Source organism: Candidatus Zixiibacteriota bacterium (genome assembly GCA_016933955.1).
Taxonomy (GTDB): Bacteria; Zixibacteria; MSB-5A5; order GN15; family PGXB01; genus JAFGTT01.
On the sequence record JAFGTT010000015.1, the window covers coordinates 1 to 115,343 of the forward strand.

General features: G+C 47.9%; 99 protein-coding genes and 2 tRNA genes (1 of these 101 running past the window's edge). 29 read left to right on the forward strand and 72 right to left on the reverse strand.

Features of this window, described 5'->3' with window-relative positions; translation table 11 throughout:
* The 33 genes from JXQ28_04960 to aspS all read right to left on the reverse strand — a co-directional run bounded on the left by JXQ28_04960 (nt 1) and on the right by aspS (nt 33,260).
* Nucleotides 1–58: transfer RNA gene (locus JXQ28_04960), tRNA-Thr, on the reverse strand.
* 393 nt (nt 59–451) lie between these two features.
* Nucleotides 452–525, reverse strand: a tRNA-Gly gene (locus tag JXQ28_04965).
* 77 nt (nt 526–602) lie between these two features.
* Nucleotides 603–1,106, reverse strand: a complete 504-nt coding sequence (locus JXQ28_04970) for a DUF1648 domain-containing protein (protein MBN2277077.1) — start codon at nt 1,104–1,106, stop codon at nt 603–605.
* Nucleotides 1,107–1,200: 94 nt separating this feature from the next.
* Complete coding sequence (locus JXQ28_04975; protein MBN2277078.1) at nt 1,201–2,115, reverse strand: NAD(+)/NADH kinase; 915 nt, start codon at nt 2,113–2,115, stop codon at nt 1,201–1,203.
* A 14-nt stretch (nt 2,116–2,129) separates the two neighbouring features.
* A complete protein-coding gene (locus JXQ28_04980) occupies nt 2,130–4,091 on the reverse strand; it encodes a 1-deoxy-D-xylulose-5-phosphate synthase (GenBank protein ID MBN2277079.1) in 1,962 nt (653 codons plus the stop codon).
* The gene (locus JXQ28_04985; protein ID MBN2277080.1) at nt 4,091–4,975 is read right to left on the reverse strand and encodes a polyprenyl synthetase family protein; all 885 of its coding nucleotides are present in this window, start codon (nt 4,973–4,975) and stop codon (nt 4,091–4,093) included. The genes JXQ28_04980 and JXQ28_04985 overlap by 1 nt, the downstream gene beginning before the upstream one ends.
* Nucleotides 4,965–5,216 (reverse strand): exodeoxyribonuclease VII small subunit, encoded by a 252-nt coding sequence (xseB, locus tag JXQ28_04990; protein ID MBN2277081.1) that lies wholly within the window; start codon nt 5,214–5,216, stop codon nt 4,965–4,967. The genes JXQ28_04985 and xseB overlap by 11 nt, the downstream gene beginning before the upstream one ends.
* 5 nt (nt 5,217–5,221) lie before the next feature.
* Nucleotides 5,222–6,433: an exodeoxyribonuclease VII large subunit gene (locus JXQ28_04995; protein ID MBN2277082.1), complete on the reverse strand. Its 1,212-nt coding sequence runs from the start codon at nt 6,431–6,433 to the stop codon at nt 5,222–5,224.
* Between the two features lie 90 nt (nt 6,434–6,523).
* Nucleotides 6,524–8,344, reverse strand: coding sequence for an excinuclease ABC subunit UvrC (gene uvrC, locus JXQ28_05000; protein MBN2277083.1), 1,821 nt, complete (start codon nt 8,342–8,344; stop codon nt 6,524–6,526).
* 65 nt (nt 8,345–8,409) lie between these two features.
* A complete protein-coding gene (locus JXQ28_05005) occupies nt 8,410–8,949 on the reverse strand; it encodes a C40 family peptidase (protein MBN2277084.1) in 540 nt (179 codons plus the stop codon).
* On the reverse strand, nt 8,949–9,848 hold the full coding sequence (locus JXQ28_05010) for a UbiA family prenyltransferase (GenBank protein ID MBN2277085.1): 900 nt from the start codon (nt 9,846–9,848) through the stop codon (nt 8,949–8,951). The genes JXQ28_05005 and JXQ28_05010 overlap by 1 nt, the downstream gene beginning before the upstream one ends.
* A gap of 11 nt (nt 9,849–9,859) precedes the next feature.
* On the reverse strand, nt 9,860–10,675 hold the full coding sequence (locus tag JXQ28_05015; GenBank protein MBN2277086.1) for a phosphatidate cytidylyltransferase: 816 nt from the start codon (nt 10,673–10,675) through the stop codon (nt 9,860–9,862).
* Between the two features lie 5 nt (nt 10,676–10,680).
* Entirely contained in the window at nt 10,681–11,430 is a 750-nt protein-coding gene (locus JXQ28_05020; protein ID MBN2277087.1) for an isoprenyl transferase, read from the reverse strand.
* A gap of 32 nt (nt 11,431–11,462) precedes the next feature.
* Nucleotides 11,463–12,155, reverse strand: coding sequence for a hypothetical protein (locus JXQ28_05025; protein MBN2277088.1), 693 nt, complete (start codon nt 12,153–12,155; stop codon nt 11,463–11,465).
* The gene (gene tgt, locus JXQ28_05030) at nt 12,136–13,269 is read right to left on the reverse strand and encodes a tRNA guanosine(34) transglycosylase Tgt (protein MBN2277089.1); all 1,134 of its coding nucleotides are present in this window, start codon (nt 13,267–13,269) and stop codon (nt 12,136–12,138) included. Before tgt ends, JXQ28_05025 begins: the two co-directional genes overlap by 20 nt.
* Before the next feature lie 5 nt (nt 13,270–13,274).
* The gene (locus tag JXQ28_05035; GenBank protein MBN2277090.1) at nt 13,275–13,856 is read right to left on the reverse strand and encodes a flavin reductase family protein; all 582 of its coding nucleotides are present in this window, start codon (nt 13,854–13,856) and stop codon (nt 13,275–13,277) included.
* A gap of 11 nt (nt 13,857–13,867) precedes the next feature.
* The gene (radA, locus tag JXQ28_05040; GenBank protein ID MBN2277091.1) at nt 13,868–15,223 is read right to left on the reverse strand and encodes a DNA repair protein RadA; all 1,356 of its coding nucleotides are present in this window, start codon (nt 15,221–15,223) and stop codon (nt 13,868–13,870) included.
* 5 nt (nt 15,224–15,228) lie between these two features.
* On the reverse strand, nt 15,229–15,984 hold the full coding sequence (locus JXQ28_05045; GenBank protein MBN2277092.1) for an ABC transporter ATP-binding protein: 756 nt from the start codon (nt 15,982–15,984) through the stop codon (nt 15,229–15,231).
* 4 nt (nt 15,985–15,988) lie between these two features.
* Nucleotides 15,989–16,768: an ABC transporter permease gene (locus JXQ28_05050; GenBank protein MBN2277093.1), complete on the reverse strand. Its 780-nt coding sequence runs from the start codon at nt 16,766–16,768 to the stop codon at nt 15,989–15,991.
* 3 nt (nt 16,769–16,771) lie between these two features.
* Nucleotides 16,772–18,190: a replicative DNA helicase gene (gene dnaB, locus JXQ28_05055; GenBank protein MBN2277094.1), complete on the reverse strand. Its 1,419-nt coding sequence runs from the start codon at nt 18,188–18,190 to the stop codon at nt 16,772–16,774.
* On the reverse strand, nt 18,174–18,857 hold the full coding sequence (locus JXQ28_05060; protein MBN2277095.1) for a uracil-DNA glycosylase: 684 nt from the start codon (nt 18,855–18,857) through the stop codon (nt 18,174–18,176). The genes dnaB and JXQ28_05060 overlap by 17 nt, the downstream gene beginning before the upstream one ends.
* A gap of 70 nt (nt 18,858–18,927) precedes the next feature.
* Nucleotides 18,928–20,118: a bifunctional phosphopantothenoylcysteine decarboxylase/phosphopantothenate--cysteine ligase CoaBC gene (gene coaBC / locus JXQ28_05065; GenBank protein ID MBN2277096.1), complete on the reverse strand. Its 1,191-nt coding sequence runs from the start codon at nt 20,116–20,118 to the stop codon at nt 18,928–18,930.
* A 29-nt stretch (nt 20,119–20,147) separates the two neighbouring features.
* The gene (locus JXQ28_05070) at nt 20,148–20,621 is read right to left on the reverse strand and encodes a DUF494 family protein (protein MBN2277097.1); all 474 of its coding nucleotides are present in this window, start codon (nt 20,619–20,621) and stop codon (nt 20,148–20,150) included.
* Between the two features lie 93 nt (nt 20,622–20,714).
* Nucleotides 20,715–22,274 carry a bifunctional phosphoribosylaminoimidazolecarboxamide formyltransferase/IMP cyclohydrolase gene (purH, locus tag JXQ28_05075; protein ID MBN2277098.1) on the reverse strand — a complete coding sequence of 520 codons (1,560 nt, stop codon included), beginning with the start codon at nt 22,272–22,274 and terminating at the stop codon, nt 20,715–20,717.
* Between the two features lie 14 nt (nt 22,275–22,288).
* The gene (locus JXQ28_05080; GenBank protein ID MBN2277099.1) at nt 22,289–23,185 is read right to left on the reverse strand and encodes a phosphoribosylaminoimidazolesuccinocarboxamide synthase; all 897 of its coding nucleotides are present in this window, start codon (nt 23,183–23,185) and stop codon (nt 22,289–22,291) included.
* Between the two features lies 1 nt (nt 23,186).
* The gene (gene purN, locus JXQ28_05085; GenBank protein ID MBN2277100.1) at nt 23,187–23,786 is read right to left on the reverse strand and encodes a phosphoribosylglycinamide formyltransferase; all 600 of its coding nucleotides are present in this window, start codon (nt 23,784–23,786) and stop codon (nt 23,187–23,189) included.
* A gap of 208 nt (nt 23,787–23,994) precedes the next feature.
* The gene (locus JXQ28_05090; GenBank protein ID MBN2277101.1) at nt 23,995–24,795 is read right to left on the reverse strand and encodes an alpha/beta hydrolase; all 801 of its coding nucleotides are present in this window, start codon (nt 24,793–24,795) and stop codon (nt 23,995–23,997) included.
* Between the two features lie 176 nt (nt 24,796–24,971).
* Entirely contained in the window at nt 24,972–26,297 is a 1,326-nt protein-coding gene (locus tag JXQ28_05095; protein ID MBN2277102.1) for a glutamine synthetase, read from the reverse strand.
* Nucleotides 26,298–26,450: 153 nt separating this feature from the next.
* A complete protein-coding gene (locus JXQ28_05100; GenBank protein ID MBN2277103.1) occupies nt 26,451–27,725 on the reverse strand; it encodes an HlyC/CorC family transporter in 1,275 nt (424 codons plus the stop codon).
* Nucleotides 27,725–28,144 (reverse strand): rRNA maturation RNase YbeY, encoded by a 420-nt coding sequence (gene ybeY / locus JXQ28_05105; GenBank protein ID MBN2277104.1) that lies wholly within the window; start codon nt 28,142–28,144, stop codon nt 27,725–27,727. The genes JXQ28_05100 and ybeY overlap by 1 nt, the downstream gene beginning before the upstream one ends.
* Nucleotides 28,144–30,417, reverse strand: a complete 2,274-nt coding sequence (locus JXQ28_05110; GenBank protein MBN2277105.1) for an HDIG domain-containing protein — start codon at nt 30,415–30,417, stop codon at nt 28,144–28,146. Before JXQ28_05110 ends, ybeY begins: the two co-directional genes overlap by 1 nt.
* Before the next feature lie 21 nt (nt 30,418–30,438).
* A complete protein-coding gene (locus JXQ28_05115) occupies nt 30,439–31,422 on the reverse strand; it encodes a PhoH family protein (GenBank protein ID MBN2277106.1) in 984 nt (327 codons plus the stop codon).
* A 23-nt stretch (nt 31,423–31,445) separates the two neighbouring features.
* On the reverse strand, nt 31,446–33,260 hold the full coding sequence (gene aspS / locus JXQ28_05120) for an aspartate--tRNA ligase (protein MBN2277107.1): 1,815 nt from the start codon (nt 33,258–33,260) through the stop codon (nt 31,446–31,448).
* Between the two features lie 246 nt (nt 33,261–33,506).
* Here aspS and JXQ28_05125 point away from each other — a divergent pair, with 246 nt between their 5' ends.
* Nucleotides 33,507–34,007: a PTS sugar transporter subunit IIA gene (locus JXQ28_05125; GenBank protein ID MBN2277108.1), complete on the forward strand. Its 501-nt coding sequence runs from the start codon at nt 33,507–33,509 to the stop codon at nt 34,005–34,007.
* Nucleotides 34,008–34,010: 3 nt separating this feature from the next.
* On the opposite strand, the gene JXQ28_05130 is transcribed toward JXQ28_05125, so the two are convergent.
* The 11 genes from JXQ28_05130 to recG form a co-directional block, all read right to left on the reverse strand.
* Nucleotides 34,011–34,502 carry a YbhB/YbcL family Raf kinase inhibitor-like protein gene (locus JXQ28_05130; protein ID MBN2277109.1) on the reverse strand — a complete coding sequence of 164 codons (492 nt, stop codon included), beginning with the start codon at nt 34,500–34,502 and terminating at the stop codon, nt 34,011–34,013.
* Between the two features lie 215 nt (nt 34,503–34,717).
* Nucleotides 34,718–35,485: a slipin family protein gene (locus JXQ28_05135; GenBank protein MBN2277110.1), complete on the reverse strand. Its 768-nt coding sequence runs from the start codon at nt 35,483–35,485 to the stop codon at nt 34,718–34,720.
* Between the two features lie 17 nt (nt 35,486–35,502).
* Nucleotides 35,503–36,828, reverse strand: coding sequence for a nodulation protein NfeD (locus tag JXQ28_05140; GenBank protein MBN2277111.1), 1,326 nt, complete (start codon nt 36,826–36,828; stop codon nt 35,503–35,505).
* 176 nt (nt 36,829–37,004) lie between these two features.
* Nucleotides 37,005–38,600, reverse strand: a complete 1,596-nt coding sequence (locus tag JXQ28_05145; GenBank protein MBN2277112.1) for an amidohydrolase — start codon at nt 38,598–38,600, stop codon at nt 37,005–37,007.
* A complete protein-coding gene (gene selB, locus JXQ28_05150; protein MBN2277113.1) occupies nt 38,587–40,479 on the reverse strand; it encodes a selenocysteine-specific translation elongation factor in 1,893 nt (630 codons plus the stop codon). The genes JXQ28_05145 and selB overlap by 14 nt, the downstream gene beginning before the upstream one ends.
* Before the next feature lies 1 nt (nt 40,480).
* On the reverse strand, nt 40,481–41,863 hold the full coding sequence (locus tag JXQ28_05155; GenBank protein MBN2277114.1) for an L-seryl-tRNA(Sec) selenium transferase: 1,383 nt from the start codon (nt 41,861–41,863) through the stop codon (nt 40,481–40,483).
* A 1-nt stretch (nt 41,864) separates the two neighbouring features.
* A complete protein-coding gene (locus JXQ28_05160; protein MBN2277115.1) occupies nt 41,865–42,794 on the reverse strand; it encodes a M28 family peptidase in 930 nt (309 codons plus the stop codon).
* A 43-nt stretch (nt 42,795–42,837) separates the two neighbouring features.
* Nucleotides 42,838–48,726, reverse strand: coding sequence for a cell surface protein SprA (gene sprA, locus JXQ28_05165; GenBank protein MBN2277116.1), 5,889 nt, complete (start codon nt 48,724–48,726; stop codon nt 42,838–42,840).
* Nucleotides 48,727–48,835: 109 nt separating this feature from the next.
* Nucleotides 48,836–49,780 carry a UDP-N-acetylmuramate dehydrogenase gene (gene murB / locus JXQ28_05170; protein ID MBN2277117.1) on the reverse strand — a complete coding sequence of 315 codons (945 nt, stop codon included), beginning with the start codon at nt 49,778–49,780 and terminating at the stop codon, nt 48,836–48,838.
* Between the two features lie 99 nt (nt 49,781–49,879).
* Nucleotides 49,880–50,254, reverse strand: a complete 375-nt coding sequence (locus JXQ28_05175; GenBank protein MBN2277118.1) for a DUF1844 domain-containing protein — start codon at nt 50,252–50,254, stop codon at nt 49,880–49,882.
* Between the two features lie 70 nt (nt 50,255–50,324).
* Entirely contained in the window at nt 50,325–52,412 is a 2,088-nt protein-coding gene (gene recG / locus JXQ28_05180) for an ATP-dependent DNA helicase RecG (GenBank protein ID MBN2277119.1), read from the reverse strand.
* A gap of 255 nt (nt 52,413–52,667) precedes the next feature.
* Between recG and JXQ28_05185 the strand changes: the two genes are divergently transcribed.
* Complete coding sequence (locus JXQ28_05185; GenBank protein ID MBN2277120.1) at nt 52,668–53,561, forward strand: DUF3078 domain-containing protein; 894 nt, start codon at nt 52,668–52,670, stop codon at nt 53,559–53,561.
* Nucleotides 53,562–53,644: 83 nt separating this feature from the next.
* Nucleotides 53,645–54,883, forward strand: coding sequence for a serpin family protein (locus tag JXQ28_05190; protein ID MBN2277121.1), 1,239 nt, complete (start codon nt 53,645–53,647; stop codon nt 54,881–54,883).
* A 70-nt stretch (nt 54,884–54,953) separates the two neighbouring features.
* Here the strand turns inward: JXQ28_05190 and JXQ28_05195 are convergent, their stop codons facing one another.
* From JXQ28_05195 to JXQ28_05280, 18 genes are all read right to left on the reverse strand, one after another.
* Nucleotides 54,954–56,267, reverse strand: a complete 1,314-nt coding sequence (locus JXQ28_05195) for a dihydroorotase (protein MBN2277122.1) — start codon at nt 56,265–56,267, stop codon at nt 54,954–54,956.
* Nucleotides 56,268–57,200 carry an aspartate carbamoyltransferase catalytic subunit gene (locus JXQ28_05200; protein MBN2277123.1) on the reverse strand — a complete coding sequence of 311 codons (933 nt, stop codon included), beginning with the start codon at nt 57,198–57,200 and terminating at the stop codon, nt 56,268–56,270.
* Nucleotides 57,197–57,808: a bifunctional pyr operon transcriptional regulator/uracil phosphoribosyltransferase PyrR gene (gene pyrR / locus JXQ28_05205; protein MBN2277124.1), complete on the reverse strand. Its 612-nt coding sequence runs from the start codon at nt 57,806–57,808 to the stop codon at nt 57,197–57,199. Before pyrR ends, JXQ28_05200 begins: the two co-directional genes overlap by 4 nt.
* Before the next feature lie 263 nt (nt 57,809–58,071).
* Nucleotides 58,072–59,640 carry an ATP-binding cassette domain-containing protein gene (locus JXQ28_05210; protein MBN2277125.1) on the reverse strand — a complete coding sequence of 523 codons (1,569 nt, stop codon included), beginning with the start codon at nt 59,638–59,640 and terminating at the stop codon, nt 58,072–58,074.
* Between the two features lie 62 nt (nt 59,641–59,702).
* Nucleotides 59,703–61,160: an aminomethyl-transferring glycine dehydrogenase subunit GcvPB gene (gene gcvPB, locus JXQ28_05215; GenBank protein MBN2277126.1), complete on the reverse strand. Its 1,458-nt coding sequence runs from the start codon at nt 61,158–61,160 to the stop codon at nt 59,703–59,705.
* A 25-nt stretch (nt 61,161–61,185) separates the two neighbouring features.
* On the reverse strand, nt 61,186–62,082 hold the full coding sequence (locus tag JXQ28_05220) for a tetratricopeptide repeat protein (protein MBN2277127.1): 897 nt from the start codon (nt 62,080–62,082) through the stop codon (nt 61,186–61,188).
* A 38-nt stretch (nt 62,083–62,120) separates the two neighbouring features.
* Nucleotides 62,121–62,498, reverse strand: a complete 378-nt coding sequence (locus JXQ28_05225; protein MBN2277128.1) for a hypothetical protein — start codon at nt 62,496–62,498, stop codon at nt 62,121–62,123.
* Nucleotides 62,488–63,822 carry an aminomethyl-transferring glycine dehydrogenase subunit GcvPA gene (gcvPA, locus tag JXQ28_05230; protein ID MBN2277129.1) on the reverse strand — a complete coding sequence of 445 codons (1,335 nt, stop codon included), beginning with the start codon at nt 63,820–63,822 and terminating at the stop codon, nt 62,488–62,490. Before gcvPA ends, JXQ28_05225 begins: the two co-directional genes overlap by 11 nt.
* A gap of 16 nt (nt 63,823–63,838) precedes the next feature.
* Nucleotides 63,839–64,216: a glycine cleavage system protein GcvH gene (gene gcvH / locus JXQ28_05235; GenBank protein ID MBN2277130.1), complete on the reverse strand. Its 378-nt coding sequence runs from the start codon at nt 64,214–64,216 to the stop codon at nt 63,839–63,841.
* A gap of 36 nt (nt 64,217–64,252) precedes the next feature.
* Nucleotides 64,253–65,623, reverse strand: coding sequence for an acetyl-CoA carboxylase biotin carboxylase subunit (accC, locus tag JXQ28_05240; GenBank protein MBN2277131.1), 1,371 nt, complete (start codon nt 65,621–65,623; stop codon nt 64,253–64,255).
* Between the two features lie 29 nt (nt 65,624–65,652).
* On the reverse strand, nt 65,653–66,780 hold the full coding sequence (locus tag JXQ28_05245) for a PilT/PilU family type 4a pilus ATPase (GenBank protein ID MBN2277132.1): 1,128 nt from the start codon (nt 66,778–66,780) through the stop codon (nt 65,653–65,655).
* Between the two features lie 18 nt (nt 66,781–66,798).
* Complete coding sequence (gene accB, locus JXQ28_05250; protein ID MBN2277133.1) at nt 66,799–67,293, reverse strand: acetyl-CoA carboxylase biotin carboxyl carrier protein; 495 nt, start codon at nt 67,291–67,293, stop codon at nt 66,799–66,801.
* A 53-nt stretch (nt 67,294–67,346) separates the two neighbouring features.
* On the reverse strand, nt 67,347–68,420 hold the full coding sequence (locus JXQ28_05255) for an aminopeptidase P family protein (protein MBN2277134.1): 1,074 nt from the start codon (nt 68,418–68,420) through the stop codon (nt 67,347–67,349).
* A complete protein-coding gene (locus JXQ28_05260) occupies nt 68,401–69,030 on the reverse strand; it encodes a hypothetical protein (GenBank protein ID MBN2277135.1) in 630 nt (209 codons plus the stop codon). The genes JXQ28_05255 and JXQ28_05260 overlap by 20 nt, the downstream gene beginning before the upstream one ends.
* An 85-nt stretch (nt 69,031–69,115) precedes the next feature.
* A complete protein-coding gene (locus JXQ28_05265; protein ID MBN2277136.1) occupies nt 69,116–71,449 on the reverse strand; it encodes an efflux RND transporter periplasmic adaptor subunit in 2,334 nt (777 codons plus the stop codon).
* Between the two features lie 112 nt (nt 71,450–71,561).
* On the reverse strand, nt 71,562–71,792 hold the full coding sequence (locus JXQ28_05270) for a hypothetical protein (protein MBN2277137.1): 231 nt from the start codon (nt 71,790–71,792) through the stop codon (nt 71,562–71,564).
* Between the two features lie 80 nt (nt 71,793–71,872).
* Nucleotides 71,873–73,609: a DUF1957 domain-containing protein gene (locus tag JXQ28_05275; protein MBN2277138.1), complete on the reverse strand. Its 1,737-nt coding sequence runs from the start codon at nt 73,607–73,609 to the stop codon at nt 71,873–71,875.
* Nucleotides 73,606–73,941 (reverse strand): DUF3467 domain-containing protein, encoded by a 336-nt coding sequence (locus JXQ28_05280; protein ID MBN2277139.1) that lies wholly within the window; start codon nt 73,939–73,941, stop codon nt 73,606–73,608. Before JXQ28_05280 ends, JXQ28_05275 begins: the two co-directional genes overlap by 4 nt.
* Before the next feature lie 126 nt (nt 73,942–74,067).
* Here JXQ28_05280 and rfaE1 point away from each other — a divergent pair, with 126 nt between their 5' ends.
* The 4 genes from rfaE1 (at nt 74,068) to JXQ28_05300 (ending at nt 76,359) form a co-directional block, all read left to right on the forward strand.
* On the forward strand, nt 74,068–75,027 hold the full coding sequence (gene rfaE1, locus JXQ28_05285; protein ID MBN2277140.1) for a D-glycero-beta-D-manno-heptose-7-phosphate kinase: 960 nt from the start codon (nt 74,068–74,070) through the stop codon (nt 75,025–75,027).
* Nucleotides 75,028–75,035: 8 nt separating this feature from the next.
* Nucleotides 75,036–75,476, forward strand: coding sequence for a CoA-binding protein (locus JXQ28_05290; protein MBN2277141.1), 441 nt, complete (start codon nt 75,036–75,038; stop codon nt 75,474–75,476).
* Nucleotides 75,477–75,622: 146 nt separating this feature from the next.
* Nucleotides 75,623–76,081 carry a D-glycero-beta-D-manno-heptose 1-phosphate adenylyltransferase gene (gene rfaE2, locus JXQ28_05295; GenBank protein ID MBN2277142.1) on the forward strand — a complete coding sequence of 153 codons (459 nt, stop codon included), beginning with the start codon at nt 75,623–75,625 and terminating at the stop codon, nt 76,079–76,081.
* A gap of 80 nt (nt 76,082–76,161) precedes the next feature.
* Nucleotides 76,162–76,359: a DUF1858 domain-containing protein gene (locus JXQ28_05300; GenBank protein ID MBN2277143.1), complete on the forward strand. Its 198-nt coding sequence runs from the start codon at nt 76,162–76,164 to the stop codon at nt 76,357–76,359.
* Between the two features lie 66 nt (nt 76,360–76,425).
* On the opposite strand, the gene JXQ28_05305 is transcribed toward JXQ28_05300, so the two are convergent.
* The 5 genes from JXQ28_05305 to thyX all read right to left on the reverse strand — a co-directional run bounded on the left by JXQ28_05305 (nt 76,426) and on the right by thyX (nt 81,351).
* Nucleotides 76,426–77,019: an orotate phosphoribosyltransferase gene (locus tag JXQ28_05305; protein ID MBN2277144.1), complete on the reverse strand. Its 594-nt coding sequence runs from the start codon at nt 77,017–77,019 to the stop codon at nt 76,426–76,428.
* A 1-nt stretch (nt 77,020) separates the two neighbouring features.
* Nucleotides 77,021–77,392, reverse strand: coding sequence for a holo-ACP synthase (gene acpS / locus JXQ28_05310; protein MBN2277145.1), 372 nt, complete (start codon nt 77,390–77,392; stop codon nt 77,021–77,023).
* Between the two features lie 336 nt (nt 77,393–77,728).
* Nucleotides 77,729–78,358, reverse strand: a complete 630-nt coding sequence (locus JXQ28_05315) for a hypothetical protein (GenBank protein MBN2277146.1) — start codon at nt 78,356–78,358, stop codon at nt 77,729–77,731.
* Between the two features lie 59 nt (nt 78,359–78,417).
* Nucleotides 78,418–80,688, reverse strand: a complete 2,271-nt coding sequence (locus tag JXQ28_05320; protein MBN2277147.1) for a vitamin B12-dependent ribonucleotide reductase — start codon at nt 80,686–80,688, stop codon at nt 78,418–78,420.
* Nucleotides 80,689–80,697: 9 nt separating this feature from the next.
* Nucleotides 80,698–81,351: an FAD-dependent thymidylate synthase gene (gene thyX, locus JXQ28_05325; protein MBN2277148.1), complete on the reverse strand. Its 654-nt coding sequence runs from the start codon at nt 81,349–81,351 to the stop codon at nt 80,698–80,700.
* Nucleotides 81,352–81,963: 612 nt separating this feature from the next.
* On the opposite strand from thyX, the gene JXQ28_05330 reads away from it, so the two are divergent.
* From JXQ28_05330 to JXQ28_05360, 7 genes are all read left to right on the forward strand, one after another.
* On the forward strand, nt 81,964–82,299 hold the full coding sequence (locus tag JXQ28_05330) for an STAS domain-containing protein (protein ID MBN2277149.1): 336 nt from the start codon (nt 81,964–81,966) through the stop codon (nt 82,297–82,299).
* A 78-nt stretch (nt 82,300–82,377) separates the two neighbouring features.
* Nucleotides 82,378–82,800: an ATP-binding protein gene (locus tag JXQ28_05335; protein MBN2277150.1), complete on the forward strand. Its 423-nt coding sequence runs from the start codon at nt 82,378–82,380 to the stop codon at nt 82,798–82,800.
* Nucleotides 82,801–82,823: 23 nt separating this feature from the next.
* Nucleotides 82,824–85,070, forward strand: a complete 2,247-nt coding sequence (locus JXQ28_05340; protein ID MBN2277151.1) for a SpoIIE family protein phosphatase — start codon at nt 82,824–82,826, stop codon at nt 85,068–85,070.
* 1 nt (nt 85,071) lies between these two features.
* Nucleotides 85,072–85,638 (forward strand): NUDIX hydrolase, encoded by a 567-nt coding sequence (locus JXQ28_05345; GenBank protein MBN2277152.1) that lies wholly within the window; start codon nt 85,072–85,074, stop codon nt 85,636–85,638.
* Between the two features lie 70 nt (nt 85,639–85,708).
* The gene (locus JXQ28_05350) at nt 85,709–87,454 is read left to right on the forward strand and encodes a BamA/TamA family outer membrane protein (protein MBN2277153.1); all 1,746 of its coding nucleotides are present in this window, start codon (nt 85,709–85,711) and stop codon (nt 87,452–87,454) included.
* A gap of 174 nt (nt 87,455–87,628) precedes the next feature.
* Complete coding sequence (locus tag JXQ28_05355) at nt 87,629–89,452, forward strand: GAF domain-containing protein (protein ID MBN2277154.1); 1,824 nt, start codon at nt 87,629–87,631, stop codon at nt 89,450–89,452.
* Between the two features lie 3 nt (nt 89,453–89,455).
* A complete protein-coding gene (locus JXQ28_05360; protein MBN2277155.1) occupies nt 89,456–92,494 on the forward strand; it encodes a serine/threonine protein kinase in 3,039 nt (1,012 codons plus the stop codon).
* Nucleotides 92,495–92,984: 490 nt separating this feature from the next.
* Here the strand turns inward: JXQ28_05360 and JXQ28_05365 are convergent, their stop codons facing one another.
* Nucleotides 92,985–94,733 (reverse strand): chloride channel protein, encoded by a 1,749-nt coding sequence (locus JXQ28_05365; protein ID MBN2277156.1) that lies wholly within the window; start codon nt 94,731–94,733, stop codon nt 92,985–92,987.
* A 259-nt stretch (nt 94,734–94,992) separates the two neighbouring features.
* On the opposite strand from JXQ28_05365, the gene JXQ28_05370 reads away from it, so the two are divergent.
* The 4 genes from JXQ28_05370 to JXQ28_05385 all read left to right on the forward strand — a co-directional run bounded on the left by JXQ28_05370 (nt 94,993) and on the right by JXQ28_05385 (nt 100,146).
* On the forward strand, nt 94,993–96,141 hold the full coding sequence (locus JXQ28_05370) for an FAD-binding oxidoreductase (GenBank protein MBN2277157.1): 1,149 nt from the start codon (nt 94,993–94,995) through the stop codon (nt 96,139–96,141).
* Between the two features lie 180 nt (nt 96,142–96,321).
* Nucleotides 96,322–98,190 (forward strand): glutamate mutase L, encoded by a 1,869-nt coding sequence (locus JXQ28_05375; protein MBN2277158.1) that lies wholly within the window; start codon nt 96,322–96,324, stop codon nt 98,188–98,190.
* 16 nt (nt 98,191–98,206) lie between these two features.
* On the forward strand, nt 98,207–98,983 hold the full coding sequence (locus tag JXQ28_05380) for a hypothetical protein (GenBank protein MBN2277159.1): 777 nt from the start codon (nt 98,207–98,209) through the stop codon (nt 98,981–98,983).
* A 35-nt stretch (nt 98,984–99,018) separates the two neighbouring features.
* A complete protein-coding gene (locus JXQ28_05385; GenBank protein ID MBN2277160.1) occupies nt 99,019–100,146 on the forward strand; it encodes a hypothetical protein in 1,128 nt (375 codons plus the stop codon).
* A gap of 129 nt (nt 100,147–100,275) precedes the next feature.
* Here JXQ28_05385 and JXQ28_05390 read toward each other — a convergent pair whose 3' ends face one another.
* On the reverse strand, nt 100,276–100,482 hold the full coding sequence (locus JXQ28_05390) for a hypothetical protein (GenBank protein MBN2277161.1): 207 nt from the start codon (nt 100,480–100,482) through the stop codon (nt 100,276–100,278).
* Nucleotides 100,483–100,704: 222 nt separating this feature from the next.
* Between JXQ28_05390 and JXQ28_05395 the strand changes: the two genes are divergently transcribed.
* The 10 genes from JXQ28_05395 (at nt 100,705) to ligA (ending at nt 112,141) form a co-directional block, all read left to right on the forward strand.
* Nucleotides 100,705–101,427 (forward strand): MotA/TolQ/ExbB proton channel family protein, encoded by a 723-nt coding sequence (locus tag JXQ28_05395; GenBank protein MBN2277162.1) that lies wholly within the window; start codon nt 100,705–100,707, stop codon nt 101,425–101,427.
* Entirely contained in the window at nt 101,427–101,846 is a 420-nt protein-coding gene (locus JXQ28_05400) for a biopolymer transporter ExbD (GenBank protein ID MBN2277163.1), read from the forward strand. The genes JXQ28_05395 and JXQ28_05400 overlap by 1 nt, the downstream gene beginning before the upstream one ends.
* Nucleotides 101,843–102,550 carry a TonB family protein gene (locus JXQ28_05405; GenBank protein ID MBN2277164.1) on the forward strand — a complete coding sequence of 236 codons (708 nt, stop codon included), beginning with the start codon at nt 101,843–101,845 and terminating at the stop codon, nt 102,548–102,550. Before JXQ28_05400 ends, JXQ28_05405 begins: the two co-directional genes overlap by 4 nt.
* A gap of 4 nt (nt 102,551–102,554) precedes the next feature.
* The gene (gene tolB / locus JXQ28_05410) at nt 102,555–103,877 is read left to right on the forward strand and encodes a Tol-Pal system beta propeller repeat protein TolB (GenBank protein MBN2277165.1); all 1,323 of its coding nucleotides are present in this window, start codon (nt 102,555–102,557) and stop codon (nt 103,875–103,877) included.
* Between the two features lie 139 nt (nt 103,878–104,016).
* The gene (gene pal, locus JXQ28_05415) at nt 104,017–104,532 is read left to right on the forward strand and encodes a peptidoglycan-associated lipoprotein Pal (GenBank protein MBN2277166.1); all 516 of its coding nucleotides are present in this window, start codon (nt 104,017–104,019) and stop codon (nt 104,530–104,532) included.
* A gap of 13 nt (nt 104,533–104,545) precedes the next feature.
* The gene (gene ybgF, locus JXQ28_05420) at nt 104,546–105,316 is read left to right on the forward strand and encodes a tol-pal system protein YbgF (GenBank protein MBN2277167.1); all 771 of its coding nucleotides are present in this window, start codon (nt 104,546–104,548) and stop codon (nt 105,314–105,316) included.
* Nucleotides 105,317–105,323: 7 nt separating this feature from the next.
* Nucleotides 105,324–105,884, forward strand: coding sequence for a hypothetical protein (locus tag JXQ28_05425; GenBank protein ID MBN2277168.1), 561 nt, complete (start codon nt 105,324–105,326; stop codon nt 105,882–105,884).
* Between the two features lie 56 nt (nt 105,885–105,940).
* Nucleotides 105,941–107,155 carry a DNA polymerase IV gene (gene dinB, locus JXQ28_05430; GenBank protein MBN2277169.1) on the forward strand — a complete coding sequence of 405 codons (1,215 nt, stop codon included), beginning with the start codon at nt 105,941–105,943 and terminating at the stop codon, nt 107,153–107,155.
* Nucleotides 107,124–110,099 carry a DNA polymerase III subunit alpha gene (locus JXQ28_05435; protein ID MBN2277170.1) on the forward strand — a complete coding sequence of 992 codons (2,976 nt, stop codon included), beginning with the start codon at nt 107,124–107,126 and terminating at the stop codon, nt 110,097–110,099. Before dinB ends, JXQ28_05435 begins: the two co-directional genes overlap by 32 nt.
* Nucleotides 110,100–110,134: 35 nt before the next feature.
* Complete coding sequence (ligA, locus tag JXQ28_05440) at nt 110,135–112,141, forward strand: NAD-dependent DNA ligase LigA (protein MBN2277171.1); 2,007 nt, start codon at nt 110,135–110,137, stop codon at nt 112,139–112,141.
* Here the strand turns inward: ligA and JXQ28_05445 are convergent.
* On the reverse strand, nt 112,138–112,344 hold the full coding sequence (locus JXQ28_05445; protein MBN2277172.1) for a hypothetical protein: 207 nt from the start codon (nt 112,342–112,344) through the stop codon (nt 112,138–112,140). The two genes, ligA and JXQ28_05445, sit on opposite strands and share 4 nt — an antisense overlap.
* A gap of 130 nt (nt 112,345–112,474) precedes the next feature.
* Entirely contained in the window at nt 112,475–113,875 is a 1,401-nt protein-coding gene (locus JXQ28_05450) for a hypothetical protein (GenBank protein MBN2277173.1), read from the reverse strand.
* A 102-nt stretch (nt 113,876–113,977) separates the two neighbouring features.
* On the opposite strand from JXQ28_05450, the gene JXQ28_05455 reads away from it, so the two are divergent.
* Nucleotides 113,978–114,181: a hypothetical protein gene (locus tag JXQ28_05455; protein MBN2277174.1), complete on the forward strand. Its 204-nt coding sequence runs from the start codon at nt 113,978–113,980 to the stop codon at nt 114,179–114,181.
* A 20-nt stretch (nt 114,182–114,201) separates the two neighbouring features.
* Here JXQ28_05455 and JXQ28_05460 read toward each other — a convergent pair whose 3' ends face one another.
* Nucleotides 114,202–115,343, reverse strand: the 3' portion of a protein-coding gene (locus JXQ28_05460) for a hypothetical protein (protein MBN2277175.1). 166 nt of this gene lie beyond the right edge of the window; 1,142 of the gene's 1,308 nt are visible here — the last part of the coding sequence; its start codon lies beyond the right edge, outside the window; the stop codon is at nt 114,202–114,204.

Sequence of the window (115,343 nt, forward strand, 5' to 3'; positions counted from 1 at the left end):
GACCGGGATTGAACCGGTGACCTCATCCTTACCAAGGATGTGCTCTACCGACTGAGCTACTTGGGCCTATTGTTTTTCAGTTTCACAAATAGGCGTAACTCGCCTTTTTAGCGAGCCCTAAATATATACCCCCCAATACCCTTGTCAAGAAATATTTCGAGTCAGGGTTAAATTTTTTAAAATTCTTTTATCCCCATTATATGGTCTGACCGCAACTCCATGCCTCCGATATAACTTTATAATTATCGGGAGGTTTCAGATTTGCTTTAAACTGCTGGCAGAAAATTGAACAATTTTTAACAATTATTTATTAATGAAGAATTTTCCCGCCCCTAATAATACACTTTTGGCACGGAGTAATCGGAGGAATAGGATTGTTTTAAAGAATGGTGACAGTCATTTGGCGGACAGAAAGTCCAGCACTTATGATTATGGCTTTTATCAACTTACAAGCGGGAGACGGGACTCGAACCCGCGACCAACAGCTTGGAAGGCTGTGACTCTAGCCAACTGAGTTACTCCCGCTTATACGCGCTCGGCGCTAATAATATATAGACTGACCGGAATATGCAAGATTAATTTTGCGGTATAAGCCGGAAGGTTTATCCTGTATTTGAAGATTTGTTAATATAAATTCCGATTGTGCCAAAAACAAGGATCAGGAAAAGCGGCAGGAAAAGAATTCCCAGACCATTGCATTGTCCAAAAGCAACCTTGATGGCTATCCAGTTAATAAAGGCAAAGACCCATATAATCTCAATCTTTATTACAGATAAAAACCTCCGGACAAGGCGATATTGCTTTTCGGCATTATCACCTGTGATTTTAACCAGATAATTAATGCCTTGCGGCTTACGCCTGACCAGTGTCAATAGAGCATAAAGAAAAATCGATACAACCGGCAGAATAATTAGCGAGGCCTTGCCGCTCCACATATCGGGCCGACCATTGATGCCGAAATGGCCCGGAACTCGTTCCGGCAGGCCTGACCAATAATATGCAATAAGAAAAACGTTGACAAACAATCCCGCGAGAGAAATCATTTCGAAAATAATTTCTGTCTTTGTCAGAGGTATCCTGATTATGGGACGTTCTATTTTTTCCATATAAGTTATTTTCAACAAAATACAATAATCTTCGATTTGTCCATTGAATATTCAGATAATGATTCCTGTTTTATGCTAAACAATAATATGGTATCTATTCCTGATTATTGCGGGGATTATTTTTGAGGAAATCGGTCTTCTTATAATCGACCACCGGTAGTTTTCCCCAGTGAAGCTTGCGCCTCAATACATCATAAAACGATTCATCGGCGAAAGTTATGAATTTCACCGAATGCCCGGCACGGGTGATTCTGATCGAACCGTTCGGCGAGAAATGGGTCGCCACCTGACCATCGATGGTCAATAAAGCGTTGCCGTGTTCCGAACGAACCCGCACCTCAAGTACGAATTCGGGCGGGAATATCAGCGGGCGACTGGTCAATGAAAAAGGCGAGATCGGTGAGGCGATAAAGGCCTGCATATTGGGATTGAGAATCGGCCCTCCGACCGCCAGAGAGTATGCGGTCGATCCGGTCGGCGTGGCGACAATCAATCCATCGGCCGTGTAGGAGCAGATATATTCGCCGTTGGCATATAGGCTGAGATTGATTACGCGGCTGACATTTCCTTTATCGATCACGACATCGTTAAGCGAATATGGAAAATCAAGCGGTGGTCCATCGACTATTTCGGTTTTTAACACCAGCCGCTCCTCTATCCTGAAATCTCCTCTAACCATTCTTTCCAGCGAACTTTCCAGTTGTTCCGGCGTCCTTTGCGTGAGAAAGCCGAGTGATCCCAAATTTATACCCAGGATGGGAATGGTATTTTTCCCCAGAGCCCGGGCAGTTGAGAGCATCGTCCCATCGCCCCCGCATGAAATTAGAAAATCTGCCCTGGTGCAAAGATCCCCACTGCTGACAACATCTTCCTTTTGATCGATTTCAGCCGTTGGTGAATCGTTGCAAACAAAGGCCTGATGACCATTTTTTTGGCACCAGGCGCCGATCAGATCGACTGTGTCAGAAGCTCCGGGGCGCCCGAAATTGGCAATCACTCCAAAACGCATCTTGACAATCTCAATTATTTATCCATGGTGCCATCGGATCGGTCGGCAGAGATCGAAACGACTTTTCTGGCTTCAGGTTTTTTAAGATGGATTTTTTCAAGGAAAGTCCGCCGTCCATTACCGAGATTCTCAATGTATTCGACCAGGGATTCTACATTCAGACCGATTTCATCCAGAAGGATTTTACGGCTGCCATGAGTTATAAAACGATCCGGAATGGCAAACGATTTAAACTTACCGCGGTAACCGTTTTCAATCAGATAATCACCGATTATCTGCCCCAAACCGCCGATATGGCTGTTCTCCTCAATGGATATGATATTCCGATAATTCTCCATACAAAATTCCAGAAGATCGCGGTCGAAGGGTTTGACGAATCGAGCATTGATGACCGACAGTTCTCGTTTCATTCTGACTACTTCATGCGCCTTCAGGGCGATATCGACCATCGAACCGGTCGCAATGACCACCGTATCGCCGCTAAAACGCAATTGATGCCAGCGTCCCCACCGGATTTTTTCCAGATTGCCGGTCATTTCATAGGGAATAGAACCGCGGGGATACCTGATAGCGCAGGGGCCTTCCAGTTCGGTATCTGCGGCCAGATGAAGCATGGAGCGGAATTCATCGCCATCGCGGGGCACCATTATAGTCATTCCGGGGACCGTTGAGAGGTACGACAGATCGAAACATCCGTGATGGGTCGGGCCGTCGTCGCCGACCAGTCCGGCCCGGTCAAGACAGAAAACCACCGGTAATTTTTGCAGGGCCACATCATGGATAATCTGGTCATAGGCGCGCTGGAGAAAGGTGGAATAGATAGCCACAAAAGGTTTAATCCCGCCGGCCGCAAGTCCGGCCGCGAAACACGAAGCATGTCCCTCGGCAATACCGACATCATAAAAACGATCAGGGAAACGTTCCGCATATCCGGTCAATCCGGTCCCGGGAGTCATGGCGGCGGTAATGGCGACAACATCCGAGTGTTTCTCCGCGATTTCCACCATAGTATCGCCAAAAACCTTGGTGTAGGCAGGAAGACTGGACTTGGAATTGGCCTCCCCTGTGACTTTGTCAAAGGCCCCGATCCCATGAAACTTGGTGGAGTCGGCCTCGGCCGGGCCGAATCCTTTACCCTTTATCGTAGCCACATGGAGAAGCTTGGGGCCGGGAATATTTTTCAGGTGAGTCAGAGTCCGGACCAGAAGCTGGAAATCATTGCCATTGATAGGACCGAAATACCGAAACCCGAGTTTATCAAACAGGTAGCCGGGAACAAAAAGGCCCTTAATCGAATCCTCGATATTAGAAACCATCGATCGGATTTTTTCCCGCCGCTTAAACCGGCCGGTCAATTCCCAGATTTCATCGCGGAGTTTGTTAAATCTCTTGTCGGTCATCATATTTGTCAGGTATTTGGAAAGTGCCCCGACATTCTTGGAAATAGACATCTCATTATCATTAAGAATTACCAGAATATCTTTTTTCGAGGCACCGGCATTATTAAGTCCTTCAAAAGCCAGCCCCCCGGTCAGGGCACCGTCCCCTACCACAGCGATGACCTTGTGTTTCAACCCTTTGTGATCACGGGCTGAAGCCAGGCCAAGGGCCGCCGATATTGCCGTTGAGGCATGACCGGCCCCAAATGCATCGGCGGGAGACTCCTCTCTTTTGGGAAATCCGGATAATCCCTGATATTTTCTGATACTGCCCATCCGATCCCAACGACCGGTTAACATTTTATGGACATAACTCTGGTGACCGACATCCCAGACAATCTGGTCTTTGGGAATATCAAAACAAAAATGCAGGGCCATGGTTAATTCGACAATCCCGAGATTGGAAGCCAGATGACCGCCATTAGTGGATACCACCGAAATTATCTCCTGACGGATTTCATCGGCCAATTCCGTCAATTGCTTGTCATCAAGAGTCTTAATATCGGATGATTGCCTGATTGTATGCAGAATGGTCATCAATTATCCCTGTTACCGATATACTCGGCAATGAACTGAAAATTATCCGTGTCAAATTCGAGATTTCTGCAAATCCCTACCGCCTCACTTATTAGTCTGGCGGCTTCTAAGCGGGCTTGTTTAAGACCCATGATTCCCGGATAAGTAGCTTTCTTATTTTTACAATCCGAGCCCACTTTCTTGCCAAGCTTTTTCTGATCTCCATTAATATCCAGAATATCATCGATAATCTGAAAAGCCAGACCAATCTTCTCGCCGTATAACGAAAGCCTTTCCAGAACATACTCATCGGCTTCGGCCAGAAAAGCCCCGATCCTGATCGAGCCCCGAATCAGGGCGGCGGTTTTATGCATATGGATATACTTGATATCCTCAATTCCCAATTGCCTGCCTTCGGCAAGGATATCCGCCATCTGTCCGCCAAGCATACCATAGGTTCCGATGGCATTGGCCAGTTCACTGACAACCGCGGTCGATCCGGATCGGGCCACCAGATCGAAGGCCAGATCGTGCAAGGCGTCACCGGCCAGAACGGCGGTAGCTTCATCGAATTTCTTATGCAAAGTCAGAATTCCCCGGCGGAGATCATCGTCATCCATACATGGCAGATCATCATGAATCAGCGAATAGGTGTGAACCAGTTCCAGGGCGCAGGCCGCCGGATTGATAATTTCGGGGGCTGATTTTCCCAGGGTTTCGTAAGCCACCATGCAGAGGATGGGACGGATTCTTTTCCCCGCGGCCAGGACGGAATAACGCATGGCCTGGTGCAGGCGCTGAGGGGAATCGCTTTCGGGCGGCAGGTAATAATCAAGCAAACGGTCGATTTCAGCCTGTTTTTGCTGAAGATAATCAATGCCTGTCGGGGCCATGTTAATCGCCATTTTCCCTTTCCTCATCAAAAGCTCTTTCGATCATCTCCTGATTCTTTTCTTTTAGAATTAAAATCCTCTTTTCCGAATCGGATAATTTTCGACTGCAGAAGGCCGCAATTTGGATTCCCTCGGTATATAAATCAATGGCCTCCTCCAAGCTGGCATCACCCGCTTCCAGTTGTCCGGTAATTTCCTCCAGGCGTTCCAGAGCTGTTTCAAAATCCTTGAATTCGATTTTCGGTTCCGTCATGATTATCAATTCTTGCTTATTCTTTTTACCAGGGCCTCAATTTTCCCGTCGCTTAAGACCGCCTCCATCGATTGGCCGATCTCAACACCGCCGACCGATTTAATCGGCTTGCCCGAGGAAATATCATTGAGAACGGCATAGCCCCGCTTCAATATCGCCAGTGGCGAAAGTGTTTCCAGCCGGGACAGCGCTAAAGATAAGAGGTTTTTCCTTTTTTCCAAATTGTTTTTTCCGGCATTGTCAAACAACCGCAACAGGTTATCCAGGTATTGCATTTTTTCATGGACCATCAACTCCGGATGGTGATAGACCGGACGCCCGATAACCTGCCCCAACCTATCCTTATTACGAATGATCAGAGATATAATGCAATTATCAATTCGTACCAGGTTGGTGGTTACCTCATTTAAAAATTCCTGCGAGCTCCAGATTACCAGTTCCGCGGCGGCCGATGGCGTCGGGGCCCTCAAGTCCGCCGCTAAATCTGATAAAGTCGTGTCGATTTCGTGTCCTACGGCTGAGACAATCGGTTTTTCGGAGGCATGGATGGCCCGCACCAGTTCTTCCTCGTTAAAAGCCCAGAGATCTTCAAGAGAACCACCCCCTCGGCCAATAATAATCAACTCGATATCCGACCGCCGATTGAAATACTCAATTCCGGCAATAATCGTCTTTCCGGCCCCTTCCCCCTGAACCCGGGCCGGATAAATCAGCAGTTCAACAGATTTGTTGCGCCTTCCGGCAATCTGAATAATATCCCGGATGGCCGCCCCGGTGGGTGAGGTCACAATGCCTATTTTCATGGGATATTCCGGAATGGGTTTCTTAATCGCCTCATCAAACAAACCTTCTCGTGAAAGCTTTTCGTACAATTGCCGAAAGGCTATCTCCAGCTCCCCGATCCCGACCGGTGTCAGTTTCCTGACATTAAGCTGGTAATTCCCCCCTTTTTCATAAACCGAAATATCTCCATAAGCCCGGACTTTCATCCCGTTCTCGGGTTCAAATTTCAGAGTCTGTCCGATCGAACGCCAGATGGTCAGCTTGATGGCGGCGTTTTCATCCTTGAGGATCAGGTAACGATGACCCGACGAATGGCAAATATAATTCGAGATTTCGCCTTCAACCCAGATTGAGGGAAAGCTTTCCTCGAGGGTGTATTTTATCAATCGTGTTAGAGCCGTAACGGTATAGACTTTTTCTTCCCCGTATTGCATATGAATTAAATACGATATTGATCCCTGTTTGGCAATCGAATATTCGTCAATGACATTAAGGAAGATTCATGGTCCGGCGGCACATTCGAATCAATGTAACGAACGAAATATTTTCTCGGCGATCGGAGCCGGAATTCCCTTAACGGCCTTAATATCTTTCAGCGAAGCTACCCTGACTTTTTTAACCGAACCGAAATGCTTCAGAAGAATATCCCTCCGCCGGGGACCGACACCTTCAATTTTATCCAGCGCTGAGGCGATTGTTCTCCTGGTTCGCACCTTCCGGTTGTACTCGATGGCAAAGCGGTGCGCCTCATCCCGAACCCGTTTTAATAGTAAAAGACCCGGTGATGATTTGGGTATGGTCAGGGGATCTCTATGCCCGGGCAGATACACCTCTTCCAGCCTCTTGGCCAGCCCGATAATGTTTTGATTTTCGAAACCGATCGACTCGATTTCATTTCGGACCGATGACAACTGCCCTTTGCCTCCATCGACTACCAGTAAATCCGGCGGGGAATCGTTTTCATCTTTTAAACGATAAAAATAGCGCCCCACTACCTCACGCATCATCGCGAAATCATCCTGACCGGCAACCCCTTTGATTCGGAAATGCCGGTATCGCGATTTAAGCGGTTTGCCATTCAGGAAATATACCAGTGATCCGACGGCATCCGTGGTCCCTGTATTAGAAATATCGACACAGGCGATGGATCGCGGTGAACGGGCCAGAGACAGATCGTCTTTGAGAGCCTGAACCGATTTGACGATTCGTTCCGTATAGCCTTTTTTCTGAATCAGTAATTCATCGAGTAACAACCGCGCATTACTGGAGGCCAGGTCAACCAGTTTCAGTTTGTCACCTTTCACAGGTGTCAGAACATAAACCCTTCGACCGCGGGCACGAGTCAGCCAATCGGCTACCAGATTCAGATCTCCCGGATCGCAGGGAAGATATACTTCCTCGGGAAGATTGGGCTGATTATTGTAGTACTGCTTCAGAAAACCGGAAAGGACCTCGGCCTCACTATCATCGAGTTCGGAACGCAACTGAAAATCCTGTCGCCCGATAAGGACACCTTCCCGGATTTGCATGACCACCACTACCGTATCCCGTCCCTCCCGTGCCAGGGCAATTATGTCACGGTCAATTATCTTACCGGCATCAACCTTCTGTTTCTGTTGCACCGATTTCAGGGCTTCAATCTGATCGCGGATTTCAGCGGCCGATTCATATTCCATATTTTCTGAATAATGGGTCATCTTCTTTTCCAATTTATCGATAAGGGTTCGACCACGGCCGGATAGGAAAAGCAACACGGAATCGACAGCCTCGGCATATTCCTCCTGCGTTTGGAAATTTTCGCACGGTCCGCCGCAGCGACCGATCCGGTAGTCCAAACACACTTTCTGCACTTTGCCGGTCGGATGCGGAATGGTTAAATTACAGCTTCTGATTTTAAACAAACGACAAAGGAATTCCACCGTGCGCCGCATGCCTTTCGAACTGGTGTAAGGACCGAAATAATGGGCTTTATCCTTTTCCAGCCGCCGGACTATCAACACCCTGGGGAAAGCCTCATTTGTGGTCACTTTTATATATGGAAAATGCTTATCATCTTTGAGATTGATATTATATCGGGGCCGATGCTCTTTGACCAGATTGGCCTCCAGAATCAAGGCCTCGATTTCGGAATCCGTCACCACCAGGTCCAGATCATGTATCATCGATACCAGCCGGGCGGTTTTTGGCTCGAGTTTATCCAATGATTGGAAATACGTCCGGACCCGGTTTCGAAGGCTTTTGGCCTTACCTATATAAATTATCCGGCCGGTTCTGTCCTTGAATAAATAGACTCCTGGAAAATGCGGCAGATTTTTTAGTTTTATTTCAAGCTGATCGTTTTTCATACCCTTTTATATACGCCGGGATTGACGGGATATAAACCGGGTGATAATAAAAAGGATGTTATCCATCAGGGCAATATTCTTCTTCCCCCGGCGAAATGCTTCCTCCAGTACTCATCATTTATATTGGAAATAATGATTCCGCTGGATGACGAGGAATGCACAAACTCATCGTTTCCGACAAATATCCCCACATGCGATATATCATTTCCTTCGGTTGCAAAGAATACCAGATCTCCGAAACGTAACCGGCTTTTATTTATCCTTTGGCCGGTCTTGAATTGCCGGGCGGTAGTCCGCGGCAGTTTTATCCTTTTAAAACGTTCGAAAACCTCAAGGGTAAACTGGCTGCAATCCAAACCCTTTTCATATTGCGAAGTCCCGCTGTAGGGCTTTCCCAGACAGCTCTGGATAATTCGCCCCAACTCAAGCAAGTCATTGGTAGATACAGAAATAAAGTCGCGGTCGGGGACGACTGCCGATGGCTCATCGGATAAAGGATTATCCTCGGAACCCGGCGGCCTGGCTTCACCGCTTCGATATCTCGGATTTGGCTGGCAGCCGGTCAGTATCACAAGAGAAATTAATATAATCAAACGCGGATGCATCAATTCAATCTCGGATAAGTCTTTTTAAGCCTTTTTTTATAATATAGACGGGTTGTTAGGAGCAGAACAACAATAAAAACCAGGTAGGCCGGAAAGTAGTACCCGGCCAAAAGTGTTATGAGCAATATGGGAAATTTACAGACGAACAATATAAGTCCCTCTCTCGGCGCAAGCAAGGTTGTAAGATAGAGGATTAAAGCCGTCAGACTGATAAATGTCAGAGACTTCAGACCGGCAATGCCGGCCAGCCATACCGCCGCTGCAAAGCAAATTGCGCCCGATAAAATAAGAATTCGATTTGAGAATATCACGGACAGAGTGGTTTTACCGGTTTTTTTGTCTCCCTCCCGATCGGGAATTATGGTTAACAAGAATTCGGCGGCGACAGTCAAGCCAAAATAGGCCGGTATAACAAGCCTGGCGGTTTCAAAATTTTCCCAGAAGGTCGGCGGTAACAAGGGCAGGATAATTCCATACCCGAGAATATTAGCGGCCAAACCGAGATATGGACGGTCTTTCAGTCGAAATGGCGGCAATGAATAAATTGCCGCCAGAATAACCTGGGAAATATTAATCAGACCAATTTGGAATCCGGAATAAAATCCAATTATTAAACCGGTCAGTGTGGCCGCCAGATAAGCCGCCATCATTTCCGAGCGACCGATCATGCCCGACTGAAGAAATCCAAGTTTCCTATTGATCCGATCCGATTCATAATCATAAATCTGATTAAGGTAGTACCCCCCGATAACAATCAGAGTCACGGCTATCAAAGGCAACATCATAGCCATGTCGGCCTGCTGATTTTCATCAACCGATTTGACCGTGACAAGATATATAGACCAGACTGGAAGCAACAGCATTGGGCGAGCGGCAAAAATGAAGTCGATCAGCTTCAATATCGACCAACCTATTTGTATATGAAGTACTTGAGAGTAAAATACAACGCCGGAGCGGCAAACAAAAGGGAATCAAAGCGGTCGAGAATACCCCCATGCCCGGGGATAATGGCGGAAGAATCCTTGATTCCGACCGCCCTTTTCCAGCACGATTCGACCAGATCGCCAAGTTGTCCGATCATGGAAATAAGAACACCGGCCAGGCATAATTGAAAAATCGGAATTTCAGGAAGACGCCAAAAATACATTATCAGGGCTACAATTAAACCACCGCTTAGACCACCGACAAATCCGGATACTGTCTTATTAGGTGAAACGGTCGGGGCCAATTTTCTTTTACCCAGCGCTTTGCCGATAAACATGGCCAGTGTATCCGAAAGCCATAGTGTCCCGAATAGAAACAGCAGCCAGTCTCCCCCTTTATCCGGGGATACATATCTGACGTGGTAAACAAACGGATACAATCCACCCAGATAGACTACACCCCATATAAGATTCGCATGATTCTGAAAGAGAATGACCGGTTCACGGTTCTGCACGGCCAGAATAATGCCGGTAATAAGAAAATACACAATTAAAATATAAACCGAATATTCATAGTTATAGAGTGTCGATGAAATTATCGCGGCCTCTATGAAAACCATGGTTAGCCAGAATGTGATAGCCCCGGGGCCGACGGAACATCCCAGCATATACTCGACAATTCCGATCAGGGCGAAAATCAGTATCATCCCCAGAAGCCAGAAACCTCCCAAATAGGAAATCAAAATGATCAGAGGACCGAAAATAAGAGCGACAATTATTCTCGTTAACAGATTCCGATTCAAAAAATTCAGACCTTTCCGAAACGGCGTTCCCGCTTCTGATATGCCCTGATGGCCTCAAAGAGCTCGGAGCGGCCAAAATCAGGCCAGAGGACATCGGTGATATATAATTCCGTATAGCTGGTCTGCCACAGCAGGAAATTGGACAGCCGCATCTCGCCGGAAGTTCTGATCAGCAAATCCGGATCGGGTAGCCCGGCGGTATAGAGATAGCCGGAGAATTTATTTTCATCGATGTCATCAGGAAGCAGGTGCCCGGCTTTAACATCAGTGGCAATGGCCTTAACGGCATCGATAATTTCGGTTCGGCCGCCATAATTCAAAGCCAGATTGAGAATCAGCCCGGTATTGGTCCGGGTTTTTTTGCAGGCCATGGCCAATGCGCGACGCCGGGTGGATGATAATTCTTCGATCCTGCCGGTAGTGATCAAGCGGACATTATTTTTATGCAACTCCTCAATCTCATTCCGGGTAGTCCGACTTAAAAGACTCATTAAAGCGGCTACCTCTTCCCTTGGGCGTTTCCAGTTTTCAACTGAAAAAGTATAAAGGGTAACATACTTTATTTTCAATTCAGCCGCCGCCCGGACCACTTCTTTCACCGCCAGGACACCTGCCTCATGACCGGCAGTCCTGGGTAAATTTCGTTTTCCGGCCCAGCGCCCGTTACCATCCATTATAATCGCGATATGGGTCGGCAGAGCTTTTTTATCCAGGCCGTAAGGCGGGCTATCAGCATTATCCGTCATGGTCACCATTATAGATGGAAGAATCCGCGAGAGCAAGGAAATTAATCGGAATTCAATTGATACTCAATAAATTCAAATTCACAGCTGAAATATCTCCAGCCCAAAAGATTCCGCTCAATTATTTGAATAGAATAAAAATCGAGAATAATGTAATCCGTCAGCCTTCTGAAATGAAGCCGCTCGGAACGGCGGAACAATCCCTGGGGACTGGGATCGTGATAAAAAATATCAATCAGATAAAAATCATCCCTGTTAATATTGATAAATCCGGTGATCGGGGCAGTACTGTCAGCCTTCTTTTCGACAAACCCGATAGCCAGTAATCCGGCTCCGGTGTCGTTGGGATAAAAATAATATTGGTAATCCTTATTCCACGGCCGCGGAAAGTCGAATGTTTCAGGGAGAGAATTCTCCTTTGCCCCTGCCGAATCTATAATTACCGTCGAATCGCGTCGGGAACCATCGCAGTACATTCGATATACGGCCGTATCGAGTTTTTGCATTTCCCCCCGATAATCCGTTTGCTCGTAAATCGCCCGCATTTCCACAGAGTATTTTATGTTTTGTCCAAAAAGGTAATGTTCTCCAAAGATTTTGCCGGTTTGGTCAAGGTAATATTGGATCACTGGATCGGTATCAGAAATGGAATTGTTCGTGTTTCCCGCCTGTCCGGACATGAAAATAACCAGCGCCGGAATAATGACTGCCGACAGATTAATCCTGTGAACTGCCATATTTGTCCAAAAATTCCTTTCGAAATTCATTAAATCGACTTTGCTCAAGGGATAAACGAATTTGCCTCATTAAATTCTGGAAAAAATAGGAAGAATGAAATGACGCCAGAACCAGGGCGGTTATTTCACTCTGGTTATATAAATGCCGTATATAGGCCCGGCTGTAGCGACGGCAGACCCGGCAATCACAACCGGGATCGAGTGGACGGTCATCCTCGGAATATTCGGCATTGCGAAAAACCAGGGGCCCTTCCGATGTGAAAACCATTCCGGTTCGGGCATTTCTGGTAGGTAACACGCAATCGAACATATCCACACCTGAAGAGACGGCCATGAGTATATCCTCGGGATAGCCGACTCCCATCAGATAGCGCGGCCGGTTTCCCGGAAGAAATTGCATGGTAAAAGCAAGAGTGTCTTCCATTTCTCCCTTGGACTCCCCGACCGCCAATCCGCCGATGGAGTTTCCCGGAAAATCAAGAGAAACAATCTGCTCGGCGGAAATTCTCCTTAAATCCTGGTAAACTGATCCCTGGACAATTCCGAACAGGGCTGTACCGGTTGGTTCCTGCTCCTCGGCCATATTGAAATATGCTTGCCCTTTCCGGGCCCAGTCGTAAGTTCGCCTTGCACCGATGGCCGCCTGCTCTTTTTCCGATGGATACGGAACACACTGGTCGAATGACATGATTATATCCGCCCCGATATCGCGCTGTATCCTGATAACCTTTTCGGCGTCGAAACGATGTTCCGAACCGTCATGATGGGAGCGGAAGGTAACACCGTCATCATCGACCCTTGAAAGATCCCTCATGGAAAAAACCTGGAATCCCCCGGAATCTGTCAGGGTCGGCTTATTCCAGCCATTGAAGGAAGCCAGGCCACCCCGATTCTTTATGATTCTTTCTCCCGGTCTAAGATACAGATGGTATGTGTTGCCGAGCATGATTTCGGCTCCGCATGCTTCGAGATCCTCGGCTGTCATGGCCTTGACCGCACCCGATGTCCCGACCGGCATGAAGGCCGGAGTATTGAAATGGCCATGAGGGGTACTCACTATACCGCGGCGGGCGGGACCATCATTTTGAAGAAGTTTAAAATCGAAATTCCTCAAAGCCGTTACCGATTTCGGATTTCCCTGGCCGCCGCGCCATATCGGGCCAGCATTTTTTCCAGACCGCCACGATATTCCCTTGCCGCCGGGCAGTAGACCAGCGGTTTGATAGCATCGATCAGTGGCCGCACATTCTTATCCAGTTTATCTTTATCAATATGTACCATTACTATTTCGGCCATAAACATTTCATGCGAACCGAGGACAATCGTCTGCCGAACCTTGCATTCAAGATTGACCGGGCATTCTCCGATCAACGGAGCCATAACAATTTTCCCCGGTACCGGGGTCAAATTCATTTCCTTAAATTTATCGAAATCCCGCCCCGACTTGGTGCCGCAAAAATCTGCGGCCTTAAGATGTTTTTCACCGGTCAGGTTGACCACAAATTCGCCCGATTTCTTGATGATATCATAGGAATACCTCTTGGGCTGTACCGAGATCGATAGCATCGGCGGCTCGGAGTTGATGATGCCGATCCAGCTGATGGTGATAATATTAGCGGCATAGCCTTCGGCCACGCAGGAAACCATCACCGCCGGGAGCGGGAACAGCATAGCCTGAGGTTTTACCTGTGTTTTTTCCATCTCTCCCCTTCCTAAAATATAATATCCAGCGCCTTTTCGAGGCTGGTTACACCGACAATTTCAATTTCAGCCCCTGACACCCCCTCGGCATTTTGTCGCGGAATAATGATTTTCTTGAAACCCAGCTTGGCCGCCTCGGCCACTCGACGATCAACCATGCTGATCGGGCGCACCTCACCCGAAAGACCCACTTCACCGGCGACCACTATGGAGGCGTCGACCGGAATATCGCGAAGCGATGATACAATGGCGGCATGCAAAGCCAGATCGACCGCCGGTTCCGAAAGACGCAAGCCTCCGGCCACCGAGACAAAAACATCATTACCGCCCATCGGCAGGCCGATTCTTTTTTCCAGGATGGCCAGATGCAGGGCCAATCGTTTGTTATCGATTCCCCCGGCCACTCGCTGGGGAGTGCCATAGGAAGCCGATGATACCAGCGCCTGAATTTCGACTAGAATCGGCCGGTTGCCCTCGCAGGAAGCCGCCACTACCGCCCCGGAACGATCACCCTCGCTGTATTCCGACAAGAACAGCGACGAGGGATTTTCGACTTCCCGAAGGCCTTGTGGTGTCATTTCGAATACGCCCAGTTCGAACGTGGCTCCAAAGCGGTTCTTAACAGTCCGGAGGATGCGATAGACATACCGGCTTTCGCCCTCAAAATACAGAACGGCATCGACCATATGTTCCAGAACCTTCGGTCCGGCCACCAGCCCTTCCTTGGTGACATGACCGATAAGGAACAGCGAAAAGCCGTTTTTCTTGGCAATATCAATCAGGCGTCCGGCCGCCTCACGAATTTGCCCGATGGTTCCGGGCGGAGAATCAAAAACGGCGCTGGATATGGTCTGGATGGAATCGACAATTATAATTTGAAAGGAATCACTCTCGACGATATTTATAATTTTTTCCAGATCGGTTTCGTTGATGATTGAAATATTCTGTCCCCTGACATTCAAGCGGCCGGCCCGTTTTTTGATCTGACCCGGCGATTCCTCACCGGTAACATACAAAACGGATAATCCGCTTTCGGAATAGGCGTCGGCGGCCTGAAGGATCAGGGTCGATTTTCCGATTCCCGGTTCCCCGGCCACCAGCACGGCGCTTCCCGGAAGGAGTCCGCCTCCCAGAACCCGATCGAATTCGGAAATTCCGGATTTGTGACCCATCACCAGTGTGTCATCAATATCTTCAAACCGATGAATCTGTGAAGATATTTTCTTATCCGCCCGTCGGTGCGACTTGACAATTCGTTCCTCAGCCAGGGTATTCCACTCTCCGCAATCACGGCATTGACCCTGCCATTTGGGATGAATGGCGCCGCATTGCGTACATACAAAAGCTATCTTTGTCTTACCTGTCATCCTGATTACCGTACCTGGATGGGGCCGGTGGAACGGCCATTGATAAACTGATCGACAACTGCATTGCCGGAGTTTTTTATTTCATCCGGCGTCCCGTCATACTCCACCTTGCCGTCATGAAGCATGACAATCCGTTCCCCGATTTTATAGGCCGAGGTCATGTCATGCGTTACTGCAATCGACGTGACTTTCAGCCTGCGGTGCAACTCAATTATGAGATCGTTGATCATGTCGGCCGTGATCGGATCCAGCCCGGTCGTCGGTTCATCATAGAGCAATATCTCTGGCGAAGTGGCGATAGCCCGGGCCAGGCCGACCCGTTTACGCATACCGCCCGAAAGATTGGCCGGGTACAGATCATAGGTCCCCCCGAGGCCGACCAGAGTCAGTTTTTCCTCGACCACCTCGCGGGCGACATTTTCCGAATAGCCTTCAACTTCCCGCAGGGCTAGGCCGACATTCTCCCCTACCGTCAGGGAATCCAGCAACGCGGCCGATTGGAAAAGCATTCCGATTTTTTTCCTCACGCTGACCAGTTCTTCATATTTCAGACCGGACAGATCCTGATTTTCGACGACGACTGTTCCGGAGTCGGGCTGAAACAGGGCGTTGAGATGTTTAAGAAGCACCGATTTGCCGCATCCCGACCGGCCGATAATTACCACCGATTCATTCCGTCCGATTTCCAGATCGACACCGCGAAGAACTTCATTGGTATTGAAGGCCTTGGTGACTTTGTCAAGTCTTATGCACGGGATCATTTTATTACACCCTGAACAGAATGACCGCAATAATATAATCGGTAACCAGAATCAACACGGCCGATATCACCACCGCCTGGGTGGTGGCCTGCCCGACCCCCCTTGCTCCGCCCTTGGCGGTAAAACCTTCATGACAGCCGACCAGACCGATTATCATACCGAAAACTGTGGATTTCAGAAATCCGCCGAGCATATCGGCCATGCTGAAGGAGCTTTTAACCCCCAGCAGAAAGGTTTCGTATGACAGATTAACAAACATAATGGACACCAGCATGGCTCCTGAAATCGCCACGAAATTGGCAAAAATGGTCAGGATGGGAAGCATAATGGTTGCCGACAGAAACCGCGGCATTACCAGATACCGAATTGGGCTGATACCCATGGAATCGACGGCATCGATCTGCTCGGTGACCCGCATCGTTCCCAGTTCGGCCGCAATTCCGGCCCCAACCCGACCGGCCACAACCAAAGCCGTAAGGACCGGCGCCAGTTCGATTACAATCGCTTTCCCCACGGCACTTCCCAGGTAACGCATCGGTGCCCCGATAAATTTAAACTGGTAGGCTGCCTGCCACGCCGAAACAGCCCCGACAAAAATCGAGGTGATAACAATCAGGGGCAAAGACTTATTACCGATCCAGAATGATTGATCGGTTATCAGTCCCAGTGAGCTGGGAATCGATTTACAATGATACAGGGCTCTAAAAAACAGCATGAAGGTACTGCCAATACGCGAGATAAAGGCAATCACGCTGCGACCGATCAAAGGAACCTGGTTATTCATTGATCAAAATTCGTAATCCGACTCCTGCACCGGAATTTCCGGACGCTGCCAGCTGGGGTTTTCAAACCGGATATAATCCTTGACGAAAGTCAGCGGGATCACCCCGGTCGGTCCATTACGCTGTTTGGAAATTATAATATCAGCCTTTCCCCTGGCTTCCAGTCGTTTGGGATCATCATCCGGAAGGTGTGATAAATAAAATTCCTCGCGATAAACGAACAATACCAAATCGGCATCCTGCTCGATTGCTCCCGATTCACGCAGATCGGAAAGTTGAGGGCGTTTATCGCCGCCGCGCATCTCAACCATACGCGACAACTGGCTTATGGCCACCACCGGAATATTCAATTCCTTGGCCAGCGTTTTCAACGAGCGCGAGATCATGGCCATTTCCTGCTGGCGATTCTCGGCCCTCCCCGAAGCATACATCATCTGGATATAATCGACAACAATCAATCCGACATTGTGATGGGCTTTCAGGCGTCGTGACTTGGCCCGCATCTCCAAAGGAGTCAGGACGGCCGAGTCATCGATAAAGATTTTCGCTTCACTTAATGGTTCGGCGGCCAGGGTCAATTTCTGCCATTCAGCATCGCGCAGACGGTTGGTCCGCAGTTTATGCTGGCTGAGACGTGCCCGCCCGCAAAGCATCCGCAAGGCCAGTTGTTCTTTGGACATTTCAATCGAAAATACGCCTATCGGAACGTTGTGCTCTATCGCCATAAACTCGGCGATATTCAGAGCCAGGGCTGTCTTTCCCATCGATGGACGCCCGGCCACCACGATAAATTCACCATCATGAAAGCCGCCTGTCATTTCATCGAGTTTGGCATAACCGGTACTTATTCCGGCCAGACCGCCTTTGGTTTCCTGGAAATTCTCTATTTGCTCGAATGTACTCGGCACCAATTCCGAGAGCGGCGTAAAGCCTTTCCGAAGCCGGCTTTCGGAAATGGCAAAAATATTCTGTTCAGCCCGGTCAAGAATCTCGGAAACATCCTGGTCAAGGATATAACAGCTGTTGACAATACCGTTCGAGGCCTCGATTAAACGCCGCAGAACGGCCTTTTCAAGAATAATTTTAGCATAAGCCTCGGCATTGGCCGCGGTTGCCACCCCATCCACCAGTTCCACCAGATATAGCCGGCCGCCGATACGATCCAGTTGATCCATTTTGGCCAGTTCCTCGGCTACCGTGGTAATATCGCAGGGTTCATTCTTTTCATAGAGATTCAGAACCGCCCTAAATATGATGCGATGTTTGGGAACATAAAAATTATCCTCGGCCCCGATCTGCTCGAGGACAGAACTGATAACCTCGGAATCCTTTAAAACCGATCCCAGGACTGCTTGTTCGGCGTCGACCGATTGCGGCGGTTCAAGACGTGCTACTTTTTTATCCACATCAGGACTGGAGGCCATTGATCTTCTCCGGAACCAGTTCATCATACCTGGCCCTTAACATCTGGACATCTTCCCAGACATCTTTTTTGTATGACGGAAATCTCAGCAAAGCCGCAGGATGGTAAGTTACCAGAAACGGAATGCCGTGAAAATCATGCCATTTTTTCCGCAGTTTGCCCAGCGGCGTGGTGGTTTCCAGCAACCCCTGTGCGGCAATCCGACCCAAAGCGCAGATAATCCTGGGATTGATTAATCTTATCTGCTCGAGAAGATACGGCATACATGCCTTCATTTCTTCCGGTTGGGGATCCCGATTATTGGGGGGACGGCATTTCAGGATATTGGCGATATAAACATCCTCGCGACTGAATTTAATAGCCGCCAGAATCTTATCCAGTAGTTGTCCGGCCCGGCCGACAAACGGGATGCCCTGCAGATCTTCATCACGTCCGGGTGCTTCACCGATGAACATTATCCCGGCATCGGGGTTGCCGGTCCCATAGACAAATTTGGTCCGGGTCGATCCGAGCGGGCATTTCAGACATTTATCAATAGCCCGGTTATGAGCATCAAGCGACTTATAATGATACTCCCGTTTACGACTAACACCGGCGGCCGCCAGTTTTTGTTTCTTTTCACTTAAACTCGACATATCAATAACCAGTTCATCAAAACCCAATTCCATCTGGGACCTGGCCGCCTTTAATAGCAGGGTGGCGGCATCGGGATGCATCCGATCCTTCCAGTTGGCCATATTATTTTATCCTGCTGATATACTCGATCAGCCTGACCGCCAGTTCCATCTTGGGCATAGGCGCAAGCCTTTCCGGTTTTCCCCTTTTCGTGATGACAGTGACCTGATTACTGTCATTATCGAAAGGAGTCGTTTCCCCCACTTCATTTAAAACGATCAAATCGAGGCTTTTATTTTTCAGCTTGGCCCGGGCATTTTCAATACCATGATCCGTTTCAAGCGCGAAACCGATAACCTTTTGCCTTTTTTTATCCGGCTTTAATGATTTCAATATATCAATGGCGGGAATTAAATCAATAGACCGATTACCATATTCCTTTTTAATCTTCTTCTTTTCAATATGGGCAACAGTGAAATCAGCCGGGGCGGCCGCCATGATCAGATAATCGCATCGGGCGAATTCCTTTTTGACCGCCCGATACATCTCCCCGGTGCTTTCAACCCGGATCAGCTTTATTCCGGAATCGACTTTCAAGTTGGTGGGACCGGAGATAAGGACGACCTTGGCTCCGGCATCATATGCCGCCCGGGCCAGGGCATAACCCATTTTCCCCGATGAACGATTGGATATGAAACGAACCGGATCAATTGCTTCGCGGCATGGTCCGGCGGTTACGACGACCGTTTTTTCTTCGAGGACTTTTTTTTTTGAAAAATACTGCAGAATAAACTGATAAATCTCTTCCGGCTCGGCCATGCGGCCCGGACCATAGGTTTCGCAAGCCATTTCCCCGGTATTGGGATCGATCATAATATAACCCAGTGATTTAAGATATTCGATATTATTTTGAGTTATCGGATTTAAGTACATATTGCTGTTCATTGATGGCGCAATCATAATCGGAGTCTTGGTGGCGCATACAACGGTAGTTAATAAATCGTCACAGATGCCGGAAGCCGCTTTCCCGATAAAATTGGCGGTGGCCGGGGCAATCACGAATAGATCCGGCCAAGCGGCCATGTCGATATGATGCGGTCCGACATAACGGTTTTCCGGAAACATCTTGATGGCCACTGGATTCTGGCTGACAGTCTCGACCGTCAATTCAGTTATGAATCTGGTCGAGGCCTCGGTCATTACCACCCGAACCTCGGCTCCAGCCTTTTTTAAAAGCCGAATCAAGATCGGGGTCTTATAAGCGGCAATACCACCTGTCAGACCCACCAGAATTTTCTTGTCTTTTAAAGGCATTTGGATTTGTTCAGGGAATTGGGCTTATATCAGTTAATCAAACCCTCATCATCGGGAAGCAAAACCATCTGATGACGGCCCGATTCAAGCAACTCGTTCTCACGAAAGAGCATCGAACCAACAAGCATCTTAACTTCCTCCAGATTGACCGGAGAAGGTCCCAAAAGAGCGCCTCTTTCCAGGATCATTTCCAGTTGAGAATCGCTAATCAATCCCAGATATTTTAGCTGCAATACATAACCACAAGATTCCCGCGTGAAATAGCGACGTTCCTGTTCGGTCAGAACCCTGGTCGAGAGGTTGGATTGACTGCCATCTATAATAAACTGCGAATCGGTTTGAAGCTGGTCCAGAACCCAGGAATATGCCGAGCTTATCTCATTGTCAGTAAAGCCGTTACTTTTAAGATAGGAAGAAATATCATCAATATTTTCAAGCTGACCCTGGTGGTCTTTTATATGCGACATCAGAAAAACGACAATTTCCAGAACACGGTTACCCACTATTAAGCCTTTCTAACGTAACCATTCAATAATCTTTAAAATACGCACAGATCGCCATGCAAGCAAGGATTATCTGGAAAAAATACCCTACCCTTAGTGCTTGAAATGCCTCACGCCCGTGAAGACCATGGCGGCCTTGGCCTTATTCGCCGCTTCAATTGCCTCCGGATCACCCTTGGATCCGCCTGGTTGAATAATGGCCGTTACTCCAGCCTCAGTCGCCACCTCAATGCCATCAGGCATGGGGAAAAAGGCATCGGAAGCCAGAACCGCCCCGCGGGTACGGTCTCCGGCCCTTTTCACGGCCAGTGCCGAAGCATCAACCCGGGAAGTCTGCCCCATGCCGATTCCGACAGTTGCCTTACCTTTGACAATTACAATTGCATTCGATTTCGTATGTTTGACAATTTTCCAGGCAAAAAGTAATGACTCAGTCTCTTCGTCAGTCGGTTTCCGATCGGTAACGGTCGTTAGAGAGGTTTTAAGGGTTTCGATATCATCGGCGGTTTGATAAAGCATTCCTCCCCTGACGAACTTATTGACCATCTCGCCTTCCGGACGCCCACCGATTATTTCGGGAAGAGCGAGTAGACGACGATTTTTTTTCTTTTTCATAAGCGCCAGAGCCTCTTCATCATAACCAGGCGCAAGGATACATTCCACAAAATGCGTCTGATGCAATAATTCGGCTGTCGCCAGATCGATCTTTTTATTCAGCCCGATTATCGACCCGAAAGCTGAAAGAGGGTCCGAGGCCAAAGCATCGCGATAGGCCTCGGCCAGAGTAGCCCCGACCGCGGCCCCGCAGGGATTGGCATGCTTGAGAACGCAGGCAAATGGTTCATCAAAATCCAGAAGCATTTCCAGGGTGGCATCGAGATCGGAGATGTTATTAAACGACAGTTCCTTACCAGCCAATATTTCCGCCCGGGCCAGAGTCGGACCGCTAAATTTTTTGTCGGCATAAAAAGCCGCCTTTTGATGAGGATTCTCTCCGTATCGCAATGACTGCAGATGATCAAATGACAGAGTGAGCTTTCGCGGAAATTCATCGTCTGTTTCCGGTTTCTTGCCAATGAAATAGTCCGCAATGGCTCTGTCATAGGTATTGGTCAGCGCAAAAGCCCGGCTGGCCAATTCCCGCCTTAATTCCAGACTCAGGGAACCATCATTACGCTTCAATTCATCGATTATCAAGGGATAATCAGACGGACCGGTAACCACTGCCACGCCCGAATAGTTTTTGGCGGCGGCGCGAACCATGGTCGGACCACCAATATCGATGTTTTCGATAATTTCCGCTTCCGATACATCTGGTTTTGCTACCGTCTTTTCAAACGGATATAGATTCACGATTACCATATCAATCGGCTTATATTCCTGGTGTATCATTTCGGCATTATCAGCCTCGCTGTCACGTCGGAACAGAATTCCGGCATGGATTTTGGGATGAAGGGTTTTAACTCGGCCGCCAAGTATCTCCGGCGCCCCGGTGAAGGTCGACACCGAGACCGCCTGAATGCCGGCCTTTTTCAAGGTTGCCAGGGTTCCACCGGTGGAAAGGATTTCGATGTCATTTTCCGCCAGAGCTTTGGCCAGTTCCACCAGACCGGTTTTGTCCGATACTGATATAAGAGCGCGTCTTATCTTTATCATTCCGCTCATGCTTATTTCCTCATCAATAACCTGGCCGCTTCGGCATACTTGGCGGCCGATTTTGTCACTATTTCCTCAGGAAGAGTTGGTCCCGGAGGAGTCTTGTCCCAGTCAAGACCGGAAAGGTAATCACGAATGAACTGCTTGTCAAATGACGGTTGGCCTTTTCCGGGAGTGTACTGATTGAGAGGCCAGAATCGCGATGAATCCGGTGAGAGGACCTCATCGATGACGATGAACTCTCCTTTGTGATAACCAAATTCAAACTTGGTATCGGCAATTATTATCCCCCGGCTACGGGCATAATCAGCGGCCCTGGTGTACATGGCCAATGATATGTCGCGGCACAGCCGGGCCGTTTCCTCGCCTACCATGGCCACCGATTTTTCATACGATATATTCTCATCATGACCGCCCTCGGCTTTGGTGGATGGAGTGAAAATCGGTTCTGGAAGTTTATCGGATTCCTTCAAATCAGCCGGGAAAGTAAAACCGTGGACGACATTCTGTCCTTTCTTGCGGGCCTGCTGCAGTTCTTTCCACATGGAACCGGATATATACCCGCGGACAATACATTCCATATCGACCCGTTCGGCCTTAACCACAATCATCGACCGGCCTTCCAGGATATCCCGGTATTTTTTCAGTTTATCAGGATATTGTCCAAAATCAGCGGTAACCAGATGCGATCTGACAACATCCTTAAGCAGGTCGAACCAGAAGAGTGACATTTCCGTCAACACCCTTCCTTTGCCCGGTATTCCATTCGGCAGGACAACATCAAAGGCCGAAATCCGGTCGGTTGTGACAATCAACAGCCGATCATCAAGATCATAAACATCGCGGACCTTTCCGCGACTGAATAAAGGATATTCCTTGATTTCGGTTTTTAAAACACATTTTTCCATATCAGTCGTATTTCCCTTTTATCAGATTATCAAGTGCCTGAGGATATATTTCATGTTCGATTTTCAATATACGGGCGGCCAGAGTATCCGGAGTATCATCCGGCATAACCGGGACCTTCTTTTGCATCAGGATGCGGCCGTTGTCGTAAATTTCATCGACCAGATGAACCGTGGCGCCCGATTCCCTTTCCCCGGCGGCAATAACCGCTTCATGGACAAAATGCCCGTACATCCCTTTGCCACCGAACTTGGGAAGCAGGGCAGGATGGATATTGGTTATCCTGTTTCGATATTTTTTCACGACTTCATTGGGTAGTAATTGCAGATACCCGGCCAGCGCAATATAATCGATCTCATACTGCGCCAGCATCTCCAGCAAATCGGTTGCGGCGGCGTTCTGATCAGGGTATTTTTTCGCTTTATATATAAAGGTCTCAATGCCGGCCTGAGTGGCTCGTTCCAGACCATAAGCGTTACTCTTATTCGATATCACCAGAACCACTTCGGCGGCCAATCGTCCTCCGGCCGCCGCCTCGATAATCGACTGCAGATTGGAACCGCTTCCTGAAATGAAAACAGCCAGTTTAGTCCTCTCGCTCATCGAATTCCTTCCTTAATATCCATCCAGCCAAATTCCGGATCTGTCCTTTTCCGTTATCATTACTGCTATCAGCGTTACAGAGTATCCAAATAACTGCCTTTTGCCGAATATGTAAAGATATAAATTCCCCTCATCTTAAGCCCAAATTTGTCAATTAATTCAGTGAGAACACTGAAACCGGATTCCTGTTCCAATTATATTATGCTGATCATGGATTAATTTCCGGAAGTTCTATGGCGGACAAGAATGTTTCAAGAATCTTATTGAACTCAGCGGGATTTTCCAGATTAACCATATGACCGACATCTTTAAGAATCTCCAGGCGGGAATTTTTGATCAGATGATGAAGTCGTTCGGCCAGTGGCCGGAAATAAATATCATGTTGCCCGGCCATGATAAGAATCGGGATTTCCAGTCCGCTCACCAGCGCCAAATCATCTCTTTTAGGATATTTGCCTTTCATAGGATCAAGCCAGGGACCGCCGCTGAAATCGGACATTATTTCATGGAGTCTTTTTTTCAATGCCGGGTGTCGTTTATCATAATAACCCAGGGTAGCTTGCATATAATCCCGGAGAGCCGCATCACATCCTTTTTCCTTTGCCTCACGGCTGAAATCATGGTATCGCTTTGAAGGCATCCAACCCGAGACCACGGTGGCGGCCAGAGTCAACGATAAAAGCCGCTCCTGTTGATCAATAGCGAAACTCACGGCATCACCCCCACCCATCGATAAACCGATCAGGTGGAATTTCGTGAGATTTAAAAGATCGGCCAGTTTATGAATATCTCCGGCTCTATCCTCGCGGGCATAGCCGGTTTCCGGAGCTTCCGATCGACCATGCCCCCGCGCATCACAGATTATAACCCTATATCGTTCTTTAAAATAATCGACCTGATCACGCCACATCCGCCCATCGAGGGTGAAACCGTGAAGAAACATCAACGGCAAACCGGATCCGTGAATCTCATAATAGATATTAACATCAGCGGATTTACAATACGGCATGAATCACTCTTCCGGTTTTTTCAGGGACCTTTTCCAGCGAAAGATATAAGGGTATTAAAACGGCCGTCGTCCGAAAGGACGGCGGCCAGAGTATACCAGTATATTCCGATGGTTCCGATTTATTCTCTTTCGAACCATCGGCAATGTGCCAATTACCAATCTCCGGCAGACATACATTATAAAAACGGCAGATATTTTTCCAGTTCGAAATTGGTTACACTCTTGCGATAGTCATCCCATTCCACCCACTTATTGGCAATAAGCTTGTCGAATACATGACCGCCCAGGGTTTCCCTGACCAGTTTTGATTTTTCCATGGCCTTAATGGCGTTCTCAAGCGAATCCGGCAAAGAGCCAATTTTCCTGGATTTGCGATCATCGTCGCTCATGGTGAAAATATTTTCTTCAATCGGATTGGATAATGGATATTTGTTTTCCAATCCATCCAGACCGGCCGCCAGCATTATGGCAAAAGCCAGATAGGGATTGCAGGCCGGATCCGGCGAACGTAACTCAATCCGGGTGGCCTTCTCGTAGCCCGTTTTAAACATGGGCACCCTTATCAGGCTGGAACGGTTTCTGGTACCCCAGGAAATATAAACCGGGGCTTCATATCCTACCACCAGGCGCTTGTACGAATTCACCCACTGATTGGTAATCAGGGTGAAATCCCTGACATGGTGCAGTATTCCCGACAGGAAACTCAAAGCCATTTTGGACAGGTTATTCGGTGTTTTTTTATCATAGAACAGGTTTTTTTCGCCGTTAAAGAGCGACATATGGCAGTGCATCCCGGAACCGTTTTCGTTGTATAAGGGTTTGGGCATGAACGACGCATAAACCTCATTCTGCATGGCGATTTCCTTGACCACGAATTTATAAATCTGAACGAAATCGGCCATCATCAGGGCTTCTTGATATCGGAGATCGATTTCCTGCTGGCTGGGCGCCACTTCATGGTGCGAACATTCGACCTGAATACCCATAAACTCCAGAGCCGCGCTGGTCCTTTTGCGAAGCTGAGTTCCGATATCAGCCGAATTGTAATCGAAATAGCCGCCCAGATCGAGGACTTCGGGATTGTTTTCTTCACTGAAATAAAAGTACTCCAGCTCCGGACCCACATTAAACGTCCAGCCTTTATCCTCAATTTCGCTGAGGATTTTCCTGAGGATCCAGCGGGGATCACCCTCATACGGCGAGCTGTCGGAGTTTTGAATATCACAAAACATCATGGCCGTTTTTTCGCCACCGACTTCCCAGGGTATTATCCGGAATGTCCGCAAATCAGGAACCGCCACCAGATCCGATTCTTCAATCCTGACGAATCCTTCAACCGATGAACCATCAAACCCCTGCCCGCGCTCAAGAATTCCCTCCAGTTCGGAATTGGTAATAGCCATCCCCTTCAGCCGACCCAGAATATCCGTAAAGTTAAGGCGCACATAATGAACATTGGCATCACTGACAATCCGTAAAATATCTTCCTTAGTCTTGGTCACCTGACAACCTCCGGTTAGATTTGAAAGTTGCTTATTTATCGGTTTTTTTATTCCCAAATCAATTAAAATAATTCGGAATAGGAGTTAAACGGAAAAAAGAAACAGCTGTTTGAATCGATTTATGTCAACCGGGCAAACCGAATTTTATTTCGATTAATGTTCAGTACCCTTCTTCACCCACACCTTTATCGAACTAATCCTTTGCCCCTCAACTTCTTCCACTTCAAACAGGATATCTTTCCAGCGATGGATGGTACCCACCGGAGGAACCGAACCGGCCAGATCATAAATTAAGCCGCCAACCGTTTCGAAATCCTCGGTTTCATAATCCAAGTTGAGTTCTTCAACAACTCTATCCAGAGAGACCCCGGCCTCAACCCGCAGGGAATTATCCGGCATATGAACCACCGGATCAGAACCATGATCATGTTCATCTTCAATCTCGCCGACGATTTCCTCCAGAATATCTTCCAGAGTCACCAGCCCCGAAGTGCCCCCGAATTCATCGACGACAATGGCAATATGCAGTTTATTGGCTTTGAATTCAGCCAGAAGTTCACTTATTTTTTTCTTTTCCAGAACAAAATATGGACGGCGGACGAAATTGGTGATGTCAAATATACTCTTTTCCGAAGGGTAGTCGGTGAACAGGTCTTTGATATAGAGTATCCCGATAATATTGTCCATGGTCTCATCGAAAACCGGATAGCGGGAAAAACCATATTCTTTGGTTTGCTTCTTAATGTCATCGAGACCCGCTTTCATTTCGAATCCCCTGATATCAATTCTCGGAATCATGACTTCCCGGACTTCAGTAACATCAAGCTGAAATATCTGGCCGATCATTTCTTTTTCATCATCTTCAACAATCGCCTCGCGGATACCGGCCTGCTCAGCCAGGGTCTCGATTGCCCGCTCGATAATATCCTCTTTCTGATCTTCCGGTATTTTCTGGGCCTTATCCCGATAAAAAATACGCCCGTAGAAAAACACCATGGGTCTGAAAAGGATATAGGCGCTGATATAAAGCGGAAGAAAATTCAAAATTTCCTTATCCAGCAATCTCAGCACCCGACGTTTGGGCAAAATCTCAATACATATCAGATAAAATGCCCAGACCAGGATTAATCCGGAAAGATAAGAGATATCGACCCGCCAGTCGTATCGGGCGACCATGCTGTTGGCTATCAAAATAACCAGCAGTGAGACCAATACCAGAAACAATGATTTGAATACAACCGCCAGTTGCAGACTGATTCGAGGATTCTTCAATATTTCCGCCAGGTATTTTTTCCGGATGCCCGACAATTTTTCCGAGACATGCTCGATTCTCTCGGGTTCGATATAGGCGACCGAGGAATAAAGCGACAGGACGTATCCCAGATAATAGATTACTACAATAAGCAATAGGCAAAAAAGAATCTCCATCAGGCAATCCTTTCCAGATGGTATTTCTCCCGCGCCGACATGCGGTCTCTCTCACTCTCCAGTTCATGGTCATAACCCAGCAGATGGAGATAACCATGACAGCAAAGAGCCAGCAATTCGAGGTAAAAACCCCTCCCGTCGCGATGGGCATTTCTGGCCGCAGTATCCGTTGAGATATATATTTCCCCGAAAATCGAATTGTCCCCGGGACCACTGTCCAGATTAAAAGAGAGAACATCAGTCGGGCCTCGTTTCGAGCGATAGTCCCGATTAAGACGGGTAATTTCCTTATCCCGCGTGAAGATAATATTGACAGTACTGTCAGGTGGAGCCTCTTCCTCATCAATCGATTCAATCAGCCACCTGATTTGTTGCCTGGGGATACGTCGATTGGTATCCGATATAATATTAACATGCATTATTTGGAATCTTCCTTATCCGGATACTCAATTCGATGGTGAAAAACGCCCATCAATATTTTCGTGAACGATTCTCTGATTCCGGCCAGGTCCTTCAAAGTCAGGGGGCATTCCTCCAGTTCGCCGGACTGGAAACGATCATTTATAATATTCTGGACCAGATTTCTTATCCTCGCCGGCTTGGGATCTGATAATGTCCGGCTGGCCGCCTCGACTGAATCAGCCAGCATGACAATGGCCGTCTCACGAATCTGCGGTTTGGGGCCGGGATACTTGAACTCTTCCACCGGCGGATTTTCGATTCCCATTTCCTTAGCCTTATTGAGGAAGTACGACATGGTCATGGTCCCGTGATGTTCTTCAATGAAGTTCAGGACTTCATCCGGCAGATCAGCCATTTCCCCGAGTATTCGCCCTTTTTTGATATGCGAGGCCAGGATAATGGCCGACATGGTCGGGGTCAGGCTTTCATGTTTCGATTTTATACCAAGTTGGTTTTCGACAAAATATTCGGGAATCTCAATCTTGCCAATATCATGATAATAGGCTCCGACCCGCGCCAGAAGCGGGTTGGCGTCTATTTCCTTGGCGGCCGCCTCGGCCAGGTTCCCGACCAGGATAGAATGGTGATAGGTACCCGGCGCTTCCAGAGCCAGCCGCTTCAGAAGTGGATTATTCATGTCGGACAATTCCAGAAGAGTCACATTGGTCGTAAAACCAAACAACGATTCCAGAAAAGGCAGAATCCCCATGGCCAGAAGCGGCGACATTATGGCATTGACCCATCCAAAGGCCAGCAGATTGAAGATATCTTCGGATGGTGAGATATTAAATGATTCCAGCACGAAAACGAGAACGGAATAGGTAAATAACAGATACAATACGGCTTTAAAAAATTCAGAACGCTGCCGGACCCGCTGAATCGAATAACAGGCCACCACCCCGACAATTATAGTCGTAAGGGTGATTGAGAAATTGAACCGGTGCAGGATTCCCAGAAGCAGAGCCAGGACAAAGGTGTTAAAAGTCCCCACCTCGGCATCAAACAGAACCGTAATCAGGATGGAGAAAATGGCTACCGGATAAAGATAAAAAGAAAGGTCCAGCCGAATACCGATAAAATAAACCAGAATCAACTCCAGCCCGTAAATCAGATAAAGGGCCAGGATTTTGGGGTTGGATGCATAAATCTGATTGTGATAATAATAAAGATAAATATATAAAAGCCCGAAAGCGGCCAGAACCAAAAGGAGCCGGGCCAATACCGGCACATACATTTCCAGCCAGTTTTCATTCTCGTTGAGTTTCTCTTTCTGACGATACATTTCTTTCAGGATGTTGGCCTGACGGACGGTAACTTTGCTTCCCGCCCTGACGATAACATCACCGACCGCAATAATCTCGCTGACCGGCGATATTTCCGCCATGACTTCATTTCGGCGCGCTTCCATTTCATCCAGATTGACAGTCAGATTGGGAATTATGAAATGCCGTCCCAGTTCGTAGTATTGATCAACATCGAATGAATCCACCAGCGACCTATTATTCAGCGCCGCCAGAAAACTGACATAGGCCCGCGGCAAATCGAGTAATTTATCCCGGATGATAAAAATCTCCCGTTTGTCGATTCGGATAACCACCGAACGATTTTTAACATCAGGCAGGGTCTTCAAATCCGCCATGACCCCGGTAAAGTAGATTTCGTTTTCCAGAATATCCCCAATAACGGTCCCGGCCCGTTTGGTGTCCCGGCTTCTCAAAAGTTTATTGATGGCATCATTCCGGATGAAGGGATAGTCCCGGTTCAGAGAGCTACTCAGAGAATCAGTGTATTCATCCGCTCTTGCTTCAGTTTGATTATTTTCTTCCCAAATATTCTTGATTTTTTTTGTGGCCGCATCGGCCCGCTTCATCAACCCGTCGAACCGGGCCAGGGTCGAATCGACCAGGTCGGTATTATACTCCACCAGAGTCGGAATGGCATTGGCTGTGGCATCTTTCTCTTCCTTCAATTCCTCCGGTGTCTTTTCAATGGTAATCGTGAAAGGCGCAATAATATCCTTTTGTGCGATTTCGCCCCGGCGCGGGAAATCGAGAGGTTGAAAGAGATTTTCGGCGGGGTACAAAAAGGCTATTAAAACCGCCGCCATCAGAAGCATAAGATACTTGTATATCTTGCTGCTGGTCCGTGAAGCGGGCGTCTGGCGGGTTTCCGCCTTAACCTTCAAAAAACGTTTAAGCAGTCGTTTGAGTCTGATTAGAAATCTGCTCATAGGGGGATCAATAACTCCCTATTACTCCTTCCGATGTCTTTTTTCATAGCGCTCATAGGCCCGGATTATTTTTTGAACCAGAGCATGACGGACGACATCCTTGTCCGTAAGATATACGAATTTGACACCCTCGATTCCAGCCAGGATTTTCTGGATAACAACCAGTCCGGATAACTTGTTTTTATCCAAATCGATCTGGGTGATATCGCCGGTGACAATCGCCCGCGAACCCTCACCGAGGCGTGTCAGGAACATTTTCATCTGGGCGGGAGTGGTGTTCTGTCCCTCATCGAGAATAACAAAAGTATTGTTGAGAGTTCTACCCCGCATGAAAGCCAGCGGGACAATTTCTATGATTCCCAGTTCGATTAATTTTTTGATTTTTTCCGCCGGCATCATTTCATGCAGAGCATCATAAACCGGGCGCAGGTACGGATCCACTTTGGCCCGGATATCCCCCGGAAGAAAACCAAGCGATTCCCCGGCTTCGACCGCCGGGCGAACCAGGACAATTCGTTTGACGCTCTTTTCCTTAAGCGCCGCCACCGCCACCGCCACCGCCAGATATGTTTTACCGGTTCCGGCCGGACCGATGGAAAAAACAATATCATTTTCATCGATGGCATTAAGGTACAACTTCTGGCCCAGGGTTTTCGGTCGAATGGCCTTCTGGAGAACGCCATTGGCGATAATATCCCCGGCCATGGCCATCGCCGGTCCGCCCTTGCCCTCCTTGACCATTTCCATCGAGTAATTAAGGTACTGCTCGGTTAGATAATTACCCTGTTTAATCCTGGTGGTCAGGTCATCGAAAAGATCAATAATTTTTTCTACCTCGTTGTGATCACCCTCAATCACAATACTATCCCCGCGAGCGATTATATTGGCCTGGAAGGCATTTTCAATAATTCTTAAAAATACATCGTTCTGCCCGAATAATAGCCGGGGATCAATCCCTTCAATGGAATATGAACGAGATAATTTAACAGGTGTTTCGGAACTCATAGGCTTAATCAATATAAATCATCTTATGAAAAGCGCAAGCCCAACTCTTTGAGCTGCTCGGGATCGATATCCGAAGGCGAGCCATCCATGAGTGATTGGGCCGTGGCGGTCTTGGGAAAAGCAATAACCTCGCGAATACCCTCCGCACCGGTCATCATAGCGACGATGCGATCAAGTCCGGCGGCAATACCGCCGTGCGGCGGTGCCCCATAATCAAGAGCTTTGAGGAGAAATCCAAAGGCCTTGTCGATCCGTTCATCGGACATCCCCAGAATATTGAGAACCTGCCGTTGAAGTTGCGAACGGTGAATACGAATACTGCCCGAGGCCAGCTCCGTTCCGTTGAGAACCAGATCATATTGGTCGGCTCGAACTTTGCGTAAAGGATGATCGACATCACTGATCGACAGAGTGGTTGTGTCGGCTTCCATAAAATACTGCAAATCTTCCTCCAGCGGCATGGATACAATATTATGCATGGCATCCAGGCGATTTTCATCCTCGTTGTATTCAAATAGAGGAAATCGGGTTACCCACAGAAATTTCCAGCTTCCCTCTTCAATCAGTTTATTCTCTTTCCCCAGCCGGAGCCTGATCTGACCCAGGATGCTTTCCGTTTTAAGTTTCTTATCGGAAACAATGAACACGGCATCGCCGGCCGCAGCCCCGGTCCGCTCACATATTTTATCCTTGATCGCCTCCCCGATAAACTTGGCAATCGGCGATTTATCTCCATCCGCCTGCCTTAAAATATAGGCCAGTCCCCCGGCTCCCAGATTTCTGGCATACTGAGTCAGATCATCGATCATCTTTCGTGAATAATTCGCCCCGCCTTTCAGGCAAAGAGCCTTAACCACTCCCCCATGATCGATTGTATCGGCAAACACCTTAAAACCACAACCTTTGACCACGTCGGTTAAATCAATCAGTTCCATCCCGAATCGAAGATCGGGTTTATCTATTCCCCACCGATTCATGACTTCGCAATAGTCAAAACGCGGAAACGGTGTTTCCAGTTTGATGCCCAGGACCTTATCAAATACGTGAGTCATCATTTGTTCGCCCACCTGAAAAACATCATCGCGGGTGACAAAGGTCATTTCCAGGTCAATCTGCGTATGTTCCGGTTGGCGATCGGCCCGGAGATCTTCATCCCGAAGACAGCGTGCCATTTGAAAATAGCGATCGAAACAGGAAACCATCAGAATCTGTTTCATTAACTGCGGCGACTGCGGCAGGGCATAGAATTTACCCTTCTGGACCCGACTCGGCACCACATAGTCACGAGCTCCTTCCGGAGTGGAACGCATTAATAAAGGGGTCTCGATTTCCAGGAAATTCTGCCCCGAAAGAAATTCCCTGACCGCCATCGTCACCTCATGACGGATTTTTATTTTATCCTGCAGCGGTTTGCGGCGCAAATCCAGAAAACGGTATTCCAGCCGCAAAACCTCACTGGCATCGGGATTATCGACAATCTCGAACGGCGGGGTTTTGGATTCCGCCAAAATAAGAAATTTACTGCCGGCGACTTCTATTTCGCCCGTTTTCATACTTTTATTCTCCGTCCCCTCGGGGCGCTTTCTCACCACGCCTTCGACCGCAACGACGAATTCATGCCGGGCCCGCCCTGCCTGTTCGAAAACCTCACGATCCGTTTTCTCAGGATTGAAAACTACCTGGGTCAAGCCATATCGATCCCGCACATCTATAAACAGCAGGCCGCCAAGATTACGATACTCCTGAACCCAGCCATTAAGCCTGACGGTCATCCCGACCTGTTGGGCTGACAGTTCACCGCATGTATGCGTTCTTTTAAGGTCTTTGAATGAATTCAATTTATCTCCAATAAGTTCATATCATTATTATATTTAATTCGGCATCAATGATATCAATTTAAGTACCCCGAAATACATATTAGCGGCCGAAATTAAACAATTGACGGCCAAAAGTCAATAGGAACCGATTTTACCCGAAATTGTTGAAGGAAGGGAAAGAAACATGGAATTATGGCTTGACAAACCGCCGACCGAAAATATAATTCGTTCATTTTTAACGGTTTGTGGCCGATAGAAAAAAATGATATGAATATCTCGAGATATTTAAAAGAGGATTTGATCGAACTCGATTTTCGGGTTGAACTGGAGCCATCCCCCGAAGAGGGCAACTCCGACAGGTTGAAAATACGTAATAAAGAGCATATTCTCAGGGCGCTGGTCAATATCCTGATTCGATCCGGGAAAACCGGCAATGACACCAAACTCCTCAATGACTTTATCAATCGAGAGCGAAAAGCGACAACGGCCATTGGTGAAGGAATTGCTTTCCCTCACGTCCGTACCATGCAGGCTAAAAATTTTATAATCGGCTTTGCCCGATCGATCGATGGATACGAATTCGACTCACCCGATGCCGGCCTGACTCATCTCTTCTTTATCATGGCCGCCCCGCCGTACGATGACGATCTCTATTTGAGGGTTTTCAAGGCACTATCCGAAAATCTGCAGTATGAAAGCTTCCGCCACGAATTAATGGATGCCGCCAGGCCCTATGATATAATCCGGGCTTTCAAGAATGTCGAGTGATTATCACCGTCTCCCATACAATCCCATCAAACTGGTTTCCTCAATTATATGCCCTTTCATTCCAGACATTAAATTCGCCGCCGAAATACCTTTTTCAATAGCCTTGGCATCGAATTCGATTGCAATATCCAGAGCGTATAATTTAAAGAAATAACGATGGGCCTTGCCTCGGGGCGGACATGGTCCCCCATATCCGAATCGACCGAAATCATTTATCCCCTGAATCGCCCGATATGATGAATCGGACCCGACCCGGGGATTTTTATCCGTAGGAACCTTTTCCGCCAGACCATCCAGATCGGGCGGAATATTGAATATCACCCAGTGAACCCAGGTTCCAACCGGGGCATCGGGATCATCACATATCAGGGCGAGTGATTTGGTCCCTTCGGGAATATTCAGGAAACGCAATTCCGGTGAGATATCACTGCTGTCGCAGGTGAATTTCACCGGAATTTTCTCACCCGGTTTAAAATTGGAACTGGTTAATTGCATAGCTTTTAGCCCCGTTTCTTCTTTCAGGATATTACCCTGCTCCGCCTTAATTTCGGTAATACCTGTCAATAGACATATTATGAGTGTAGATATTATAATAGGCTTCATTTAAATAAACCTGATATATGTGCCATTCATGTCGCCCAATACCGGATCAATATTTGGAGGCTCTTTTCAAATATACAAACAGAATCAGTCTTAAATAAAACTCATTTTCATGACGTGGCTGGCTTGTCAACCGCCTTCCTGATAAACGCCTCCATCAATTCAATGGGCAGCGGAAAAACAATGGTTGAACCTTTGTTGACCGATATTTCCGTAAGAGTCTGCATATACCTGAGTTGCATCGCTCCCGGCGCCTGGGCAATAACCTTGGCCGCCTCGGATAACTGCTTCGAGGCCTGGAATTCGCCCTCGGCATGAATGACCTTGGAACGCCGTTCCCGCTCGGCTTCGGCCTGGCGGGCGATGGCTCGTGTCATCTCGGGCGGTAAATCGACATTCTTGACTTCCACCACCGAGACTTTAATCCCCCATGGTTCAGTCTGATGATCGATTATCTTCTGTAATTCCTGGTTGATTTTCTCCCGGTTGGACAACAGTTCATCAAGATCAACCTGTCCCAACACCGACCGCAGAGTGGTCTGGGCAATCTGGGAAGTGGCCTCGAAATAATTGGCCACCGCCACGATGGCCTTATTGGGATCCATTACCCTGAAATAAACGACGGCATTCACTTTGACCGAGACGTTATCGCGCGTGATGACATCCTGCGGCGGGACATCGAAAGTAATCGTTCGCAAATCGACCCGGGTCATGCGATCAACCATCGGGATAAGCAAAATGATTCCCGGGCCTTTGGCACCGATTAAACGCCCCAGCCGAAAAATTACGCCCCGTTCGTATTCCTTGAGTATCCGTATGGCATTAGTCAGTATTATCAGAGCAAAAAATATTATAAATCCTAATACGGCCGCTTGCATAACATCCTCCTTGTAATTTATGCTCTTTTCACTTTAATTTTCAGATTTTTAACTTCCAGAACCACAACGCGGGCGCTCTCCTCGATTATCTCATCCGCCGTCGCCTCCCATAACTCCCCGGCCAGATAAACATAACCGGTACCATCGATTTTACTTTTAACCGTCCCCGCCTCTCCCACCAGTCCTTCTGCCCCTGTGGTCGGTTTCGACACCCGCGCCTTGTAGGCCAAAATGAAGGCCAGCGCGGTGAAGCCGCCGACGACCAGGGCCACCGAAATAACAATGGTTTTGGATACTTTCAGTTCCGGGTCGGCGGTATCAATCAGCATCAAACCGCCCATAATCAGGGATATTACCCCGCCGATAGTCAACAATCCGTGACTCACGATTTTTATCTCCAGTAAAAATAGTATTATGGCAAATATAATGAGTAGAACACCGGCATAATTAATGGGCAGAGTCCTCATCCCGTAAAAAGCCAGAATCAGGCAGATTCCGCCAACCACCCCGGGCAAAATTGACCCCGGATTATATAATTCAAGAGTGATTCCCAGGCCACCCAGCGAAAACAGGATAAAAACCACATTGGGTGAAGAGATAATATCCAGAAGAGTCTGGATAAAGGTTTTCTTAATCGGCTCAATAACCGGATGTGCGGTTTTGATTATTTTCTTCCCGTAAACAGTGTTGACTTCCATACCATTGGTTTGCTTCAACAAGTCATCCAGGTTATCCGCTATCAGATTAATAACGTTTTTCTCAAGCGCCTCGGAACTGGTGATTGACACTGACCTTCGGGCCGCTTCTTCGGCCCATTCGGCATTACGGCCATACCGTTCCGCCATAGCCTTAAGCGAGGCTACGGCATCATTCATTATTTTCTCTGATAATACTGAGTCGATTGTCTCCCCCGACCCGGAAACAACATGAGCCGCCCCGATATTGGTCCCCGGGGCCATGGCCGCTATATGGGCCGCATAGGTAATATACATCCCGGCCGAGGCCGCTTTGGAACCCGCCGGGGCGATATAGACCGCCACCGGAACGTGGGAATTTAAAATCAATTTGGTAATCGGCCACATTGCGGCCGTAAACCCGCCCGGGGTATCCATCCTGATCACCAGTAAATCGGCCGCTTCTTCTTCCGCCCGAGCGACCGCATCCATCACCCGATCAGCCGTCACGGTGCCCACGGGCCCTTCGATATCAAGCAATAGGACCAGGTCGGATTCCTGCGTCTCATTGGTAGTTGCCGCGGTATCCTGTGAAAGAGAATCGGCTGATACCGAAACAACCCAAACAAGAAGAACAGTCATTAAAATCATAATAAATTTGTTAGTCATATTACAACCCTGAAAAATCCTTCGATCACATGTTACCTATATATCTTTTTAAGCGACATTTTGACAATCTAAAAGCAATAGATGAACCCCGGTGGGTTACTCTCAATAACTGCCATTAAAAGCCAACTGTCAATCCCAAAATCAAATATCGCGATTTCACGGGATATTGAAAAATCTTAAATGAGTAATTTTGAATCCGGATTGAGATAAACCGGATGCCCGTCAAAAATGGTTGCCTCGATTTCAATACCAGCCAATCTCGAGCGGGTAGCGGTATAGGGATTATCTGTCAGAACTACGAAATCGGCTTTATAACCGGGCAGTAAGAAACCGCACTCAAATTCCTGCTCGACCGCATAAGCCGGCCCGGCGGTGAAACCGAAAATCGCCTGTGCCACATTTATTCGTTCCTCAGGATAAAAAACCCCTTTAATACCCGGCGCCCGGCGATTGACCGCATTTTCTATCCCGGTCAGAGGATCCAGCCGCTCAATCGGTGCATCGGACCCAAAGGCCAGCGAAATGCTGTTTTCAAGCAAGGTCTTAAAGATATAGCAGTTACGCCCCCGTTTCCCCCAGTATTTTTCGATCAATCTGATATCCGAGGGGCAGTGCGACGGTTGCATCGAGGCTGTCAATCCCAGTTTTTTCAGACGCGGGATATCGCACCGCCGGATCATCTGCAGGTGTTCGATACGACTACGGCGCGGGATTAATGCCGATGAAGCCTGCTCGAATGCATCGAGAACATTGGCGACAGCCTTATCGCCGATAGCATGAATGGCGCATGGAAGACCTAACCTGGCCGCGCCTTTAATCAGCGAAACCATCGCCTCTATCGATTTTACCTCAACCCCAAAATTATCTTTAGATCCCAAATACCTGTTAAAACAAAGGGCGGTTTGACTTCCCAGGGCACCGTCAGCGAATAACTTTACTCCGGATAGACGCAGGTAATCATTTCCATATCCATAATTGAGTTTGCGCTTTCTCAATTCAGAAAGGTAACTTGACGGCGCATAATAACTTATTCTCAAACCAAGTTTGCCTACTTCCAACAGCCTTTGGAAAAAATAGAAAGCCTCAGGACCATCAAAGGAATGAACCCCGGTGACGCCTTTCTTATGGGCATCTTCAATTACCCGGTTAAATAGCCGCTGAGCCATTGCCGGCGGTGGTTCTTTCATATGCTTGAGAACCTTCATATAGGCCGGTATTTCTTTTAAAATTCCGGTCGGTTCGCCATCGGCCGTCCGCTCGATCCGACCGCCTGCGGGATCGGGCGTTCGGGAATCAATACCCGCTATTTCCAGCGCTTTCGAGTTGGCCCACATTAAATGAGTATCTTTGGAAAAAATCGCCGCCGGTCTCCCCGTCGTCACACGATCGAGCATAGTACGGTCGGGCACAATATATTTCTTCCATCGATCCGGCGAAAACCCTTCACCGGTAACCCATTCTTCCGGCCCCAGCTTCCGGCTATGGGTGGCGATAGCATCCAGGACTTCCTCAATTGATGTCAACCCATCCAGTCGAGCATTACGAAGTGAAAGGGCCATGAAATAAATATGGGTATGAGCATCAACCAGACCGGGAATGACGGCATGTTTTTTAAGATCAATTTTCTCGAAGTGGCGAAAATCGTTATCGTACTGCAAACTGCGTCCGACCGCGGCGATTGTCTTTCCCGTTATCGCCATCGAATCGGTAACATCTCCTTCCCCGGCTTGAGTATATATCATGCCATTATAGTACAGTCTATTCTTTTTCAAAGGTTTCTCCGGGAATTCGTGTGTCACCCTGCCGCTCGGTAATTCCCAACCGATCGGTTTCCTCAAGGATGGGAAGAGCATATTTCCGCGAATTATTCAGTTTCCCGCGCAATGAAGCAACCGTTAATTCTTCGCGGTCAGCTAACATTGTCTTGATTATGGCAATTATTTCCTGCCAGCGATCGCGATGAAAAGCGATGGTCGGCCCGGTTTTAATGGCCAGGCCCGTAGTCATCAGATAATTGAAGGCTTCCCGGCCGATTTTATTATCGCCGATCAATTCCTTGATGGTTGGCGGGGCATAACCACCCTCACGAAGTTCCTTTTCCAGCCGATCAGCCATCTCCTTAATCTCGCCTTTCACAAAGATCGTGCGACAAGGCAGGTCATAGCGATTCTTCTTTTTTACCAGCAATCCCTTAGCCACCATCAATTCCAGGACCTGTTCCGACGATTTGACCGTCAATCCGGCCCGGTCGGCCACAATATCGATCGCCGCGCCATCCTGATGAGGATATAAACTGAAATATTCATTTAATGAATTCGTAATTGTATCGAATCTCGGGGCCAGATCATTGGGACGATAACAGCGTCCGTTATATTCATCGAGGGCACCCTTTTCTATTAATTCGGAGACCAGGTGATCAAGTTCGCCCTGAGCGAAATTGGCCCAGCGCAAATCTCGGCGGCTATCCATAAATAAATCTCGGGCAAAACCGGTTTCAAGAATATCAGCAAGTGTCATGGCACACCGGGCCTCAAGATATGCAAATCGGTCCAGTTCTTTTTTACGGGGGAACCGATCCAGAATATCCATCACCTGCCCTCCTCCAATCGTTATCTGGGGTGTTGGCAAACGGAAGATACATCGGTCGCCGATGAAAGCCAGAACCGGTTTATACGGTTTAAAAAATATTATTCCCTCCGTCCCCGGCCGCAGATCTCGTTGCCCGTAAGGGCGAGCCTCACCTTCAATCTCAGTTGTCCCCAGTATCATCAGAAGACGACGATGGTCGTCAATCCCAATTTCGGCCTCCGGCAGGACCCTTGCCTGAATCGCAAGAACCGGCTTGTCGGGATACCCGTCGATCAAATCCGGGATGGTCATGACGGAACCGCGACCAAGAAATTGCTTATCGATTCCCGTCAGACTCATTGATGTTCGCTGCCCCGGCAAAGCCTGCATAACCTGCTGGCTGTGAGATTGAATTGTCCTGATCTTTCCCTTTTTACCGGACGGAAAAACCAAGATATCCTGCCCTGCGCTCAATGCACCGCCTCGCAGCGTTCCGGCCACAATGCCCCCCATGCCGGCCAGAACAAATGAGCGATCGACATACAGCCGGGGTTTACCGATATCCCGGCGCTCGGTGATTGTATCAGCCAGATGGATTATTTCTTCACGAAGCCGGCCAAAGCCTTCCCCGGTAACCGATGAAATTCTGACAATCGCAGCCTTTTCCAGAAATGATCCTTTCAGTTTATCGCGAATATCCTCCTCGACAACATCAACCCAGTCGGGATCAGCCAGATCGATTTTGGTAATAGCCACCATCCCATATCTGATATCCAGCATCTGCGTAACCCGGAAGTGTTCCTGGCTTTGCGGCATCCAGCCATCATCGGCGGCTACCACCAGGATAACCGCATCGATCCCACCCGCCCCGGCAATCATATTGCGAACAAAACGCTCATGCCCCGGGACATCAATAATTCCTATCCGCCTGCCGTCAGGAGTATCATAATAGGCAAACCCGATATCAATCGTCATGCCCCTTAGCTTTTCTTCCGGAAGACGGTCGGGATCTATCCCGGTCAGGCGAGTTATCAGAGATGATTTTCCATGATCGATATGGCCGGCGGTCCCGATTACAAACATATCACAACTGGTCGATTAGATCCTGAATTATTTTAACCAACCATCGGGCATCATCATCATCAATCGCCTTCAGGTCAATCATAAACTTCTCATCGGTTATACGGCCAATTACCGGCGGTTGTGCGGCCCGAAATAAATCGGCGATTTTCTGTGGCTTGACAGTGCTGTTAAAGATCAGCGAAATGGACGGCAGTGGAACCTCAGGCAGGGCACCGCCTCCCATCCGTCCCCGGGTGGCATCAAGAGAAATTTTATCTCCGGCCCCGATTTCCTCCAATAAACACCGCCCTTTTTGATACAATTCCGCTTCAGATATGGCCGCCAGCCGCCAGAGTTTGATTTTCTCTTTCCAGGTATTATTCAGATAATAACCGAGTAGTTCTTCGACCGCTGAAAAAACGGTTTTATCGACCCGAAGAACCCGGTAAATGGGATTTTTCTTGATTCGGGCAACCATATCTTTATAACCGACAATCAATCCGGCTTGGACCCCGCCGAGTAATTTATCGCCGGAGAAACAGGTCAACGCCGCTCCGTCGCGCACCGAACCCTGAACCGTTGGTTCTTCGGTTCCGGCGAATTCCCTGGTATCCACCATAACTCCGCTGCCAAGATCATTGACCACCGGCAAACCAAATTCCCGTCCGAGTTGTACCAGGGCCTTCAGGTCGATCTCGGCCGAGAAACCGGTAACGGCAAAATTACTCCGGTGTACCTTCAGAATCATGGCTGGCTTTTCGGCAAGAGCCGCCCTATAATCATCCAACGTGGTGATATTGGTAGTGCCGATTTCCAAGAGATGGGCGCCGGATTTACGAATAATATCCGGGATCCTGAAACCGCCGCCGATCTGAACCAGTTCACCGCGCGAGATAACGACCTTACGCCGATTGGCGAAGGTGTTCAGAATAATAAACAGGGCCGCGGCATTATTGTTGACTATCGTTCCGGCTTCAACTCCGGATACCAAGGCCAGGTATTTCTCGGCCAGCTCTCCCCGCCTGCCGCGTTTACCGGAAGCAACCTCAAATTCCAGATTACCATAACCAGTAATATGGTTTTTAATGTTATCGAAAAGATCTTCCGAAAGAGGCGCGCGCCCAAGATTGGTATGTACCAATATCCCCGTCCCATTGATCACCCGTCCGATTTTTTTTCGACGCATGATCCGGATTTGCTTTATGATGGTATCCCGGAGATTTTCAAAGGATATTTCATCGCAATCCCGGCCAAGCCGTTCTTTCATTCGCTCGACAACCTCGCGGACGATATCCACTACCAGCGGCCGGGCCAGTTCACTCGAAACCGACATGATTTTTTCATCGGCAACCAGGATCTCCACCGCGGGGAAATCCCGTTTCGATTTTATAATTCTTTCACTCAAATTAAAGCCTGTACAGAAAGGTGGCCACCACCCGACCGACACTTTTTAGTGATGCCGGAGAACATTTATCGGGAGTATCATGAGTCGTGTGCCAGTCCGGGTAATTGAAATCGATTATGACAATGGATGGAATCCTGATAGTGTTGAATGATAAATGATCATCATGCACGGCATAGCCGACCGAATCGATGAAAGCCGTTTCACCCAATTCGGCCGCAATCCCCCAGACCATATCGTTCAAAGGTGCAATATACTTCTGGGAGAATTCCTCCCGATAGATTTTCAGGTCCTTATCTCCGATCATATCAATCACCAGGGCGGATTTATATTTGTCCTTGATATTCCGTCGGACCATCTCCCTCGCCCCTAAAAAATATTCATCCAGACGACTGGGCGGTCCCCAATCTTCACCATCAAGCAATCCAAAATCGATATTTACCCGTGGCTTCGTCCTGGATATAAGATTACCTAATTCCATCAACACGGCCACCCCCGAAGCTCCATCGTTAGCCCCGGGAAGCCACTCCTCCCTTTTGGTTGAATCGGGATCATACTCCGTTCGAGGCCGGCTGTCATAGTGTGCCGCCAGAAGATATCGAGGCGCATCGGACGAATCGGTCCCGGTAAATGAGGCAATAACATTAACCATCTCGATTGCCTTACCTGTGGTTCGATCATTATGAATAAATTCCATGGTGTCGATTTTCGCCCCGAGACTATCGAAGAAGGCAATCAGGTATTCACGGCATAGTCGGCTGTTTTCTGTACCCGGGACACGCGGTCCGAAGGCAACCTGCTCCTCGATATATCGAAAAGCCCGGTTACCATCAAACTCCGGAACGGTAATCTGTTTATTGCCGCCGCAAGAAATACCGATTAAAATTATCAGGATTATTGCGTCCGAAATAAAACGATCATGTTTTTTAATCATACACGGAAGGAATAAAAGAAGGCTCCAAATGTCAATTAAATAATTAGAATCGGATATCGACCCAGATGCGCAGTTCACGAACATGAGATGTACGCTGCAACTGCTTGTTATTGGTATCCTGCCAGCGTCCCGTGATACCACCTTTGATCTGCGATGAAAAGGTGTAAGAAATGGTCGGAGTGATGGTCAGGTCGGTGTTGTCGCCCTTCGACAGAAGGGGTTCATCTCCATCGGCCTCCTCGGTCTTCTGTTTGCGTAACATGACCTGTAGGGATATCGTCATGGTCGAGCTGAACTTAAGACGGCCAAACAGGGGGAAATTGACTCCGGTCGGCCATGAAAAAGAATATTTGGTCGAAACGGTGGCGTTTTCGCTGGTGTTGCGCGAACGACGGGTCAGTTCACCGGTACTGGAATTGTAAGTCCTATCCTCGGTTACCGTCCTACCGGTGGTAACATCAATCCGCAATCCGCGCATAAGATCAAAACTGAAAGACAATAATGGATTCTGAGTGACGGTGGTTTTATCCGAAGTTTTGAAACCCGTGGCCAGGTTGATTGTCTCCGAGGTACTGCGGGAGTACTTCGTCCGCGGCGAAAATGACCGGATAAAAGGATTCAATATTTTAAAAGTTGAAAGTTGATTGATGGTGAAATTGAAATCCGGGAAAGTCGTTGAAACTGTTTTCTGCGGATTGACCGACTTAATTAGATCTCGCTTGATGTTCCGGTTGAAAGAAACGGTGGTTTTCAGGCCGCCAAGAAGTTGGGTCCCGGATCCGAAGGAATAGTTGGTCGATTTGGAGGTGTATGTGGAACGTCCCACACTCGAGACATCCGGATCGATAAGAGCTCCTATATCTTCGGTTAATCCGAAACGGAATTTGGCCTGGGCCCGCTCCAGCAGGCCGACATAGGAATAGCTGTAGGCCTCCTTGAAATCGTATGAAATGGGGTCGATCCAGCCAGTTAAAAAGGCCAGAATCCTTCGGGGCGGACCGGTAAAAGCTTTCAAAACATTCTTTTTCTCTCCAACTACCGTGACGCCTTTACCCTGTTCGGCATCGCGCACGCGTTGCCGCGGTCGCTCTCTTTTGCCGGAAGATGAACCGAACAGCTTCTTGAAATCAAAATTACCCCCGATACCGTAAGATTTGGTGGCCGACATATTACGCGTATTATTACTGACATTCATATCCTCGCGATAGGATGTCGTAAAACTGAAGCGATGGGTCAGGAAGGCAAACATATTCGGATCGTAGTTGGCTCCGAACGACTGATTGTAATTGGTCTCCCGGCCGAATTTGAAATCCCTGGGATTCAAAGCCAGATTTACTGTTTCGGGATCGCTTAAATCCCGTCGCGTATCCATATTATAATTGGCGTTGAGATTATCCGATATTTTATAACTGGTTCGGAAGGTTCCTTTAAAATCCCGGGTCAGGTTATTGGTCAGAACATCGCTCGAATTTCGGGAAATCCGCAAACTGCGATTGAGATCACCGCTGAAGGTATAATTATTGGGGAAGAAATAAAACTTGTTCTGACTCAGTTTATTCAGCAATGGAATGGGCTTGGTCCAGAAAAATGGCCGAATGCTGGGGACCTTGGTAATACCGGCGCTGTAGTTGGCCCCCAAGCGGTAACTTTCCGTCAATGACATGGGTGTGGTCGGCGATGTTCCGTCGGACCGGGTATACGAGAAATTTGTTTTCAATTTGTTGAGAAGTACCGTAAACAGCGGATTTTTGGTCTTTTTGTTAAAGGCTTCCGAGATAGACATTGATTTCTGGGTACTGATGGTACTTTCATCATCCCGTAATTCCTCCGGCAGGATAATATCGGAATTGCTCTTTAGCCTGGGGACACTGGTGTTTTTCGAATACCTTAGGGAAAGCGGCAGATTGGCCCCGTACGACCGGGGCACAAACCGGTCAAGTTTGAAATTGGCTCCGAAACTGTAACCCGTGGTGGTTTTCCCGCTGCCGAGATTATCACTTGACCCTCCCCGGGTGGAACTTGAAATTTTCCGAAAATAACTGTTCTCGTAATTATAGCCCGCATTGTAGGTGAATAAATCCGCCACATTTCCGCTTACCGAAACCCTGGTTGCCAGACCGACATCCCGCCGCACGTCCGTCAGCCGAAGTTCATCCAGCCAAATCTGCCCCGTCGCCCCCTCATCCTGGTTGATGTTGATAATACCCGCCGCCAAATATTTCACCTGGGTAATATTGGGTTTACCATAGACCCGATAAACTTTATTGCCCATCACCGAGTCGATCACATTGGTATCGGCGTTTTCCCCCCGGGCCAGTTCCAGATAACTCTTCAAACCGGTGATATCGTTGAAATCCATTTCCACTTCAATCCAGGCCGAGGTGTCGATCCAGTCATCTTCGTTAAGATATTGTCGAACCTCGTAGTAGTTGGTGCTGCTCTGGCCAACCCGGAAAAAGAACATCAATTCCCCATTGGGATATTCCTTGGGACCATGGACGAACAGCGCCAGATTACGATAGCCCATCAAATTCGGCGTATCATAAAGAATGCGCTCGGCAATACCGGTATCGGATGCAGTCGAATCGTAAGCTTTAAAATCGGTAAAATCGAGAAGGAGAGATTGCTCCGGTTCTCTTATCCGGGTGTTAGCGTCATAAAATCCGACCACCCCCGGAGGCGAATTATAATTTAGATTTTCCTGGGTATTGATGACAGCCACATTGAATTTGGCCGTACTGTCGGCGGTCGGATAGACAATCGTATCCTCCCAGTTTGAGGTTATGATGTCAGTTGAGGCAACGGCCAGGGTACAGGGTTCTCCGGTTGGAGATTCCATCCAGTACCGGATATACTCGATCTGACTCCACAGGGGCGAACCCACGATGGTATCGGCAATACTGGTATCCCGGATTGGTATCCGATGGGTTCGCCAGCCGTAATTATTTTCCGAACTGTCGACCAGGAAGGGGCTGTTGGGATCGGCCAAATCGATACTGAAGGAAAAGTAATCATTCTGTTTGTTCAGAATAAGATCCCGATTGATGTCCTCGGTGTCCGGACGGCCCAGGATTCCCGGATCGCTTTTATTATTCTCCGTCCCGTTTATTTTATCATAGTAATTGGGATTAGCATCGGCATTGTATACCCAATCATCGCCATCCGGGTCGCTTTCGTTGTATCCGGGCGGCGGGTCGCTCTCATAACGAGTTTCATTGGCATTGATCAATCCGTCCAGTCCGATATCTTCGCCATCATCGAGAAAATCATTGGAGTTTTTATCTTCGGTGTCAAGATTCCCGTTACCGTTGACATCCTCTGAAATCTTGCCCATTTCAATATGCAAAATACCCCGTTTACCATGGGAACGAATCTCAAGCAACTGGGCATCGTCCTGATCGGATGCCCCCGATGCCAGAAAACGCATGATTCCGCCCCAGGAATTGGTTGGATTATCAATCCTCACGGTTGTATCCACTCCCCCGTCCCGTCGATCGAGAATGGTCGGTTTGAATACCATCCAGAGGGTATGCGTTCCGCTTTGATCGGTGGTGATTTCTTTTTCCCAGATTTGATTGGTGGCCACCTGAGTGTACGGATTAAACCAGATCATTCTGCCGCGGATATTAATACTGTCCAGCGAAACCGGTTTGGAGGCCAGATACCATGATTCCCGATAAACACCAAGAGAATAAGCATCCCGGCTACCCTCGAAATCATCCATATAAGCAACCCCATCCACATTGGGATTGGGATATGACTGGGCGATTTCTGCCGAAACGGCCAGGTTCGATTCCTGCTCGGTTGTAAAAAACGGAATGGCATTGGCCATCGAGGTCATGAAATTCGGTTTGACCCGAAAACTGATGTCGGCATCCCAGACCAGCATCTTGGAAGTTTCCTGACCCACTTTCGGTTTACGATCGGTGGCTTTGTCGGACTTGTATAAGAACGTCGATCCGAGTTTCAGATTGTCGCTGAATTCATACTCGCCGCGAATTCCGAAAAGAGTCTTCTTCTGCATGGTGATAAATGGCGAATACTCGAAATCAAGAGAGATATCGGCATTCGGGTCGGTGGCTTCCTCGGTTAAAAAAGTAACCTGGCCGAAATCATAGTTAATGCGATAATCGGTTCCCCTCTCCAGTTGCCGTCCATTGAGAGTGATCCGCTCCGAGCCCTCGATAATATTCGATTTCCCCAGACTGATTTCTGAGGCCCGATTCAGGCTTGAAACCTGGAGATAGTAGGTGGTATTTTTTACGGCCTCCTGGCCCGCATAAATATTAGTATATATGTCCGGAACCCTGGTCTCCAGTTCGGTTCCGGCAAAGACACTGTCCGGATCGAATGGTTTGCGATCTGGAAATATCAGCAAACCCCTCTCTTTCTCGATTATAGCAGTCAAAACATCGGCTTTACCATCCGCCCCGCTGCTCCCGGTACTTCCCTGGCGATCAAGTCCCAGAATCTGGATATAAGGAACACCGTTCTGGTTATCGATATTATCTTCATCGCCCTCAGTCGTGGATAGACCCTTGTAAATATTTATCTCAAGCCCGTCCGCATCCAAATTGCGTGATTTGAGATAATAAACATTTCGCCACATATATTGCCAGGTGTGATAGGTATTGGAGGAACTGCTGGGTTTTATCAGCTTCAGTGCAAATGGTTCCGAGGCAATATTGCCGACCGTATCAACTGAGCCGTTAGCCCGCCGGATAATCATATAGGCACCAATTGCCGTATTATAAGTCCCGGCATTGGGGGAATCGAAAATAATCCAGTGCTCTTTAACATCGACCGTGTAAACATCGGGACTTATTTCCGCCACCAGCGCTTCCTCGTTCTCACTGGAATAATCGCTATTACTGGAATCGCCGGGATCAACATACATCGTGGCATTATCTCCAAGCTCCGTTCCGGTGTTGGTTTTCACGGAATAAAATAGGTTGATCTGTTCGATAACATCACCGGTTCCACCGGGAAAGTCCGAATCTACCCCGAGATCATAAATCATGCCGTCGGCAAATTGATAATCCCGGAGATAGAAAACACTGGCGCTGGCCCCGGCATCGATGGAGGTCCGCTCCGTCGTCCCCTTCTCCTGGCTGGCGATAGCCGTCAGGTTCAAACTTCCGATCTGAGCCTCGGTCTTTACTCCGAACAATCCCTGGATGCGGCTGGAATAACCCACGAATTGGGTGTTGGGCAGGGAAAGAGTAGTATTTCCCGCTTCGATACTCTTGATAATATCATCTTCATCGCCCTTGTAGCGAATCATCAGACGGTTGGCCAGAGGTATATCCGTTTTGGAGTCCTGGCTGACCGATACCGTTATTTTGGATCCGATGGTGCCGTTGATATCGAACCGCGAAATTTGTTCCATATTCAGCGAGGGGAATTTACTCTGGCGATAGGTGGCTGTTTCCTCGCGATCATCCCAGCGCGACGTCCCCGAGAAAGAAATCTGGTGATAACCGGAAACTTTCAAACCGGCCCCGCCTTCACCGAAAAGCGATTCCACCGCTTTGGATTTAATCGGAATATTGATGGCCAGGAGTCCGCCCTGTTTGTCTTTTTGCTGTTTCGACAGAGCCTGGGCCCGCGATTCATTCATCTTCATATTCAGGATGGCGGAGCGGCGCCAGGTCAGATAATCCGTGGCATCGACCGTCCGGGGAACATATTCATAATTATAAACCGATTTCTTATAATAGGAACTTGTAAAGGTTAGAGTATTGTCTTCAAAACTGGATCGGTCAACTTTGGGGCTAACCGTATATATCATCCTTAACTGGGGGTAATCCGATTTCGAGATTGAGGCTATGAAACGAACACGTTCTTCCGGATATGGAGAAATATCGCCCGATGGCGTTTCCAGAGAGGCGCGAAACCCCGGCGGCGCGGAGTATCCCCATTGCGGGATCATATACACCAGGGTCAGAAAAATGAAAAATGTAAGTCGTCTAAACGTGGCAGTTACCGACTATCAGTCAGTTAATTTTAAATCGTTAAAAAATGTCGATAGGCCTGCCTCCTCAAAATTCGCCAAGGAAAATAATTTCTTCCTGCAATTCTATGCCGAATTTTTCCCTGACCTTTGATTTCATTATTTGCGAGAGTTTTTTAATATCATCGGATTTCGCCGAACCATCATTAATCAAAATGTTGGCATGATTTTCAAAAACCCGGGCATCACCGCATCGCAGTTGCTTGGCTCCGATTTCGTCCAGTAGTTGGCCAGCTGAAAGTTTTCCAAACTTCCTGGTTTTGTCCGGGATATTTTTAAAAAAACATCCCGCCGAATGAAGCCCGATCGGCAATTTGGCGGCCCTCATGGCCATAATTTCATCAACTCGGCGCATGATTTTTACCTTTTCGCCCTTTTTTAGTGCAAACCTGGCGCCAGTCACGAATTCCATGGTATTTTTGAGTTTTGACCAACGATAAGAAAAATCAAAATATGCAGCCTTTTCAGTCCTTATATTACCCTGTCTGTCAACCAGTTCCGCCTCCACCAGCAAATTTCCCACTTCGTCCCCATAGGCGCCGGCATTACCGAAAATGGCGCCGCCAACAGTACCCCATATTCCTGTTGCAAATTCAAGGCCGGTCAGCGACTTTTCTGTCGCGAAGTTAATCAGCGCCTGGAGTTCCTCGCCCGACCCCGAATGAACCTGCTCACCATCGCAATCAAGATCCATGATCGAATTCTTGATAATCAACCCCTTATAACCGGCATCCGATACCAGCAGGTTTGACCCGCCTCCAAGCATAAAGAACGGAATCTTTAAACGGGCTGCCATTGCCACCAGGCGAGACAACTCCTCAGCCGAATCGACCTCCATAAAAAGTCTGGCGGCCCCCCCGGTACCCATCGTATTGTATTCGGCCAGAGGATGATCGGGTATAATTTTTTCACCGAATTCCCCGATCAGAACCCGCAGGGAGTCATCAAAATTCCAGGCGTTATCTTGCGTCATTTATCCTCACTATTATAATCCAATGCCCGTGAAATTGCAAGCCAAAAGGGCTTTTCAGAGCATACCGAATTGATAGACATCGGTTAGAATTTCATTCGATCAGGCCTTATCCTGATCATTTTCGGAATCCGCTTCTCCGCCATTGGCCGCCTGTGAATTGGCTTCGGTTGATTCTCCGGCCTTATCTTTGTCTTCATCTTTTTCATCGGTTTTTTTGGATTCGTCTACAAAATTCATCCGGGTTTCGTACAGGGCTCGATCAATTATGCTTTTTTCTTCGGGACTGAGATTTCCGCCTGTTTTTTCGGCCAGCATCCCTAACATATCGATACTGGCCCGGGCCTGTTCCAGATTCCGCTCGACTTTCCCTGACAATGGCGAAGCCACTTTGCCCATCTGTTGCATAGCTGCCATCTGCAACGATATTACCAGTTGAAAGAAATGAATATTGATATCTTTTTTATCCCCGGTCATATTACCTCCAAAGGAACCCCAACACCTTTTACCTTAATTGGTTTTCGGCAAAATTATTGATATATCATTGTCACCCAATGTCAGCCATCATCTTTCTGCCCGAAAGCCGACCGACCAGGTGGTTTATTATCCGCCGTTCATCATCATCAGGATTGGATTCATTCTTCAGCAAGCTGATTGCCGTTTTTCGGGCAATAGGCAACAGGTCGCTGTCACGAACCAGATTGGCAATCTTCAATTCCGGCAGGCCATGTTGCCTTGTACCGAAAAATTCACCAGGGCCTCGTAACTGCAAATCGGCCTCTGCAATTTTAAAACCATCGGTGGACGATTGAAATAAATTCAATCGATGTTTGGCCAGATCGCTGACCGGAGGTGTCGCGATTGCAATGGTGATCCCCCGCGTTCCGCCCCGGCCGACCCGTCCCCGTAATTGATGTAACTGCGACAGGCCAAAACGCTCGGCATGTTCGATTACCATGACCGATGCCGAGGGAATATCAATTCCCACTTCTATAACGGTGGTGGCCACCAGAATATCAATTGCCCGATCGCGAAATTGCTGAATAATCTTCTCTCTCTTGTCTTTTTTTACACGGCCATGAACTAGTTCCACTCTGAATTCAGGAAAGACGTCTTTCTTTAATAGCTTATACGCCTCCTCGGCCGCCTGCAAATCCAGCTTTTCCGATTTTTCGACCAGCGGATAAACAAAGAAAATCTGCTCGCTACGGCCAAGCCGTTTTTTCAGGTAGGCATAAATATCCGGACGGGAACTCGCCGTTCTCCAGACCGTTTTGACCGGATGCCGTCCCGGGGGCATGGTTTTAATGGAGGTAAAATCAAGATCTCCATAAAGTGTCATGGCCAGCGTTCGGGGAATCGGGGTGGCGGTCATCACCAGCGTATCGGGATAAACTCCCTTACTCATTAAGCGACCGCGCTGCATAACTCCGAATCGATGTTGTTCGTCGATTATAACCAGCCCCAGCCTTTTAAATCGAACCGATTCCGAAATTACGGCGTGGGTCCCGAACAGGATTTGAATATCACCCGAGGCCACCGCTTTATTGATTGTCCGGCGGACAGCCGGAGTTAATGACCCGGTCATCAGGGCGCTTTCAATACCGACTTCATGTAGCGCCTGCCGCCAGTTCTGATAATGCTGCTCTGCCAGGATCTCGGTGGGAGCCATGAAGGCTGTCTGGAGATTGTTCTCGGCCGCATAAACCGAGGCCAGCAGTGCCACCACCGTTTTGCCGCAACCGACATCACCCTGCAACAGACGATGCATCGGTCGATCGGACTGCAAATCGCCATAAATTCTCTCGGCCGCGGTTTTCTGATCGTTGGTTAACCGATATGGCAGAGCCGTTATGAAAGCCCTGATATGGTCGGCTGGTTTAATATAATGATGCTTTTTGGCCACCCGCGAATTGTTTTTACGATGACTCAATATCAGAAATTGAAGTTCCAGAAGCTCATCGAAACTGAGCCGTCGACGTCCTTTCTCGGCGTCCTCCATATTATCCGGAAAATGGATATCCCGAATGGCCTGACCCAGCGGGATAAAACCAAATTCCTTCAGAATTTTTTCGGGGAGGTAATCCGGGATATTATCGGCCACCGCGGTCAGGGCAGTATTGACCATTCCTCGCAGCACCCGGCCGGTAATACCGGCCTTTTTTAATTCCGCCGTTGATGGATAAACCGGAATGATTCGCCCGGTATGAATCAGTTCCGCTGCTTCATCTTCAATCCGTTCGACTTCAGGATGTACCATCTGCCTTTGCTGGAAATAGGTTACCGGACCGGTCACCGATAGAATATCACCCTTGTTGAACATTTTCTCCAGATATCGATACCCGGCAAACCAGATCAGCGCAATCTGTCCGGTGCCATCCCCAAGAATAACCTCCAGCCGCTGACGACGCCCTTTGAGAATCCCTTTACCCAAAACCCGGCCAATCACGGTTGCCTCCATATTGGCCTGAAGGGAACCAATTGAGACAATCATGGAACGATCGAGATAGCGCCGGGGCAGATAGTGAAGTAAACCATCAAGGCGTTCGATTCCCGCTCCCGCCAGAACAGCGGCCCGTCGCGGACCGACTCCTTTCAGGTACTGGATCTCCGAATTGAGTTTCAATAGCGGCATTAAACCACGTTAATTTTTTGAAAAGACAATGTCAATAACTAATGAATACCATATCCGCCTGATTTGTCGACGCCGGAAACCAGTTTGATCACATCTGGATAAAGCTTGCGATGCCCTCGGAAATTTTACCATGTTTTGGTTGATTCTTATGTGTTGACGATAGATATTTCAAGGGGAATATAGTATTAGTTAAATGTTTATATGGATTGTCAAACTATCAAATTGACTTTTAAATATTAACAAGGGAGTATGAAAATGAAAGGAAACATCTTAGGGGTGACTCTCATGATCGGCATGATCCTGCTTTTAACCATACCGGGGCAGGCCGAGCCGTGGGAAAAATCTTTTAACCTGGCTTTGAACGCCACCCAGGCATCATATTCCGACAGCTGGACCGGAGGTGAAGAAGGCAATGTCACCTGGGCCGCGACTGCCGATGGTATTTTTTCAAAGAAATTTACCCGGGTTTTCAGTCTTAAGAATACCGTCAAACTGGCCTTTGGCCAAACTGTGACGCAGGATAAGGATACCAAAGAATGGTCCAGACCGGCCAAATCAACCGACAAAATCGACTTTGAGGCTCTGGGAATGTATAACCTGGAAACCTATGTTGAACCATATACGGCCTTCAGATTCGAAAGCCAGTTTCTGGATGCCTCGGTTGATAATAATAAAAGATATATCAATCCCATTCTTTTGACCGAATCGGCCGGTATTGCCCGTTCGCTTTATAAAAAGGATAAAGACGACATCCTGACCCGTCTGGGCTTTGCCTTCAGACAGAACATCAACCGGGATTTCCTTACTATTGTCGGTACCGATACCACCAAAGACAATGTGACCAGCACCGACGGCGGTTTTGAATCGGTGACTGATGTCAAGCTGGTTCTTAACAACCAACTCGGGTATATCGGTAAACTGACATTGTATAAAGCCCTCTTTTTCTCTAAAAAGGATGATTTCAAAGGTACCGAGGCCGAGGACTACTGGAAAGCGATTGATATCAATTGGGAAAATACTCTGACCGCCGACATTTCCAAGTATATTAAGGTAACTTTCTATACCCAGCTACTTTATGACAAGCAGATCAGCAAGAAAGGCCGCCTAAAAGAGACTCTGGCGCTGGGATTGACTTACAGTTTGATGTAAATTATTTAATTGTTTCTGGAAGATAACGGTCCTGAAATTGTAACACTAAATAAACAGGGCCGTTTTTTCTGGAGGTATTTCTTATGAAGTTGAATTTTTTGCTGGTGCCGTTGATGGCACTGATGGTTATAATCGGGGGCGGCCGGTCGGGTAATCCTCCGCTGGCGGCAACACCCCTTCAGGAAGGGCAAAATCCATTGGATGGCAATTTGATAACATCGCAGACTAAATTCGCCTTTGATTTCCAATCGGAATTATACCGAACCAATCCGGGCAAAAATTGTTTTATCTCTCCCCTGAGTGCCGCGCTGGCGCTGGCCATGACATATAATGGCGCCAATGGTGAAACAAAAGAGGCTATGGAGGATGCCCTTCACCTGCGGGGATTCAATCCCGGACAGGTCAATGCGTTCTTTAAAAAACTCATGGTCATTTTGCAGAACACCGATCCCAAGATAGAATTGAATATTGCCAATTCCATCTGGTACCGCCGGGATTTAGATTTCAAGCAGTCATTCTTCAATCTCGTTAAAGAAAATTATAATGCCCATCTCGAACCCCTGACCGATGCGGAAACCATAAACCACTGGGTCGATGAAAAAACCAAAGGCCGGATTAATCGGATTATCGACAGTATCGATCCCGCGGATATGATGGTGTTGATAAACGCCCTCTATTTCAAAGGAATGTGGGCCAGTGAATTTAAAGAGGAAAAGACTCTCAATGATGAATTCGCTCTTGCCGTTGGAAATAAAATAATCTTTCCTCTGATGCGACAGGATGGCAAATTCCGCTACCTGGAAAACGATTCCTTTCAGGCCATCAATCTTCCCTATGGTGATAAGCACATGAGTATGTATGTCTTCCTGCCTCGGGAGAATTATAGCCTTGATGGTTTCATGCAGACTTTAGGTGCCGAGAACTGGAATGACTGGCAAATCCGTTTTCGTGAATGCGAAGGTGAAATCCGCCTGCCGAAATTCAAAATGGAATATGAACAGGTCCTAAATGATATCCTGTTCGCTATGGGTATGGGAATCGCGTTCGATCCGGTAGGTGCCGATTTTTCAGCAATGTATGAACCACAGCGCGGAACCAATCTGTATATCAGCATTGTCAAACAGAAGACCTTTTTAGAGGTCAACGAAAAAGGAACCGAGGCGGCCGCTGTAACGGCTGTTAAAATGAAATTGACCGCCGCCAGGCCTGATGAAGAAAGAAAATTTTTGATGGTTGTCAATCGGCCATTTTTCATGGCCATTGTCGATAATCAGACCGGGATCATTCTCTTCACCGGGGCCATTACCGATCCGCGAGGCTAATAGTACAGCGGCCGGCGGTTCAAACCGCCGGCTGCTGTACTATCGATTCCCTGATTATTTAAATAACCTGTCAGGCCTGATAAACAACCTTACCGTTTACTATAGTATATTCCACCCGGCCGGTCAGTTTCCATCCGATAAATGGTGAATTCTTTGACTTGGAGCGGAATTTTTCTTTTCTGACCGTCCATTTCTTTTCTGGATCAATAATCGTTATATCGGCATCGGTTCCTTTTTCGAGTGTCCCGCCGGGCAGATTCAAAATCCGGGCCGGGTTGATAGTCATCTTACGAATGGCATCAGCCCACGACAGATACCCCTTGTCGATAAGCCTGGTTTTAACCAGTCCCAGGGCAGTTTCAAGTCCAATCATTCCCGGAGGAGCCATATCGAATTCGACATCTTTCTCTTCCTCGGAATGCGGCGCATGATCGGTGGCAATGCAATCAATAGTACCATCAACCAGACCCTCGATTACGGCCTCAACATCTTTTTTGGCTCGAATCGGAGGATTCACCCGGAGATTGGTATCGAAATCAAGACCGATCAGATCATCGGTCAGGCAGAAATGATGCGGAGCGGCCTCGGCCGTCACCCGAATTCCCTCACGTTTGGCCTGGCGAATCGCCTCGACCGCACCGGCCGTGGAAACATGGGCAATATGCAACCGGCTCCCGGTAAACTGGCACAGTTTGATATCCCGGAGAACAGCAATTACCTCGCCTACATTCGGGCGCCCTTTAATACCCAGTCGGGTCGCCTCGTATGATTCATTCATAATACCATCGGCGCAGAGGTAGCTGTCCTCGGCATGACTTATAATCGGAATATTAAACATCCGAACATATTCAAACGCCCGCCGCATTATTTCCGGATTCTGAACATAATTTCCATCGTCACTGATGGCCACGGCGCCGCTCTTGACCAGTTCGCCGATTTCGGCCAGTTCTTCACCCTTAAGTCTCTTGGTTATAGCTCCAACCACAAAAACCCGGGCATCGGCTTTTTCGGCCCGCGATTGTATAAACCGGACCACCTCCTGATTATCAATTGTAGGAAAAGTATTGGGCATACAGCAAACCGAGGTAAATCCCCCGGCGGCGGCCGCCCGGCACCCGGTCGTGATGGTTTCTTTGTCCTCGAATCCCGGTTCCCGCAGGTGGACATGCATATCAATCAATCCCGGGGTCACTATTTTGTCCGAGGCGTCGATGACACTTTCCGAAGGCAGAGAAGCCATTTCCTTTTGAGTTTTTTTCGATTCCTTTTCGACCCCGATTATTTTGCCGTCCTTGACAAAGATACTGGTTTCCTTACCGAAACCCAGGGCCGGATCAATCACCCGTCCGCCTTTTATCACCAGATCGTACTTGGCCTGTTTCATCTATGCTTCTTCCCCTTTCTTGCCCGACAACAGATAAAGAACCGCCATTCTGATCGCCTGTCCATTGGTAACCTGCTCAAGAATAACCGAGGATTCCCCGTCCGCCACCTCGGAAGTTATTTCCACCCCGCGATTCATCGGCCCCGGATGCATGATTGTATGATTTTTATTGAGCAGTTTCATGCGCTCAGCGGTCACCCCGAAAAGATTGGTGTATTCCCGCATGGATGGAAATAATCCGGCCTGCTGGCGTTCCAACTGAATCCGCATAATATTGACTACATCGGCCCCGTCGATTGCCTCATCCAGATTACTATAAAGGTCGACCCCGAATCTCTCCGATTCATAGGGAAGCAGGGTCGATGGCCCGCACAAAGCAACCGAGGCCCCCATTGCCTTTAATCCCCAGATATTGGACCGCACCACCCGGGAATGTTTGACATCTCCGACCAAAACCACCCGGAGTCCGTTCAGGTGACCGTACTTGCGCCGGATAGTCATCATATCCAGAAGTGCTTGGGTGGGGTGTTCGTGCCTGCCGTCACCGGCATTGATGATATTGGAAGCGGTGCACTGAGTGAGAAAATATGGTACCCCGGTGGAGGCGTGACGGACCACGATCATATCTATTTTTAACGCCTCGATATTTTTAACGGTATCCTTGAGAGACTCGCCCTTGGTTACCGATGATGTTGATTTGGAAAAATTAATCGAATCCGCTGACAATCGCTTTTCCGCCAGTTCGAACGAAATCCTGGTTCGTGTCGATGGTTCATAAAAGAGATTCAAAACAGTTACGCCGCGTAAGGTCGGAACCTTTTTGATCGGCCGCTCGATGATTTCCCGAAAAGACTCGGCGGTATCAAGAATCAGGGTGATTTCTTCGGCGGACATCCCCTCCAGACCAAGAAGATGTCTTGAACTTAATTTCATTTCTTCTTCCCCCCTTTAGTCCCGGTTTTCGGTCCGGATTCCTTCTGACCGGCCTTCTTGCCGGTTCCGGATTTGTCAACGATTACGAACTCCTCATTATCACTTTCATTCAACCTGACAGCCACCCGGTCGGTTTTCGCAGTGGGGATATTTTTGCCGACATAATCGGGTCGGATCGGGTACTCACGATGACCGCGGTCTATCAAAACCGCCAGTTGAATCGAGCGCGGACGACCGAAATCAATTATGGCATCAAGGGCCGCCCGAATGGTTCGGCCGGTATACAGGACATCATCCACCAGGATAACATTCCGATCCACCACATCAAACAAGATCTGGGTCCGTTGAATTATGGGCTGGTCAAGCTTGGTGTGGATATCATCACGGTAGAGGTTGATATCCAGCAACCCCACCGGCACTTTTATCCCTTCGATCTGTTCAATCTTGTCGGCGATTCGCTTGGCCAGATCCGATCCCCGCCGAAAAATACCGATAACCACCAGGGTCTCGGCACCGCTGTTTTTTTCCAGAATTTCATGGGCGATTCGCGTTATAGCCCGTGAAATCCCTTTCTCATTGAGAACAGTTTCTCCCTTGATATCAGTCAATTGACCTCCTTGTCATTATGCTCCGAATGTAATTCAAATATCCATTATTATAAAATTGTCTGAATTCTGGGTTGTGATGAAAATATGTAATAAACGAGGCTTTCATATCTTCCCTTTGGCGGTCTCACAGTACCGCCTTAAAAGGTTCGGTCGCACCAAAAATATACTTTTATCAAAAGAGGTCAAGGACTATTTAAAGACTTGAAGGAAAGTGTCAAAATCATTCTCTAAAACATTATCTGACAATAAATAATAATTCGACTTTAGATCTCATCCGGCAAATCGGATTCTTTAAAATACAGCACCTCCCCATATGTTTTTAATTGATAGGCTACCAACTCCGGAACCGACAAGTAGGAGGAATAGTCCACCTTGCGGAAAAAATCCGGCTTATCCATTAAATCCGCTATCCGGCCCCCATCCAGCGTTACCACTTTATCGGCAAGGTCAAAAATCACATCACCGTAATGCGAAACAATGACCACACCGATTTTTTTGTGTTGAAGCCGAGCTACCAGAGCCTCGAATCGTTCCACCCCATCCGGGTCAAGTCCACAGGTCGGTTCATCGAAAAAAACAAAGGCCGGATCCAGCGAAAGGATACAGCCGAAGGCCAAACGTCTTTTCTCTCCGCCTGAAAGCGTAAAAGGATTACGATCGGCATACTCGCTCCGGGGCATTCCTATTAAATGGTAACACCCTTCCGCAATGGAATCAATATCAGGTAAACCGAGATTCTCCGCACCGAAACGAATTTCCTGATTTACCGTATCCAGAAAAAACTGGCGCTCCGGTTGCTGAAAGGAAACCGCCAACCGGCCCGGATCGGGCCGGAAATTAGAATATCGGATTGTCCCTTTGTCGGGTTTGAGTAACCCGGCCATAAGCTGGATCAGGGTTGTTTTACCGCTTCCCGAAGGACCCACCAGACCGTGTATTTTACCGGATTCAATTTTCAGATTCAGATTATCGAAAAGATAGCCACTGCCGCGGACATCATAACCGAATGATAGAGAATCAATGGTAATCGAATGTGGCAATTGAGAATTATTGGCGCTTTCCGAAACCATTTCCGGGACTCGCCCCAAAAGCCCGACCGGCAGACGATTCTTAAGCGGTGCCCGAAGGCCGATGGCCGCCAGTTTCTTCGGCTTCGAGAAAATCGCTTCAGGATGATCATCCGCAACCAGAGCGCCCTGGTGAAAAACCAGCAGACGATTCTGATCGGCGGCGATTTCACTGTACTGCGTGATTCGTAGTACTGTCAAATCTTTATTCTCCGATAAAAGCAAGGCGATGGCATCGTTTAATAACCTTTTACCGGATTCATCAAGATATGAGCCGGGTTCATCAAGAATCAGAATGTCGGGTCCGGCGGCCATCACAGCCGCTAGGGCCAGGCGCTGTTTTTCGCCTCCGGAGAGTTCGGAAGTCAAGCGTTTACGGAATTTTTTCAGCCCGAAATAATCCAGCATTCGCTCGACCTGTATATGCATCTTCTCAAATGAAACATTCCTGTTTTCCAGCGAAAAGGCCAGTTCGCGCTCGACTGTGGTCGTCACCAGTTGATTGTCCGGGTTTTGAAAAACAAGACCGACGCGATGTCTGATCAAGGACGTGTTTTGGACATCGACCGGATTGATCCCGCCGATCAGGATCGTTCCCTCGGTCGGCCGGAGAATGCCATCGACAAGAAGAGCCAGGGTGGTTTTGCCGGAACCGTTACTGCCCAGTATGATGACTCTCTCTCCTTTATTTATTTTCAGGGTGATATTCCGTAAGGCCCGCCGGCCGCCGGGGTAAGCGTATGAAACTCGGTTGAATTCAATCATAAAAAAACCGCCGATGGCAAAATTATGCCATCGGCGTCAATAATCAAGTCAATATTTACCGGTTATCCCTTGTAACACACATCAAGTTCCCGGGCCGCCCGGGCCTCGTTCAAACGACCCACCGGAGTCGTATGAGGCGCATGATGCAGAATATCCGGATCGGTTTCGGCTTCCCGGGCAATAGCCTTAAGAGTCTCGGCGAAATTCTCCAGAGTCACCCGGCTTTCCGTTTCGGTCGGTTCGATCATGAAGGCCTCCGGGACTATCAGCGGAAAATAAACCGTCGGCGCATGAAAACCATAATCAAGTAATCGCTTGGCCATATCCAGAGCCTTAACTCCGAACTTCTTTTGTCGGTTGCAGGACAACACGAATTCATGCATACAGGTTTGATCATAGGGTATATCGAAATCATCCTTTAAAAGCGATTTCAAATAATTGGCATTTAAAACCGCATTACCGGAGACATCCCTGATACCGTCAGGACCCAGAGACCTTATATAGGCATAGGCACGAATGCTGTTGGCAAAATTTCCGTAAAATGAGTGCAGACTGCCGATTGATTTGGGCCGATCGTAATTGAGATACAGCCGTCCGTTATCATCGGAATCCCGCGCAATAACCGGGCACGGTAGATACCGGCCCAGTTTCTTCACCACCGCCACGGCTCCGGCTCCGGGACCACCGCCGCCATGAGGCGTCGAAAAGGTTTTATGAAGATTGAAATGGAGAATATCAAAGCCTATTTCCCCCGGTTTAACAAATCCCATCTGGGCGTTCAGGTTGGCTCCGTCCATATAGATCAATCCGCCGACACCGTGAATAATTTCCGCTATTTTTTCGATATTGGATTCAAATAATCCAAGGGTATTGGGATTGGTCAGCATTAACCCGGCAGTTTCCTCATCAGCCGCCTCGGCCACCGCTTCGGGTGTGATTATCCCCTGTTCGCCGGATTTGATCTGGACCGTTTCATAACCCGCCAGGGCAACCGAGGCCGGGTTGGTCCCGTGGGCGGAATCCGGGATCAGTATCTTTTTACGGAGATTGCCCTGATCCTTGTGATACGCCCTTATAATAAGCAATCCGGCGAATTCCCCCTGCGCTCCGGCTACCGGCTGTAATGAGATAGCATCGAATCCTGAAATCTCCTTGAGATATTCACCCAACTCATACATTACCTGAAGCGAACCGGATGCGGTATGGCAGGGAGCCAGTGGATGCTGACCGGTAAAACCGGGAAGCGAGGCCGCCTTATCATTAACCTTGGGATTGTACTTCATGGTACATGACCCGAGTGGATAAAAACCCTTATCGATATGGTGATTCTTGACCGAAAGACCGATATAGTGACGCATCAATTCACCCTCGGCCACTTCTGGCAACGGAACATCCCCGGTCCGGCGATATTTCGCAGGAATCATTTCCAGTAATTCTTTTTCATCCCGCATCGGTTCCGGCATGGGACAACCGATCATCCCCTTCGATGATTTTTCGTATATAAGTACTCTATTATCCATAATTGCAAATTCGTAATAAATTCTGTTATTTCCCCCCTGTCGCGGGCGATGGATTCACCAGTTTATCGATCTGGCTTCTCGCATAGGCCGAATCCGGATTATCCGGGTTGTCTTTTAAAAAGCCCCGGAAAACGGCAATGGCTCCGGAGGTATCACCCATATTGCGAAGTGCGATTCCCTTCCAGAGAACGGCATCGACAGCACCCGGGGTACCCTTAAACTTGACAATAATCTCATCAAACAGTTCGAGGGCTTTCTGATAATCCTTTTCACCGATCAGAATCGAGCCGATCGAAAACATGGCATCGATAGTCAGACTGTCTTTATTATCCGGGTCGGCCGCAATGACTTTCTGGAAATAATCCACGGCCTTGTCATTCATACCGCGACTACTGTACTTATCACCCAGAACATAATTGACCATAATTGTAGCGTTGGTATCGGCCCGACGAAGATAATCGGCCAGCGTTTCTTTATCCTGAAGATAGTTTTGAATGGTTTCCATAAAAGGTTCCGGCGGCATATATCCGCTGATCCGGTCAATTTCCGTCCCGTCGCTTTGGGCCACGACCACGGTCGGGTAACCATGGATGGAATATTTTTGAGCCGTGAGTGTATCGGTATCGGCATTGACCCGGACAAATACCATGTTTTGCGAAAAAGCAATCACGGCCGAGTCATGGAAAGTGGCCGAATCGAGGGTATTGCACCAGCGGCACCAATCGGTATAAAAATCTATTACCATGATCTGATTTTTTTCACCGGCCAATTGCAGTGCCGACGTATAATCCGCGGCGAAATTAATCCCGGTCGGAACTGAAATGGTATCGTTATTTTTGGCGCAACCGCCCGCGATCAATAGACCGATGATGGTCAAGACTGGAATAATTGTTATCATCTGTGACATTTTCCGAAGGTTCATTCATGCATCCTCAATGCTATTAATGTTACTTACTATGTTCAGTCTTTATCGGCAATCTTTTCCCAGCCGTCGCCGAGTATCATGGTCAGAATATTCTCCGCTTCCTCCCGGTGTTCCGCGGGCACATGGACAACGTACTTGGCGGTTACCTTTCCGGTAAAGGAAGGCATGCTCAAACCCGCATTACCCAAGTATCCCGATCCGGAGAAAACAACACAGGGAACATTGTACGACAGCAGCGTTTCACGGGCATAATCGGCCGAGGTTCGATCGGAAATCATCCCGATCGCCGGCCATTTATCTTCTTTCCCGGCTTCATGCCCGTTGAAATCATAATTGCACTTCGGGCACGAGGTCAAATCCCCCGGGAAATTCTCTTTGCAATTCGGGCAATATACCATGGTTTCAAATTTCATTAAGGACCCTGGCAAGGGCATTAATTTCGTCATCAGTTCTTTTTTCCGTGAATGCCACCAGCAGGGCATCATCCATATCATGATAGAACCGTCCAAGATTGATACCCGGCAGAACGGAATTTTGTCTGATGGCCCGGTCTATCAGTTCTCTGGCTGGAACCGGGGTTTTGACCACGAATTCCCGGATAAAGGCACCCTTAAAATACGGACGATATTTATTGTTTGCGAAAATCATATCTGCCGCACGATGAGCTTTATCCATTGACAGCAACGCCACGCGCTTGAGACCTTGTTTACCCATCAGCGAAAGATAAATCGTCGCCATCGTGGCACTTAAAGCCTGGTTGGTGCATATGTTGGAAGTTGCCTTTTCACGGCGGATATGCTGTTCCCGGGTTTGCAATGTTAGAACAAAACCGGTATTGCCCTTATCATCATCGGTCCGCGCCGCCAGACGACCCGGCAAAAGACGAATTAATTCTTTTTTCACAGCAAAGAATCCAAGGAGCGATCCGCCGAAATTGAGTGGAATACCTAGCGGTTGCCCCTCGCCTATCACGATATCGGCGCCGCATTCCGCCGGACTTTTAAGCACGGCGGCGGCAATCGGATCGATTGCCAGTATCAGATGAGCCCCTGAAGCATGAGCGATTTCACCGCCCCGCTCCACATCTTCGATCATACCGAAAAAATTGGGCTGGGCCAGAATGATTCCGGCGGTATCCCCGTCAATCCGCTTCTTCAGCAAATCAAAATCGGTTGTCCCTTCATGCTGGGACAGCTCAACAATCTCGATTTTCTGTCCCGACAGATAGGTTCTGATGACATTGCGAAACAGCGGGCTAACCGTGTCGGATATAAGAATTTTGGAGCGGCCCGTTTTTGCTGCTGATAACATGGCGGCTTCCGCCGCCGCCGAAGCACCGTCGTACATCGACGCATTGGCCACATCCATTCCTGTGAGGCGGCAGATATGGCTTTGAAATTCATAAATAACTTGAAGGGTTCCCTGGGATACTTCGGCCTGATACGGCGTATAGGCCGTCACGAATTCAGGACGACTTGAGATTACCTCGACCGCCGTGGGGATAAAATGATCATAGGTTCCTCCCCCGGCAAAGATGGTCAGATTGCCCCGGTTGCGGGCGGCGATCCCCTCGATTTCCCGCATCAACTCCATTTCAGACAGAGACTTCGGGAGGTTCAACGGATTCTTCAGTCTTAAATTTTCAGGGATGGCACAGAATAGATCATCTATCTTATCGGCACCGATTTTTTCCAGCATCCGATGCCGATCATCATCGGTATTGGGTATGTATGACATGGTATGATAATGAGTCCTATCCAATCAAATTCTTGTAGTCTTCTGGGGAAAGGAGATTATTTAATTCAGAGTCATTGGCCATCTCGGCTTTTATCATCCACCCCTCTCCATAAGGATCTCGATTGATAACCATGGGATCATCTTCAAGAGCGGTATTGGCTTCAAGGACCTTACCTGTCACAGGCGAGAATATATCCGAAACGGCCTTGACTGCCTCAATGGTTCCGAATGCGCCGCCGACTTTCAACTCGGCCCCCGGTTTGGGCAGTTCCACAAAAACGATATCACCCAATTCACCCTGGGCATAATCGGTAATTCCGACGGTAACGGTTTTGCCGTCAACCTTTACCCACTCATGTTCTCTGGTATATTTCAATCCGGCAGGAATATTCACAAAACACCTCCACTACTGATTATTCTGATTGGTCGATTAGGTAACATCGGCCGCTTTTTCTCCCTTTTCCGCATTCATTTTCGGGATAAATCCGGTATCGAAATGGCCTGCGGCAAAATCGGGATGACTTAAAATTCTTTTATGAAAATCGATTGTGGTGGGAACGCCCTCCACGATAAATTCTTCCAACGCAAATTTCATTTTTTCTATAGCCTTCAGGCGGGTTTCTTCCCGGACAATCAGCTTGGCTATCATGGAATCATAATATGGCGGAATCACGTAACGGGCATAAGCCGCAGTATCCACCCGGATACCCCGGCCGCCGGGAACATGAAAAGAGGTGATTTCACCCGGAGTGGGACGGAAATCTTTTTCGACATCTTCGGCATTGATCCGGCATTCGATAGCGTGCCACTTCATAACCACATCCTCCTGCCGGTATTGTAACTTTTCACCCGCCCCCACCAGTATTTGTTCTTTCAGCAAATCTATATCGGTAGCTTCCTCGGTAATGGGGTGTTCCACCTGAATCCGTGTATTCATTTCCATAAAATAGAAATTAAGATCGTTATCGACCAGGAATTCCATCGTCCCGGCCCCGAGATAATTGATGGTTGATGCCCCGCGGACAGCTGTCCGACCCATCAGGTTCCTGAGCTCTGGTGTCAGAAGCGGCGAGGGACATTCCTCAATCAATTTCTGGTGTCGTCTCTGGATACTGCAATCGCGTTCACCGAAATGGATGATATTCCCGAACGAATCGCCCATCAACTGGATTTCTACGTGATGGGGATTTAAAATCACTTTCTCAATATAGACATCGGGATTGCCGAACGCCACCTCGGCTTCGGCCCGGGCCATCTGGAAACCGTTAACCAGCTCCTTATCATCCCGGCACATCCTCATACCGCGCCCGCCCCCGCCAGCTACCGCCTTGATTAACACCGGGTAATCGATTTCGGCCGCCACCAATCTGGCCTCATCAATACTATTAACCACCCCTTCCGAACCGGGTATCACCGGCAAGCCGGCTTTCTTCATCAGTTTTTTGGCCATACCCTTATCGCCCATATTCCGGATCATGTCCGGTTCGGGACCGATAAAAGTTATATCGCATGATTCGCAGATTTCCGCGAAATCGGCATTCTCGGCCAGAAAACCGTACCCCGGATGTATGGCATCGGCATTGGTTACCTCGGCCGCGGCGATTATACGCTTGGCATCAAGATAGCTTGCAGAGGCCGGAGCTGGGCCAATACAAACATCCTCATCGGCGAAACGGACATGAAGCGAATCACGGTCCGCCTCGCTGTAAACCGCCACCGTCTTGATCCCCAATTCCCGACAGGCCCGAATTACCCGAAGGGCGATTTCACCCCGATTGGCAATAAGAATTTTATTAAACAATGATATAATCCTAACCTTTTGTCAGAGTGCTATATTTTATGCAAGTCACTCTGTTCTTCACCTGATTTGGAGGCCGTCCAGCGGTCGGCCGCCCCGGTAATGCCCTTGACACGCAGATCGAAATCGTCCGGATTGGTGCACTGGGTCATGGCTTCCTCGAAGGAAATCATGCCGGTTCGATAAAGCCTCATTATGGATTGATCAAAAGACATCATCCCGTATTGCTCGCCCTGCTCGATCAAATCGATTATGGCCGCCGTTTTTTCTTGACTCAGTAGACAATCCCTTATGGCGGCTGTTGAGACCAGAATCTCCAGGGCCGGAACCCGGCCCGGCATATCCGAACGCGTCAACAGCCTCTGACAGACGACCGCCTTCAACGTTCCGGCCAGAAGCAGGCGAATCTGCTGGTGCTGGTGAGGAGGGAAAAATGATATTATCCGTGAAAGCGTCTCCACGGCATTCAAAGTATGCAGTGTCGTCAGCACAAGGTGCCCGGTATCGGCCGCTGTCAAGGCAATCGACATTGTCTCGACATCACGTATTTCACCAATCAGAATCACATCGGGATCCTGACGAAGGGAATAACGAAGAGCCGTGGCAAATGATTCCGTATCGGCACCCACCTCGCGTTGACTGATGATACATTTCTTGTCCCGATAAATATATTCGATTGGATCCTCAACTGTCAATACATTGTCAATCCGGCTGGCGTTCATTTGCTCGATCATGGCCGCCAGGGTGGTGGATTTTCCCGAACCGGTCGTCCCGGTGATAACAATCATGCCCCGCTTTTCCATGGATAAGGTCCTGAGAGTATCAGGAAGATTCAATTCGTCGAATTGAGGAATCTGGGTGTTGACGGCACGGATAGCAATTCCGGTCGTCCCTCTCTGGCGGAAAAGGTTGATACGGAACCGCCCCAGTTTGGCGACCGAAAGAGCCAGATCCATCTCATTTTTCCGCCGAAACCGATCCAGCTGTGTTTCATTAAGAATCTGGGTAACCACATTCTCCATTTCATCAATTGTCAAAGGATCGGTCTGAATGGGCTCAAGAAGCCCGTTGACCCTCAGATGAGGACGAATCCCCACTCGTAAATGAAGGTCGGATGCCTTGAATTTCAGCATCTCCACAAGCATTTGTTTGAGCTTCATGATTTATTGCCCCTTTGGTTATCCTTTGGGATCTATCAGGAATAGAACTTTGCCGAATTCCACCGGCTGGGCATTTTCGGCCATGACCCTGGCCACACGTCCGGCGACTTCCGATTCAATTTCATTCATCAGCTTCATAGCTTCCACAATACATACCACCTGACCCACCTCAATCTTTTGCCCCTGTTTGATATAAGGAGGAGCATCGGGAGCCGGAGCGGCATAAAAAGTGCCGACCATGGGCGACTTGATCGGAATCAAATTCTGATCGGCATCCTCCGATGGAGAAGTTTCAACCACTGCCACAGTCGGAGATGGTTTTGAAATCGGGGCCAATGAGGAAGAAACTGGATTCGTAACCGTTTGAACCAGAGCCGATGTTTCGGAATGGCCGTTATTGCTGGGCAATCGCCTGGTTATCCGTACTTTCCTGCCCCAGCTATTGACCTCAAGCTGATCGATATTGGATTCCTCGACCAGTTTTATCAATTTTCTAATCATCTTCTCATTCATATCAAATTCAACCTTTCCAGGCTTCAAAGACGCGAAAAGATAACAAATAAAAACTACAGCTCCAACAGTTTTTTTGGCGCCTGGTTCATAACTTTTCCGCCTCTGCCGGTGACCAGAACATCATCCTCAATCCTCACTCCACCCCACTCCGGAATATATACTCCCGGTTCCACCGTGATAATCATCCCCTTTTTAAGAGTATCGGTGCTTCGCGGACCGACATTTGGTTTCACATGGACGTAAATCCCGATCCCGTGCCCGGTTCCATGCCCGAAATTTTTCTTAAATCCCGCTCGATCAATGACTTTACGGGCTGCAGTATCGACCGCCCGGCATTCCACACCCGGTTTCACTTTCTTAATTCCGGCCCGCTGGGCTCGCAATACCAGGTTATAAATCTTCTTCTGCCGGGCCGTAGCTTTACCCATTATAACCGTGCGGGTCATATCGGAGACATAACCCTTATACTCAGCCCCAAAGTCAAAAGTTACAAAATCCCCTTTCCGGATTTTTTTATCCGATGCCACGCCATGAGGCATCGCCGAACGAAAACCGGAAGCTACGATAGTATCGAAAGCCGGTTTATTGGAACCCATCATTTTCATCTGGTATTCCAACTCCGCGGCCACTTCCAATTCCCGCTGGCCGGGTTTCAGATAACCCAAAATTCGATCAAAAGCAGTATCGGCAATATCTACTGCTGCCTGAATTAATTCTATCTCGCCCTTGTCCTTTATAATAGAGAGAAATTCAACCGAATCGGTCATCGGCACCAACAGAGCCGCAGGCAAATTTTCCTGCAAAGTCTTTAATTGACTGCAACTTAAATAATCAGATTCATAGCCGAAACGATAATTTTTGATTTGGAATCGATCCATGTCCTTTAACTCGTTAAGCGGCAGGCTCTTAGTTAAATAAACCCGGGCGCCCTTGACTTCCTTTCGGGCCATTGTGTAAAAGCGGCTGTCGCACAAAAGGAAAGCCTGACCGGTTAATATTACCAGCAATCCGGTATCACCGGAAAATCCGCATAAATACCTGATATTGACCATCCGGTTGATCACGAAACCATCCAGATTTTCTTTTTTCATAAACTGCTGAAATTTCTTAATTCTCCTGGAATACATCCTTTTTTTCCTTATCCTTAAGGGCTTCTTCTGTTTTAGCTAATTTTTCTTTCAGTCTCACATCACCTGTCGCTTCAACCAATTCTCTTAAGACCTGGGCGGCCAGACGCTGATGACCCTGACTGATTAATAAATCGGCCAGGGTTTCCGTCCGAAACGGCAATTCCCTCAGATGAGTTCCCCTCTCGGTGATTTTTTCTTCCTTCTTTTTAAGAATAAGAATTCGCGTGGCCTCACCGGATTCTCTTTTAACGGGATAACTCAACACCCCGGGCCACGGTTCAAGAACCATAACGCGGGCATAGAAATTAAACGCGATTGACTCATCTCCCATCATGAATTTGATATCGCCCAGATATTTAAGAGCCATGGCATGATCCGGATCATAATTCAATATCGTGTAAAATTGATCCTCGGCGGCTTCATATTGCCCTGAATGATAAAGGGCCCGGGCCAAAACGATCCGCCCCGAAATCACCCCGGGAAATTCCTTGAGCCGCGATGTACACAATTCCACTGCCCGGGAATATTTTTTATCATTGAAATATTCGGCGGCCACCGCCGGCCAATAGCCTTTCGAGGCCAGTTCCGGGATCAAATCGTTATTCATATATACTACTAATGAGCTTATTTATAATTATACCTGATGATGAAATAATTGCCGAAATATCATATCCCCTTTTGGCTAATAAATCTCACCACCAGTCAAACCAATCCCAGAATTCCGTCTTTATGGTTCTGAAAAACTTTCTGTAAATCAGATAACTGATATCCCTCTTACCACAATAGATATTGGCTACCCCGGTCATCCCCGGTTTCAAAATATGATCGGGATTACTCACCCGGCAAAAGACATCAAACACTCGATCATCCTGATGATTTACATAAACCTTCCGGCCTATTCTGAATACCGTTCCATAAAACGTCTTCGAGGGATACCCGCGAACCTTGAACTTGACTGGTAATCCGAGAGTGATATCCGCCAACTCCTTTTCCGAAAGAACAATGGTCGCCTCCAGCGTATCGAGTTTGGCGATTTCGCAAACAACCTCGCCCGTATCAAGGCTGATCACTACCCCGTTTATGGGCGATTTGATTTCATAGAAATCTTCCTGCGCCTGATGGAACTCTATCTGGCTTTTCAATTGACTGATTTCGGCTTCCTTGGCCCGGATTTCCTCAGGTCGCGCTCCGGCCAGAAGCAGATTCAATTTATTTCTCTCCGTTTTGACCTTCGCATCCCAAACCACCGAGTCGGTCCGGGCATCCTCCCATTCCTTTCTGGAAATCACTTTCTTTTCCATCATCTCGTTCATTCGCTCCAGATTCCGTATGGAAAGCGCCAGTTGGGCTTCAAGACCATTCAGATTACTCCTGACCTGGGCGATTTCTTCTGGACGGGCCCCCAGCTTCAGAATGGTCAGTTCCTCCTCGGACTTGGCCAGCTGGGCGCTGTAATCCTGAATAAAATGCTGGGTCTCGGAATTTAAAAGCCTGGCTATTGTCTGCCCTTTGGATACCCGGTCTTCCAGGTTTATCAAGGGAACCAAAGTGGTGGTGGTGTAATCGCCGCCGAAAACCGAAACCTGCCGCTGATTATCGGACGATGATTGATCGGCGTTGTAATAAATCAACTGAGCATAGCCCGGACTGTTGTACTTCAGAGACAGCGATTGCACCGGGGCCAGTTCCAGTTCCCCCTTGACTCGCAATTCCCACCGACCGAAAATCGATATCAGGACCAGCACCACCAGAACCAGAAGACAGATGGTGAAAGTTTTTCGTCTTTTAAAATATCCGCTTCCGGATTTGAACAATGATGCTATGCCTCTGGCCATATCGACGATTATATTCCTGATCAACAACAGCATTATGGCGGCGAAAATTATAAAACCGGTGCCGCCGAGTTCCGCTACCAGATAATGCTCGACCTTTAACAAGAAATATCCAAGGACAAAAACTAAATAAACAAAGGACAAAATGCCATAGTAAAAATAAATTCTTTTTTCGCGTCGATTAAAACGACCCGGCTCACCATATTCGCCGACAAACAGCTTTTTCAGAACCATCCCCCAGTACCTCCGGGCCCTGGTACGAAGATTGGGAATCTCGACATAATCGCTAAGAAGAAAATAGCCGTCGTACCGTAACAGGGGATTGAAATTGAACAGGGTATGTATCCCCGAAAAGGTCATTACCGCCAGGGCAGTTTTATTTAATAATATATCCGTCTGCGTCACTCTCCAGACCAGCACCGCCAGCCCCCAGATAAACAATTGAAAAAAACCGCCCGAAAATGAAACCCACAGTCTCTTCCGCTTTTCCGGAAACAACCAGGCATCGGAAACATTGCAATAGAAAGCCGGCTGAAAATAAATAATAAGGAAACCAATTTCATGCACCTTACCTCCGAAATGACGGCAGGTCAATCCATGGGCGAATTCATGAAGCATGCCGACAACCAGAATGGATAGATAAACCAGGATGAGTCCTTCGAGATTAAATAACCGGGTGAGATCTCTGCCCAGTTCTTTAGCGTTATAGATGGCCAGTAAAAAAGAAAAAACAATCGTCATAAAGGCGATTATTACAAATCCCCGGGTGAAGAAAAACCTCAGGGGCCCTGCCGTTTGGTCGAATAATCGGCCCGGATTAAAGGCCTTAATCTTGACAAACATCAGTTTCCCGAACAGCGTTCGGGGCTTTTCGGCACTTGAGTCCTTCTGTTTCTTGAGAAGATCCGCCCGGGTCAGATCATTATCCAGAAAACAAAGCACCTGCAGTTGCCCGGAAAAACCATCGATCTCGGCCGGATCGAGATCAATCTGGAATCTTTCCTTAAAGGCCGCCGCGATTTCATCAGTGGATTTTTGCCCGTCGAAATTCCTGATGATGAATCGTTCCGGTTCGCCGACTTTGAAATAGGCACCGGTCAGGGGATCTTTGATGACATAATGAAGAGAACCGTCCTTTCCTTTTATCTCCTGAATAATCAGATCATCACGTATTTTGGGCGGTTTCTCATCCATATTTTTGCGCTTCGCCGAAAAGATTAATAACTAATATAGTTAATACCAGCAAAGATAGTCAAAGGGAAAGCCAATTATAATCAGAGATATGAAGAATAACGAATATTATGAATCACGAGAATATCTTATTCCATAAATATATCATAAGAAGCATAAAACCGATGCCAGAATATACTCCGAGCATATAAGCCGTGCGCCAGAATGGAACCTTCTTCTTGGGTTTGGGGAATTTCAACGGTGTCCCGCAATGTTTACAGAGTAATGCCCCCGGAGTAATCTGTTCCTTGCAATAAGGGCATATCGATGTCTTGCTGGAAACACCCATACCCCCAAGATGCCGCAAATCCTCTCTTTTTGGCAATAAAAAACTGACATAAAAAAGGCGGGGAACAGGCCCGCCTTTATATCATACCTGCATTATTGTCAAATCGGATATTCAACCCGGGCGAACCATTCCAGTTCGATCTCGGGAAAGAGCGCATCGCGCCGTGAACAATCCCCGAGAAATTCCCAGTCGCCGGTGGACGGTTCCTCGCCCCGGATTTTCTTTTCAGCGATCTCAGCCAACTTTTTAAAATCGGCATAATGTTCCGAAATCCGTAATTCAGCATAGTCGCGAGCCGACCAGGTCGAAATCAAAAATTGCCAGTCCGAGGCCGACATCAGCATCAATTCCCGCGCCGCCTGTTTGAGAATATCCACCATTTCATTTTCAATATCACTCTTATGATCGATATAGTAACGAGCCAGTTCGGTCATTTTCTTTTCCGCTTCGTAAATTCGTTTCCAGGTCCATTCATTCTCGCTGTTGAGCCAGATATAATGATGGCCTCCCTCACCCCAGCTGCCTTCGGGAATTGAGATTATCTCGGTTGGCTGGACACGGTCATAATGCTCGCTTAAGAAAGTCAATTCGATCTGCGGGTCTTTCGCTATAGTTGTAATAACGGCCTTCAGAAATTCCGGCCCCTCAAACCACCAGTGCCCGAACAACTCGGCATCGAACGGAGCCGTTAAAATTCCGGTTCGCCCGGTCTGATCATAATACCCCGCCAGAATATCATGGACTTTTCCGGCAAAATGTCCCGAATTCTCGGGAATCCGCCGCATGGCTCCATCCCGGAAATATTCGATTTTATCGGCCAGATCCGATTTGGCCGAGGTAACCGCCCAATAACGATGACCGCCCGGGAATCGTTTCTTGTGAAAATCAAGATAATGACCGTCGCCGGGATACCCATGTTCTCCCGACCAGACCAATAGCCCGGTTTCAGGGTCGCGGGTGAAGATAGCCGTCGGTTTTTTCCCTTCGGCGGCGGAACTTACCAGGTACACCTCCCGCGGGGTTTTATCCTTATCCTCCTTGCGCGGTTTGTACTCCGCTTCAAATTGCCCCCAGAGACGTTTCAGCGCTTCGAATCGGTCGATGTAAACCCCGATCGATTTGCCTCCTTTAAGAAGCGCGCTGTCAACGATAAAAAAGTCGATCCCGTTTTCTGAGAGAAATTCATCGACCCCTTTGCGATTGTAGGCATCCATGGAACCGTCAATGGGCACCGGCGGGGCCCATTTATAACGCGGCCGATAGGCGCACTCGGGAAGCCAGATGCCTCTTGGAACCCGCCCGAAATGCTTGCGATAATTCTTGACAGCCATTTTTGTCTGCGCCTGAAGCGATTCATCCCGTGACAACAGCGGGTAATATCCATGCGTGGCGCCGCAGGTCATGATTTCAAGATAGCCGGCTTCCTGAAACCTGCGGAACTCGCCGATAATGTCACCCTTGATAGCATTATAATGGCTGAGAGTTTCGCCATAAAGGCGTTCCCACATCTGGGCATTGGCCAGCATATTGTCCTGGCTGTACTTATAGAATTCCTCGGCATCATGCTGCGCGGCCCGGACTTTTTGTGTCAGATAATTGCGGAATTCTTCCTTAAATGATTCATCGGCCAGCTGTTCGCACAAGACCGGGGAAATATCGAAGGTGATTTTCGGTTTGATCCCCTCGGCAATCATTTCATTGAGAACCCGGATAAGCGGGATATAGGTTTCGGCGGCCGCTTCGGATAACCAGTCCATTCCATGCGGCCAGCGTCCGTGGGCGAGGACGTACGGCAGATGATTATGTAATACAAATGCAAAATAGCCTTTTGTCATTCCTTTTCTTCTCCGGTAGATGAGGTTGAGGATTCAAAACCGATATTCTTGGACATCATAGCCTCAGGGTTACCATGAATCTTGATTTCCCCGAATTGTTTTTCGTATTTCTTCAGATTCTCTTCCAGTGTCCTCTGAAGCATTTTGGCATGAGCCGGTGTCATAATAATCCGCGATTGAACCCGGGCCTTCGGGGAACCCGGCATAACCCTTATGAAATCAAGTATCATTTCGGTCGGCGAATGGCCCAGCATAACCATATTGGCATAGATTCCCTCGGCTTCCTTTTCGCCCAGCTCGATATTTATCCGCGGCGTCTGTTTCATATCCATTCTTTCTCCCTCTTTATTCTTGTATGGCAGGCGAACTTTTTATATATTGGCCATTAATTTAACCAATGCCAAAGAGTCTCGACCATGCCGATAAAAATAGATCGAATTAATAAGATAACCGCAAATATGGGAAAAGCAAGAATATTAATTCTGGGCGACATTATGCTCGATGAGTATCTCTATGGATCGGTCAACCGAATATCGCCCGAGGCCCCGGTTCCGGTGGTGGAAATATTCGATGAGCAATTGCGGCTGGGTGGGGCGGCCAATGTCGCCAATAATATCGCCGCCCTCGGCAATATTCCTTGCCTGATCGGACCGGTTGGTATCGATGATGCGGCCATCAAACTATCCCAGATACTCAAAGACAAAAATATATCCCGGGATTACCTTGTCGACGACAACAGCCGCCGAACAACCATCAAAACCCGAATCATTGCTTCTTCCCAGCAGGTCGTTCGGGCGGATCGCGAGGACATATCCGAAATTTCAACCGAAATCGAACAGCGGATAATCAAACGGACCCAGGCCGTGATCGACACCATCAACGGGGTCGTGATATCAGATTACGGTAAAGGAGTCATTACCGCTTCTCTGCTGGAGAAAGTCATCCCTATGTGCCGTGAGAAAGGTCTCTTTATCGGGGTTGATCCCAAGGAAAGCCACTTTTTCAATTACAAAAAAGTCTCGGTCGTAACACCCAATCATCATGAAGCCGGTTTTGTCGCCGGAAGACGGATTAAAACCGATAAAGATTTAAACGAAGTTGGCCGCTATTTACTGGAAAAACTGGAATCAGATTCGATTTTGATTACCCGGGGTGAAAAGGGTATGGCCCTGTTTTGCCCGGGTGGTGAGGTTGACTATTTTCCAACCGTGGCCCGCAATGTATATGATGTCACCGGCGCCGGCGATACAGTCGTGGCCTTGTTCGTTTCGGCCATGGCGGCGGGGGCCACCCTCAGGGAGGCGACCGTTATCTCCAACTGCGCCGCCGGTGTGGTAGTCGGTGAGATCGGCACAGCCACAATTTCTTTGCCGATCCTGACAGAAGAACTGAAAAGAAATTTTGCCAATGGAAGTTAAAAGTCATTATGGATCAAACTATTCAAAATTTCATATCGGCAAAAAATCTGGCGGTTATCGGAATTTCGCTGAAAAGCAAAAAATTCGGCAACGCCGTCTATGAAACGCTGAAACAAAAGCCGTATAATGTCTTTCCGATTCATCATCGGGCAGACGCTATCGGGGGCAACCGGACTTATCGGGATATTCATTCCCTGCCGCCGGAAGTTGATTCTGTCGTGGTCTGTCTCCGGCCGGACAAAGCCGCCCCGGCCCTGGCTAATATCGAGAAATCCGGCATCAAGCGGGTCTGGCTTCAACAGGGTGCGAATTTCAGCGAAATCGAAAAGGAATTGCGTAAAAAAGGCATTGAAACAGTTTCGCGTAAATGCATTTTGATGTACGCGGCCCCGGTTGAAGGCCTGCATGCCTTTCATCGTTTTATCTGGAAACTACTGGGGAAGCTGTAACCGGATCGGCATTGACTTCGGCGGAGTTGTTCAATAATGGAGCAGAATAGACTATAATTGGTTCCGTTTCACCCGGCATGGTATTATTTATGAACATTAACAAATCATCTTTTTGAACTACCATGAAAACACCCGACAATATATACATGACCTTCACCGAAAATCAAATCGTCCTCCTGGTCACGGGATTACGCCGGAAAGGCAAAAAAATCGTTTTCACCAACGGCGTGTTCGATATCTTGCACTATGGACATATCGACTACCTGACTCGAGCCCGCCGTTTGGGTGATGTTCTCATCGTCGGTTTGAACCGCGACAGTTCCGTTAAAAAATTCAAACCCAGTCGTCCGATTCAAGATGAAAAAGATCGGGCCCGTATCCTGGCGGCTCTCAAAACCGTCGATTATGTCGTTTTGTTTTCGGAAGCGACCCCGGAACGCTTGATCAGACTTATTCGCCCGGATATCTTGGTCAAGGGTGCCGATTACAAAATTTCGGAAATTGTCGGGGCCGATTTCGTTAAGTCGTATGGCGGTGTTGTCAAACGTATCCGTTATCTCAAAGGCCGTTCCACGACCGCCATTATCGAAAGATTGAGATCATAAGATGTTCATTTAAACAGCGGCTTTTTTCTTTTCTTCGTATATCTTGACAATAGTCAGAACCCAAAGGTATATTTTAGATCATGATTAAAGCAAACGAATATGTTGAGGATTTGATCAAAAGGATTCCGGAACTGGACGCCTATCTCATGAAACGCGGCATCCGATGCGTTATCTGCGGCGAACCGGTCTGGGGAACGATCGGGGAACTGATCGAAAGCAAAGATATGAATGTCGGTCAGGTTCTGGCCGAAATCAACTCCGAATTCGTGAACAAATAAGATCCGAACCGTTGTTTTCGGACAACGCAACCCTCGCTAATTTCCTCATCGAGACCGATTGAAAATTCAACCCTGACTTTTTTGAAACTTCCGGCTCCCCCGCTGAGTCAGTGGTATACCCTTTTGGCACAGCGGGCATTCATCCGGTTCCCAGGCATCGGCGGTAACTGATGCTAAAGGCTTAAAAGGATAATCGAATTTTACTCTGCCCCCGGAACGATCAAGAAATTCCCCAATTCCAACTATTTCGGCATCATACTGCCTGACTAAATCAATAACTTCGAAAATCGAGGTGCCGGTGGTTAGAATGTCATCGACGATCAAAACCCGGGTCCCCGATTCGATATGGAATCCGCGTTTGAACACCCGTCCCTTCCCCCCATCGGCCGCCTCGGCATAAATGGCATTAACCCCGAGTCCCTTGGCCACTTCATAGGCAATAATAATACCGCCGGTGGTCGGTCCCACTACCAATTCTACCCGGTCATTTTTGAATCGGGTAGCCATCTCCCGGCAGACCTGTTCACATAGGTGCGGTTGTTTGAGAATGTTGAACTTTTCGTAATAGATATCGCTGTGTTTTCCCGAAGTCAGCTTGAAATGTCCCTCCAGAAGCGCATCGGCCTTACGAAATATATCCAGAATGTCATCGTCTTTCATATCAGTCCCCGGTCAGGATAGCCACCGCGGCGGCCATGGTGCGTTCATGAGTTATGGAGATTTTGACCTCTTTGTCGAATATTTTTTCCCGGATGACATCGTCGAAATGGACATACGGTTTGCCGTACAGGTCGGTTAAAATCTGAATACAGCGCGGCGTCATTCCGGAATCCAGCAGGGTCCCCAGCGCTTTGATGACCGCTTCCTTTGAGGCGAAACGCCCCGCCAGGAATTGAACCTTATTTCGCTTTTCCCGATAGAGATTACGTTCTTCTTCGCCCAGGACACGGCGGACGAACCTGTCTCCAAAGCGGTCCAGCGCCTTCCGAATACGCTCCATATCGATTAAATCAATTCCCACCGAATAGATCATACTTGATATAACCTCACTTTTGCCGAATATGAATATAAGACAACATATGCATTAATACAATTTTTGGCAAGACTTTGAAAATATTGGTTGCCAGAATCTTTTTACCTGTATAAATTATAGTATGTAATGAGTCGGAGAAAGGGATATTTTGAAAAATCTCTAACAACTCATTAATGAAGGTTGTCTCCATGCAGGTTGCGCGTACGCCGTGACCCACTTATGTGGTAGCGAAAGCTAAACACCTCGGGCGGCTGTAAAAATCCTTTACCGTATGGCAATGAGGAGTTTTTTCAAATAATTTTTCCTTTCTCCGAGCTTTTTTTACCCCGAAGATTTTCACTCCTTCAATACCGACTGGATATCAATTTCTATGGTGTTTTCCCTGATAACCCGCCTGGTCAGCAGGAAATAGCATTCATGACCGCCGGAGACGAAATACAGCCGATGAGGCTCTATTTCATAAACCCCGCTTTCCCGTTTCCCACCTGGCAACTGCCCGAATATCCCGATTATTTCAAAAAGGCTTTTAAAAACAGAAGAAAATTGTCTTTGAAATTCCTCCGAGATGTCGGCGGTATTGAATTTGCCGTCATTGTCGATTCGAAAAACCCTTTCGACACCGTTTATCGCGGCCAGTTTTTCCATCAATGTGACAGGTTTTTTCTCAGTAAAAGGTTCTGCCCTATCCACTTGCAGTTCCGGCGAATAATCCTTACTCCTGATTATTTCAAGAACATCCATATGTTGCTTGCGAAGCAAACCCTCGACCTTGAATTTTTCTTCAATGGAAGCAATCGGTGCAACCAGGTCTTTTTGTATTTTTTGAATAACCTGACCATTGGAAATGATAGAAGTGGTCAGACGCGCATGGGGTCGGTAGGCATACTCGGTCTGTATTTGCAGTTCTTTATCGCCCTTAACGATACGCGAGGTTCTTCCCGCCGGTATAAAATCTGCTATTGCCATAATATAACCCCGGGAAAAGGGGTATAAGCCCCTTTCCCATCTAAGTTATATCGGCAGGTTCAGCATTTTGAATAACCGCATGAACGACATACGACACAGCCGGAGTCGTGCTCAATCCGCCCACCGCAGTCAGGACAGAATTCCTGGGAAATATCCAAGTCCTCTTTTATCTTCTGGCCGTTACCGAAATGACTATGCAAAATATGAGCTATGGCATCGGGAATCGAAGAAATCAGGGCTCCGTTTCCGAAAACCGGTGAGGCTCCGCCGATACCCTTGAGTTGCTTTATAACCTTATCAACCGGAACGCCCGAACGCAGGGCCAGCGAGATCAAACGGCAAATGGCTTCGGTGTCGGCCATGGTCGAATAGCCCGATTTGCCGATCTGGGCGAAAACCTCGAACGGCTTGCCATCGATTACATTGACCGTAACATAGAGATTACCATAACCGGTTTTTATTTTCTCGGTGATACCGTGGAGAAATTGCGGCCGGTCTTTGACCTCCCGGCTCTCGGGAAGCTGTTTTTTCTCCGGAGTGGTTTTGGTGTCGGTGGCCCCGGTGGATAAAACCTGTTCCGAACGGCTCCCATCACGATAAATGGTAATCCCCTTACAGTCCAGTTCATAAGCCAGCATATAGGCTTTTTCGACATCCTCCACCGAAGCCTCATTGGGCAGATTAATGGTCTTGGATACGGCGTTGTCGCAGTATTTCTGGAAAGCCGCCTGCATCCGCACATGCCATTCCGGACTGACATCATGAGTGGTGACAAATATCCGGCGGACATCTTCTGGAATTTCCTCATGTTCCGCAATGGAATTCGTTTGAGAAATCTTCTCCATCAATTCCTTATTGTAGAAACCGCGGGCCCGGGCAATCCGTTCGAATAAAGGATTAACTTCGATCATCCGGGTTTTATCCATCACCGTCCGGACATAGGAAACCGCAAAAAGCGGTTCGATTCCCGAAGAACAACTGGCAATTATTGAGATCGTACCGGTCGGCGCAATTGTCGTCACTGTCGAATTACGCATCGGCCGCCCCTGACCTTCCTTGTAGAAGAATGATTTATCCCAGTTGGGAAAGACTCCCCGGCGTTCGGCCAGTTTCCGTGATTCATCGTGCCCGGTCTTTTGTATCCGCGACATGATTTTCTCGGCCAGTTCCAGGGCTTCATTGGTATTATACGGAATCCCCAGAATCACCAGCAAATCGGCCCAGCCCATCACACCCAGGCCTATTTTCCTGTTTTGCTTGGTATGAAGGTCGATTTCCGGAAGCGGATACTTGTTGGCCTCGATAACATTATCCAGAAAATGAACACAACTCCGGACCGTTCGATCAAGCTTGTCCCAATCGATTTCATAACGCGACAATTCCCGCGGTGAATCCAGATCAACCACTGCCCGAACCATCTTGCTCAGATTCAGGGAACCCAGATTACAGCTTTCGTAGGGTAAAAGCGGCTGTTCGCCGCACGGATTGGTCGATTCATATAATCCGACCTTCTTAACCGGATTGCCGTCGTTCATGCGATCCAGAAACATAAGTCCCGGTTCACCGGTATTATGGGCATGCGCGATAATTTTATCGAACACCGTCCGGGCCTGAAGCATGACCGGTTGCCCATCTTTGATATATACCGATCCGGTTTGGGGATCAATCAATTCATAACGCCCGTTTTCCTTAACGGCATTCATGAAAGCGTCGGTGATAGCCACGGATATATTAAAATTGGTCAACTCCGAAAGGTCATCCTTGCAGGAGATGAAATCCAGAATATCGGGATGGTCAACCCGTAAAATACCCATATTGGCACCGCGCCGGGTTCCTCCCTGCTTGACCGCTTCGGTGGCGGAATTGATCACCCTCATAAATGAAATCGGCCCCGAGGCCACCCCCGATGTCGAGGCGACAACCGCATTCCGGGGACGAAGCCGCGAAAAAGAAAAACCGGTCCCGCCTCCGGATTTATGAATCAGGGCGGTATGTTTGACGGCATCGAAAATCGATTCCATGGAATCGGCTACCGGTAAAACAAAACAGGCCGACAGTTGCCCCAGTGGCCGCCCGGCATTCATCAGGGTAGGCGAATTGGGCATAAATTCGAGATTATACATCATATCATAAAAGGAATCCTCGATCGCGTGAGTTTCTTCGGTCGAAGCCCCGAACTTTTTTTCCGGTTCAGCTATGGCCCGGGCCACCCGGTGAAACAATTCCTCAGGAGTTTCCACTACCTGCCCGTTATCATCCTTCTTGAGATAGCGGCGCTCCAGCACTTTCAGCGAATTCTCGGATAACTGAAATTCATTTTTATCTTCCATGACACGCTCCTAAGATTCAATTAATCGGGCCGATTTCGTTTCCCAGTCGATCTCGAAATCATCGAAAACAATTGGGGCTTCGCTCTTCATAATTTTCAACATATCCAGACAAATACCCCTGATTTCCCAGTGAGCCCGCGGGTTGCACCGCACCTCGAAAATATGGCGGAATTCCCTGAAGTTGGCGGATATAACGATTTCCGAGGTCGTTCCTCCCGGCAGTATATATCGCGCATCCTCTTTCGGTATATCGGCTCCGATCATTTCATTATATAGTTCCTCGCATTTAATGGCCATATCCAGATATCTCTCCCGGAAATCCGTGGCCTCAATGGTTGGCGGCAGAACAACATCGAAATTACGTGTCTTGCCATATTCGACATACCGCTGCGACTCCTGTGATGGCGACATCAATCGGTGGCGGACCAACTCATGGGTAAAGGTACGTGAACCGCCCTTGATACGAAAAGTGGCCATGGCGTGCTCCAGCACCGAGTGATGCTTCTTTCTGATAACTTTCTTGATAAGTTCTTCGGTCGAATCTGGCGGATTGTATCTGTGAAATGACAGATAACAGGTCCGGCAGGCCAGTTCAATTACCCGCTCGGCGTCCGGCGTTATGGCCATCAACTCCACCGATGGCCGGGCCACAACTTCCCTCATTTTCTCTCCCCGGATATTTGTGATTGTGCTGTCCATGTCAATATAACCTCTTTATTCCCTTTAAAGTGTCACTTTCCTGCGGTTTTTTCTATGAGGGTAAAAACACCCCCCCAGTTTCAGCCCCCATAACAACATAAGTCTCAGCCTCTTAATAGCTTACAAAGCAGTAATGCCTGTTGGCCTCTCCACCCCTCATAGCGCGGGTAGCAGACTAAAAAAAACTCGCCGCCAAGTCAATAAAAAAATGTCGATATTTCAAAAAAAATCACAATATATTGTGTCTCAATATTTTGAGATGTATTCATATTGTATATTACCAACCCTTTTCCCAAAATGGTAATTTAGCTCCATAAGTCTTAATTGGATAACCGGCTCCGACCCGCTCATAGAGGCAATAATTACCCATAGGTATCCCGACCGTGACCATAAATCCCAGTTTCCATCTGGTTCCAAGACAATGATCTCAATGGCGAAAAAGACCTTGACATAACTCGTTTATATTTAGATTTTTGCATTGTATAACGAGGGCGAGACGAATAAATTTTAACATGGCAACAAGACAATAAAAGCTGCGTAGGTATAAAAAGACAAACCGGAGGTTCCAAAAACCAGATGAGGCTCAACGATTATGAACAGGATGGGGTGTGGGTACTCGAGCCTAAGGGCAAAATCATGGGGGGACCGGATGCCACCATCCTTCATGAAAAATTGCATGAGTTAATTGAACAGGGCAAGAAGAAAGTAATTATAAACCTCTCCAGGGTTGAATGGATGAATTCAACCGGATTAGGAATACTGATCTCCGGACTGACTACCCTGCGCAACAATCATGGTGATTTGAAACTGGCCAATGTGACCGACAAGATTCAATCGCTTCTGACCATTACCAAGCTGGTAACGGTTTTCGAGGCTTTCGATTCGGTCGAGGATGCCATCAAATCGTTCTAACCATTTGGAGATAGATAATTATAATGTGGGCAGGTTATGTCGGACCTGCCTTTTTTATTTAAGATGGAACCCTATAACATGAAAAGACCAATTATCACTGAAAATCAGATTAAAATTCCTTCATCCCAGGAATATCTGCCCGATGTCGACATTTTTGTCGAAGGGAGGTTGGCTGAATTCGGCGTCAATGAATCGGCCATCGCCGATATCGCCATATCCGTTACCGAACTGGTCAATAACGCCATTACTCATGGCAACAAATCCGTTTTTGAAAAAACGGTTATCGTCGATATCGGCAAAAGTAATTCAACGGTGGAAATTTCCGTCACCGATGAAGGGAACGGATTCAATCCCGACGAAGTTGAAAATCCCATCGATGATAAAAACCTCCTCAAAGAGGTCGGACGGGGGATTTTTATCACGCGATCGCTCATGGATAAGGTTGAATTCAATTCCCGACCCGGTCGCGGAACCAAAGTCACCATAAAAAAACATATTTGAGGAATTTTCGGTCTAATTAAGTAATGGAGTTCATTCAACCCATAACGACCGCGATCTATTTTATTTTCGGCGGTATTTTTCTGTTTTTGGCCTACAGCATCCTGCGGGATGACTTCGCGGGACGGCTTAACCGTGTCACCGGTTTGATGCTCTTTTTCGCCGCCTTGGGACCGATCTTTCTTGCCCTTGGATCTATTGTGGAACCCACCGTCTCGTCGGGAGCACCATTCAAGGAATCGGTTGTATATAACTTACTTTATACCTGGGAGCTTTTTTTCCCGGCCTTTCTCTTATTTTCCTGGGTTTTTCCGGTTGATCGACTCTCCAGTCTGCGACACCCCCGACTGCGCCTGTTTATCTTCTTCCCTCACCTTTTCCACCTGCTTCTGGCTATTGTATTTAACAATCCGGAAAAAATACTTGGTCTTCTCGATATCGAATCAGGCGAGGGTTTTATCTCGCTCATCCTGGAACCCCTGACCTTTCTGCTCAAGTGGATCGTACTCGGTTTCACTCTCCTTCTGAGTTCGGAGAAGACCCTCTTTGCCGTGATCAATGTCATTTACGTCATTCTTGCTCTCTATTTTATAATCCGCGGGCGGGCGCAGATTTCCAGCGAACCGATACGAAACCGCTCCACTGTAATCATTTATGGTATTTCCATTGCCATGGGTATTTACACTTTCGGATTTCTGCTTCCGGATATCTTTACTGTTGACCTGTCATCCACCCTGAAAACAATTCTGATAATATTCACCCTATTTATCGGGGGCGGTTCTATCATCTGGTCGATAGTGACCCATCAGTTTCTCGACATTACTGTCCTGGTCAGGCAATCATTGGTGTATACCATTTCATCGGCGATCCTGGTGGGGATGTACATACTATTGGTCGGACAAACCAATATTATGCTGGCATCGATCTTCGGCGAAAAAACCACCATCGCCAATATTGCCTTTATTGTCCTGGCCCTGATACTTTTTCAGCCGATTAACTCCCGTCTGGATAACATCATCAACCGTTTTTTCATTAAACGCCATACCGATTATCGAAATGTGATGGAGGAACTCTCGCGGAGATTGACCTCGGTTCTGGATCTCAATCAGGTTCGTGGAACCATTGAGAGGACTCTCCAGTCAAGCATTCTGATAGGGCGCATATATTTTGTCCTTTTTGACGACAAGATCAACGATTATGTCCTGCTTTCATCGGAAGATTTCCCGGAGATGGTCGCCATTGACCGCAACGATATTTTCCTCGGCGGAGTCGGTCAACTCGATTTTCCGACCACGATCGATCGCCTATCTCTGTATTCCCAGAACAGCCGCCTCTACGAAGAAATTCACCGCCGCAGAATCCAGTTGATACTGCCGCTCAAAGACGCCAACCATATGCTGGGTTTCCTGGCCCTGACAGCAAAAATTTCCGGTTTCCGATATAATGCCGAAGATATCAGCATGCTGGGCGTTATTGCCAATCAACTGGTCACTGTCTTGACCAATGTTCGTCTTTATCTCGATTCTCTGGAAAAACAACGCCTGCATGATGAAATGACCATGGCTCGACAAATTCAGCTCGACCTGTTACCCAAATATCCTCCCCGATCCGATTCCTATGAAATATGCGCCTGTTCCTTTCCCTCGCGAACCATCGGAGGCGATTTCTATGATTTTATCGGTAAAAACGATGGGCGTTTTGGGCTGGTGATTGCCGATGCTTCGGGCAAAGGTTTGCCGGCCGCTCTCATGGTAACCCAGATCCAGGCCATGCTGCGTTCCGAAATCGGCAACGAGAACAGTATTTCGCGAATACTTGGAAATGTCAACCGCTATGTTACCCAGATGACCTCTTCGGAAAGGTTTGCCACCCTCTTTTACGGCGAATTTGATCCCGTCTCCAACAGATTCTACTACGCCAACGCCGGACATAACTACCCTATTCTGGTCCGCGCCGATGGTTCTTATGAATTTCTCTCAAGGGGAGGTATGTTGATCGGGGCCTTCAGTAACGCCATGTACGAGGACTCCATGATTCAACTGAACAAGGATGACCTGATTTTCTTCTATACCGATGGGTTATCCGAGGCCATGAACGATAATGAAGAGGAATACGGGGAGGAACGAATTATCAATCAGGTTGTAGAAAAAAGAACCTTAACCACGGAGGAACTGGCCCGGGCTATTCTGAAGGACAAGGAAAGCTTTGATCCAGCGGATCCGCCCCGGGATGACACCACTCTGGTAATCCTGAAAATCCTTAAAGGAGTCTGACGTGACGGATATGTCCCATGATGAAAAATTCCTTTTTGAACGAAAAAGCAATTTTCTCGGTTATAAATACTGTCCCCGGTGCGGAAGTAAACTCGCAAAACAGATCATTGACAATAGCCCACGCCTGAAATGTACCTCGAACTCATGTGATTTCATCTACTATCATAATCCCATCCCGGCGGCCGGAGCAATGGTCATTGATAATGGCAAAATACTTCTGGTACAACGGGCCGTTATACCCAAAATCGGCTGGTGGTGCATCCCCGCCGGATTCATGGAATGGCAGGAGCACCCGTCTGATACTGCCATTCGGGAATTGCGCGAAGAAACCGGCCTGGATATAAAGATCGATTCATTCTTTGAGGTCTATTCCGGTCAGGACGACCCCCGCCTTAACGCTGTTCTGATTCTTTATCTGGCCACACCTGAAGGGGGTCGTTTGCGGGCCGATGATGATGCTCTCGATGCCCGTTTTTTTGGATTTGATGAGTTGCCGGAAAAAATCGCTTTCATCTCCCACCGTCAGGCGCTGGCCGATTACCGGGAAAGATTTATTAAAGGCAAATAATATCTTGCCGTTATGTTCCAATATGGTTTATTTTTTAATCCGAATGGATGCTTGAAAAAGGAATGATGGAATGCCCCGAAAAATTAGTCTTGAAATCGCACTAACCCTGCTGATATTGGGCCAGAATGTTTTGGCTATTGACAACTATAAAAAATATGACCGTTCGCCCGAAATGGAAGATTATATCACTATTTCATTCAATGATGACCTGATAACGCTGACCATTTACGGTGATGATACGACCGCTGTTACAACCTTCAGTCGCGGAGATATCAATCGATCGGAATCAGGGATATCTATCAAGGGGCAATCCCTTTTGACAGCTGATGGGTTCATAATTGGCAATCACGTCTACAGCCCGGATCAAATCGACGATGTCAGTATATCGACTGAGGAAAATAAAACGGATATATATTTTCGTAAAAGAAGCGAATCTTCATCAAATCAATTTCGAAACCGCAGAAAAAATCTAATAACTTCCTTTGAACAAGCCATTGTCTCGGATAGCGATTTTATCCGCGGCGCCGTGGTCGGACTCGGGGCGGATATTAAAATTGACGGCGAAGTGAATGAAGATGTCATTTCCCTTTTCGGGAATATTGAGATCGACGAAAAAGCTGTTATCAGGGGCGATATTATTGCTCTTGACGGCCAGGTGAAAGCCGATCGGGGAGCCACCATTTATGGTGGAATAATAGCCTCGGGGAATAAGGGCCGGATACGATTAGGCCGGCATCAATTCTGGCATGATGGTGACAAGGAATTTTATCCGATCTTTAAGTTCGATTATAACCGTGTTGACGGAGCGACGCCGCATCTCGGGATAGGTTTTGCGTCGGAAGACTCCTCCCTGCCCCGAATTGAAATATACGCCGGCTATGGCTTTTCCTCCGAAAGCTGGCGTTATGTTGTGGACCTGGAGCAGTCCTTTTTTATTCCCCAACCCCTAACCATCGGAGGAACTATATATAAACGTTTGGCCTCCGATGATGACTGGATTATATCCGATCTGCATAATACCATCTTTGCCCTTCTGGCGACGGAAGATTATAAGGATTTTTATGAAACCGAAGGCGGTTACGGTTTCATCCGGTCTGTTCCCGTTAATAATTTGCAGGTGGAATTGGGAATTCGGATCGAGAAATATCACTGGCTGGATGCGCACGGTGATTTGTGGTCGATGTTCGGCGGCAGTAAGCGTTTCCCGGAAAACTATGCCTCCATCTCGGGACCTGATCGATCTCAAATGATCAATCAACTCGATCGGGCAGAGGTTTCCGCCCTGATTGGCAGGTTTGACTATGACAACAGCCGCGATCAGGATAAGTATGAAACTTCGTTCTGGAAGGGATATGGAGAGGTCGAATGGTTACCCGGTGAATGGAACGATGATTTTGTATATACGCGATACCGGATCCGGCTCGGCCATTACCAGGTGGTTAGCCGTCAGACCGGTCTGTACCTCGGTGCCGTGTATGGTCATGCCAACGGTAATTTACCAATCAATAAAATATTCTATATCGGCGGCATAAATACTCTTCTGGGCTACCGGCACAAGGAATTCTACGGGAACGAATTCTGGCTCGGGGATATTGAATATGCCATAAGATTCCCCAATACCGATCTGACGGGATGGCTGTTTTACAATATCGGACAGATGGCCAAAGAAACAGGAAAACTGGGTGATGCTGAAGTAAAAAATTCGCTCGGGATAGGTCTTTCGCTGGGAGACAATATCCGTCTGGATCTCGCCAAACGTCTCGACCGATCCGACTCGACTTTTAAAATCCATGTCCGTCTTGGACTTAACTTTTAATCGCGGAGTCAGATAACCGCGCCGCTCATAGATTTTCCGACTTCAGGAAGAATACCTAATCTGCAACCGGGTCTCAAAAAAGGCCCGTTATTATCTATCCCTCGCAATTCATAAAGTCAACCATATATCTGCCGATAAGATAATGAGATAACAACATCTAAGCGGTTGAGCGATATGGAAAAAAAAGACGAAAATACCCTGGATTATTCCTCCAACCTTTTTCTTGATTCTTATCATGAGGAATTCGAAGCGGATACCGAAAAAATTAAAGTCCCCGACACCAGCGACGTTCTGGCCGAAATGGAAGCGGCTTTGAATGAAATCGCGGAAGATAATCCCCGAATTGAGGCCGACTCCATTACCGGGAATAAAGCCTCCAATGATCTTAAAGCCGTTCTGCAGGTCTCTCTGGCTATAAACTCCTCGCTGGTTCTGGAGGATCTTCTCCAAATCGTTATGAAAAAAGCCATCGAATTGCTGGCTGCCGAGCGCGGTTTTATCATGCTTCTCGATGAGACCGACGAATTGCAGTTTAAAACCGCCTATAATCTCTGCAAAGAAACCATGGCCGATGAGGATTTCCGGATATCCAATTCAATCGCCGACGAGGTGGCCGCAACCGGGAAATCCGTTTATACCTCCGATGCTCTTTCGGATGAACGCTTCGCCAAACAGCAGTCGGTGGTAGAACTGCATTTACGATCGATCATGTGCGTCCCCCTGAAAATAAAAAGCAGGGTCATAGGTATCATATATCTGGATAATTCATCTCAGGCCAAGCTGTTTCTAAAATCCGACCTGTATCTTTTTGAAATGTTGGCCCAGCAGGCCGCTCATGCCATTCACAATGCCATGCTGTACTACCAGCTTCTTGATTTGAAAAAATTCAATGAAAAAGTCATCAACAACTCCCCGGTCGGTGTCTTTGTTATCGATTACAGGTACAACCTCGTATCCATCAACGACGCTGCCCTGGCCGTCCTCGACAAGAATCGGGATGGCATCGAGTTGTTAAATGTCGGTAAAACCGCTTCGAACTTCTTCGATCTGGTCCCGGATAAGGAAATCTATAAGTGGCAAAAAATGATCGACACGGCCATGGAAACTCACGAACCGTTCGAGGAAGCCAGATACTTTCACAATACCGGTTACGGAGAAAAAGTCCTGTCCGTCAAAATCTCTCCGATCAATAAAATCCCTCATGGCGGCGACGGACTTATCCTGGTGATCGAAGATATCACTGAAAAAGTCATCATGGAAAAATATGTTATTCTTTCTGAAAAACTGGTGGCCCGGGGCGAAATGGCGGCTTCAATCGGACATGAACTCAACAATTACCTGGCCATTATTGCCAATAATGCCGAACTGCTCTCCTATAATCTCGAAAAAGAACGCGATGACAAAGCCCGATTCAATTCGCAGCAAATTGTCGAAAATATTTCCAAGATGAAGCGTTTTACCGATGGCCTGATGGATTTCTCCAAGCTTGAAACGGAAATTATCGTTTATGATATCAGGCGCCTGATCGAGGAATTACTTTTCTCCCTGAAAGCTCAATCGCGCTTCAGGCAGGTCGAGTTCTCGCTCGATTTCGACAGTAAAATTCCCGAAATCGAAATCGATGTCGGCCAGGTTCAGCAAGTCCTCCTAAATCTTCTTAATAACGCGGCCGACGCCATCAGCGAACGCGAAAAACTGGAAATCCAGAACGGCAACCATGATTTCACGAAAAGGATTTCGCTAAAGGTAAAAAACGATCCGGCCGATTCCAGCGTCAAAATCATGATAACCGATAATGGAATCGGTATCAGTGAGAAAAATCTGTCAAAAATCTTCCAGCTTCATTTCACCACCAAGAAAACCGGTCATGGCCTCGGCCTGGCCAATTGCAAAACGATTATTAAAAACCATCAGGGTGATATCACTTTGACATCAAAAGAGGGCGAAGGAACGACTTTTACGATTTTGTTGCCGGAAAAACAACTTCAAGCTCTTTGATTTATGACTGCTGAAGGTTTGACACCGGGTAATTATATTATTGATCGGATCCTGGGATCGGGAGGAACTGCCAGGGTACACCTTGCCCGTAAAAAGAATAACAACCGCCCCCTCGCTTTTAAGACCATCCTGAATAATATTCCCGAAGATATCAATCAGTTTATCGCTCTCATTAATCGCGAAAACAGCCTGATCGGCGGCCTGTCCTACCCCGGTCTGGTCAGAATCATGGAAATAAACACCGAAAATTCAAGCACTCCTTATATTATATTGGAATATTGCCCCGGATTGACTCTTGATGTTATCCCGATCATCGACGACCATCATATATTTCTGAATGTCCTTTCCGCTCTTTCAATCAACCTGTACTATCTCAGGCTGGCGGGGATTTACCACGGCGACATCAAACCGCAGAACATTTTCCTGACCGGCCGGATCGACGATTATGCCGGTTCCACTTTGCGATATACGAAAATCTCCGATTTCTCTCTGGCACGGCGGGACACCGAGAATAAGGATTCCCGCCTGGGAATCGGCACCGTCGGCTATATGGCCCCGGAGACAATCGATTCCGGAATTCTTGACCATCGATCCGACCTTTTTGCCTGCGGGGTGGTGGCCTATCAACTGGCAACCGGACAACATCCCTTCCTGAATCATGAAACCGACCCGGTTCGCATCAATGCCGCGGTCAAAGAACAGGAGCCTCCCGAACCAAACCGTATTCGGCCGAACCTGGATAAAGCCATTTCGAATACCATCATGACCCTGCTTCATAAATCTCCGAAATTCCGGCCAACCGATGGTTATTCGCTGTGTGAGTACTTAGAAAAACTCGGGGCGACCTTTCCGTTCCGAAAATGCATACGTCCCAAACACATCCTGGAAATTATGGCCGGGAAGACAACCAACGAGATTCTCGCGTCCGCCCCCCTGACAATGGATGCACCCATTCGAGAAACCCTTTTGGAATACTGTGGAAATCAGCAATCCCGTCTGAGAAATATTCTGGAAATTAATTTTCAAATGGGTCGGCTGCAATGGTCGAACGGAAAGCTGGGATTTTCCTGTCCGCCTGCGGGAATAATATTCCCTAACCGACTTCGCAAACTTGACCGCATCCGGTTCCATTCCCTTCCCTATTCCAGGAAAAAGAAAATCGTCCTGACTGCTCTAACCGGGGATATTCCCCGGGCCATGTCGATCGGCATCATCAGCGAAAAAGACGTGACGGAATTCGTAACTCGCCCTCTTCTTAATTATGCCCGCCACGGTTTATCGGATACCACCGTCAGACGATTCGCCGGTAAACTGGCCGATTACGCCCTGGAAACGTACCTGGATGATATTCTCGCCGCCGGCTTATTCATCAAAGCCGGCAATATCGAGCGGGGATTTTCCGTCACCATCGACGCCGCCAACAAATTGATCAATGACAATAAAAACGACCAGGCGCTGGAGCTATTGCAATCAATGGCCGACCTTTGCCGCCTCGAGAACGACCGGGAGCATCTGGCTCGTATCCTGATGGAAATCGGGGACATCGAAAAAATGATCGGTGATACCGATCGGGCCGGCAAAACCTATTATGAAATAATCAATCTCTATAAGAACCTTCCGCCCGACCGGCTACTGGCCGAAACCTATAAAGATCTCGGCGATCTCTATAAATTAAAAAGAGACTATGCCCGAGGTATCGAAGCTCTTTTGGAAGCAAAGAAAATTTATGGGACTCTGGATGATCAACTGGAACTATCGCATACTCTGAATAACATGGGTAATATCTATACTATCAGTAGCCAATTTCGAAAAGCCCTGAAAAGCTATTTTGCGGCTCTGAAAATCCAGCGTCGGCTCGATGCCAAGGCGGATATGGCCAGCACTCTTAATAATATCGGCAGCGTATGCTACTTCCAGGGAAGGCTCAAACGGAGTTCACGACTATTGGAACAGACTCTGGAATTATTGCGGAGAATCGGCAATGCCATCGAGATCGCCCGGACTCTTAATAATCTCGGTTATGTTCTTTATGAACTGGGTGAATGTGATCGTGCTCTGGAGTACCTGAACGAATCATCGCAATTAAATCGCAAGATCGGCAGTAAAAAAGAACTTCTTTTTAACCTGGAAAATTTGACTCTGGTCATGCTGGGCGCCGGTCAGCTGAAGGAATCAATCGCTTATATAAAGGAAGCCCTGTCCTTGGCCGACGATTTAAACGACGAACAGATGACGGCTGTTTTTCTGACCTCAATGGCTGTTGCTCAAATGAAAATGGGATTTTACGGACGGGCCTATCAGAACTTTCAGAAAGCCGTCGGGATATATGAAAAAATCGACGACAGCAATTCCTACATCACCTGTCTGGTTGAATTAGCCGGATTGTTTTTCAAACTGAATCAACGGGAACAGGCATCCCAATTCGCCTATAAAGGCAAGAATCTGGCTGAAAAATCGGGGAATAAAAAAGGTGTTATCCAAACCAACCTTATTCTCGGAGAAATAGCGGGAGATATCGAAATCTTGAAAGAATCACTGAATCTGGCCGTTCCCCTGCATTCTCCGATTACCACCAATCAAATAATGCTCCGTCTGGCCGCCTCGTATCTGCAAAAGGGCGAAATAGAAAACGCCCGGAATACACTGGAGCAATTATCCGAGTATTTTGGTGATGGGCATTCCAATCTTGATAATGCCAATTATTATAATATGTGGGGAAAAATCAGCGGATCATTGAATAACGGAACCGAGGCCCGGCGCTATTTTGAAAAGGCTATCCGCCTGGCGTCCGATTCGCACCTTATTCTGGAAAAAATTGATGCCCTATCCGCATTAGGCAAATTATGTTTTGAAAACCGGGATTTCGAAGAATCTTATCGCTTCTATAAAGAGGCGGTGGGTTCAATCAGAACAATAGCGGCGGATATTAAGGAAGAACGTTACCGCAGGACTTTTCTGGAAAACGAATGCATCATTTATGTTTCGACGGCAGTCAAAAAGCTGGGAGAAATCCTCTCACAAAAAAAGAAGGCAGACCAATAAAATGGCCGGCCTTCTTTTCAACTTCCAAAGGAGTTATTGCCCGCCAAGACTGATTCCAGCAGGGGCGATTTTCTCCTCCAGTTTTTCGATGGTCAATTTCATTCACCCACCTCCTTTGAAGCTGTTGATTAATAAAGAAATCCCGGCTTTCCGGGCTTTTTTGTTGTCATTCCAGATGTCAGTCGATTTTTCAGGGTCAATCCATTGACCGTAATTCTCCTTTACTTATTATCCAATAAAAGAAATAAACTGGATAAGTCAAGCAGAATTTGCTCATAAGCAAGGCGGCCGGATTCTCCGGAAAAACATAATAATCAATATGTGGGGAACAATGACATCAACGAACACAATATGATGTAACGGGTGTTGGAATTTTTGCGATTATTTATTGTATCAAAAATAAATGATTCCAAAATCCGTTGGGATTTTTATTTATCTTAACCGTAGCAGAATCGAACCGAAAAAATAACGGTATGTTTTGAAATTATTTTTATGATTTGTCAAAAGTCTCGAGTAATTTCTTATTATAATAATGGAATAAATCCTCGCGCCGTAAAACACCAAGGATAATTGTCGGATCGTTCCGATTAACCACTGGCAGCAATTTATAATCTTTGACCGACATTTTTCTCAAAGCGGTATCAAGATCTTCATCCGGGAAAACGGTCAAATAGTCGGTCGTGGCGACATCCTTGGCAATGACCAGGTAATCGAGTGTATGTTCCGATAGAATCCCCAGGACATCCTGAAAAGAAAGAATCCCGACAAACCGCCCGGTGCTATCCGTTACCATATGAGTCGTTCCTCGCGAACCGGCGATGCGATCAAGAATATGGGCCATCGGAGTATCGGCGGGAATGGTATCAAACTTTTCATCCATAATTTCTGCCACCCGGGAACCTTTTAGAACTGCAGTATCACGCCCGCCCTTAAGAATGATCCCGCGCCGGATAAGTTTCATGGTATATATCGAGGGTTCGTAGATATGCCGCGCCACCAGAGTCGAAAACACCACCGCCACCATCAGCGGCAAAATAATCCGATAATCACTGGTCATTTCGAAGATAATCAGGATAGCCGTTATCGGGGCGTGGGTAGTGCCTGCCACCAGGGCGGCCATACCCACCAGGGCATAGGCGCCTTCGGTAGCCGTTACCATTGGGAATAGGCTATGAGCGAAGAAACCGAACGTGCCTCCCGCTACGGCGCCGATAAATAAGGATGGGGCGAAAATACCTCCTGAATTTCCCGATCCGAGCGTCAAACTGGTAGCGATAATCTTGAGGAATATTAAAAGCAGGGTGAGCCATACAATCATATTGCCATAGAGCGTCAGTTTGATTGTCTCATAGCCATCGGCGAAAATTTGCGGGTAATATACCCCGATAATACCAAGCAATAAACCGCCGATAGCCGGTTTGAGCATGCCGTTGACTTTTATTTTCTCGAATAAATCCTCGGCTTTACCCAAAGAAACCGTAAAGAGAACCGCCACGACGCCACAAACCCCGCCCAGAATCATATAAAGGGGCATTTCCCACGCCGAAACCAGGCTGTAGCTGGGAACATCAAAGGCCGGATGATCTCCCAAAAACGTCCTGGTCAGAACTGAAGCCAGAACCGAGGACAGTAAAACCGGTGAAAAAGTTTTTATTGCAAAATCGCCCATGATGATTTCAAGAGAAAAAATAACTCCCGCGATCGGCGCATTGAAAACCGCCGAGATACCGGCCGCAGCGCCGCATCCGACCAAAATTTTCACTCTTGACTGGGACATTTTGAACAACTGCCCGATGGTCGATCCGATTGCTGAACCGATCTGGACAATCGGTCCCTCGCGACCGGCCGATCCGCCCGAACCGATACATATGGCCGAGGCGATCGCCTTGGCCACTGCGACCCGGGCCCGGATAACGCCTCCTTTACGAGCCACCGCCAGCATTACTTCAGGAACCCCATGTCCTCTGGCCTCGGCCGCGAATTTATAAACGATCGGACCCACCAGGATTCCTCCCGCCATCGGTATCAGTGCTATCCAGTAATCAAAATGGCCGATCAGGTTGGTCAGAGTCGCTTCCGAGGTTTCGAAAAATAATTGCTTGCAGAATTCAATCAGTTTAATAAAAGCAATAGCACCCAGCCCGGTTCCCAGACCGACGATGATGGACATGGTGATAAGTATCTGCGTTTCCGAGGGATGATAACGCAAATGCAGTTTTGACAGGGCATCCTTCAGCATGGTTCAAAAATTTATTACAAAAAACATATATATCAAGATATTTTTGATATTCAATAATTTATGCCCCAAATATTATAAAAATACAGACTAAAAGAAGATTAGGAATAATCTTATTCCCGACCATCGGAAGACAGTTCCTTCCCTATGATAAACCCTTCCTTTTTGCTTGACTTATCAGGCAAAGAGGATAAATTGAACATCAGAAAGTGAAAAGTTTCACTATGTTTTTTATGAACTTCAGATACCCGGAGTTGGGAAAATGAGCAAAACAGCTGATATAATTGTGGTCGGAGGCGGCATTATTGGCGTTTCAGTGGCTTACCAGCTGGCCCGCCATAATTGCGGCAAAGTCATTTTACTGGAAAAGGAAATGTTCCTCGGTACCGGAGCCACGGCGAAATGCGCCGGCGGTGTCCGCGCCCAATTTTCGACCAGGATAAATATTGAAATGTCGATGAAATCGGAAGAAATGCTGGTCCATTTTGAAGAAGAAACCGGCTATCCCATAGTCTTTGATCAAAACGGATATATGTTCTTGCTCTCCGATGAGGATGAGCTGTCCCGCTTCATGAAGGCCGTTGAATTGCAGAGGTCACTGGGCCTTAAAGTCGATCTTCTGGAACCGGCTGAAATCAATAGGCTGGCCCCCCCGGTACGAACCGATGATATAATCAAAGCCACTTTCTGCAATGATGATGGCATCGCCGATCCCAGCGATATGATTAACGCCTATGCTTCGGCCGCCCGCAAGTTCGGAGTCACAATTGAAATCGAAACCGAGGTTACCGGTATTAAGACCGAAGGCGGGGCGATTATGGGCGTCATTACCAACAAAGGCGATATCGACACTCCTCTGATCGTAAACGCCGCCGGCCCTTACGGTAAAATTATCGGTCGGATGGCCGGAGATGAAGTCCCGGTGGAACCGATCCGCCGTCAAATCGTCACTACCGGTCCGCTGGATTATATCGAACCGACTTTCCCAATGGTGGTCGATGTTAAATCCGGGCTATATTTCCATAAGGAATCGCCCGGCCTTTTACTTGGATGGGCCGATCCGTCAGTGGAACCGGCTTTCGATGAGTCGGTCGATCCCGATTATTCGGATGAAATTATTATGAAAGCTCTGGATCGGGTACCGCGGCTTGAAACCGCCGAAATGGCCAAAAGCTGGGCCGGTTTATATGAAACGACACCCGATCATCATGCCATTATCGGATATTCCGACAGGGTTAAAGGGTTGTTCCTGGTTAATGGTTTCTCGGGACATGGATTGATGCATGCTCCGGCGGCCGGACTCGTGGCGGCCGAAATGATCAGCGGGAAAGGACCCTGCATCGACATTTCACCTCTGGACCCGAGCCGGTTCTCCAGAGGTGAAGCGGTGGTGGAAACCAATGTGATCTGAGACCCGGATATATTCCAGGGCAAAAGCTTTCCGAAAAAATCAGTTTACATTATGGGTGCTTTTTATTATTTATATAGTTCTTGAATGCCCGCTTCGGGGGCTTTAAAATGGAGTCTGGAATCCGCAAGAAGCGGCCGCAGACTGAAAGATGAAAACATCAGACTTTGGCAGGAATACAATATGGCAAAAATGAAACCTGAAGATATCAAGGTGATTCTGGCAACCGACTGCGGTTCGACAACCACCAAGGCGATCCTGATCGAAAAACGCGGTGATGAATACCGTCTGATCGTCCGAGGTGAGGCGCCAACCACCGTTGAGGCCCCATTTGAGGATGTAACCATGGGAGTTTTAAATGCCATCGCCGAGGTAGAAGAGCTCTCCGGACGTAAACTTCTCAATGATGAGGGTCGGGTGATTTCACCTGTGCAGGGAGAAAATACCGGCACTGATGTTTATATTTCCACTTCCTCGGCCGGAGGCGGTTTGCAGATGATGGTGGCCGGTGTGGTTCGTTCCATGACCGCCGAATCGGCCGAGCGCGCCGCCCTGGGCGCCGGGGCCATTGTTATGGATGTTATCGCCTCCAATGATAAACGTTTGCCCCATCAGCAAATAGAGAGGATTCGGCATTTGCGCCCCGACATGATTCTCCTGTCAGGCGGTATAGACGGTGGAACAACTACCCATGTGGTCGAAATCGCCGAATTGATTTCCGCCGCCGATCCCAAACCCCGTCTGGGTTCCGGTTATCAGTTACCGATTATTTATGCCGGAAATAAAGATGCCCGGGAGGCTGTCAGCGAAACTCTGGCTGATAAGGTCGATCTGAAAATGGTCGAAAATCTTCGACCGGTACTGGAACGCGAGAATCTCGGCCCGGCCCGGGAAGAAATCCATAATCTGTTCATGGAGCATGTCATGGCCCAGGCGCCCGGCTATCGCAAATTGATGACCTGGACCGATGCTCCGATTATGCCGACTCCCGGTGCCGTCGGGCTGATTATTAAAACCATCGCCGATATGGAAAATATCGAAGTTGTCGGAGTTGATATCGGAGGAGCCACCACTGACGTTTTTTCGGTTTTTCGTCCGGAGACAGAGGCGGGTACAAGAGAGGGTGTTTTCAACCGCACCGTCTCCGCCAATCTGGGTATGAGCTATTCGGTTTCGAATGTTTTTGCGGAAGCCACCCTGCCGAATGTCATGCGTTGGGTCCCCTTCTCCATGGATGAGCGCGACCTGCGTAATCGCGTCAAAAATAAAATGATCCGCCCGACCACTATACCACAGTCTATGGAGGAGTTGATTTTTGAACAGGCTATCGCCAAAGAGGCTTTGCGCTTGGCATTTATACAGCACAAAAACTTTGCGACCGTATTGAAAGGTGTTCAGCAACAGCGGACCATCGCCGATGCTTTCGAACAGAAAGGTTCAGGAGAAACTCTGGTCAATATGATGACCCTGGATATTCTGGTTGGTTCCGGGGGAGTATTATCGCATGCTCCGAAACGGAATCAGGCCGCCCTGATGTTGATTGATGCTTTTCTGCCGGAAGGGGTCACTCGTTTAGCTGTCGATTCGATTTTCATGATGCCGCAACTTGGTGTCCTGACCACGGTTCAGCCCCAGGCGGCGACCGAAGTCTTTAAGAAAGATTGTCTTATTCATCTTGGGTCATGTGTCGCTCCGGTCGGTGATATGAAAAAGGCCGGACCCATGATGGATTATCGGATCACTCTCCCCGATGGCAAGGTGGAATCAGGCACATTGCAGTTTGGCGAGATGAAACTTATTAAACTGGGCGTGGCCGAAAACGGTCTTCCGGAAAAAGCTAAGGCCGAATTGGAACCGGCCCGAGGTCTGGATCTCGGTAACGGCAAAGGCGACAAAGTCGTAACCGAACTGGCCGGAGGCGTGGTGGGAATCATTCTTGACGGCCGGGGACGTCCCTTCGAACTACCCCAAGATGAAAAAACCCGGGTGGAAAACCTGAAAAAATGGATGATGGAACTGGACATTTACCCGGCCCAGGCGCTGGACAGATAATAAAAAGGCGGCTATTATGAAATTTTTCAGGATTGTAACTTTAATCTGCCTGATTTTGATGCCATCCTTTCTGACGGCAGAGGTCTTTATTGACTGGAAAGCCGGCTATTACGTTGAATATCCCGATAGCTGGTACCATGTCTCCTACCGTACCGTTAATATATTCCTTCAAACCCAGGAAATCAATCCCGATGAATTCGACTATGACGCCGTTCTGGCTATGAAATCGGACAAACCGTTTTTTGAGATGCCGTATATATTTCTCTCTTTCGATCCGGCCGGGCAATTATCTGATCGTCAGATAGACTCGGTGGTCAACCAGTTATCCAAAGAATATGGGCGTGATTATATCGAAGGGTCTCTGACCGGCACCGATCGGAATTTTAATCTGGGGCAGCCGGTTTACGACAGGAAACTCAGGGCCATCGCGGTCAAGGGCCGTGTATCATCGGAATATATCGACAAAATCCTCCTGGAAATACGAAGGTTTTATGATAAGGGCGTGGCGATTTTTCTGTGTTATGCTCCCAAGGAAATGTATGAAGATGTTCGTCCCGATTTTCTGAGTATTTTCAATTCCTTTTCGACCAGAGATCTCGACAAAGTCGCTCCCAAAGAAGAAGTCAAAATAGTTGATGTCTCCCAGCGTGAACTGGACGACTATGATGAAGAAGATTTTCCCGAACCCGGCACGAAAGACTTGAGTTCATCGGGAATAATCCTCGTGTTGATTATTGTTCTGGCGATCATTCTGCTGGCGGCAATAATATTTTTCATATTTAAAAGGAAATAACCGGACTAAAAAGATTCCAATAAGAGGCGAATAAAATGGGTCATGCATATACTCCAGGTTTGAAAGTAACGGAAAAGATTCTCATAAAAAAGAATCGTATCCTTCCCCTCAAGGGTGAGGTGGTGGTAAAAAAGGGCGACAAGGTTTCGCCTGATGATATTGTCGCCCGGACCGATTTGCCGGGTCCCGTGGAACCGATTAATGTCGCCAATATCCTCGGAATTCCACCTGAGGATATAAGGGATACAATGCTTAAAAAGCAGGGCGACAGGGTAAAAGAGGGTGAAGTGATTGCCCTTTCGAAATCTTTTTTCGGCCTGTTCAAATCGGAGTGCAAAGCCAAAATAAGCGGCACTATTGAATCGATCTCCCAGGTCACCGGCCAGGTTCTACTCCGCGGTGCCCCCATCCCGGTCACCGTCAGGGCATATTTAACCGGTGAGGTTATCGATGTTTTCGAGCGTGAGGGTATTACCGTGGCCGCCTGGGGCTCGTTTGTACAGGGTATTTTCGGTATCGGCGGCGAAACCCACGGAGAAATAAAAATGGCCGTCCCCGACAACATCACTATTCTGCGGGAAAGCCATATCACCGAGGAGTTTCGCGGGAAAGTGGTGGTTGGAGGTTCCCTGGTTACCGCCAACGCCATCAGGAAAGCGGTCAAGGTTGGAGCCGCCGGGATTATTGTGGGCGGTTTCGATGACAAAGATTTGCGGGATTTCCTCGGTTATGATATCGGTGTAGCCATTACCGGAACCGAAGAAATTGGGGTGACCTTGATTGTTACCGAAGGTTTCGGGGAGATCAATATGGCCCAAAAGACATTCGATCTGCTTAAATCGAAAGAGGGCAAACTGGCCTGTATCAACGGAGCCACCCAGATCCGGGCCGGAGTCATTCGACCCGAGGTGATTATTCCCTTCGAGGGCGACGTCCATGCGGCCATCAAGGATGCCGATTACCGAGAGCAGGGCCTGAATATCGGGACACCAGTAAGGGTAATCCGCCACCCCTATTTTGGGATGCTGGGTAAAGTTGCCAACCTGCCGCCGGAATTGACCCGGCTCGAATCCGGTTCATCGGCCAGAGTTCTCGAAGTCGAATTCGATGACGGTAAAAAGGCCATTGTCCCTCGTGCTAATGTTGAGATGCTGGAATCTTGAAAAATAAAAATCGGCTCAGAGGATGAGTCGATCATGTCAAATAGGATTTATAAAAAAGGTCGCCTTCCGGCGACCTTTAAACTTTTAACTGAAATCATTAGGTCATTATCAGACCAGAGCCCCAAAATGCTATTTACCTTCCGTGGCACCCGCCGGTTTTTCCATCATGGTGGAATCCATCACCTGCGTCGTATCCATAATCTCAGTGGTATCGGTCATTACTTCGGTCGGTTCCTGAACCGCAGGTTCCGTTTTTGGCTCTTCCTTTTTGCCGCAACTGGTCATAAAGACGACCAATAACAGGCCGGCCATAATAATTACCATCAGTTTCTTCATAGTTGGTCTCCCAATGTTAGAGTTTAATTATGAACTCGCGCAATAAAAAGTATCAGGGCTAAAAGTCAACAAAAAGTTTAATAAATTTTGCCCTGTATTTTGCGCTTTTTGTTGACGCTATATACGCTCCTCTGTATAATAATCAGACGAAAACGCTTAAGGCTGGATTGTCGGCCCTGATGCGGGACCGGTATAATTGCTTTTGTATAAAAAAGGAAAGGTATGGAATATTCAATGATAATCGCGGCCGGTTTATTTTCCGGAGGCGTCTGGCAGATTATAGGACAATCAAGCCTCTTCGGCAGTATCATTCTGGCCATTTTACTCTGTTTTTCCCTCTTTTCATGGGGGATCATGTTCAACAAGTGGCGTCTTTTTCGCCGGGTGGAGCGCGAAGATCACACTTTTCTGGCCGCCTTCAGAAAAACCAAAAAACTTTCCGGTATAATGAATCAGGCCAAAACGCTTGAGTTTACCCCCCTGGCCGGCATATTTATCAATGGTTATAATGAAATCAGTGAGTTTGTTTCATCCAAACAAACAACTTCCGAGGGATCGGACAAAGTGGACCCCCTGACCGATAAAGAGATAGAAATAATCGGGATGACGCTGGAACGCTCGGTGGCCGAAGAAATAGGCTTTCTGGAGCGGCGGGTGATTTTCCTGGCCACCACCGCTAATGCTTCGCCTTTCCTTGGTTTACTTGGTACGGTGGTCGGCGTCATGGATTCTTTCTGGTCCATTGGTGAACGCGGTTCGGCCTCGCTGGCCGTAGTCGCACCCGGAATAGCCGAGGCCCTGCTGGCCACGATCGTTGGTCTCGGGGCCGCCATTCCCGCGGTCGTTGCCTATAACTGGGCCAGCAATAAACTCAAATTCTATTACGACCGGTCCGAAAACTTTTCCCTCGAGTTTATGACGCGCATCAAAAAGGATATGACCTGATGAGAAAACGCGAATATCGGGCTATGGCCGAGATCAATGTCACCAACTTGGTTGATGTCGTGCTGGTTCTTTTAATTATCTTCATGATCTCGGCTCCTCTGCTTCAATCGGGGATTGAAGTGGAACTGCCCATGACCAAAACCGCAGCCCTCAGTGAACAGGCCGAAGGCGTCGTAATTACGGTCGATCGTAAGGGCGGCGTATTTATCAATGATGTCTGGTCGCAACTGGGCGATTTTGAAAAGAATCTCGATCGCGAATTACGTCGATTGGGAAAATCATCCGTATTTCTCAGGGCTGACTCGCTGGTTCCCTATGGAACGGTGGTGGATGTTATCGGTCGGCTAAAATTAATGGGTATCGAAGACCTGGGCTTGATTACCGCCAAGGAGGAAGATATCCCGAAACGGCGAAGATGAAGCAGGATATAATATTATCATTTCTTCTACACTTTACCATTATAATCGTCATGGTCATTATAACCCCGTTTAAGCCGCGAATTAATACTGACCTGGGCGAGGTTATCAATGTCCGCCTGGCATCCCTGCCGGCTCCGGCTCCAAAAGAGGAACCTGTTAAAATCGAGCCCCTGCCGATTCCTCAGGCGCTCGTGGCCGATAATGAGATTGCCTTCATTCCTAAAGCCAAATCGGTGACCGAGGCCAAACCGGTGAACAAACCGAAACCCAAGCCGAAGCCAAAAACTGAAGATAAACCGTATAATCCGGATGCCGCCAGAGGAACCGAAACCAAATCGGGAACCGCAGAGGGTCAGAAAGACGTCAGCCAGAATCTCGGGCCCGGATCGAAATTTGGTTCCGCCGCTATTGATAACTCATCTTTCGATTACCCCTACTGGTTTGTCCAGGCTTTCACCAAAATCGAGCGTAACTGGAGTAATCCGGTTTATGCCAATCGCCCGTTAAGCTGTATTATATATTTTCAGGTAATTCGCTCGGGGAAAATACTCAGAGTCGAAATCGAGCAGTCCTCGGGAATTGATGCCTTCGATCGCGCCTGCGAAAGAGCCGTCAATCTGGCTCAGCCTTTGCCCCCGCTGCCCAACGAATTTACCGATGAAATTATCGGGATACATTTGGAATTTCCATATTCACCAGGATAGGTAAATGAAATCTTGCAGACGAATTTTATTGCTGTTTTTTGTATTGATATTGCCTTTGACTGCCATGACTCAGGAAGGAATATCGGTTCGCGATGTCCGCGGCCGATTGACCGAAAAGGTCAGTTTCGAACCGACCCGCATTGCTGTTGAGGAAGCCCGATATATCGGTATCGAGTATATAACCGCCGCCGATTCGGTAATAATGAAAAATTGCGGAATTATTCTCCAGAATGATCTCGATTTTTCGCCGTTTTTCGAAAATGTTCCGCTGGACACCTTTTTCATGCGTCATATGGAAATCGAAACCATGACCATGCTGGCCTGGACCCGTCTCGGCGCATCTTATGTCGTCAAACTTGAAGTCGAATACCCACAGAATAAAATCCGCCTGGGATACCGCCTTTTCTCGACGGAATCCGGGAAAGAAATCAATAAAAACCGTATGGAAACCGAGAAAAAATTTTATCGAACCCTGGTTCATCAAATCGCCAACGATATTTATAAATTCCTGACCGGCGATGAGGGAGTTTATCGGACCCGGATTGTCTATTCCAAGGATCTGGATAATGGTGCTCAAGAGTTGTACATCGCCGATTATGACGGTCAGAATGAAAGGCAGCTGACCAATAATGGCTCGATTAATCTTCTACCCCGTTTTACGCCCGACGGTGAGTATGTTTATTTTACCAGCTACATGGATGGCGAACCGCGGATATACATGCTGAATTTGAATGACAATCACATCGACAAAATAACTGATTATCCCGGACTCAACACCGCTGTGTCCGTTGCGCCCGATGGCAAGTCGTTCGCCTGTGTCCTAAGTAAGGATGGTAATTCGGAATTGTATTTGCTCGACCGGAAAGGCAAAATCATCAAGCGGCTCAGTTACAGCTGGGCGATTGAAACGGCGCCGACCTGGTCTCCCGATGGCAAGGAACTGGCCTTTACCTCAGATCGAACCGGATCACCCCAGATATATATCATGGATATTGAATTTTTCGATCTGAAACGTCTTACTTTCAGCGGCAATTACAATGACTCACCCTGCTGGTCACCGCGGGGAGACCGGATTGCTTTTGTTACCCGGGACAGGAACTTTAAAATATGCATAATTGATGTGACCGGAAGGAATTTCCGGATTTTGACCGAGATCGGTGACAATGAAAATCCCAGTTTTTCGCCCGACGGGAATCATATTGTCTTTTCCTCGAACCGGCTGGGATCGAAAGAGCTTTACACGATGGATCTTTTCGGTCACAATCAGCGCAAAATAACAATCGGCGGGGGCAATACCAATCCCGCCTGGTCGCCTTATAAAAATTAAATCTTTTAACAGGAGGGGTATGAGCGGATAGAGGGGATTTTACTTGACCATATATATAAAATTTCATAAAATTCGATCGATTGGCGGATTTTACGGAAAATAATATTAAAAATGCTGTATAAAATTCAAGGAGGAGACAATGAAAAAGCTCGTATTATTCATGCTTGTTTTAATGTTGCCTTTGTATCTGATCAATTGCGGCGGCGGGCCAAAACCTGTCGAAGAGGTCGTCACTATCGAGCCCGAACCGGAACCGGAACCCGAAGTCAAACCGGAACCGATCCCGGAACCGGAACCCGAAATCGTCCCTGTCAAGGCGTCCGATTTCGCAATCATATATTTTGATTTCGATAAGTACAATCTGGTTGACTCGGCCAAGAAGGCGCTCGAGGGCAATGCCCGGGTTCTGAAAGATAATCCCACGGTCGTAATCAAGATTGAGGGCCATTGCGACGAACGCGGAACGGTTGAATACAACCTGTCTCTGGGTGAGAAGCGGGCCAATTCAGCCATGGATTACCTTAAGAGTTTGGGAATAGCCCCCAACCGGATGTCGATGATCAGTTATGGTAAATCGCGGCCGGCGGTTCAGGGTAGTAATGAATCGACTTGGGCCAAAAACCGTCGCTGTGAGTTTAAAATAGTCTCGCAGTAACCTTTGGAATATAATGTTGATATTTGACAAAATACGTATCGGTCTGCTGGCTGTCATGGTGGCCGTTATTTTCGCCGGATGCGCCATGAAGCGGGATGTAGCCATTGTCGATGAAAAGGTCAACCGGATGTGGACCGAACAAAGAGAAACCGCCCGGAAGATCAATCATCTTGACTCGCTTCTGTCGGCCGATACCGATGAGTCCGTTTTATTACGCGCCGAGATAAGAACGTCTCTGTCGGAGTTGATGGAGCAGTTTCGGATAATGCAGGCGAATATGACCGATCTGCAGCAGAAATTAAACTACATGGCCGAGCGGGGAACGTCTCCGGGGGTAATAATACCGCCGACATCAACCGGTCCGGCCGGAGTTTCCGATTCCGCGGCAGCTCAGGCGGTAACACCTGGAATCAATTGCCAGGAGTTATATGATGAATCTTTTATCAATATTCGGCGCGGACAGTATGACGAGGCTATTGGCGGATTCAACGATTACCTCAAGTATTGCTCCACACAGGAACTGGCTGACAATGCCCGCTTCTGGATAGCTGAATCATATTATTCCACCGAGCGTTTTAAAGAGGCTATCAGCGAATTCGACCTGTTATTGAAAGATTATCCCAATTCCGAAAAGAAACCGGCTACTCTTTATAAAATGGCTCGTTCTTATGAAGAACTGGGACAGAAGACTGAGGCTCGGAAAACCTTTCAGAAACTGGTCGATGAGTATGCCGGTACGCTCGAGGCCGAACAGGCCAAGGAGAAACTGAAAGAACTCAAATAATTGTATCATGCTTCTTAAAAGCCTGAATGTTCGAGTCCATACCCCGACCGACTTTATCCCGCGCGGTCGGGGTTTTTATCAACTCGAGGAAGAGGCTCTGTACTTTCCGGTCGAATACCCCGGGGAAAGGCCGCGCTTCTTTTCCTTCCTCGACTCCGAATTCCTCTCTTTTCATATTAGCCGGGATGGGCGTCTTCTTTTTCTGGATCTGACTCTGCCCCGCCGACGCTGGAGGGTTACCCGAAATTTTATTGCCCCGGAAACCGCCCTCTTAGCCGACATTCGTTTTCTGGATTTTCGCCTTGGTATCAAAAATCCCATCACTTTCTGTGACCGCTCGCGCCAGCACCTGATGTTTCGTTTCAGCGAAGGGCCGGCCGAACATAATTATTACCTGGCTGAAAACCTGATCGCTCAAATCGACACCGCTAACCATCTGGTGGCCATCTGGGCTCGGGATATTGTCGATGATCTGGCCGGCCAGGAAATCCTCTCCTGGCGCCGGACCGTCCGAGGGATGCTGGTTCCCGGACACCCGCCGATATCTGTACCGACTCCACGGATGTGATTGAGATGTGATGCCATTCCGGGCGCCTTCTTCCGTTATTAATGGCGGAGGATATAATGCGTGTTTTTCTCTATATCGATGTTGATGCTTTCTTCGCCTCGGTGGAACAGGCCATCAATCCCAGCCTGCTCGGACGGCCGGTCATGGTTGGCGGTTTGAAACATGAACGGGGCGTGGTGGCCTGTCCCAGTTATGAGGCTCGAGCCCGGGGGGTCTACACCGGGACTTCACTCCATAATGCCGCGCGGCTTATCCCTGACGGTGTTTTTCTCAAGGGTGATTTCAACCGCCATCAGGACTATTCTAAAAGATTCTATGACATTCTCTATCGGTACAGCCCGGAGATTCAGGAGATATCGCAGGACGAAGCCTGCCTTGATATCACCGGAACCATCCGGCATTTCGCTGGAAATCACGCTCTGGCCAGGGATATTCAAAAACAGGTATGGATAACGCTCTCTCTGCCAACCTCAATCGGAATCGGCCCCAGCCGCGTGGCCTCTAAAATCGCCTCGGAACATCGGAAACCGATGGGTCTTACAATTATTGAACCGGACCATATACAACAATTCTTCAGCCAATTACCTCTCTGTCGTATTCCCGGAATCGGCCATGTAACCGAAAAAATATTAAGCGAGATGGGGATTCGAACGGCCGGGCAACTGGCCGCCGTTCCGGAATCGTATCTTAAAACCCTTTTTGGCGTTAATGGGTTGAAAATCGCCGCCTACTGCCGCGGTGAGGATGGCCTGCCCTTGAAAGACCATCGGGTCATTCGCTCGGTCAGTCGTGAAACCGGGTTCGCCGAGGACATCACCGATTGCGGACTTCTGCTGTCACACTTCTATTATCTAGTGGAGCGAGCGACCGCAAAACTCCGAGGACTATCCAAAAAAGCCGCAACGGCACGCATCAAATTTCGTTATTCCGATTTCCAGACCATCGTTGTATCGGCCCGAATCACCCCGGTTTCCGATGATGAAATGGTCATCTTCCCGATTGTGGAAGCCATGTTTCGGCGAACCTTCATCCGGCGTTTGGGAATCCGTCTGGTGGGGGTAAGTCTTTCGGGTCTAAAAAATCATATTGACAATGAATCCTTTCTCGATGATCGGATCGAAAAAAATCGCCGTTTATTGAAGGGCCTCGACTTCACCCGGGGTCGGGCCGGTTTTTTTGCCCTCATGACCGGCCGGACATTTGCCCTATCATCACGATACCGACAGGGGGATAATGGTTTTGAACTTCGCACTCCCGGTTTGTCACAGTAGTTTTTCGCTCCTTTATGGAACAGCCTCGCCGGATCAGTTAATCGAGACGGCCGCCTCACTGGGTTATCGGGCGATCGCCATGGCCGACACCAATAATCTCTATGGGGCCTATGACCTGTATTATAATTCCTTTGAATTGGGTCTTCAGGTGATCATCGGGGTCCGGCTCACCACCGCCCTTGGTATGGTTTGCCTGTTATGTAAAAATTATGATGGTTTTAAAAATCTCTCCCGCCTGGTAACCCATTATCAGCTTCAACAGCCTCCAACCTGCGAAATTCTGCATGAGTATCGCGCCCATCTGGTTTGCCTGGCAGAAGCCGACTCACCCCTGCCGCAGTTGCGCGAAATCTTCGGGGATAATATGTATCTCGCTTTGACCTTCAATCAGCCTTCCAAAACCGCTCGACGGGCAAAGGAGACCGGTCTCTGCATGGTGGCCTGTCCCCCGGTCAGTTTTCTCAGGCCCGAGGATTTCGACTGCCATCGACTTCTTCGAGCCATTGCGGGCGGATTTCTGCTTGATAATCTCCCTGCCTCTCAAACGGCCGGCCGTCTTGAGTTTTTTCATCCGCCTGAATGGTACAACCGTTTCTTTGAAACTTTCCCCGAGGCACTGATTGAGAGTGGGAATCTGGCCAACCGATGTTATCTGGCTTTTCCGGAAAGAAAAAATATCCTGCCCGATATCGGCCTTTCCGGGGATCACTTTGAGATTCTCTATGAAACCGCCCTGGATGGTTTGCGGGAACGAATAATCCGGGCGAATGGCCGTTATCAGGCCCGACTGGAGTATGAGCTTTCAGTCATTAAAAAAACCGGCTTTGTGGATTATTTCCTGATCGTAAGGGAAATCATCAACTTCTGCAAAAGTAACCATATCGCCGTGGTGGGACGAGGTTCGGCGGCCGGATCTCTGGTTTCGTATTGCCTCGGGATTACCCAGGTGGACCCGGTTTGCGAGGGCCTGTATTTTGAACGTTTCTTAAACGAGGCCCGTTCGGATTGCCCCGATATCGACCTGGACATTGACTGGCGGCGGCGTGATGAAGTCATTGATTTCATATATCGCCGCTATGGTGCCGATCGGGTGGCAATGATGGCATCATATATTCATTTTCAACCGCGTCTGGCCATTCGTGAAACGGCTAAGGCTTTTGGATTGGATCCTGAAGAAATCGACCGCCTTATTAAAAAGATTCCCCACCACCCGTTTGTAAATCGCCGGTTCCCCGAATCTCTCCCCGATCAACTGCCATCTGATCTGAATCGTTTCCGGCCGTTTCTTGAGGCGGCTCAATCCATTTATGGCCTGCCCCGCCATCTGAGTATTCATGCCGGGGGAGTTGTGATTACGCCTCAACCGCTAACCGATTATATCCCACTGGAACCGGCCGCCAAAGGTACTATCGTGACTCAGGGCGACATGTATCAGGCGGAAAAAATCGGCCTGGTCAAGATAGATATTCTCGGACAGCGGGGACTGGCCGTGATTGCCGATTGCTATCAGGCGGTCAGGGAAATCAAAGGGATCAATTATAATATTCCGGAGAATGACAAAAAAACCTACGACATGCTTCAAAAAGGTAAAACCATTGGGGTTTTCCAAATCGAGTCGCCCGGCCTTCGGGCCCTGTTGAAAGACCTCAGGCCGAAGGTTTTAAACGATATCACCCTGGCCCTTGCTCTCATTCGTCCCGGCGCTTCCGAATCCGGTATGAAACGAATTTTTCTTGACCGCTTTCATGGCCGTGAAAAGACCGTCTATCCCCACCCTAATCTGGCCGAAATCCTGAAAGAGACTCATGGCGTGTTTATCTATCAGGAACAGGTTATTCTGGCCGCCCGCCTGATTGCCGGATTTAACCTGGCCGCTTCTGATCTTTTGCGTCGGGCTATTACCAAATTACGTAAAAAGTCGGATGGCGACCGACTCACCCGCCGATTTCTTGATGGGGCCGAGCGCAACGGTATTGATACGTCCACGGCGGATAATATCCTGGCCCAACTGCGCCAGTTTGCCTCCTTCGGATTTTGCAAAGCTCATGCCGCCACATATGGCCATCTGGCCTATCAATCGGCCTATTTCAAGGCCCACCATCCGGCCCTTTTTATGACTGCAGTCCTGCGTAATGGAGGCGGTTATTATCCCCCGGCGGTTTATGTCGCCGAAGCCCGACGGTTGGGAGTGACTGTCATGCCGCCCGATATTAACATCTCCGATATCGTGGATACTCTGTATGACGGACGAATTTACCTCGGCCTGTCTCGTATTCGCGAATTGTCATCGGCGGTCATCAAGCAAATTAAATTAGCCCGGCCATTCAATTCTTTCGGTCAGTTTTTGTCACTCGTGGAAATTGGCGAACGAGATATGGAAAGTCTGATCCGGGTCGGTTTTTTCGATTCTCTCGAGACCTCCCGCCCCCGTCTTCTCTGGCAATTCCGCCTGAATGGAGGGAAAACAAATGCAAAAGGCGGTGGATTTTTTAATGGCCAGGCGTTATCAGCCAATCCCAAAAATCTCCCGCCCCTTGTTCCCTTCAGCCGGTATGATATTTTCCGCACCGAGCAATTTATCCTGGACCTGAACGCATCCTTTCATCCCCTGACTATGATTGAGGATTACCAGTCGCCGCCTCCCGGACAATGGCACCATCCGGTAGATGGAACCGCTATCAACATCTCCGGATGGCTGGCCGACCGGAAACGGATTAAAACCCGCGACGGCGAATCCATGGTGTTTTTAACCTTCGACACCCTGGAAGATACCTTCGAAGTGGTTCTGTTCCCGGATACCTATATGAAGTACGCTGAACTGATAAGGAAATACCGTTATCTCGCAATCGAGGGGCAGATTAATGTCGATGATGGTAACACTGCCATTATTGCCCGGAAACTTACCCCCTGCCCCACCGGTTTGAAGGAAGCCCGGTATATTTAGTTGACAGATAACTGGCTATAAATTTTATTTCTGCCATGTCTCTTCCGGAAAAGATAAAAAAGGAATATGAATCTCTTAAAGAGCAGATTGAGTACCATAATCGGCTGTACTATGTTTATGATCGGCCGGAAATAACCGATGCCGAATATGATCGCCTGTTCGATCGCCTCCTGAAAATCGAAATGGACTATCCTCATATCGTCATCCCGGATTCACCCTCACAGCGGGTCGGCGGGGAATCGTTGCCCCAGTTTGAAACCGTTACCCACCGGGTCCGTCTGCTCTCGCTTCAAAAGGTGACTTCCGCCGAAGAATTCAAAGAATTCGACCGGCGGGTTAAAAACGGCCTTGGTGTGGAACACGACATCGAATATTTTGTCGAACCAAAACTGGATGGCCTGGCGGTGGAACTGGTTTATGAAAACGGGCTTCTGACGGTCGGTTCAACCCGGGGCGATGGGACCCGTGGCGAAGATGTCACCCGCAACTTGAAAACCATTCGCTCCATCCCCCTTCGGCTATCCGACAAGGCAAGTATGGACTGCCCCCTGCTGGAAGTTCGGGGCGAGGTTATTATTCTTAAATCGGCGTTCGCGAAGTTGAATGAGCGGATAGTGACCGATGGCTTAGCGCCTTTTGCCAATCCCCGCAATGCCGCCGCTGGATCAATCCGGCAGTTGAACTCTAAGGTAACTGCGTCAAGACCATTGATATTCTACGCCTACAATATATCGGCCACCGATCTGCCCGGACTTGGGGATCAGGAAACAGTCATGAAATTTCTGGGCCGGGAAGGATTTCGAATTAATGAGTATTGTAACAAACTGAGTGGTATTCAAGCCATTGCCGGGGAATTCGAGAGACTGGAAAAAATCAGGCCGGAACTGGACTATGAAATCGATGGTATGGTGGTTAAAGTCAATAAATTCGAGGAACAGTCGGTACTGGGCGAAATTTCGCGCGCGCCCCGCTGGGCCATCGCCTGGAAATTCGCCGCCGAGGAAGCGGAAACAGTGATTAAGGATATTCAGTTTTCGGTCGGCCGAACCGGGATAATCACCCCGGTCGCCAAACTGGAACCGGTCCGGGTAGCAGGTGTTACTGTATCCAATGCTTCCCTGCACAATGAGGATGAAATCAATAAACTCGATCTCCGAATCGGCGACACCGTCATTATAAAAAGGGCCGGCGATGTTATCCCGGATGTTGTCCGCGTAATCGAGGACCGTCGCGATGGTAAGCAAAGAAGAATTGTTATGCCCGATAAATGTCCGTCATGTGGGATGCCCGTTTACCGTCCCGAGGGCGAGGCGGCTTATCGGTGTTTCAATGCCGCCTGTCCGGCCCAGGTAATCGAGCGGATTTTTCATTTTGCCTCCAAAGATGCCATGGATATCGAAGGTCTGGGCGGCAAACTGGCAACCCAGCTGGTGGAACGCGGCCTGGTTCGGAACCCGTCCGATATCTACTACCTGGATAAAGAAAGACTCCTTACCCTCGATTTAATGGCCGACAAACGGGCGGAAAATCTTCTCCGTGCCATCGAGCAGTCAAAAAGCCGGGAGTTGCCCAATGTTATTGTCGCCCTCGGGATTTTTGGCGTTGGCGAGACCGCCGCACAACTTCTGGCCCGAACTTTCGGCAGTCTCAATCGAATAACCGCTCTTACCTATGAAGATTTGGTTGCCGTTGATGGTATCGGGCCGATCATTGCCCGATCGATCGTCGATTATTTTTCCAATCCCGGAAATCGCGAAATGATAAAAAAGATGAGAAACGCCGGGGTCATGTTTCCCGATTTTCTGACGGAAAAAAAGGAAACACCCCTCTCCGGTAAAACCTTTGTTATTACCGGAACTCTATCGAAGCCTCGGGGGCATTTCAAAAAAATGATCGAGGATGCTGGAGGTAAAGTATCCGGATCGGTTTCGGCGAAAACCGATTATCTTCTGGCTGGCGAGGATGTCGGAAGCAAATATGAAAAGGCTCAAAAGCTCGGAGTCAAAATAATCGAAGAAAAAGAATTCCTGGCGATGCTTTAGCGAAAAGGAGATAATTTCTCCAGCAATCCCCCTGGACTAAAAAGCAGAACAAGCAATGCAACTATGCCGCCGATCAGCAGAAAAGCTTGAGAGAAAATCAATATCTTAAAATCCTCTTTATCTTTATGATCACTCACCACAACATGCTCTCCGAAAAAAGGTAACCTAATCCTTTTTAAAACCAAGGCCATAACTTTAACCATTGACTCTCCCTCAATATAATCGGCATTATTTTTGGCTTTTATGACCACTCAGCCGAAAATAAATCGACTTTCCGGTCCATCGGATAAACTTAATATACATTATATATATTATTGTCAACAAAAAACTACGCTATTCATCCTTTTTTGTTTCATATTCTAGCAAAAAACAGCATCCGCCACCCGGTGAATCCAAGCTGGTCTGTAGGATCTTAACATTTTCGTAATTGAATTTTCTTTCACGGTATGAAAGATTATGCAACAATGAGTCCTTTTGAGTTATATCCGTTATGTCTGCCAACTCAATTTTGGCCAATGTATCATTACTATATTTATAATAGGGTTTGGCCAATATCCAATCAAACAAGGTCTGGGTTCTCCTCAACTGATAAAGCGCCTGTTTTTCAAATACCGCTTCGGTATCATTTGGCCAGATGGTAATAATTTTGACCTCCCCCTCCAAGTTAGATATACAGCTTAAATCAAAAATAAAGAATTCCTTCTTGTTTGTCATTGATCCCGGTAAACTAAACCACCGGATAAAATGAAATTCCGGCGGCAAATTAATGGAACTATATATCGCCGCCCCACGATAGTTGTTAAGAGGGTATATTCGATTGGGACAAATTTCTTCACCGTCCGGGAGAGATAGGAAATATAAATTGTCATTTAGGTAATCATTTCTTAATTCACCATGATTCAGGCAATTGAACCTTGTCCTTTTATCGGAATTTGACTCCCCCACATATTCATAAGCGATTATTCCGGTGTCACCGATTGGTATGCCGTAGACAATAGCCCGCTGGTATGTATTTCCGGTATCCAATAATTCCGGAAAGTAGGGTATATTAAATGATCTTTTAAGGGCCTTATATACCGCCTCAGGCATATATGGGCTGTGGCACATCCGATAACGGTGTTCCATAATATTGTCTATTCGATATTGAAACAAATAATCCGAATCTGTTAAATATGATGCATATAGAGGAACCCGAATCATTAAGAGGAGACCAAATAATAACGTAATAATTATTGTTATATTTTTAATAATATTGTAACTGGGGGTTTTTCGTTTATGGTATATCATATACATGGCCAGGTAAAGCGTTACCATATGAACTGAAGTAAAAAAAAGAAAATCCATTTTCATCGGACCTGATCCCAAAGATTCAAAAATGAAATTATAAATAGCAATCAGGAAAAATATTGCCGGCCAAAGAAATAGAAGGTCACTCCAAAAGCCCAGTTTATTACCACGTAAAAAGCTGAATAAGAACGGAAATTGCCATTCTCTATCATCACCTCTATCTGAAAATGGCCGGCCCCGTGAATCAAGAATTTTGCCATCAGCCGATTTCTTTTTTCCGTCTTTTTTATCAATAATTAACTGCGTTACATAAAGCGCTATGATTGTCGCAATAATGAGGGACAGACCTACAATTATCCCGCTTCTCAAATCGCGGCAGATCGAAATAACCGCGACCAGTGTGGCGAATATCACCGATACCAGAATATTCCACAAAGTCACCTTCATAGTTAAACGCCCTTCACGCTATAACCTAGATCATTCATCTTAATAAATCTACTACTGGAAATCAGGATGCCCGCCTATGTAAGTTGAATCAAATGAATTCCAATGGCCGACAATATAGTTTTACTGATGCCTATTGTCAAGAAATCAAACAGGCCGGGGCTGGGAGAAACCCCGGCCCTGTCGCCGCCGGGTGAGGTAACCCGGCCGCTCATGGTGAAGTTAGTCACCCAGGGGGGACTGCTTATCCATGAGATTCTCTATCTCAGGACCGCCGAATCCAGCACTTTGAACCCGGCGGCGTTTTAACGCTCAGAAAATGAGGTCAGTTATTCCCACATACGTTTGTTTAATATTAATATATAGGCAACCAGGTACATACCGGCCCCGATCAATAGGGCCATATTAAATCCATAAGTGAAAACTATTAATATTATCAATGTCGACCCGAATACCGAGGCGGCTCCATTGACCGCAAAACCCCAATCAACCAATGAACCGACCTTCAGAGTCGCCTTGGGAAACGGCATCCCCATAAAAACACCGAGAGGAAGAATAAGAAACGATGTTATCAAGATTCTCGGCGACATGGTTAAATCGCCTAAACCATGAATGATATATTTAAAAATCGTAACATCAAGAATAAGCCAGATTATAATTGCAGGAAAAGCAATATGATGACTGACCTTCCCGGCGAAATTGCTTCCGATACCGGAGGCGATCAACAGAGTTAACATAACCGCTATGATGCTGTATATGGAGGGCCCGATAAATAAGGCGTATTTCTGAATCAGGACAATCTCGACAATTATGAAGGCCATTCCGATAGCAAAATAATAAAGCCATGGTACCGTCCGAAGACGGTCCCCTTTAAAGAAATATGGAATCAGGTTTAGCGGAATTATCAATAACAGGACCACCACCAGAATGATTACAATGATGACCTTGGCCAGAGGAAAACCGAAAAATTCATAAGGCAAAACCTTTTTCAGGTCTTTAATTGAGAAGTTCTTCCAGAGGCCCATCTGGGCGATAAACGGCCGGTTGTCGGCGGCCGGAGAAAGATCGATGGCCGCCGAGTCGGACACCTTTTCCCAGCCATCCCGGACAATTCTGCCAATCAGATTATCGCCCGCCGAATCGGCCGCCGGGTATAGAAGATAATAATAGCCATAATCATCAGCCGCTCGATCACCGAACGCACGGGTTCTTATTTCATCGGTCAGCGGACGTTTTGACAGAAGCAGCATATTCCGCCGCATTTTGGGCAGGTTGTAAACTGCAAAATGATCACCGGGATCGGCCACCTGCAATCGTTTCAGGGCATCCATCACTTCAGTAACCAGGCGCGGCATATAAAACTGATGTTCCATCATTATAAACCCGCTGTCCGAGAGCGCCCGCCAGTAGTCCTCAAAGGCTTCGGTGGTAAAGAGATAATTTTCGGCAAGTGCGAATGCTCCTGAGGCCA

Bases quoted from the DNA above. Each gene is read 5' to 3' on its own strand.
- JXQ28_04975 (MBN2277078.1), bottom strand. From the start codon at position 2,115: ATGCGTTTTGGAGTGATTGCCAATTTCGGGCGCCCCGGAGCTTCTGAC.
- JXQ28_05395 (MBN2277162.1), top strand. From the start codon at position 100,705: ATGGAATATTCAATGATAATCGCGGCCGGTTTATTTTCCGGAGGCGTC.
- JXQ28_05305 (MBN2277144.1), bottom strand. From the start codon at position 77,019: ATGAAAGACGATGACATTCTGGATATATTTCGTAAGGCCGATGCGCTT.
- accB (MBN2277133.1), bottom strand. From the start codon at position 67,293: ATGAATGAGAAGATGATTAGAAAATTGATAAAACTGGTCGAGGAATCC.
- sprA (MBN2277116.1), bottom strand. From the start codon at position 48,726: ATGATCCCGCAATGGGGATACTCCGCGCCGCCGGGGTTTCGCGCCTCT.
- coaBC (MBN2277096.1), bottom strand. From the start codon at position 20,118: ATGCCTTTAAAAGACAAGAAAATTCTGGTGGGTCTGACAGGTGGTATT.
- JXQ28_05195 (MBN2277122.1), bottom strand. From the start codon at position 56,267: ATGAAACAGGCCAAGTACGATCTGGTGATAAAAGGCGGACGGGTGATT.
- JXQ28_04995 (MBN2277082.1), bottom strand. From the start codon at position 6,433: ATGCAATACGGGGAAGAAAAAGTCTATACCGTTACGGCTCTAACACGA.
- JXQ28_05135 (MBN2277110.1), bottom strand. From the start codon at position 35,485: ATGCAAGCGGCCGTATTAGGATTTATAATATTTTTTGCTCTGATAATA.
- xseB (MBN2277081.1), bottom strand. From the start codon at position 5,216: ATGACGGAACCGAAAATCGAATTCAAGGATTTTGAAACAGCTCTGGAA.
- JXQ28_05140 (MBN2277111.1), bottom strand. From the start codon at position 36,828: ATGACTAACAAATTTATTATGATTTTAATGACTGTTCTTCTTGTTTGG.
- gcvPB (MBN2277126.1), bottom strand. From the start codon at position 61,160: ATGGATAATAGAGTACTTATATACGAAAAATCATCGAAGGGGATGATC.
- JXQ28_05005 (MBN2277084.1), bottom strand. From the start codon at position 8,949: ATGCATCCGCGTTTGATTATATTAATTTCTCTTGTGATACTGACCGGC.
- JXQ28_04980 (MBN2277079.1), bottom strand. From the start codon at position 4,091: ATGACCATTCTGCATACAATCAGGCAATCATCCGATATTAAGACTCTT.
- JXQ28_05100 (MBN2277103.1), bottom strand. From the start codon at position 27,725: ATGGAGATTCTTTTTTGCCTATTGCTTATTGTAGTAATCTATTATCTG.
- JXQ28_05450 (MBN2277173.1), bottom strand. From the start codon at position 113,875: ATGAAGGTGACTTTGTGGAATATTCTGGTATCGGTGATATTCGCCACA.
- JXQ28_05425 (MBN2277168.1), top strand. From the start codon at position 105,324: ATGCTTCTTAAAAGCCTGAATGTTCGAGTCCATACCCCGACCGACTTT.
- JXQ28_05380 (MBN2277159.1), top strand. From the start codon at position 98,207: ATGAAATTTTTCAGGATTGTAACTTTAATCTGCCTGATTTTGATGCCA.
- rfaE2 (MBN2277142.1), top strand. From the start codon at position 75,623: ATGACCTTCACCGAAAATCAAATCGTCCTCCTGGTCACGGGATTACGC.
- JXQ28_04970 (MBN2277077.1), bottom strand. From the start codon at position 1,106: ATGGAAAAAATAGAACGTCCCATAATCAGGATACCTCTGACAAAGACA.
- JXQ28_05190 (MBN2277121.1), top strand. From the start codon at position 53,645: ATGAAGTTGAATTTTTTGCTGGTGCCGTTGATGGCACTGATGGTTATA.
- JXQ28_05355 (MBN2277154.1), top strand. From the start codon at position 87,629: ATGGAAAAAAAAGACGAAAATACCCTGGATTATTCCTCCAACCTTTTT.
- ybgF (MBN2277167.1), top strand. From the start codon at position 104,546: ATGTTGATATTTGACAAAATACGTATCGGTCTGCTGGCTGTCATGGTG.
- dnaB (MBN2277094.1), bottom strand. From the start codon at position 18,190: ATGGCCTCCAGTCCTGATGTGGATAAAAAAGTAGCACGTCTTGAACCG.
- thyX (MBN2277148.1), bottom strand. From the start codon at position 81,351: ATGAGGGAAGTTGTGGCCCGGCCATCGGTGGAGTTGATGGCCATAACG.
- JXQ28_05265 (MBN2277136.1), bottom strand. From the start codon at position 71,449: ATGGATGAGAAACCGCCCAAAATACGTGATGATCTGATTATTCAGGAG.
- uvrC (MBN2277083.1), bottom strand. From the start codon at position 8,344: ATGAAAAACGATCAGCTTGAAATAAAACTAAAAAATCTGCCGCATTTT.
- JXQ28_05200 (MBN2277123.1), bottom strand. From the start codon at position 57,200: ATGAAATTAAGTTCAAGACATCTTCTTGGTCTGGAGGGGATGTCCGCC.
- JXQ28_05130 (MBN2277109.1), bottom strand. From the start codon at position 34,502: ATGCAATTAACCAGTTCCAATTTTAAACCGGGTGAGAAAATTCCGGTG.
- JXQ28_05300 (MBN2277143.1), top strand. From the start codon at position 76,162: ATGATTAAAGCAAACGAATATGTTGAGGATTTGATCAAAAGGATTCCG.
- JXQ28_05455 (MBN2277174.1), top strand. From the start codon at position 113,978: ATGGCCGACAATATAGTTTTACTGATGCCTATTGTCAAGAAATCAAAC.
- JXQ28_05365 (MBN2277156.1), bottom strand. From the start codon at position 94,733: ATGCTGAAGGATGCCCTGTCAAAACTGCATTTGCGTTATCATCCCTCG.
- acpS (MBN2277145.1), bottom strand. From the start codon at position 77,392: ATGATCTATTCGGTGGGAATTGATTTAATCGATATGGAGCGTATTCGG.
- JXQ28_05445 (MBN2277172.1), bottom strand. From the start codon at position 112,344: ATGGTTAAAGTTATGGCCTTGGTTTTAAAAAGGATTAGGTTACCTTTT.
- JXQ28_05280 (MBN2277139.1), bottom strand. From the start codon at position 73,941: ATGGATATGAAACAGACGCCGCGGATAAATATCGAGCTGGGCGAAAAG.
- JXQ28_05400 (MBN2277163.1), top strand. From the start codon at position 101,427: ATGAGAAAACGCGAATATCGGGCTATGGCCGAGATCAATGTCACCAAC.
- JXQ28_05110 (MBN2277105.1), bottom strand. From the start codon at position 30,417: ATGAGCAGATTTCTAATCAGACTCAAACGACTGCTTAAACGTTTTTTG.
- JXQ28_05350 (MBN2277153.1), top strand. From the start codon at position 85,709: ATGCCCCGAAAAATTAGTCTTGAAATCGCACTAACCCTGCTGATATTG.
- JXQ28_04985 (MBN2277080.1), bottom strand. From the start codon at position 4,975: ATGGCGATTAACATGGCCCCGACAGGCATTGATTATCTTCAGCAAAAA.
- gcvPA (MBN2277129.1), bottom strand. From the start codon at position 63,822: ATGTCATACATACCCAATACCGATGATGATCGGCATCGGATGCTGGAA.
- rfaE1 (MBN2277140.1), top strand. From the start codon at position 74,068: ATGGGAAAAGCAAGAATATTAATTCTGGGCGACATTATGCTCGATGAG.
- ligA (MBN2277171.1), top strand. From the start codon at position 110,135: ATGTCTCTTCCGGAAAAGATAAAAAAGGAATATGAATCTCTTAAAGAG.
- purN (MBN2277100.1), bottom strand. From the start codon at position 23,786: ATGAGCGAGAGGACTAAACTGGCTGTTTTCATTTCAGGAAGCGGTTCC.
- JXQ28_05340 (MBN2277151.1), top strand. From the start codon at position 82,824: ATGGAGTTCATTCAACCCATAACGACCGCGATCTATTTTATTTTCGGC.
- JXQ28_05025 (MBN2277088.1), bottom strand. From the start codon at position 12,155: ATGGCAGTTCACAGGATTAATCTGTCGGCAGTCATTATTCCGGCGCTG.
- JXQ28_05375 (MBN2277158.1), top strand. From the start codon at position 96,322: ATGGCAAAAATGAAACCTGAAGATATCAAGGTGATTCTGGCAACCGAC.
- JXQ28_05035 (MBN2277090.1), bottom strand. From the start codon at position 13,856: ATGGAAAAAACACAGGTAAAACCTCAGGCTATGCTGTTCCCGCTCCCG.
- JXQ28_05045 (MBN2277092.1), bottom strand. From the start codon at position 15,984: ATGATCCCGTGCATAAGACTTGACAAAGTCACCAAGGCCTTCAATACC.
- JXQ28_05185 (MBN2277120.1), top strand. From the start codon at position 52,668: ATGAAAGGAAACATCTTAGGGGTGACTCTCATGATCGGCATGATCCTG.
- JXQ28_05210 (MBN2277125.1), bottom strand. From the start codon at position 59,640: ATGATTGAATTCAACCGAGTTTCATACGCTTACCCCGGCGGCCGGCGG.
- JXQ28_05385 (MBN2277160.1), top strand. From the start codon at position 99,019: ATGGGTCATGCATATACTCCAGGTTTGAAAGTAACGGAAAAGATTCTC.
- JXQ28_05290 (MBN2277141.1), top strand. From the start codon at position 75,036: ATGGATCAAACTATTCAAAATTTCATATCGGCAAAAAATCTGGCGGTT.
- tolB (MBN2277165.1), top strand. From the start codon at position 102,555: ATGAAATCTTGCAGACGAATTTTATTGCTGTTTTTTGTATTGATATTG.
- JXQ28_05160 (MBN2277115.1), bottom strand. From the start codon at position 42,794: ATGATTAAAAAACATGATCGTTTTATTTCGGACGCAATAATCCTGATA.
- JXQ28_05220 (MBN2277127.1), bottom strand. From the start codon at position 62,082: ATGAACCTTCGGAAAATGTCACAGATGATAACAATTATTCCAGTCTTG.
- JXQ28_05125 (MBN2277108.1), top strand. From the start codon at position 33,507: ATGAATATCTCGAGATATTTAAAAGAGGATTTGATCGAACTCGATTTT.
- JXQ28_05255 (MBN2277134.1), bottom strand. From the start codon at position 68,420: ATGTATTCCAGGAGAATTAAGAAATTTCAGCAGTTTATGAAAAAAGAA.
- JXQ28_05330 (MBN2277149.1), top strand. From the start codon at position 81,964: ATGAGGCTCAACGATTATGAACAGGATGGGGTGTGGGTACTCGAGCCT.
- JXQ28_05370 (MBN2277157.1), top strand. From the start codon at position 94,993: ATGAGCAAAACAGCTGATATAATTGTGGTCGGAGGCGGCATTATTGGC.
- JXQ28_05020 (MBN2277087.1), bottom strand. From the start codon at position 11,430: ATGGTGACCATGACGGATAATGCTGATAGCCCGCCTTACGGCCTGGAT.
- JXQ28_05050 (MBN2277093.1), bottom strand. From the start codon at position 16,768: ATGAATAACCAGGTTCCTTTGATCGGTCGCAGCGTGATTGCCTTTATC.
- JXQ28_05225 (MBN2277128.1), bottom strand. From the start codon at position 62,498: ATGAAATTTGAAACCATGGTATATTGCCCGAATTGCAAAGAGAATTTC.
- JXQ28_05315 (MBN2277146.1), bottom strand. From the start codon at position 78,358: ATGGCAATAGCAGATTTTATACCGGCGGGAAGAACCTCGCGTATCGTT.
- ybeY (MBN2277104.1), bottom strand. From the start codon at position 28,144: ATGCATGTTAATATTATATCGGATACCAATCGACGTATCCCCAGGCAA.
- JXQ28_05175 (MBN2277118.1), bottom strand. From the start codon at position 50,254: ATGACCGGGGATAAAAAAGATATCAATATTCATTTCTTTCAACTGGTA.
- JXQ28_05320 (MBN2277147.1), bottom strand. From the start codon at position 80,688: ATGGAAGATAAAAATGAATTTCAGTTATCCGAGAATTCGCTGAAAGTG.
- JXQ28_05335 (MBN2277150.1), top strand. From the start codon at position 82,378: ATGAAAAGACCAATTATCACTGAAAATCAGATTAAAATTCCTTCATCC.
- JXQ28_05405 (MBN2277164.1), top strand. From the start codon at position 101,843: ATGAAGCAGGATATAATATTATCATTTCTTCTACACTTTACCATTATA.
- JXQ28_05260 (MBN2277135.1), bottom strand. From the start codon at position 69,030: ATGAATAACGATTTGATCCCGGAACTGGCCTCGAAAGGCTATTGGCCG.
- murB (MBN2277117.1), bottom strand. From the start codon at position 49,780: ATGACGCAAGATAACGCCTGGAATTTTGATGACTCCCTGCGGGTTCTG.
- JXQ28_05390 (MBN2277161.1), bottom strand. From the start codon at position 100,482: ATGAAGAAACTGATGGTAATTATTATGGCCGGCCTGTTATTGGTCGTC.
- JXQ28_05275 (MBN2277138.1), bottom strand. From the start codon at position 73,609: ATGACAAAAGGCTATTTTGCATTTGTATTACATAATCATCTGCCGTAC.
- JXQ28_05360 (MBN2277155.1), top strand. From the start codon at position 89,456: ATGACTGCTGAAGGTTTGACACCGGGTAATTATATTATTGATCGGATC.
- JXQ28_05245 (MBN2277132.1), bottom strand. From the start codon at position 66,780: ATGAAGCTCAAACAAATGCTTGTGGAGATGCTGAAATTCAAGGCATCC.
- JXQ28_05115 (MBN2277106.1), bottom strand. From the start codon at position 31,422: ATGAGTTCCGAAACACCTGTTAAATTATCTCGTTCATATTCCATTGAA.
- radA (MBN2277091.1), bottom strand. From the start codon at position 15,223: ATGACAGGTAAGACAAAGATAGCTTTTGTATGTACGCAATGCGGCGCC.
- JXQ28_05090 (MBN2277101.1), bottom strand. From the start codon at position 24,795: ATGCCGTATTGTAAATCCGCTGATGTTAATATCTATTATGAGATTCAC.
- JXQ28_05060 (MBN2277095.1), bottom strand. From the start codon at position 18,857: ATGGAATTGGGTTTTGATGAACTGGTTATTGATATGTCGAGTTTAAGT.
- pal (MBN2277166.1), top strand. From the start codon at position 104,017: ATGAAAAAGCTCGTATTATTCATGCTTGTTTTAATGTTGCCTTTGTAT.
- selB (MBN2277113.1), bottom strand. From the start codon at position 40,479: ATGTTTGTAATCGGGACCGCCGGCCATATCGATCATGGAAAATCATCT.
- dinB (MBN2277169.1), top strand. From the start codon at position 105,941: ATGCGTGTTTTTCTCTATATCGATGTTGATGCTTTCTTCGCCTCGGTG.
- JXQ28_05080 (MBN2277099.1), bottom strand. From the start codon at position 23,185: ATGGAAAAATGTGTTTTAAAAACCGAAATCAAGGAATATCCTTTATTC.
- recG (MBN2277119.1), bottom strand. From the start codon at position 52,412: ATGCCGCTATTGAAACTCAATTCGGAGATCCAGTACCTGAAAGGAGTC.